This is a genomic window from Pseudogracilibacillus sp. SE30717A (assembly GCF_037071985.1).
In the GTDB taxonomy this organism is placed as follows: domain Bacteria; phylum Bacillota; class Bacilli; order Bacillales; family Amphibacillaceae; genus Pseudogracilibacillus.
This window is the reverse complement of record NZ_JAXHDF010000001.1, coordinates 461,374-576,716: the sequence shown is the minus strand read 5'-3', so window position 1 is coordinate 576,716 and position 115,343 is coordinate 461,374. Positions and strand designations below refer to the sequence as shown.

The window sequence follows — 115,343 nt, the reverse complement described above, 5'->3', positions numbered from 1 at the left end:
GTTCAATTGCTTTTTTAATCGACGTGTAATTACCTCCGTCAGAAAAAGAATCTGGCGTAATATTTAAAATGCCCATCACATGGGTTCTTTCTGTTAAATGAAGTATTTTTGTCTTTGTTTTTAAGTACATATTCTATCCTTCTCCTGCGTAAACTTGCACTAATCATTCTCTGTAAAAATTTCTTTTAAACCAGTTTAACATAAACAGAACAAACATTGATTTATTTTCACTTCAGAAAAAAAGAATTTTTATATGAAGGATTTCTCATTAATACATAATAACATCTATCTAGAGTTGGCGATCCTGAAAAAACGCGAACAAAGCAAAAGATCCGAATCAATTCAAACTAGATTCGGATCTTTCAATATAAGTAAAACATTCTTTATGTCTATATGAAATTATTCATCAAATTGGTAAAGTGCTGTTGATAAATAACGCTCTCCATTATCAGGAAGGATAGCCAATACCTTTTTACCTTTACCTAATTCTTTAGCTACTTTCTTAGCAGCAGCGATTGCCGCACCTGATGAAATCCCACCTAAGACTCCCTCTTTTTGGGCTGTTTCACGGGATGCTTCAAATGCTTCTTCATTTGAAATTTGAATAATTTCATCATAAATTTCTGTATTTAAAACTTCTGGAACAAATCCTGCACCGATTCCTTGGATCTTATGAGGACCTGGAGAACCACCAGACAATACAGGTGAATCAACTGGTTCAACTGCATATATTTTAACATCTTTAAAATGCTCTTTTAATACTTTACCGGCACCTGTAATCGTTCCACCAGTTCCGATACCAGAAACGAAACCATCGATACCATCAGGCATTTGTTTTACAATTTCTTCTCCTGTTGTGCGTGCATGCACTTGAGGATTTGCTTCATTTCTAAATTGTTGAGGCATAAAATAGCCATGTTCTTCTTTTAATTGCTCTGCCTTTTCAATGGCACCCTTCATACCGTTTGCTCCAGGTGTTAAGTACAGTTCTGCACCATAAGCACGTAGTAAGTTTCGACGTTCCTGACTCATTGTATCTGGCATAACAACTACCAATTTATACCCTTTAGCAGCTGCGACAAGAGCTAACCCAATTCCAGTATTACCACTCGTCGGCTCTACGATTGTATCTCCAGGTTTAATTACACCCTCTTCTTCAGCGCGTTCAATCATCGCCAAAGCAATTCGGTCTTTTACAGAACTTCCCGGGTTAAAAAATTCTAATTTTAAATATATATCTGCACTATTTTCATCAACTGTGCGGTTTAATTTAACAATAGGTGTTTCCCCAATTAAACCAGCAATATCATTTGCCACTCTCATCCTAATTCCTCCTAATTCACAGTAAATTTATAGGATTTATTTATAATATATCTTGCCCTCAAGGTTTTGTCAACTATTATTTAGTTCATTTTTTCCAAAAGAGCCTTTAATTCTTCCTCCGATAGATGGTACACTTCGTTACAAAAATGACATGTCGCTTCTGCCCCATGATCTTCTTCGATCATATTTTTAATCTCCTCTTTACCAAGACCTGCAATGGCATTTTCCATTCTCTCTTTAGAACATTTACATTGAAATTTTATCGGTACTCTTTCATGAAAAAGAATGTTTTCATCCGTAAATAGTTTTTCTAAAATTTGTTCTGGATTATTCCCTTCTCTGACGAGATTAGAGATTGGTGGGAAATTTTCAATTCGTTTCTCCAGTTTCGCGACAAGTTCGTCACTCGCGCCAGGCATGAGCTGAATAATAAATCCTCCTGCAGCTAATACAGAATGATCTGGATTAATTAAAACTCCTGCACCAACTGCGGATGGAATTTGTTCCGAGTTTGCAAGGTAGTATGTAAAGTCCTCACTAATTTCTCCAGAGATGATTGGAACTTGTCCAGTAAAATAGTCTTTCAATCCAAGATCTTTGACGACACTTAATGTACCTTCCTCACCTACTGCTCTTTTCACATCGAGTTTTCCTTGTACGTTTAGTTGAAAATCGACATGAGGATTAATGACATAACCTCGTACCTCCCCTTTAGCATTACCATCTGCTATGATAGCGCCTATAGGACCATTTCCTTCTACTTTTACCGTTAACGTATCCTCGCCTTTTAACATCGCACCCATTAAGGCTGTTATCGTAAGTGTGCGCCCTAATGCCGCAGAAGCAGTCGCCCACGTATCTTGTCTTTGACGAGCTTCTTCTACTAATGCCGTACTGCGCGCTGCATATGCACGTACCATTCCATCATACACAGTTGATTTCACAATATAATCTTGCATAAAAATTTCATTCCTTTGTTGTTTTATTTTGACAGTATATATAATACAACCCTTTTAAAGTAAGATGTGTTTCAATATGTTGAATCGTCTCGGACTCACCGGCAATTAACGATGCAAGTCCACCAGTAGCTATAATAGTAGGGTTATTTTTAGTCTGAGCTTTCATACGGTTCACTATTCCATCAACTTGTGCAACATACCCATAGTACACACCGGATTGCATTGCTTCTACGGTTGATTGCCCGATAATATTTTCAGGTCGTTCAATTTCGATTTTTGGTAATTTAGAAGCGTGGCTATATAAAGCATCCATCGATATTTTGATGCCGGGAGTAATAATACCTCCATGATATGCTTGGTGTTCATCTACGTAACAGAAAGTAGTTGCTGTTCCAAAATCAATGATTATCAATGGAGTATCATACATTTGAATAGCACCGACTGCATTTACAATTCGATCTGCTCCAATTTCTTTTGGTTGTGGGTATTTTATTTCTAAATATGTGTTCACTTGTTCACTACCTACTACCAATGGTTTAATATTAAAATAAATCTCACACATTTTTTCAAGTGCTTTCATAATTGGAGGAACAACTGATGAAATAATAATTCCTTCTATATCAGCAAAATCAATTTTTTTATAATCAAATAAAGACTTAATTAACATTCCAAATTCATCTTCCGTTTTATGTCGGTCGGTTTGGATTCGCCATTCATATTTTAATTGATTATCTTGGAACACCCCGAGAACGGTATTTGTGTTTCCGATATCCAGTACAAATATCATATTCCCTTCACTCTCCTCACACCAAACTATAAATTTAATATACCATATAGGCAGAATAATTATGAACGATTAGTCCTCCACATAACACAGATTTATACGATATTTAAACAACCCATATTCTATCTATTAAAATTAGCCGAAGTAAGAATATTATTTCGTAATCCAGAACTAGTGTAAAACGAGCAGGGTGAGAAGAAGGCTAAGCTATTCCATATCTTGAACCAATAAAAAATCCTTCCATTTATTTAAATGAAAGGATTTTTTGCTATAATTTATTCTGGTTTTTTTACGTCATCAACAAGGTCAGAAGAAGAATCTCCATCTTCATCATCTCGTCTGTTCGCTTTTTCTTTTGATTCTTCATAATTATCCGGCTCTGCATCTTCGTCTTTCGATGTGATATTCACTTTCACACCGTTTTCCTTAGAAGCTTGCAGTTCTTCGGTTTCAGCTTCGATTGGAACTTCTCCATCTTCTGTCGGAGAGGCCGGCTCAGGCATAACACCTTTTTCGAATAAAGATTTAATCTGATCTGCATCTAATGTTTCCACTTCAAGCAGTTTTTCAGCGATTAACTCTAACTTATCGCGGTTTTCTGTTAAAATTTGTTTTGCTCGCTCATAGCAATTGTTGATAAAGCTTTGCGTTTCTACATCAATTTCATGAGCAATAGCATCACTATAATTCTTTTCGCTATTAATATCACGGCCTAAGAAAACTTCGCTATTTCCACTACCATTAAATTGAGTAGGTCCTATTTTTTCACTCATACCGTATTCGGTAATCATTTTATTAGCAATAGCTGTAGCACGTTGGAAGTCATTTGATGCTCCTGTACTTACATGATCTCTACCGAAGATAATTTCTTCAGCAACACGCCCTCCAAGAAGGCCAGTAATTCGATCAAATAATTCAGGTCGTGTAACGATATAACGGTCTTCTTTCGGAAGCATAACTGCATATCCTCCAGCTTGACCTCGTGGCACAATTGTTACCTTATGCACCGTATCTGCATCATCTAACACCATTCCAATAACGGTGTGTCCACTCTCATGATAAGCGACAATTTTTCGTTCTTTCTCAGAAATGACTCGGCTCTTTTTCGCTGGACCAGCAATAACGCGATCAATTGCTTCGTCAATTTCTTCCATTGTAATAACTTTACCATCATGTCTTGCAGTAACTAACGCTGCTTCATTTAGTAAGTTTTCCAAATCCGCACCTGAAAATCCAGGTGTCCGCATTGCTATCGTTTTTAAATTAATATCTTCAGCAAGAGGTTTATTTCTTGCGTGAACTTTTAAGACTTCTTCCCGACCCTTTACATCTGGTTGGTTAACAGGTATCTGTCGATCAAAACGTCCAGGACGTAATAGAGCAGGGTCTAAAATATCTGGTCGGTTTGTTGCAGCAATCATGATAATTCCTTCGTTTGCATCAAACCCGTCCATCTCAACAAGAAGTTGGTTAAGTGTTTGCTCACGTTCATCGTGACCACCACCAAGACCGGCTCCACGCTGTCTACCTACTGCATCAATCTCATCAATAAAAATAATACAAGGGGCATTTTTTTTCGCATTTTCGAATAAATCACGTACCCGTGATGCACCAACCCCAACAAACATTTCAACGAAGTCTGAACCACTGATGGAGAAAAACGGTGTTCCCGCTTCTCCGGCTACTGCACGTGCAAGTAATGTCTTACCAGTTCCCGGAGGTCCTACTAACAATACCCCTTTTGGAATACGTGCACCGACTTTTGTAAATTTACGAGGGTCTTTTAGAAATTCAACTACCTCAACTAACTCTTGCTTTTCTTCATCTGCACCAGCAACATCTGTAAAACGGACTTTTGCTTTTTCTTCATTGTAAAGCTTTGCCTTACTCTTACCAAAATTCATTACCCGGCCGCCACCACCGCCGCCTTGGGCTCTTGTAAATATGAAGAAAAAAATCAAACCGATGATTAAAAATGGTAACATCATTGTTAAAAAGTTAACAAATGCACTCGGTTGCTCTTCTTGATCAACTTTTAAAACACTTTGTTCAGTTGCTTTTTCTGTAATCGTTGCAATTACATCTGTATTATCAGGCACTTGAACAATAAATGGTTGTTTATCTTTCTCAAGTACACCCGAGATTCATATAATTTTATTTTTCGGCTGCATCGTCATCTCTGCGATTTCACCGTTATCTAACGCTTGCATAAATTGTTGAACATTATATTCTTCAGCTTGCTCATTTTGTCCCTTGAACAAACTTATTACACCAATTAATACAAGAAAAATAAGTGCATAAAAAAGTATATTCCGAAAAATTCGGTCCATTTACATACCTCCTCCCAAGCGAGAAAACTATATTACATAGTAACATAGAAAAAAGTGTTAATACAACTAATTGCTCTTTCTAATTCTCTATTGTTACCTGTGATTTATCTACTCTTTTAACGGGTTATTTCACCCTTTAATTATTTATATATTTCAGGCTTCAATATCCCAATATAAGGTAAATTACGATACCTTTCATTGTAGTCAAGCCCATAACCTACCACAAACTCATTTGGTACCTGGAATCCCACAATATCTGCTTTAATTTTTGCCGTTCTACCCTCAGGCTTATCCAAAAGGGTGACAATCTTTACGGAATTTGCTTTCCGATACTTAAATAGATCTACGAGATAACTTAATGTTAAGCCACTATCAATTATATCTTCGACAATAAGTAAATCTCTTCCCTCTACCTTCGCATCTAAGTCTTTCAAGATCTTTACTTCTCCAGAGGAACGCATACCACTTCCATAACTGGATACATCCATAAAGTCCATCTCCACATGGGTATCAATCCGTCGGGAAAGGTCCGCCATAAACGGCGTTGCTCCTTTTAGGACACCGATAAGTAAGGGAAATTTACCTTCATATTCTTCTGTTAATTGTTTCCCTATTTCTGCACATTTATTTTCAATTTCTTCTTGGGTGATCAATACCTCTAGAATGTCATTCTGCATCCTTTTCCTCCTCTGTAATTTCGGCATTTGTTTCTCTATATTCAATTAATATATACCGTCTATGATCATTAGTTTCAGGTAATTCAGCTTTTCGTAGGCCGATTAACCACAGTATGTTGTTCCGACTATCAGTTAGTATGTACATATCCTCTCGTTCATGGCGAGGTATTTTTTCATCAATAAGAATATCCTTAATTTTTTTACTGCCATTTAGTCCTTCATAGCGCATCCGGTCTCCCGGTAATCTAGTACGTATGTGTAACGGAAAAGAAAGCTGATCCTCATTGCAGATAAATGTATACTTGCTCTGATTTTCTGTTGAGGGCTTTTCTATATAGGATATTGATACTATTGCACCGTTCGGCAATGTTATACATGCGGGGATACAATCAACTGTTTGATTAAAATCATGACTCCTTTTTTCCTTATCTTGAAAATAAAAATAAATCTTTTGATAAGATCTTTCAATAAAAAGGTTTTGTGGAAAATGAACAACCTTATTATTTGTATATTCGTGTAATAAATTCAAAAATATATCCTCATGCATATATGTTAATTGCTCAGGCACTTTATCATATAGATAGTCTAATGTTAATCGATATGCACGTCTTTGTAAAGGAACCGGTACCTCTTGAAAAAGTGGTAAATCAAGTGTAGCTTTTTTTTGGTTTCTATCCAGTTCAATTGTTTTTTCAACTGTTTTTATTGCTTCACTAATTAAAAAAGATTCATCTTCTTGCAACGATTCACTTAAGGATTGCATCGTTGTATGTAAACGACTATTTCTTTCCTTTAATTTAGGAACTATAGAACGCCGGATATCATTCCGCGTATAGGTAGTATCTTCATTTGTGGCATCAATCCGGGGATAAATCTTGTTTTCTTGACAGTATTGCTCGATCTCTTCTTTTGTCACACTAAGTAATGGACGAATAATTTTGCCATGACAAAAATCTCTTCTCAAAGGAATCCCTTGTAAACTGCTTAAATTAGTAGTTCTTGCAAGAGACATTAGCAATGTTTCAATCTGATCATCACCATGGTGACCAAGTGCCAAATAATCTGCTTTCCTTAATTTCATTTGTTCTGCAAAAACACCATAACGTAATTTTCTCGCTGCTACTTGAGTACTCACTTTATAATTACGTTTATATGATTTTACATCTACAGCAGCTGTAACGAATGGAATATTCCATTCCTGACAAACCTTGCAGACATATTCCACATCCTCTTCTGAATCGCCTTTCCGTAATTGATGATCCACTGTCACAGCACATAAATTTAAATTCCAATCCACTTTTATTGAATTCAAAAAGTGAAGCAGAGCCATAGAGTCAGGCCCACCTGAAACTCCTACGAGCACAGTGCTCCCTCTATCCAAAAGTTGATGAGATACTATAAAGTCTAACACCTTTGTTTTCATACATAATCCCAACTTTACATTTCTACTATGTATTATAACGACTTTCACTCAAGCTTGTCACTCAATAGCACTATTTATTTATCTCCTGAACTGAAAATATTAACAAATTGTTAAAGTAGCATTTGTAATACAAAATAATAGGTCCCAGACGCCACTATAATTAGAAAAGCCTCAACTAAATAACTCGGCTTATTCTCTTTTCTTTTTGCCTTTGATTGCTGTTTAATCATCAAATGCATTAATTCATCTTTCATTTCTTTTGCAGATGCATATTTTCCGAAAACTGCTTTTTGTAAACTTCTATTGTATAAGCGTAATTCCGGAATAGCGTTTAATCTAGATATTAGTAAAGTTTTTGAATCGTGATTACGTTTAAACTTTTTAGGATAAAAAATAGCTAGTACTACCATCACCATCGCAAATAAATCATAACTTGGTTCAGCTTCTCTTGCTCCAAGATGCCAATAAGCACGATCATAAAACTCTGAATACTCTTTAATAGACCTCCCACTCTTTGTCGTCCCCCCTACGTCAACAAACCGAACGAGTGGAGGTGAGCTAGTTATTAAAATATTGTCGTTTTTTAAATCCCCAAATATCCAACCTGTCTGATGAAGTTTCTCTAACTGTTCCAACATCTGAATCAAAAAAACACCTATCCACTCATATCCATTCTTTCTAACAAATTCCTCCATACTTATACCATTAATATATTCCATTACATAAAAAGAATATGTTCGGTTTTCTTGATACTCCCAATCATCGACATCTAATAAAAAAGGTCCAAGACGGTTATCTTGAACCTTGTTTAACGACTTAAGTACATTTACTTCCGCCGTCATTGAAATTGCTTGATCACTCATTTTTAGAGCAACGAGTCGATTTTGCATTCGGCATAAGTAAACAGTACCAATCATACCAGCGCCAATTTTTCGGACTACCGTATATTTTTTATTATTCCATTTTCCTTGTATAATCGTTCCAGTTCGGACAACAAAGCTAGCCTTCTTCTGTAAATTCTTCGCCACGGTACAAGCTCCCTCCGAGCTCCAATTTTCCAAATTGATACATTGCTTCACGTATAGCAGGGCCGGTTGGTGTCACTCCACCCGTTACTAACTTAGGAAAAATAACTGATATCGAAGTTAATTCCCCTGACCAGTCCAATACATTGTCAATTGTTTTTCTCTTACTAGGAAATTGAAAAATAGCAAATTTGTTTTCTCCGACTCTGGCATGTAAATTTATCGATAAATCTATTAAAGCTTCTTGCACAGTAAGCAGCTTATCATTCATACTCGCACTCGTATCCACTAAAATCAACACTTGTAAATTACATGTTTCTCCTAGATCTTCCACTACCTCCATCACTTCGCCACGTTTTTCAGGCTCAATTTCTTCTAACGATTTCTCTCTGCCAAATATAGTAGATAACTCTTTATTCACAAATCCTTGTAATGTTTGTGACATAGCCTGTCTAGTTACTGCTTGGACTGTCTGTGATAAGTCTTCTTTATACACAATTTGACTTATCCCACCACCTGCCTCAGCAATTTGCTCCACTTCACCAAGCCCACTACTTGTTTCCGTTTGATAGTCATCAAGAATGCCAATTACATTCACAGTAATACCATTTTTAAAAGCTGCTGTTGCAGTGCTTACTGGGCTTTCTCCACTATTTGAGCACCCATCTGTTATAAGTAAAATTTGCCGTAATGTTCCCTTATTCATTGTTCAATTACCTCCCAAATCTTTACTCAGTCTATGAAAATATATTCATTTATTATGACTATTCTCTTTTAATCTTATTGTCGCCAAGTGAGTAGCGAACTATACATCAGATTTGGAAGGTAATTTCAAATAGAACTTCTTATGTTGCTTCATCATGTATCACAGGAATAGTGGCCCATTTAGGTTTATGTTTTGTTACCTTTGCAACGATGACTGTCATATCATCACGAATAACACCTAATTCCCCGCGTACCACTTCCTCTAATAATAAATCAGCTATCGCTTGAGGATCTTCCGTCTTCATACTTCTAATTTTCCGCTTTAACCACAGATCATTATTTTTCACTTGTTTTGGACCATCAAAAATACCGTCACTCATCATAATTAAAATATCTCCAGACTTTAATGGCTCACATAATGTTTCAAGCTCTACATGTTCGATAATTCCAATCGGTAAATTATTTGCCTCTAATTGGATCACATCATCCCCTCTCTTAATAAAGCTAGGCGTCGAGCCGATTTTTAAAAACCGTAACATGGCATTGTGCAAATTAATAATTGCGAGATCAAGTGTGGCAAATATTTCATCCGTTGTTCGCAATGCAAGAATTGAATTGATAGATTTGATAGCAACTTGCTCTGAAATGCCTGTCTGTAATATTTGTTCAAGCAAGCGTAATGTTTCCATACTTTCTTCACGTGCACGTAAACCGTTACCCATTCCGTCACTTATTGCCAATGCATATTTTCCTTTTCCTAATTCCATCGTTGTGAAGGAATCGCCAGAAATGAATCCGCCCCCTTTGGCTGCAACAGCAACTCCTGTTTCTACTTCATACTGTTTGGCAGAACCGAACGTTAAGAAGCTAATTCCATTTGGAAATGGGGAAATTTCTTCCTCTGTAACAACAATCGTTTCTTGTAAAATATCTGTTAAGACAGGTGCAATTAACTTTGGTCCCTCCCCATGATAATCTTTAAAAATAATTGACATTTCGATATCGATACTACCTTTTTCAAGTCGATAAATATCAAGTTTTTCTAAATGAATATCCATTTGTTTTAACGCCCGTATAATTTGTATTTCTTGTTTTTCATGACGTTTTCTTTCTTTCACAATTTCTTTAGCGAAATTATCCATTACATCAGATACACCTTTTAATTGATCTGCAACAATTTTTTTACTTTCCATTACTTGCTTTTTTAATTTTTTATTTATCTTTAATAAAGATACTTCATTTGCCATCGTATCGACTACTTGCTTCGATTTCACACAATAATTCTCAAATTTTGTAAGATTCTTTACGTCAATTTCATTTTGATAAACTAAATCATTTTTCATTTCTTCCATCAGACTATACGTCTTGTCGAATTGTTTTTGCCAACATCTTTCTTTCATAAAACACATTTGACACGTTTTTTCTGTAACTAAACTTAGAAAATAATCCGTTTCATCGATCCGTTCTTTATCAGTGGATTTGTCCGTCGATTGAATAAAACTCTTTGACAGCGCTTCAAAAACCGCAGAAAATTGCTCTACTCGTTGTGCAGTTACATCTCTTATTTTTTGTAAATATTTACGTTCTTCAAATGAATATTCCGTAGTACCGGGAATATACTTGGATAACTGTTTTAATAAAACATTCGGTGTCAGATAGAATAAGAAAATGGCGATTACCGATTCTAACATCGTTGCTGTGAACGTTTCCATTTCTCCGTAAATTCCTACTAAAAATGTACCGACTAATAGACCTACACTCACCCCATGCTTTTTCCCTTCATGGAGTAATCCACCTAATAAACCTGAGAAGGCAAGTAAACTCATTTGATATAAACTAGCTACATTGGCTAAAGACAAAACAAGTCCAGTAACTACGCCGACTGTCGAACCAATTGCTGCTCCACCGACAAATGCGAGGGTAAGTACTATATAACGTGAAAAAACATGTTCCAATGATACATTGTAAATTTCCCAGCCAATAAAACCGGTCAAAATAGAAGCGAGCAGTATAACGATACATATAAGTTCTTCATTTTTTAATGCTGGTTGGTATCTCTTAAGTGCTAAAAGTGGAAGACTTTGCATAAAGATTAGAAAGAGAACGATCCCTAGCACCCCTTCGATAAAAAGGTGTACCCATTCGTATGGAGTAATTTGATTCGACAGGGAATAAAGGAACAGTCTAGTCAGAATGGTAGACAAGAAGATAAAAAGCATTAAGATGCGGATATTATTGCGGTTTTTTAAAAAGTGAGCTAACACCATGAAAACTACTACTGAAATAGATACAAACACTGCATGCTCTAGTGAATAACTCCAAGCCCCCAATAGTATAAATACTATTACTGCAAACATGCGTTTACGATAGACGGACCATGCTGTCGCCAAAAATGCAATTGCAAATGGTGAGATATTATATAAAATTACTGCCCGTCCTAATAATAGCCCGACTAAAAATAGCAATAATTTCTTTTCTATGAAAATATCCTTCAGGATGCTTTGAATTCTATCTTTCCCTCTACTACGTTTCTTTTCAATTACCGTTTCAATTTTTAATGCTTGGCTCACGTTCTTTCTCCTCCCCAAAAGTAATCGTGATACTGATTAAATCACATTAAATCACTTTATTTTGTCAAAAATTAATGCATGTCCATCATTTTTTTTCGACTGTTTCCTACGGGAAGAAGCTTTTTTTAAACAAATTAACTCTATTATTCGTATTTATTTAGGACAACATGGAACTATTCATCATTTCACCGTGCAGATTATTACATGTTATGTCATCAAATAGCGATTGATTGACTTACAAACGTTTTTTGTGTATTATGTTCTTTGTTGACATTTTTTCTGATGGCGGTGTAGCTCAACTGGCGAGAGCGTACGGTTCATACCCGTAAGGTTGGGGGTTCAATTCCCTCCGCCGCTATATTTTAAGAGATTTATATTTGGTAATTTAATGCCTATGAAACTAGTTGTGGCGCAGTTAGTTTTGACAGCCCATATTATAAGAGTAAAATTTAAAATAAAAAATCGTTGAAACGTATCTGAGATAGGGCGTTCCAACGATTTTCTTTTTCTTAAAAAGATATTTTTTCCATCAAAAAAAGCAGATACATTCCATTCGTACCTGCTTTTTTATATTTATTAGTAGATCAACAGAGCATTCACTCTAGACAGCAATTGCTATCCTCTTTTTGCACCTCGACCTCCACGTCTGGATTCCGTGTGCTTCTTTAAAGAGGCTAGACGGTCTTCAGAATCTTTTAGAAAACGATTTATTTTAGACTCGAAGTTTTCTGTACGTTCACGAGTGTTTCTTTGGCGCATCGGTCTATCCTTGGCCTTCTTAATTGACAAACCAATTTTTCCATCTTTCTCTACATTGATAACCTTTACCTTGATCTCATCGCCAACAGTTAAATGTTCGTTAATATCTTTTACGTAGTTGTCAGCAACTTCACTGATATGAACAAGACCTGTTGTGCCTTTCTCTAATTCCACAAAAGCACCAAAATTAGTGATTCCAGTAACCTTCCCTTGCAATTTGCTGCCTACTTCAATTGACATAAAAAAAATGCTCCTCCTTGAATTTTTTATAAAGGTATTCCTTATTTCAGTATACGGACTATACAAAAATATGTCAATAAGACCGCTCTTCTTCCTCTTGAACTTGGAAAATTAATTCCCCTTCTTTTGACAAGAAATAGTTTGTTCGTGCAATATCTAATATGTAATCTACATCATTTAGTAAATTTATTTCATCTAACAATTCTTTCTCTTCTCTTTCCAGAATAGAAATTTGTTCTGTTAAATCTTCATATTCCTTCTGTTTTTCTGAATAAAGTGATCGCTGTTTAAAATGATAGGATGCTAATAAACTAAAGGTAACAACAATGACCACTCCTGCAAAAATTAAACGTTGGATCAATCTTTTTTTACGTAGGCGGCTTCTCTCCATCTCTGCATCATATTTATTCATATATTCTGATTTGATTCGAGCAACTGTTTTATTTGACTTGGTCAATGAACACTTTACCTCCTTCTTCCTATAAAGCTTCTTATCCTTTGATTAAATTTATATATTATTGTACTACAAAACCTGGTAAATTGGGTAATTTTATTCTTCGTTTTTTCAGGAATAAGTTTCATAAGAATTGTTAGGAGAAGGCGTAAGGGATAAGACAAAACGTTTAAAAGCCTGGTAAGTATCCAATATAGAATCTGCGCAATAAAAAGAAAGATCGTTATGAGAACTTGTACAATCCAGATGAGGGGTTGAACGAATAGGGCATTAATTGCTTTAATGATCCCTTTTAACAAAGTCAACGTCACTTTTATGATGACTTCAAGAAGATGCTTATAAAGAGATCGGAACATGACAACATACACACTATATCCAAATAAACAGGCAAAGAAAATATAGACTCTTATTTCACCATTATTTACTCGGTATAAGACATAAAATAATAAGCATGTCTGAAGGAGCCAATAACTTATTTCAAAAAGAAAGATGAATACCCTACTGTTCTTCAAAACAACCGATAATCTTCTATACGTTTCTGTGGCAATTCCTAAATAAAAACCACCAATCGTCATGGAGATCATCGTTAATAACTGGGTATCTAACGTCATCTGAATAGTCTGCTAAACAATCCCTTAGCCTTCTCCTGGTGATGTTCATCTACATACGTAAGCTCGTACACTTTGCCTTTAATTTGTACTAAGCCCTCTTCTACATTCAAATTTTTCAATTGTAAATTTTGACCCCGTACAATTAAATAACCCATATTTGTTTCCAGCAGAAACTCTTCATTATCAAAACTATCAATTTCTTTAACCCCGTTAATTTCCAACTCTTTTCGATTGTTGATCTTAACTTGGTGTTCTTTTTGTACAGTAATATTTTCAACTTGCTCGTAATAATTCATTTTTTGTCACCTTCCTTATTTTCAATCTATGAAAATAAGGACAAGGTTAGAACTATTCATCTCGATTTATTTTTTCTTCTTTAATGACTTCATAAAGCATCGTTGCTTCTTCTTTTTTTACATGTTCTTTTAATAGTACAACTTTAACAGTAACGACTGTTTGACCGAACGTAATTTCTATTTCATCTCCAACCGCCACGTTTATTGAAGGCTTCGCAATCGCCCCATTTACTCTTATTCTGTTTTGTTCAGCAATTTGTTTTGCAACAGGACGACGTTTAATTAAACGTGAAACTTTTAAAAACTTATCTAATCGCATATCATCTACTCCTTTTTCTTCGCAAGATCCCAATATTTATCCATCTGTTCTAAAGTCATCTGTTCCAGTTTTTTTCCGGACTTTCTTACTTGTCGTTCTATATCATTAAATCGAAATATAAATTTTTCATTCGTCCTATTTAAAGCTAGCTCCGGGTTTATTTTATAAAATCGAGCAATATTAGCTAATACGAATAAGATATCTCCCAACTCTTTTTCCATTTCCTCGTGATCCTCTTGAGAGATTGCTTCATTAAATTCACGTAACTCTTCATCAAGCTTTTTCCAAACCTCTCTGACATCCGTCCAATCAAATCCAACCTTTGCTGCTTTCTTTTGTAATTTGTAAGCGACTTGCAGTGCTGGAGCATGACGAATAACTGAATCGAGTAAAAAATGATCTTTTCCATCTCTCTTTTCTTCCTCTTTTAATTCGTCCCAACTTTTGTTCGTCTTCTGCTCATTAAATACATGTGGATGTCGATGAATCATTTTTTCTGTTATCCCTTTAATTACATCATCAATTGAAAAATACCCTTCGTCTTCTCCAATTTGACTATGTAACATTACCTGAAGCAGGACATCGCCTAATTCCTCTATCATTCCTTCGTCGTCTTCACGATTGATTGCATCGATTAGTTCATATACTTCTTCAACCGCATATTCTCGAAGTGTTTCGTGTGTTTGTTTTTTATCCCAAGGACATCCTTCAGGACCCCTTAACTTTTTAATGATAGATCGAAGTGTCTGAAATTGATGTGGTAATTGTTCGTCTTGAATAGGAGGAATATAAAGGCTCGTTAAATTACTCACTTCCACCGTTCGATCAAGATCCTCTACTGTAATTTCTAAAACGCGTTCATCAACTGAACCAGCCGCTTCGACAACATATACTGTATAATCTGGGGGCAAGTCTTCAAGTAATGTTAATTTTACTTCTGAAGCGATGAATTTATCATAAACTTGGCAAAAAATAAGATGATTCCTATAGGTAATTTCTTCCCGCTCAAAAGATGTTGCATCAAGAAATTGAAATCCATCAATGGGATCAATTTTAAGCGTCGTAAATAAATCGTCTAGATAACTTTGTCCACCAATAATTTGTATGTCAATATCTTTTTGGTTAAGTAATAGTTGAACCGTTTTTTCCGCTAACATTGGATGACCGGGAACAGCATAAATAAGCGACTTTTCCTTTGCTTCTGTGAGCAATTTATTAACTATACGTTGATAAACCGTCTGAAAATCATCTGATTCTTCATAATATGAATCAAATCCATAAAGGGTCACGCCTTCATCCTCTAACGTCTTAATGACCGGATGATCCATCGTTCTCGTAAAAATTGGTAAATCTTTACGTGTCAACATGCGATATATTCCTAAAGGTAATTGCTCTATATCGCCGGCCCCTAAACCGATAATCTTGATCTCTTTTTCCATATTGTCCTCCAGTAAATATTCATAAAATATCAGCTATCTTCTTTTTGCGAAGTGATCTTGTACGTTTATAAAAAAACTAGCATACGGCAGTGCTTGTAATTGAGCTTTTGTAAATGCCTGGAACCGTAATAGCAACAATAAATAAATCGTCGCCCCAGAAACAACCAAGAATGGAACATAAAATACCATTGATCCCCTTGTAGGTTCAGTTAGGAATAATAAGATATTTTTAGCAAGAATTAAATATAAAGCCATGCCACCATTTGCTATTATTAATGCTTTCCAATGCACATTATTAAATATAGATAGTCCAGGCAATTTTTGTTTTAAAGTTAGTAATACCATTCCACATAAAAAGAACAAACTGCCTACGGTTGCAATAGCACTTCCATAAATCCCTACTAAAGGGACAAAAAGATTATTTAATAAATATTTTATAATAAATGTGATTACCATCCACAATGCAGGCTTTTTAATAAATCCGAGACTCTGTAATATTGCACAGCCTGTAATACTAATCGATGTTAATACGATGGAAACAACTAAAATTTGCAAGCTTCCTGTCCCATCTGTATTCGTAAACAGTAATAAATTTGTTTCAGGTAATAATAACACAAGTCCCACCGTTGCTCCAAGTGCAATATACAAACTAAAAACAATCGCTTCTCTAATCGATCCGTATAAGTTGTGGTCCCCTTGTTGACGTTGTTTTTTGCTTGCGACAGCAGGAACAAGTGCCAGTGCAAAAGAGGATCCAAAGACAACTCCAAATTGGATAAGCGGTAACGCACGATCAAAAATTCCCTTCGTCTCTTTTGCATGGATAGATGACAATCCGAACTTCATTAGATTCGGGACCAAGTTGATTACATCCGCGAATTGAATAATAATTAAAATCAAATGATTTAGTGAAGCAGCTACCCCAAGTGTAATACAAACATGTATATACTGTTTCCAAGGTATTTGATTAGAGAGAACCATTTTACTTTGTTTCTCTTTTCGTCGTAACGAATGAATACTTAAAGTCAAAATAGCTATCGACATACCTGCCATCGTTGCAATAACTCCCGCTTCCCCAATCTTATATATATTCATTCTCTCCATATAAATATAATAAGCAATGCTGACTATGATGGAAACACGAGTTATCTGTTCAACTACTTGAGACAAAGCAGTCTGTCCCATTTCTTCTTTGCCTTGAAACTTCCCGCGAAGAAGAGATAAAAAAGGGATAAATAAAAATAAACAGGCGGCTAGTTGAAAAGATCTTTGAAGCTTTATATCTCCAATCCATTCAGCTATATAAGGAGCTAGCGTAAATAATAGTAAAAAAAAGCCACCATTGATTACGAATAATATAATTAATATCGGTAAATAAAAGTGCTTAAGGGTAATCTCTTTTCTTTCTTCGACCATCTCCGCAGTCAGTTTTGAAACCGCTACAGGAAATCCATAAAGGGATAAAATCATGACAGTTCCAATGATCGGGTATACCTGCTGATAAATATAAAACCCCAAATCTCCAGTAAGATTTTGAAGTGGAACGCGATAAGCAGCGCTTAGAATCTTACTTATTAATCCTGCAATGGTTAACAGGAGCGCACCTTTTACGATTCTTTTTGTTATTGTATCCATTTTTACGCCTACCTGATTTTTCAAATATACATTTTACAAGCATTTTCATTATAACATAGCGGCTCATTTTATAAATTTACTATTGAAATAAAAAAATAAACAAGGCATAGGTTCACCTTGTTTATCAATACTTCGTTTATTGCGTAATTACTCCATCTGTTTACCGAGAAAATTTGCTGCAGTTTCTGCTACTTTATGTTCTACCTCACTTAACGTTTCACCTTGTTTTGATATAACTAAGACTGAGCCAATCGGGTCACCATTTGCAACAATCGTGCTTATTGCGTAAGAATCAACTTCTTCTTCATTTCCCCGAATGATTTCTATGGTACTCTTTTCATCTTCCAAAACATTTGATCGACTTTCAATTGCCTCTTCTATGTGTGAACCAATACTTTTATTTAAATAATCCTTTTTTGAACTACCACTGACTGCAATCACTTCATCACGATCACATATTAACACTGGAAAATGAATCGAATCAAAAAGCGCCTCTGCATACTCTGTTGCAAAATGACCTAATTCATTAATTGGGGAATATTTCTTTAAAATTACTTCTCCCTCTCTTGCTACAAAAATCTCTAATGGATCTCCTTCGCGTATACGTAAAGTCCTTCTTATTTCCTTTGGAATGACGACTCTACCTAAATCATCAATTCTTCGTACAATACCTGTCGCTTTCATACCTATACAAACCTCACATTCTAGATAAACTTTGTGTTTAATCTCCCACTAGTCCAAGAACTAATTTCTATCCTTGTCCAGATAAACTTTTCATGTGCAATATTTCGAAAAAAATCCATCCAGCCAACCGACAATGTAATAAAACTAAATTAGTACTCCTTTACTTATAGTGAAAATAACACCAGTGTTGTTTTTAGTATGAATCAACGAGAAATAACTATACATTTGTTGCGTTATTTTGTTAAAATATCCAGTCTGATCAATTGTCCTTATTTTTATCCTTTCTCCAAACCACTTCGTAATTAACACATCATTGATAAATTAGGGATAGGAGATAAGGTAAATAAATTTTTAAGCATAGACATCACTTCGGAAAAAATTCTTCGCTTTCACCTAGGCTTAAGAGAGACATCCGAAACTGCACACGGTTCGTCCCACCCAGCACATTCTAATCAGACATATTATTCACTTATCTATTTACATTATTTACTGCTTTTTTATCTGTTTGATTAACATGATTTAATTTTTCAATAAAAGACCCAATATATTGATACCTTTCCACTGCAGTTTCATTTCTCCATGTAAAGATAATTTTTAATTTATTACCTACCGTACCTAATTGGACGTTTCTTCCAAATGTATTAGCTAGTTCAAATAATTTGGACCCATCAATTTGTTGACTTCGGTCTTCCTCAACAATTAATTCTGTCCGCTTTCCTTTTTCAGTAATCGATTCAACACGTTCTTGTTTTGCGACCATTTTTAAATAGGATACAAGGAACAGTCTTTCAATTTCTAATGGATAATCACCAAATCGATCTACCAATTCCTCTTGCAAGTCTTCTATTTCTCCTTTTGATTCCAAGCTATGGAATCGTTTATACATATCAATTTTCTGCTTTTCATCTTCTATATATGTTTCAGGAATATAGGCATCGACTGTCATGTTCAATTCCGGGATAAATGGCTGCACTGCTTCAACTGTTTTTCCAGTCTTTCTTGATTCTATTGCTTCTTTTAACATTTGTGAATACAAATCAAAACCGACTGAATCAATAAACCCATGTTGTTCGGCACCTAGTAAATTTCCTGCACCACGGATCGATAAGTCACGCATTGCTATTTTAAAACCAGAACCTAATTCTGTAAATTCTTTAATCGCTTGTAAACGTTTTTCAGCTACTTCTGTTAACACCTTATCTTTGCGATACGTAAAGTAGGCATAAGCGATTCGGTTTGATCTACCTACACGACCACGTAATTGATACAATTGACTTAATCCCATACGGTCGGCATCATAAACAATTAACGTATTCACGTTCGGTATATCGACTCCTGTTTCAATAATCGTCGTACTTACCAATACGTCACTTTCACCCTCTAAAAAGCTGAACATAACGTTTTCCAGCTCTGTTTCATTCATGCGACCATGAGCAACCGTCACTCTTGCCGATTCAACTAATTCATCGATTTCTCGTGCAACCTTCTCGATATTATCTATTCGATTATAGAGTAAAAACACTTGTCCTCCTCGAGCAATTTCTCTTTCAATTGCTTCTCGAATAAAAGCAAGATTATGTTCAATTACATACGTTTGCACAGGAAAACGATTTTCCGGCGGAGTTTCAATTACTGATAAATCACGGATCCCTAACATGGACATATGTAATGTCCTAGGAATCGGTGTAGCAGTTAATGTTAATACATCTACATTTGTTTTAATCTGTTTAATTTTTTCTTTATGCTTTACACCAAATCGCTGTTCTTCATCAACAACTAATAAACCCAAATCTTTGTATACAACATCGTTTGTTAATAAACGATGCGTACCGATTACGACATCGACCGTTCCATTTTTTAAACCTGCCAAAGTTTCATTTTGTTGTTTTTTTGTTCGGAAGCGACTTAGTAATCCGATCGTGATTGGATAATCTTGAAATCTCTCTTGCATCGTCTGATAATGTTGTTGAGCTAAAATCGTAGTAGGAACCAATACAGCTGCCTGTTTACCTTCAATTACCGCTTTAAAAATTGCCCGGATGGCTACTTCTGTTTTACCATATCCTACATCTCCGCATAAAAGTCGATCCATCGGTCTAGCCGCTTCCATATCCTTCTTAATCTCTTCTACACAACGAATTTGGTCTTCTGTTTCCTGGTAAGAAAACGCATGTTCAAACTCCTGTTGTAATTCAGTATCTTTTTCAAAGGCGTACCCTTTTTGTGCTTGTCTTTCTGCATAGAGCTTGATCAAGTCATCTGCAATATCTTCTACGGTAGATTGAACTCTTCTCTTTACTTTAGCCCATTCCGAGCCACCTAACTTATATAAACGTGGTTCTTTCCCTTCAGAACCGACATATTTTTGGACGAGATCAATTTGATCAACCGGTACATATAATTTATCGTCCCCGGAATATTTAATTAGTAAATAATCTTTATGAAGTTTATTTACTTGTAATGTTTCAATCCCAATATACTTTCCTATCCCATGATTTCTATGAACAACAAAATCGCCAACTTTTAATTCTTGGTAATTTTTAATACGTTCAGCATTAGAGATATTTTGCCTTTTTCTTACTCGTGTTTGTTTCTTCTTAAATAACTCATTTTCTGTAATAATTGCTAGGTGGTGCAAAGGCAACTCTATTCCAGCACTGATATTACCTATCGTAATAACTGGCCTACTGAGTGGTAACTCTATTTCCTCTTTTATTGGCAATTCCATCCCATAATCATTAAGAACGGATTGTACTTTTTCTGCCCGTTGTTTATTTGCTGCTAAAATAACGACAGAATAATTAGCCTTCTCCCAGCGTGTCAGCTCATTATTAAATAGCGGCATTTGTCCGTGGAATTCTTGCATTACCCGAGATGATAAATTCACAATGTTTTCCGGTTGTGTGCCCGGTATATGACGTAAAAATACCGACATATAAATACGCTGCTGTATCATTCTTTCCCTTAAGGACGTCCAGTCAAAAGAAAATGACGAGTTCGGTAAAAGCTTGGATTGCTCTAATAAAGAGTGACAAAATTCAGCTTCCTCTTTATCCAAGTTTTGTGCAGCTTCTTGAATACGGCTCATCTCATCAAATACTAATAAGCCATCCTTTGGTACATAATCTAATAAACTATTAAGATTTTCATAGTATAACTCACTATACTTATACATTTCTTCAAAATCTTCAGCTGCTTTTAATTGGTGAATATCTGCCTCGACCAATTGGATAAGAGCCTCTTTTTCTTCAGAAGCTTTCATCTTTTTAAGTGCGGATGCTAGAGCCTTTTCTAAACGCTCCGCCCCTTTAACTTTATCATGCTCAGTTAAAAGTAATTCTTTTGCAGGACCAACCACCGTTTCAGTTAACCTTTCAAGAGAACGTTGTGTATCTGCATCGAAATAACGTATCGAATCAATTTCATCGTCAAAAAGTTCTATTCGTATTGGATATTGTTCTGTAACCGGATATATATCGATAATTCCACCGCGTATACTGAATTCAGCAGGTGCGGTAACCATTTCTACTCGCTCATAACCCATTTCAACTAAAGTTTTTATATTTTCTTCAACTTGAAGAATTTCTCCTTCAGTAAACGATAGTTGATACCTATTCCAATACTCTTTCGGAGGCAGAATTCGCTTCAATGCAGCTACAGGAGCAATCAAAATACCTGCATCACTTTGGAGCCACTTTGTTAACGACTTAATTCGCTCCGCTCGCATTTCTGGACTTGCAATCGCCATATCAGCAGCAATCAATTCATTTACAGGATATAAGTAAATAGAAGGGTTATTAGAAAATTCAATTAAATCTTCATACAACTGTTGCGCATGAATAAGTTGATGGGTAATAATTAATGTTTTTTTCCGATGAGCTTGATAAATTGTTGAAACAAACAAACTACGTGCAGTGCCCGCTAGCCCAGCAACAAGTTGTTCATTAAATCCAGAAGATAATCCGTCTATTACTGACTTTATATCTTCCTTTTCTATAAAAAATTGATTAATGCCATTCATTCGCTAAACCCCCATACTCTATCCTATTCCCACTTTTCGAATCTAACATTCATTTCAACTATTTTAATTTTTTACCCGTCACCATAAAAAGCGCAAAAATGCTTTGGCGGTGTACCAAAGCCCTTCATGCGCTATTCATTAATGAATAAAATACTCTAATTCATAATAATCAGGATGTTGTCCCAGTGAATCCTCACAATTTTCACAAATCGCTATGATATGAACATCTCCATTTTCCTTATACTGGATCATTCGCTGTTTATCTTGAGGGGTTAATTGATCCCATCCTAACATCGAGGTAGAGATTATTTGTTGTTCTAATCTCCCGATCATATGCCCACAATGTCTGCATTTATATATGATTGACATAGCTACTAACCTCCCGATTTTACACTATACATACATATAAAGTGTATCCTTATCGGAAGGATTTATTCATCAATCTACAGGGATTTTTAACTAGTAATTATTTATTATATTCATTCATCACATCACTAAAAGAATGCGTTAGCCAAGCCTCACAAGCTCGAGAAGCCTGCTCGATTGCTCCGTCTACTTGAGTTAAATCATCTTTTGAAAAAGGTTGTAACACATAATTGACTACCGGTGTTTGATCTTGAGGTCTCCCGATTCCTATACGTAATCTCTTGAACTCTCGAGTTGACAAATGGTCGATTAAAGACCTGATGCCATTATGCCCCCCATGACCACCTTTTTCTCGTAAACGAATTTTACCAGTAGGTAAATCTAGATCATCATATACGACAAGTGTATCGGTGTAATCAATTTTATAAAAATCTAAGAGTGGCTTAACACCTTCGCCAGATAAGTTCATGAAAGTCTGCGGTTTAATAAATAAAACCTTTTCCTGTTGGATAAATCCTACATAAAAGTCACTTTTATATTTATTCTCATCAAATGTGAATCCATTTCTTCTTGCCAGTTCATCCAAAACTATAAAACCGATATTATGACGAGTACTTTCATACTTTTTTCCAGGGTTACCTAAACCAACTATACATTTCATGTTTATGCCCTCTATTTCAATAATATAATAAGCCCTCCTACTAAGAATATCTATCTTATTAGGAGGGTTAACAAGCAAATAGAAGCGATTATTCTTCCTCTTTATCATCTGCTCCGACTAATTCAGGTTCTGCACTAAAGTCAACATCTTCAGTTGACTCTTCAACTTCTGCGTCTGGAGCCAAGACCACTGCAACTGTTGTTTCAGCGTCATCCAAGAATTCGTATTTATCAGAGACTGGTAAATCAGCTACTGAAATGCTATCACCAATACCTAAGTCTGTTACGTCAACAGCAATTTCTTCTGGAATATCTCTAGGTTTTGCACGAACTTGCAATTCGAATAAAGGCTGTTGAAGCACTCCACCTTCTCTTGCTCCAGCTGCTTCCCCATCTAAACGAATAGCAACAGCTACATCCATTTCTTCTTTCATATCTACAACGTAGAAATCAACATGAATAACGTCTCCTTTAACTGGATCTGTTTGATATTCATGTAACATTACATCAACTGCGCTGTCGTTCTCGATGTCTAAAGAAATAATTGCGTTTCTTCCTTCATCACGAACCGTTTTTAATAATTCAAGATTATCAACGCTAACTGTTCTTGTTTCCTTTTCTTTTCCATAAACAACTGCAGGAATCAATCCTTCTCGCCTTAACTGATTAGTAGTAGCTCTAGTGAAATCTTCACGTTTTTTTGCCTTTAAACTTATAGCCATTTTCTTATATCCTCCAAATAATTTTTGTTTTAATCAAATAGTATACTAACTGACTTATGTTCATGTATTCTTACAATTGCCTCACCTATAAGTGGTGCAACTGACAGTTGTGTAATTTTATTAATCAGTTTTTCCTCTGGCAGCTCGATCGTATTTGTCACAACTAGTTCCTCAATTTGAGAGTTTTCTATTCGTTCGATCGCAGGTCCAGATAAAACTGGATGAGTAGCACAAGCATATACTGCTTTTGCTCCTTTTTCAATCAAAGCATCTGCCGCTAGTTGAATTGTCCCTGCTGTATCAATAATATCATCAATGATAATTGCTGTTTTCCCTTCAATCTCACCAATAATATTCATCACTTCAGCAACATTCGGCTTCGGTCTGCGCTTATCAATAATTCCAATAGGAGCTTTTAGTCGATCAGCCATTCTTCTTGCACGAATCACTCCACCATGATCAGGTGATACAACGACGATATCTTCCAAATTCTTTCCTTTAATATAGTCTGATAGTATCGGTACTCCTTGTAAATGATCGATTGGTACGTCGAAGAAACCTTGTATTTGTGGTGCATGTAGGTCTAATGTTAAAACTCGGTCAGCTCCAGTTGTTTCAAGTAAGTTTGCAACTAACTTTGCAGTAATCGGTTCTCTTGATCTTGCTTTACGGTCTTGTCTAGCATAACCGTAGTACGGAAGTACAATATTAACTGTTCTAGAAGATGCACGCTTTAAAGCATCTGTCAAAATCAACAGTTCCATCAGATTTTCATTAACTGGATCTGATAATGATTGGATTACGTAGACATCACATCCACGTACACTTTCTTCAATATTAATCTGTGTTTCCCCGTCACTAAACTTTGATACTGAACATTTCCCTAAAGGAACACCGATATGCTTTGCAATCTCCTCAGCAAGTTTTCGATTTGAATTCAGTGTAAAGAGTTGCAAAGATTTATCGTTATACCCTGATGACATGAATGAAGCCCTCCATAAATTATTTTTTTAATTTTGCTACATAGCCTTCTTTATTCGTTTGTCTTGCTCTTGCTATTGCTAAAGAATCTTTCGGAACATCGTCTGTAATGGTAGATCCGGCTGCCACATAAGAACCTTCTTCTATCGTAACAGGTGCAACTAAGTTTGAATTACATCCGATAAACGAATTATCCTCAATCGTTGTAAGATGTTTGTTTACGCCGTCATAGTTTACTGTTATTGTTCCGCAACCAATATTTATACCTTTCCCGAGCTTCGCGTCACCGATATAACTTAGGTGTGGCACTTTGGTTGTATTACCAATCGTTGATTTCTTTATCTCAACAAAGTTCCCTACTCGTACATCATCCCCAATAGATGTTTCAGGGCGAATATGAGCGAAAGGACCAATATTAACGTCATTACCTATTTTACTATTCTTTATCACGCTTTGTCTAATAACGGTACCTGTCCCAATTGTACAACTTTCAATTTCAGTATGAGGACCGATAACAGCCTCTGTTTCAATATGGGTTTTTCCAGTAATTACCGTGCCGGGATATACGATAACATCCTGATCGATAGTCACATCTGGACCAATATACGTATTGTTAGGATCTGTTATTGTAACTCCATTTCTTAAATGGGCTTCATTAATACGAATTTTCATTAAATTTTCAGCATGCGCTAAAGCGACACGATCATTTATACCGGTTGTTTCTTCGTCGTCTTCTGTAGTAAAAGCTGTTACTTTTTCATTTTCAGCCTTTAAAATTTCAATTACATCTGGTAAGTAATATTCTTGCTGGGCATTATTGTTATTAACTTTTTTAAGGGCGGAAAAGAGGGCCTCATTGTCAAAACAATATGTACCTGTATTTATTTCATTCACTGATTTTTCTTTATCATCTGCATCTTTATGTTCTACTATTCTTTCTACCTCACCTGACTCGTTACGAATTACACGGCCATACCCAGTAGGATTCTTAATGATAGTAGTAAGTATAGTTGCTTTAGAACCTGATAATTCATGATGTTCAAATAGCTTCTCATATGTTTCTGGTTTAATTAATGGTGTATCTCCACAAACTACGATTGTAGTCCCCGTTTTGTTCTTCAATATATCTGCAGCTTGCAAAACAGCATGTGCTGTACCTAGTTGTTCTTCTTGTAGAACAAATTCACTATTTGTTCCAATCTCTGCTTTTACTCGCTCTGCTCCGTGGCCAACAATTGTCACAAGTTTTTCAAGTTTTGCAGGCTTAAGAGCATCGATTACATACTGAATCATTGGTCGGTCTAAGATCGGGTGAAGAACTTTATACAACTTAGATTTCATTCTCGTTCCTTGACCAGCCGCCAAAATTACTGCAAAACGTTTTTTCATATAGAGTAACCTCCAGTCCTCTAATATCCATTATAAAATAATATCGTAAACAAGGGATGAATTCAAGCACAAAGGGGTAAGTCTATTTTAAACATATCTATTATATGCCTTCATATTAGGATCAAAGGTAATTGAAAAAGTTATCTTAAATGTACACAAAAAAGACTAATTTTTTAGAAAATTAGTCTTTTTAATAGCTATCACTATTAGGATGCTCCAGCACTTTCATACTGCAGCATGTTTGGCTCTGCTTCTTCTCTAGATTCATACTCTTTTAAAACCGCCACTTGAATTTTTTCACGAGTTTTTGAATTAATTGGGTGAGCAATGTCTCGGAATTCACCATCTGACGTTCGCTTAGATGGCATAGCTACAAATAAACCGTTATTACCATCAATTATCCTTACATCATGGACGACGAATTCATCATCAAATGTTATTGAAGCAATTGCCCGCATTTTTCCTTCTGCACTTACACGCCGTAATCGGACATCAGTTACTTCCACGTATATTCACCACCTTTGATATTTGAAAGCTTGCTATATTAATTCAACATAAATAAAAAAAGTCCTGCAAAATATTGAAAAAACTTTAAATATTTTACAGGAAATATCCAGTACTTTATTGTTTTTCATCAAAACTACCGATACTAACATCAATTTGCCTACTTTTTGTATCGACATTAGCTACTTTGATTAATGAAGTATATTCATCAATGATACGCTCGTTTTCTTCATCCTCTGCCTCGGCAAAAACACCAATTCCAACGACTGTCGCTTTAAATTCCTCCAGTAAACTTATCATACCGTTCACTGTTCCGCCTGCTTTCATAAAATCATCAATGATACAAACATTCAATCCTTCTTGTAGATTCCTCTTCGGCAACACCATCGTTTGAATACGTTGGGATCGACCGGAAACATAGTTAATGCTAACAGAAGATCCTTCTGTCACTCTCATATTTCTGCGAATAACTACAACTGGAACACTTAAAAATTCAGCCATTGCATAAGCAATAGGAATTCCTTTCGTTTCCACAGTAACCACTGCATCAATTTGTTTATCAGAAAAGGCAGTAACGAAAGCTTTACCAATTTCTTTAAGGATTTTCGGGTTTCCTAGCAAATCACTCATATATAAGTAGCCACCAGGTAAAATTCTTGATGGGTCTTTTAATTCTTTACATATATTCTGCAGAAACGAAACACTATTACTTTTATTAAATTTAGGCACATACATGGAGCCGCCAGATGCACCTGCTACTCTTTCTAATGCTCCAATCCCTTCTAGCTGGAACATTTCATTAATAATATCGAGATCCTCACTTATTGACGATTTTGAAGCTTGAAATCTCTCTGTGAAATATGACAATTGTGTTAATTGTTGCGGATGGGTAATAAAATAGTTGGTCAAACCTACTAATCGATCGCTTCGTTTCATGTTTTCACCTCAAAATCCGAATATTTACCTTTTAATATATCACCTTCATCCGTGTTTGAGCAACTTTATAAAAGAAATCATTATTTTAAACATAAAGAAAATCGGAACTGATTCAATAAAGTGTGAATCAAGTTCCGATTTCTAACATCCTATTTAATTACTCCTAATTTTTCTTCTAATTCTTCCATAATTTTACCAGCTTCAGACCAATCTCCATCTGATAGTGCTTTTTGATATGCTTCAAATAATGCACCGATCTCTTGTAATGATTCCTCGGCATTGATAATAGGATTTTGTTGTTCCTGTTCTTCACTTTCTTTCTGCTCATTATCTTTAGCCGGCTGTTTCTCTTTACCAGGTTCTAAATAACTTAAAATCTTCTCTAGAGACTTATCAAACGTTTCTTCCATTACAATATGATCTTCATATGCCATAATTACTTGTTTCACTTCTGGTAATGAAGTTTCATTGGAAGATTCAATATAAACTGGCTCTACATACAAGACAGTATCTTCAATAGGTATAACTAGTAAGTTACCTCGGATGACTTCGGAACCACCTTGAGACCATAAATTTAACTGTTGTGAAATGACACTGTCCTGGTTAATCCGATTTTCGATCTGTTGTGGTCCATATATATTTTTTTGTTTCGGAAAACGATAAACAAAAATTTCACCATAATGATCGCCGTCGTTACGAACTCCGATCCACGAAATCATGTTTTGCCGTTTCTTCGGTGTATAAGGCATCATCAAAATAAATTCTTCTTCATCATACTCAGGTAATTTCATTGTGATATAGTATGGGTCCATCTCTATATCTTGATTAAAATACTTTTCTGTCGGGAACTGCCAGAAGTCTTCGCGATTATAAAAAACTTCTAAATTTGACATATGATATGTCCCGTACATCGCTGTTTGGATTTTAAATAAATCGACTGGATAACGGAAATGATCCTGTACATCTTTTGGTATTTCTTCTGTAAATAACGTCGGGAAAATATTTTTATATGTTTGAATCAACGGATCATCCGGATCCACGATATAAAAATTAACTTCTCCTGTATATGCATCAATCATTACTTTTACTGAGTTGCGGATATAATTATTATTCCCTTTATATGCTTCCGAATATGGGTAATTCTCCGCTTTAACATATGCATCAATCATCCAAGCTAATGTGCCATCGTCTCGGACAAAGACATATGGGTCGTTATCATACTGGAAAAACGGTGCAATTTCGTTCACTCGTTCTTTAATATTACGTGTTCTTAATAACTGACTTTCATTTGTAAGCTGATCGGATACAAGAATTCTGAATGATCCTTCTTTAAGGGCAAATAACAAACGGTTTATCCCTTGAAGAGGAATACCTAGATCTGCCTCATAGCGATTAGTCGCATTCTCTTCACCTGTAGGGTAATCAAACTCATCCACTTTCGATTTAACAATAACATTCGGATATGGTTCTTCACCAAAGTATATCTGAGGTCTAGTTACGTCTAAAGTACCTTCCACAGGAATATTTCTTAACATATATTCCGGTTGCCCTTGACTAGTTACTTTATTTACATGACTCATCGCAATCCCATATCCATGGGTGTAACGTAAATTTCTATTTACCCATGTTTGAGCTTGCTGTGGTAAATCGACGGTACTTAGTTCTCTGGCACCAATGAAAACTTGCTCGTAGTTCCCATCAATTTCATAGCGGTCTATATCCATATCATTAAATTGATAATATGTTCTAAACGTCTGTAGCTGATTGTAAATATCTAATAATGGCCGTGAATCATTAAGTCGAACATTATCCAATGTTAATTGGTTACGCTCAACCATATCTAAATCGAGTGAAGCATTGCCTGGATTTTCCTTCACTTCAATTTTATCAAGATCATAGGCAGCTCGAGTAAATTCTAAATTATGTTCCAAAAATGGTTTTTCTTTTGAAAACTCATTCGGAGAAACAATAAAGTTTTGAACAACGACAGAAGCCGCCTGCCCAGCTACAATCAATACTAAATAAAGAATAATTGGCTTTAATGTGGATTGAATGTTTCCACGAAACACAGCAATTGCAACCCAGATAACCATTATGATAGCCGCTGCCGCTAATACATATGATTTCGGTACGTTAATTAATTTATCCGTATAACTTAAGCCATGAACAACACTTTTTTGAAAAAGGTTAACTTGATCTGTTAATAATGTTTTATATCGACTTAAAAGATGAATGCCCGCCAATAATAGACCGATTAACCCAAAGGTTGAGGCTAGATGAATCTGAGCATGACGATTGGTTCGGTACATATGAAAAACAGAATAAGCTCCACCTTGAATAATTAAGAAAAAGATGAACAAATTAAGTAGTGTATAAAGAATGAATTCAATAAATGGTAAAGTAAAAATGTAGAATGAAACATCCATATTAAAATAAGGATCAACTTTATTAAAAGAAGTATGGTTCAGGACTTTTAAAGCTGGTTCCCAACCTAACCCTTGAACAATGGAACTACCGATGATCCCAATGAAAATGGCAACTGCAGAAATGGATAGAAATGCAGGCCCTTTTTTTATTATGAACCTTGGTAATTGAACGTTACTAAAATGGTTCATATAACTTAAGCGAATCCAATAAAGCGTTAAAAATGTCATAATAAAAAATAACACAAACCCAGAAATAGCTAACAATACTTTACTATATAAAATAGTAGTAAAGACATTTTTAAATCCCAACGTATCCATCCAAATATATTCTGTATAAATATTGAACGCAATATATGAAAAAATAATAAGTGCCACAATAATAAGAATGGTCGTTGAAAAACGTTTACTTAACCGTTTTAATTGTTCAGATTGTTTTTGAGTAAAAACATTACGATTATTCATTTTTCTCCCCCTACCCATTTATGATAACAGACTCTCTATTTCTTTTTAAGTGATTCATCCTTTTTATTTTTCGAATATAAAAAAAGGCAAACCCATTAGGGTCTGCCTTTATCTTGCATGTTTTCTTCGGCCATTTCAATTGCACGTTTTACCATATTTCCTGCATCACGAGCTCTTATTCCGCCCCAGCCCTCTTTTTGTACTGTGTCGTAAAACCCTAACTCTTTGGCTATTTCTTCTTTCAATTGGTCTGACATGATTCCACGTCTTCTACCCATGAAAGAACATCTCCTTTCCGTTAAGACTTCTTACGACACACTTATTTTATGTATAAAGAATGATTTAACTCGTGTTAATTTTTACAAAATGAGCAAAGGACTATAGCTATAACTATATAGCCTCCTAAAAAACAAAAGTAGTAAACAATTGTTTACTACTCTGCTGCCGCTTGGCTTCTATCATCTATAAAGTTTATTTCTACCGCTTCTGTCAAAACGTCAGCGTAACTGTAAGATACTCGTTCAAATGCATTTTCATCTTTGTCTAGTTCTACAACAAAAACAGAAGGATATGTCTCCGATAAAATTCCCGATCTGATAACCGTTCTACGTCTACCGCCGTTCGCAGTTAGCTTTAAACGTTTACCAACTTGCCCTTCAAGACCTTTTTTAATTTCCATTATTGTTTTCACTAGGACTCCACCTCACTATAAACTATCTTACCATAAGCTCGTACGTTAGTCAAATAAAACATATAATTATAACAGGATATCAAATATAAAGTCAATGACTTTAACCACTTTTTCAAAAAATAATTAATATGCCCACATTGAACTAAGCTACCTATTTTATATCAGTTACAGCAAATAGCCCGTTTGCTAATAAAGCAAATTCTTGAATAGTAAGTGATTCACCTCGTCTTTTACCGTCTATTTGTACTGTTTGAAGTACATTATTTATTTGCTCTGACGTATAGGTTTCTTTAAAATAGCTGACTAAGTTGTTTTTCAATGTTTTTCGCCGATGCCTAAAACTTGCTTTCACTATTGAAAAGAATAAATCTTCGTTACTTACTTCTACTAATGGTTTTTCTCTTTTTACCAATTGTAAGACGCTTGAGATCACATTTGGTTGAGGGATAAAAACAGTTTTGGGTACATCCATTACAATATGGGCTTCTGTATAATATTGAACAGCAATTGATAATGAGCCATATTCCTTTGTGTTAGGTGCTGCCGCCATTCGATCTGCCACTTCTTTTTGCAACATAACAGTTATCCGTTCAATGGGCATTTGTTGTTCTAAAATACTCATTAAAATAGGAGTTGTAATGTAGTACGGTAAATTAGCAACGATATGAAGTGATAAGTCAGGTGCAAAATTTTCTTTAATCGTTTTATGTAAGTCTGCTTTCAAAAAATCTTTATGAATAATCTTTACATTTTCATAATTCGCTAATGTACTATCGAGAACTGGTAGCAATCGTTGGTCAATTTCAAATGCAATAACTTTATTTGCAATCAATGCCAATTGTTCGGTGAGGGAACCAATACCTGGACCAATTTCAATAACTCCGCTGTTTTGATCAATTTGGGCAGCATGTATCATTTTACGCAAAATATTTGCGTCAATAATAAAATTTTGGCCTAGACTCTTTTTAAATGAAAACCCGTATTTACCCAATATTTCTTTTGTTCGTCTAATACTCGCAATATATTCCTTAGGCATCTTGCTGTCCCCTTTCTAGTATATGCATCATTGCTAAATCCAATTCATTTTTCGTTATTTGAAACATATGAAGTCGATTAAGTAATTGCTTTCCATTCGTATGTCCAATATGAAGATACTTACCAAGTTGCTCACGTTTACTTTTAGCATCACTAGTACCAATGAGTCCATAACCGATTAAATCACTTTTCGTTATATCTGATTTATGTATTGGGGCACTATCGTATACATTGCTTAGCGCTTCCCTAATTGATTCAATGGAAGCATGCTCAATACCTAAACTTTTCAGTTCAGATTTTGCACGTGCTCTTTCTTTTGGTAAAAATGCATGCTTACAACCTTTTACTTCCCTCGTAATGATATGTCTAATACGTTCACCTGGATAATCAGGATCGGTGAATATAATCACACCTCGTTTTTCCTGAGCATGTTTAATTAATGTTAATGTTTCTTTATTAATCGCTGAACCATTCGTTTCAATCGTGTCTGCTTGGACAGCTTTCTTTATCTTTTGCGTATCGCTTTTTCCTTCAACAACAATTATTTCTTTAATTTGCAAACTAATTCCTCTTTCAGTTTATTTTGCTCCATTATATCTTATTTTAGTATGAGAAAAAACTTGCTGGACTAATAATATATTTTACTTAACTTTCGCAGCGTGAAATTGATAAGTAAACCTTGGTAAGTATTGGGAGGTGGAGACAACTTCCTTAGTTAAACTTTCAATTAACTAGTTGCTTAAAAATAGACTATATTCCTAGCTATTTTATCGTTGTATTTGATATATACGTACAGTAACTAAAATTCAGGGATGAGCTGATTAACCGCTGTGGAAATATGTTTCGCTTTCCATGGGCGGCCGTTGAGCCTCCTTCGTGCTACGCACTTCATAGTCTCACCGAGGCCTATGCTCCCATAGGAGTCTCCACATATTTCCTCCGCTTGGAATCGTTTTCTGATAGACAGCGTAAATTGCTCTGTTTTGGTAGTTGATTGAAGCAGAGGGCAATCGACTCCTGCGGGAAAAGCAACAGCTGAAGATCCCACAGGAAGCGGTTTTTGCTTCCGAGGAAGCTGAAGCGTTGCCGCGGAAAGCGATTGTCCGTAGCGAAAATCAATGATGCAGTATCTAGGTTTGGAAGAGGGAACTTAAAATAAAATACGTCACAATTTTCGTTTTTTGCGTAAAACAGTTTAAGGGTGACAAGTTATCAGTGTTAATCCACATGTATGTTTAAACTCACTTTGTAGGTGCGAAAGTTGAGTGTTTTTTGCAAACTACAACTGAACAGAGAATATCTTCTACACTTTAATTTGTGCTCGCATAAAAAATACTCTTGCCAACATCTTGGCAAGAGTACGTATATGAACAGAAAAATTAATCTAAGATTTTTACTTGTACAGTTCTGCGTCCCCAATTACTTGCAGCGTAGGCTTCTGATTTTACAAGGACATCTATTCGATTTCCTTTAATCGCACCACCTGTATCTGCCGCAATTGCTTCACCATAACCTTCCACCCATACACGGGATCCTAAAGGAATCACATTAGGGTCTACAGAGATTACTTTTGGTGTAGGACTCTGTTTAATATTGATACCTGTTGCTGTAATACCAGAACATCCAGAACAATCAGGTCCATAAGCTGTTGCTTCCATCGTCAACACTTTGCCCTCGTCATTACCTGATGACGAATTGCTATTTGATGTGTTAGCCGATTCCTTCTTTACCTCTTTGGTACCTACCGCAACTACCTTATTTTTACTTTCCTTGATTACTTTTTCTTCGATTAGTTTCTTATCTGCTTCTTCGTCATTTTCAAGTGTGATTTCATATATCTTAATTACTTTTCCTTCTTCGCCCTCAGAAATAGTTTTTGTAGTACCTTTTTCTAAAGAAGAGTCTGATTCCTCCTCTGTTTGAAATGGGATACTCTCTTCTATTTCTTCGGTTTTCTTTTCAACGTGGATAATAGATACTTCTGTATCTTTTTTAACTTCTTTGTCTAAGCCTGGTTTGACTTTATCTGTTTCTTTGAATGTTATATCGTTTTTTTCAAGCAGTTCTTCAACAGTGCCACCTGTCGTCCAAAACTCCTTTTCTTCCCCACCGTCATTAACGGTCACTGGGAATGCCTTATCAATTTTTATTTCTAGTCCGTCTGATACTACTGCCATTTTATTAGGGGATATGTTGTCGTGACTAGTAATATGTAGTCCTTCTTCATTTATGAACTCCCCGACTGTCGTTGCTGTAGTGTAGTATTCTTCTGTTTTACCATCAATCGTTAAAAGGATCTCATTTGCTGTGTCAAAATTAATTTTCATCCCATCAACGATCTTGGAATTCTCTGCGTGTGAGAGCTCATCATATTCTCCCACTTGGATGCCCATTTCATCCAGTAGTTCACCTACAGTAGTATTATGTGTCTTTACTACTTGAACATCTCCATCTGCAGCGACTACTACTTCTGCTTTTGTAGCATCAAAAACAACCCACGTTGAAAATAAGGTAACCACTATTGCTGTAGCAATCGAATAACCCGACTTTGTTTTCACAGCCAATAATGGTTTAAGTATTTTTTGCATGTTATAGCCTCCTTATTTCGCTACCAATTATATGGAGTAATCAAAAGCAAGTCAAAATCAGTACGGTTACGAATAGTTTACAAAACCATTACATGGAAATAGTATTTTCTGATAATTGATTATGTAGGCGCACCAATTGTTTTGCTCCTCCAATATCGTACAAACCCCATATTTATTGTTACAGCCCTGTAATGTATAATCTATGAATCTACTTAATTTGCGAGTTTTTTACAAAAAAAGAGCCTAGCATTTGCTAAGCTCTTGGTGATTATTATCATTATGACCAATTATTATTTATTTATACGGAAGAATTTCATCGCATTTTGAAAAGTTACCTCTCCAACTTCTTCAACATCCATCTCTTTTAATTCTGCGATCTTTTCTGCAATGAAAGAAACGTAAGCAGGTTCATTTCTCTTTCCTCTATATGGGTGTGGCGCTAAATAAGGACAGTCCGTCTCAATTAATAATCTTTCTAAAGGAATTATTTTTGCTATTTCCTGTACTTCTTTTGCGTTCTTAAATGTAACAGGTCCACCTAAGGAAATATAAAAATTCATATCTAAACAAGCTTGTACATCTGCTGCAGTGCCACTAAAACAATGCATGATGCCACCAATCTCTTTAGCATTTTCTTCTTGTAAAATACGAATCACATCTTCAGTCGCATCACGGTTATGGATAATAATTGGCATATTTACTCGTTTTGCAAGCTGGATCTGTTTGCGAAATACTTGTTCCTGAATATCTTTAGGCGAAGTATCCCAATAATAATCTAATCCCATTTCTCCCAATGCAACTACCTTAGGGTGTTTACTTAATCTTTCTAAATAAGCTAAGTGCTTTTCTTCATAATGAATAGCATCAACAGGATGCCATCCAACCGCTGCGTAAATCGTGTCATACTTTTCAGCTATTTCAATCGCTAAAGGTATTGTCTCATCATCAAACCCAACGACTACCATATGAGTAACACCTTGAGCAAATGCTCGTTGAATAACTTCTTCTCGGTCATCTTTATATTGTCTTGCGTTTAAATGTACATGTGTATCAAATAACATAGTAACCTCCATAAAAAAACGATTCCATTCAAGTAAAAAATCGTTGTATAGTTTCCTGTTTTTAAGGTTTTGCTTTATCTACCACGAAAATTGAGTCGGCGACATTGCCTTCTTCAGCCTCAGGGTAATATAAACGATAGCGCAATTCCATAGATAAGCCACGATGGTTCTCAGGAAGTTCTATTACAACGATTTTTAATACTTACTTATATTTAAAAAGTCTTTACCTCTTTAATCTTGCTTTTATTTTACAACCGATCCATTCGGTAATGTTTGTTCAACTGTGGCCAAAGATAGATTTCCTTTTTCGTCTTCTCCAGACAAAATCATTCCCTCAGACATCTCTCCACGTAGTTTAACCGGTTTAAGATTTGTAATACAAATTACTTTTTTACCTACTAATTGTTCAGGTGCATAGAATTCCGCAATCCCTGATATAATCTGACGTTTTTCTGATCCAATATCAACTTGTAGCTTTAGTAGTTTATCTGCATTTTTCATTTTATCGGCTTTTACTATTTCAGCAACTCGAAGATCAAGCTTCATAAAGTCATCATAAAGTACTTCTTCTTTTTGCTCTGCTTGTTTTTCTTCTACTGCCGGGATCGTCGATTTCATCATCTTTTTAATCGTCTCAATTTCTTCTTCCATATCTAGACGAGGGAAGATTGGAACGCCTTTTTCTGTTTTTGTACCAGACGGGATACTTCCAATTTCATAAACACTATCCCATTGTTGTAACGCTTCATCTTTTACACCAAGTTGCTTAAAGATTTCTTTCGGTGATTCTGTTAAAAACGGTTGTAACATAACCGCAGAAATTCGAATCGATTCCGCTAAATGTGCCATAACATTACCTAAACGATCTCTTTTAGCTTCCTCTTTCGCCAAATTCCAAGGCTCTGTTTCATCAATATATTTATTTGTTCTACTAACGAGTTTCCAAATAGATGATAATGCTATAGAAAACTGCATTTCCTCCATAGCTGCCTCGACTTTTGTGATAGTATCCTTAATATAGTTCTCTAAGTCCTGATCTTCTTTCGATTCTCCCAATGTAAATGTTGGAATTTCCCCATCGAAATATTTTCCGATCATCGCTACTGTTCGGTTTAATAAGTTCCCTAAATCATTTGCTAAGTCATAATTAACTCGTTCAACGAACCCTTCAGGTGTAAATACACCATCTGATCCAAACGGTACTTCACGTAATAAATAATAACGTAATGCATCTAAGCCATAACGATCAATTAAAGTAATTGGATCAATGACATTCCCTTTAGACTTAGACATTTTCCCGTCTTTCATTAAAATCCAACCATGAGCAAATATTTTTTTAGGTAATGGAAGATCTAAAGCCATCAAAATGATTGGCCAATAAATAGTATGGAAACGAACAATTTCTTTTGCCATAATGTGAACATCAGCAGGCCAATATTTCTTAAATTTTTCTTCATTTTCAGATCCGTACCCAAGAGCAGTTATATAGTTCGTCAATGCATCGATCCAAACATAAATGACGTGTTTCGGATTTCCTGGTACTTTTATTCCCCAATCAAATGTCGTCCGAGAAACTGCTAAATCTTCAAGACCTGGCTTAATAAAGTTATTTAGCATTTCATTTTTACGACTTTCCGGCTGAATAAATTCTGGATGGTCTTCATAATAATTAACAAGTCGATCTGCATATTTACTCATCTTAAAAAAGTAAGATTCTTCTTTCACTTTTTCTACTTTTTTCCCGCAATCAGGACAGTGTCCGTCATCTAATTGGAGGTCCGTGAAGAAAGATTCACAAGAAATACAATACCATCCTTCATACTCATCTAAATAAATATCTCCTTGTTCAACTAATTGCGCGAAAATCTTTTCGACAATAACTTTGTGTCTTTCCTCTGTCGTTCTTATGAAATCATCATTTGTAATTTTTAACTTCTTCCATAATGATTGAATGGTACCTACAATATCATCTAAATATTCTTGTGGACTTAATCCTTTTTCTTCCGCAGCCTTTTGGATTTTCTGTCCATGTTCATCTGTTCCAGTCAAATACATTACATCAAAACCACGCATTCTTTTATAGCGTGCAATCGCATCACCCGCAACTGTCGAATATGCATGTCCAATGTGTAAATTACCACTCGGATAATAAATTGGTGTCGTTATATAGAATGTATTTTTATTATCTGACATTTTCTTATCTCCTCTTCCAAAAACTGAATTACGTAATGTTATAATTATAATCTATTGTATAGATTTTTTTATGAATAAGAAAGTATATTCTATCTATATCATTTCTTAGAAAATAGTCCTTTATTAGCATTGCCAAGTACATATTATACCATGACGTTTTTTTGAAAATTTATACCCTCTTGATAATTAAAGTCTATCATTTTACATACCGATTTAAATAATTTACAATCCTTTCATAGATTGCTACAATAAAAATGTGAAATATTTGTCGGATTATACATTTTTATACAGTGTTTTGTCGTGTATAATAATATAGTGTAGTATAATTCTAGTTATTTTTTAATCTTTGAAAGGGGAACGTAAATTTATTATGAAATCTACAGGTATGGTCAGAAAAGTTGATGAGCTAGGAAGAGTGGTTATTCCTATCGAACTAAGACGCTCATTGGGTATTAAAGAAAAGGATGCTATTGAAATATATGTCGATGGAGATCAAATTGTGTTAAAAAAATATGTGCCTAATATGGCTTGTCATATTACTGGAGAAAACACAAATAATAATATTGCTTTAGCAAATGGTAAAATTGTCTTGAGCCCAGAAGGTGCAAAGGCTTTAATAAACGAAATTCAAAAGAATTTCAAAGTTGAAGAGTAAGAACATTTAACAATAAAATATTATGTCGGAAATTTTATTTTTTTCCAACTTAATAGATCGATACAATTATAGAACCATTATCATAAAAATAAAGGCTTGCATCAGTACATCGTACGGTGCAAGCTTTTTTCATTTGTTAATATGAATTTGCTGATATACCTCTCGTCTCGACATTTTCCTATCTGTAGCAACCTGTTTCATTGCTAACTTATGCGTCATATTGTCGTTTTCTTCATAATGCCTTACATGTTCTGCAATCGTTAGTGAAGCCCACCATAAAGAATCATTGTCCTCCGCAGTTTCATTGCCTTCGATAACAATACAACATTCTCCTTTTAGATCGTTTTCTTCCGTCCATGCTATTACATCTTCGACCTTGCCTCTTACAAATTGCTCATAAATTTTTGTCATTTCCCGGGCAATGATAATATGTCGATTTCCCATCTGTTTTGCAATGAAACGCAGTGTTTCCTTAACACGATATGGCGATTCATAAAGAATAATCGTTGCTTTTATCTGTTTCAGACGATCAAGCTCAGCTTCTTTCTCCTGCTTTTTACGCGGTAAAAAACCGTAAAATAAAAATTCATCTGTAGGGAGTCCTGAAGCTACGAGTGCACATAAAGCTGCATTAGCACCCGGTAATACAACGACATTTATATCCTTATCAATTGCTTCTCTAACTAGGTCGGCACCCGGATCGGAAATGGCTGGCATTCCCGCATCGCTAACAATTGCAATGGTACCTCCTTCTTCGACAATAGATAAAAGCTGATTTGTTCTTTCTCGTTTATTATGCTCATGATAACTAATTAATTTATTCGTAATTTCAAAATGATTTAACAGCTTTTGTGTATGTCTTGTATCCTCTGCTGCAATCATATCTACTGTTTTTAATGTTTTTAACGCGCGAAACGTCATATCTTCCAAATTGCCTATCGGAGTTGGAACGACAAAAATAGTTCCTTTTCCATTTTCTTTAAAGCTCATTTGAATATTCATTAAATGTCCCTTCTTGTTCTTGAATTAGTTCCATTTTTTCTTTACGGTGCAATTTTTTGATTTCATACTCACGTTGTAATGCCGCTGTTTTCGTAGACAATTCTTCCTTGTATACAAGTTTAAAAGGACCTCTTCCTCTCGTATATTTAGCGCCCTTACCAGTTTCATGCATCATGATTCGACGTTCTATATCAGTCGTATAACCTGTATATAAAGAACCATCACGACAATGTAACATATAGACCATATGTTTATTCCCCATAAATAATTCCCCTAGCTCGATCTGTATATTCCCCATTATCTTTGTAGATAACAAGTGGCGGTAATACTTGTAAGCCTGGCTTTCCATCTCTTATTCCTTCAATTAATATGGTATTCGCTAGCTTGTCTGTTTTTGGATATACATACTGAAGCCTTTTGGGTTCAATTTGATATGAACGAAATAATGTAAGTATATCCACTAATCGCTCAGGACGATGAACCATTGTTACTTTTCCGCCCGGCTTCACATATAGTTTACATGCCTTGATCACATCTTCTAAGGTACAACATACCTCATGCCTTGCGATCGTTAAATACATATTCTCGTTATGCTCCGTTGATTTAGGAGTTGGAAAATAAGGCGGATTACAAGTAACTACGTCATAGTAGCTTTGCTTTAATTTTGGATGCCTTTCTTTCAAGTCTCCCTCCAAAATTTCAATCCGCTCTTCAAGTTCATTTAATTGTATGCTCCTTTTAGCCATACTGACTAATCTGTTTTGAATCTCTAATCCAGTTATCGTTCCTTTAGTTCGCTCCGATAATAAAAGGGGAATTACTCCATTTCCAGTGCACAAATCCAATATATTTCCTCTATTAATTGGAACATACGTGAAATGAGCTAATAAAACAGCGTCCAATGAATATGAAAATATTGTTGGGCTTTGAATAATCTGTGTTTTACCATTGGAAATTAAATAATCCAGTCGCTCATCATCTTTAAGTATTACCACAATCCATCCTCCGTATCTATCTGCTCTTTCTTTTATTATAACGTATTCAACTTTCACAGTGTAATATAGCTAAATATACCTTGGTAGTATTAAGGAATTTTAGAGATCTTCTTCCTTAGTTGATTTTCAGGTAACTGGTTGCTTGAAATACAACTATATCCAAGATAATTCATCATTGTATTTGATATAAACTTTTCTCTACCCCCAATAATTTGGTGTTGGTAATACCCTTCGGAAAAATACTTCGCTTTCCGCAGGCACGGCCTCAGCTTCTGTAGCTTCTCGTTAATGAGAAGCTACAGGGATCTTCGGACTCGTGGGACTGCCACTATCGTTCGTCCCATCGAGAAGCATTCGCTGTTCCTGCAGGAGTCTTCGCACTTTTTCCTACGCTAGCATGTAAATTTTAATCAATAGAAAGAAAGCATTGTTGTTGTCGGTTCCTGAATTCTATTATCAGTGACCATCCCAGCGAAGGAAATACACGTAGACTCCTGTGGGAGGACAGGCTTAGATGAGACCCCGCAACGAGCAAAGCGAGTGAGGAGGCTCATCAGCCGCCCACGGAAAGCGGAGTGTATTTCCGCAGCGGTTATGTTAATTACATCTTCAGTTACTGATCGGTTTATATCTTTTGTATAAAACAGCTTTATCAAGATAAAGTTTTCAAGATAATAATTGGAAGCATTTGCGAGTTAATTCAGAAATGTTTAAACTCATTTTGTTGGTACGAAAGTTGAGTAACTTAAAAAACTGTCCCCATGTCTTTGGAATAGTTATTCCAACTGGAGACAGTCTTACTTACTTAATCAAACAATTCGAGGCAAAACAAACAATCTTCATCTGTTCTTGGACTGCCAAACTGCATATGGCATATGTGGAAGCCTTCTTTATATATACGGGCTAAATTGTCAAAACCTTCGCCAGGAACCGTAACTTCCTGTTTCTTTTTAGTTGCCGCTTTCTCCTCTTCCACATGATCCCGTTTTAAATAGGTCCGTAAATGTTTGTTTTCAACAGTTAATCGATGATTTTCCTCAATGATTTCACTTAAATCATTTTTTAAATGGCCTAATTGCTCATACAGTTCACCAATTTGTGTTTCCATATGGGAAACTTGATCAAAAATTTGCCTTTGCCTCTTGCTCAACGCTACCCACCTCTTTACTATTATTGAACAGAAATGATGTTTTCTTCAATTAATTCATCTAACGTGTATTCAATAATATTTTGATTTTCATACATTTCGATCTCAATAATTTTCTCTAAAATATTTAGTCCAATTACTTTCCCGCGACCATAGCTCGTATGAATTTCTTCTCCTAGATCAGGTAATTGCTTTTTCGCATCTTCATAACTATCATTCTCATATCGTAAGCAACACATTAGTCTTCCACATAAGCCTGATATTTTTGCCGGATTTAATGATAGACTCTGATCTTTGGCCATCTTTATTGAAACTGGGTCAAAGTCGCCCAGGAATGTAGAACAGCATAGCATTCTTCCACAAGGTCCTATTCCGCCCAATAATTTAGCTTCATCTCGAACACCGATTTGTCTTAATTCTATTCTAGTTTTAAATAGGGCAGCAAGATCTTTTACAAGATTACGGAAGTCAATTCTACCTTCCGCAGTAAAATAAAATATCACTTTATTTCGGTCAAATGTATATTCTACGTCTACTAAACTCATATCTAATTCATGGTAATTAATTTTTTCATTACATATATTTAAAGCATCAGATGCTAATTGTTCATTTTGTTTTACATTTAATTTATCTTCTTCGTTTGCAACTCGCATTACTTTTTTCAATGGAAGTACAACATCTTCTATATCAACTAATTTGTTTACAAGTACTACTTTACCAAACTCTATCCCACGGACTGTCTCAACAATCACATCGTCATTTAATTTTATCTCTAAATTGTTCGGATCAAAGTAATAAATCTTACCCGCTTTCTTAAAGCGTACTCCGATTACTTCTATCATCTCATAACCCACCTCTAAATTTGAAGTACAAGTTGTTCCATCACCAACGTCTGATGGACATTCTGATTCATTTTCTGTTTTGTTTCTAAAAGAGTCTTTAATATTTGAAGTAATCTCTTTTCTGTAAACTGATGGACTGCTCGCGTTAGCAGACCATCGGTTGGCTGGAAAAAGAATGTCGGGCTTGACCGTCCTATTTGCGTATTGGCTATATCTCTAAACGCTAATAACATTAAATCCAGTCCTAGTTCCTGATCCTGTTTATCTTTCATCTCAGGTATCCATTTTTGATGAATAAATAGATATCTTTGTTCGTAATTAGAAATTAACATATATATAAATTGTTCAATTATATCTCTAAACCTATAAATCTTTTCTTCTTTATGAAGTTCAATTGCTTCATCTATATTATTTGTTAAAGCACTTAGTAGCCGTGCATTATTTTCGTTAATTAGTAAACCCTCTACATTCATTAACTTTTTTTGAAACATCTTCTCATCCAAGGGTTTTAAGTCAATTTGTTGACATCTGGAACGAATCGTAGGTAAAATTCCATGTCCGTTATCTGTCAATAAAAGAGCTGTTATTTCAATCGTAGGTTCTTCAAGAAATTTCAAAATGCGATTTGCCGCATTTACCGTTAAAGATTCTGCCGGATGAATAATATATATTTTTTTAGATGATTCCATTCCTGTATAAGAAAATTCTTTTCTTAACATTTCAATTTGTTCATTTTTGATTGATTTTCCATCAGGTTCAACCCAATGTACATCAGGGTGGTTTCGTGATAAAACCCGCTTACACATATGACAATTTTGACATGGTTCTAAATCGTTTTTATTCTCACAAAAAAGAGTCATCGCTATTAAATTTGCCAGTTGTTTTTTACCCGTTCCACGCGATCCTTGAATAAGATATGCATGGGAAACGCGGTTTTTTTGAAAGCTATTAATCATTATTTTACTTGCTAAAGGCTGAACTTTACTTAACTCCGCCCATGTTTGCATAACGATGACATCCTTATCATGTAGTTATATTAATTAATAAACCTCGAATTTCACCAATTAAGCCTAATAAATCAACTGTCTTCTTCTCTTGATCGATAACATCTTCTGTCAGTTGGATTAATTTTTCATCCACTTCCTGAACGGTTGTTAATTTATGGCTATAATTAGTTGAATTAAAACTTCTTGATTCATTCAAAGACAAGCCATTATATACTGTCTCTTGTAAAAATTGTTTAATCATTCTTTTAAACTTTGCTAAGTCTTTAAACGAGCGAAATCGGGCAATTTTTTCCCCCTGTTCTGTAATATCTTTTATTAAACCTGCTAATTCTTCTTGTTTGATTTTATGAGATTCTGTTCGAACAAATTGTTCGAAATTATTTTTCCCTTCAGCTATTTTCTTGAAGGGCTTTTGTTCTATCTTTGAATTAATTTCTTGCCCTATTTTCATATTGAAACCCCTTTTTAACTAGTTAAAAGCGAAAAAATGATTCGATTGGTAAAATGAAAACTGTTGCGCCACCTACTTCAACTTTTACTGGCTTAGGAATATAAGAATCTGCATTTCCACCCATTGGAGATATTGGTGCAACCATCTGTTCTCTCTGTGAACAATTTTCTTTAATAATCTTTAATGCCTCGTCAATATGTTCATCTTGGCAACCAATCATCAGTGTCGTATTCCCTTCTTTTAAAAACCCACCAGTAGTTGCTAATTTTGTCGTTTGAAAATTCTCATGACTTAGCGCATTAATTAACCGATTTGAATCTTTGTCTTGAACAACAGCAATAATTAGTTTCATTACTTTTCCTCCTTTTTAATATGAGAAATAATATAGGTAAATGCATTATCTGTAACCTGATCTATATGTTGCTCTGCATCAATTCGTATCATACGTTCAGGAAACTTCTTCAATAACATATGATACCCTTCATATACCTTTTGATGAAATTCAATTGCTTCTAAATCAAGTCTATTTTGTTCTCGGTTACGATTTAATGCTATTCGTTTTAATCCAACTTCCGGACGTATATCAAAATAAAGCGTTAACGATGGCATACATCCTTCAATGGCAAATTTATTGATGGAAAATACTTCATCAATTCCTATGTCGCGGGCATAGCCTTGATATGCGAGACTGCTATCAATAAAACGATCGCAAAGAACAATTTTTCCTTCATTCAATGCAGGAATGACCTTTTCAATCAAATGCTGTCTGCGAGCTGCCGCATAAAGGAGAGCTTCCGTCCTTTTTTCCATCTCCGTATGATCGGGATGAAGGATAATTTCTCTAATTTGCTCTGATATAGAAATACCACCTGGCTCTCTCGTTAAAAGGACATCATACCCTTGTGCTGTTAATTTCTCAAAAAGATGGTCAAGGACTGTTGTTTTTCCAGCACCTTCTCCACCTTCCACGGTGATAAAAAATCCCTTCATGATCTTTTCTCCTTTGATGTCATCTGTTTCAATTTAAAATTATTATTCTGAATAAGCTGGTCCTGTTAAGGGAAAAGAGAGGGAGACTTCCTTATGTTTTCATTCTCTTGATGTAAGGTATGTTTGCCACAATCAACTTATTCATTACCTAATCATAATAATACCAAAAATGCATATAAGTAAAAACCAATCTTACCTCTATTGTATCATGCTTCCCACCTATATTTAAATGTTCACATAACTTTATTCATAAGTTGTAATTTTATTCCAACATATTAAGTGGTGATTTATCATCTTTGGAGTTACTATTATTTGAGCTTGGTAGAGATGGTTAGGAAAATTGGAAATTTTGTACATCTGGTTTATCCATATATTTTATACGTAAAAAACATGATTGCAAGAAAAAAGAATAGCGCAAGAAGCATTGTCTCTAATGAAAGAAAAACAGCTCTTGCGCTTTTTACTATTTACATGTAAGTTTTCTATGAAAAAAGTGATGGTTGATTCATATTTTTTAATTTTTGAACATAATAACGATATTTCTCTTCCCGTACATCGGTATGAATAATATTATATTCGCATTGAGTACAAATAAATAACGTATATAAGTGAATCCCATCAGCTTTTTTCTCTTCACAAATCGCACATTGTCCCATACTATCCACCTCTATCGTTAGTTTAGTAGATAGTCTCTCCTAATCTAACGAAAATTATACAACTGTTATAGTCTGTGTTCAAAAAGGAGGATAAAAAGGACCACGTCGGCTAAATGCGCTGACGTCCTGTCAGCAACGTCGACACTAGCACATCCTGTGCGTCGAAAATCCAAGGCAGCGAAGCTTCGAGCAGCGGAATGTATGCATTTAGATACATGAGCGGCGGAGAAACAAGCCTACGAAGAAATTCGCAGTGTCATCTTTACCGACCTTTTTGAACATCCTCTTACAGTATAAATATATGAATAGCTGCCAAGGACGTTACACCAAATAATCCTAGTATACTACTTACAAGCACTGTAAAAACATTAATGGGGATATGCAAACCAATTGAGCCCCCAAATACATTAAAGAAAAACAAAAACAATACTCCTATCGTCAATCGAATCGTACCTGTGCCGAGCAGGCGCATCGTCTTCGCTGGAGATCGAAATATAAAGACCATGACTACTAATGCTAGTACTCCAACTACTATCATGATGGGATCCATGTTTCTTCAACTCCTTTTTTATCTTTATTAGTTTTTATGAATGAAAGATAAAAAATAGAACTGAGAAACAGAAGTTGTCTACTTACAAAAACTTGTTAGTATCTTAACACACTAATTTTTCGATGCTTTGCTTCTCTTAAAAGAAACATATACTTAGCCTCTGCAAGTTGTAGTTTTTGCTGGCTTTCTTGTACAGGTTCAATACTATTTTCAATAATATTTTGCAGCTTTTTCCATTCGGCTTCCGCATAGAAAATGCTATCCAGTAACTGACGATCGACCTCTCTTTGTTTTTTTCTTTTCTTCATAATTTCACCCTATATAAATTAGTTTTTAGTAGGTATTCGGGCTTCATCTTATTCTCTACTTAAAACCTAAATACCCGTTTTGTTCTCTATTTATTTATAGTTCTCGTCGACCTTCCAATGATTTCGCTAATGTAACTTCATCCGCATATTCCAAATCTCCTCCAACTGGGAGCCCATGGGCAATTCTTGTTGCTTTAATACCCGATGGCTTCACGAGACGTGAAATATACATGGCCGTCGCTTCCCCTTCAATATTTGGATTTGTGGCGAGGATAATTTCTTTTACGTCATTTTCTTTTAATCGTTTGATGAGACTTGGCACATTAATATCCTCAGGCCCAATTCCATCCATAGGTGAGATGGACCCATGTAATACGTGGTATTTTCCATTAAACTCTCGCATCTTTTCCATAGCGATCACGTCTTTTGAATCTTCTACCACACAGATAATGGACTCATCTCGTGTATGATCTTGACAAATTGCACACGTTTCCTGATCTGTTATATGTCCACAGATGGCACAATGATTTAATTCCCGCTTTGCGCTAACTAATGCTTTTGCAAAGTCAACCACATCATCGTCATTCATCTCAATCACAAAAAAAGCCAGACGGACAGCCGTCTTCGGTCCAATTCCTGGCAATTTTGTAAAACTATCAATTAATTTTGATATCGGTTCTGGATAGTACATTTTCTAGCCTCCCAAGGCGTTTACATTGATTAAAACATGCCCGGCATATTTAATCCTTTTGTAAACTGCCCCATCGTTTGCTCTGTCTTTTCTTCAATCTGTGTCATTACTTCATTAATTGCTGCTAAAATTAAATCTTGCAACATATCAACATCATCTGGATCTACAACTTCCTCTTTTATTTGAACGTCTAAAATTTTTCTGCTACCATCTGCAATTACAGTAACCATACCGCCACCAACAGAAGCTTCAAATTCCATTGCCAATAGCTCTTCTTGTGCTTTCATCATTTTCTTTTGCATTTTCTGCATTTGTTTCATCATATTTCCCATGTTGCCCATGCCTTTCATAAGTAACTCCTCCTTAAAATATATGAATGGTATTCCTTATTTATGTTAGATCTAATCACGTATTTCTAATAGTTCGTCTCCAAATAATTTTCTTGCTTCCTCTACAATCGGAGCATCTCCCGAGTCTTGCTTTTCTTCAGACTCTTCCTGTTTGTTAATATATTCTGAACGGACCGTGTACCAATCTTCTTCAGGGATCGGAATAATCGGTAAATGGCTAGCCATGATATTCGCTAAAATGGACTCGATCATCTCTTTATGTTCGAGAAATAACGAACAGTGAATTTCATATTTAAAACCTACAATAACTGCCTCTTTAGATGCTGCTACCGGCTTACTATCCTGAATGGTAGCATGTGCAGGAGCGTTTGTCTGTTTAAGTTGTTCCAAAAAGCTTGCCCATTTTGATTGAACATGTTGTAAAGCAGATTTTTCCGCCTGATCCAACACCATCCGAATTCTTTCATGAGGAATATCAAATGTTTTTTTCCTGCTCCTTTGCGTTTCCCTTCTTCTTCCCGTTGAAGCTTGTTCTGAAGGGGCAGGAGCTTGTTCAAGCTTTTTCAACTTCTTCTCTAACTCATTGACTCGGTTGATTAACTCGGTTACCTCTGGAGCATTTGCTTGCTGTACGGATTGAACAACTTTGTTAAAATGTCGATTTGTAATCGTTAAAATAGCAATTTCAACAAAAACTTTCGGGCTATTTGTCCATTTAATTTGTTGTTCACATTCTGTTAATTGGACAATTGCTTCTTGAATCCATTCCGAATCGATCGTTTTTGTTAATGTGCTAAACTCCTCTGTAACGATTGCTCTTTCTAAGTATTCTGCAAGTTCCGAAGTTGTTTTGTAAAATAGAACATCTCGTAAAAAATAAATAAAATCAAAGACAAAGCGACTTGGATCTTTTCCATGTTGAACGAGATCATCAAAGAGCTGCAACGTTTTTTTTATATCTTGCTCATACATCGCCATCGCAATATCAGATAAAATATGTTGCGAAACTCCGCCGGTTACAGCAAGAACATCATCGATTTCAATTTTTCCATTACTATACGAGATTGTCTGATCCAAAATACTTAATGCATCACGCATTCCACCTTCTGCAGTAAGAGCTACAGCTTCTAGTGCTTCCGTTGCAATGTCAATCTCTTCATGGTCCATAATTTCTTTTAGCCTATCCATAATGACTTTATTGCTAATGGATTTAAAATCGAAACGTTGGCATCTTGAAATAATCGTGAGTGGAATCTTATGAGGTTCCGTTGTCGCCAAAATAAAAACAACATGTCCGGGAGGTTCTTCCAATGTCTTTAATAACGCATTAAACGCATTTACCGAAATCATATGAACTTCATCGATAATATACACTTTATACGGGACAGAACTGGAAGCATATTTCACTTTATCACGGATACTACGAATGTCATCTACACTCGTATTTGAAGCAGCATCAATTTCAATGACGTCCGAAATAGAGCCGTCCAAAATTCCACGACATGCAGCACATTCATTACATGGTTCTCTCGTTGGCATCTTTTCACAGTTGATCGTCTGCGCAAAAATTTTCGCAGCACTCGTTTTTCCGGTACCACGAGGGCCAGAAAAAAGGTAGGCATGCGAAAACTTTCCATTCGATATAGCATTTTGTAATGTTTGGGTAATATGCGATTGACCAACAACGTCTTTAAAGGTACGAGGTCTCCAAACGCGATATAATGCTTGATAACTCATCCGACATGTTCCCTTCTACTGTTTCCCTATCTATTATAGCTTATTTCATGTGTAAAATGAACTGATTGAAGAGATTAAACAGTTATAAAAAACATCGGAACTAATTGCCTTTATCCTGTCCCGCTTCCTTCTCAATTCGCTTAATAAATTCTTCTGCCGCACTATAACCTTGCTGTTTTAAATAAAAATTATTTACAGCCGCTTCAATGAGACCAACGACATCTCGCCCAGGCTTTAACTGAATTTGAATATATGGAATTTCTACATCCATATACGTAGTAAATTTCGTTTCTACCTCTAAATCATTATATAAAGAGTCACCTTTCCATTTGGTTAACTCAATATCTAAAGCAATTCTCGACTCATCCTGAAAAGCTTTTCGACCGTACATCCGAACAACATTTAATAAACCAATGCTGCGAAGCGAAAGCAATTCTTTATTCGTTACATTATGCGTTCCAAGCAATGTTTGCGGACTCAGCTTTTTCAACACAACAATGTCATCAGCTACTAAGCGATGGCCACGACCAAGTAAGGAATGAGCCGTTTCACTTTTACCGACACCTGAATCACCTCGTAATAAAACACCTATCCCTGATACATTGACACATACTCCATGGATCGCAATTTCAGGAGCAAGCCGTTTAATTAAATAAGCATCGATTTTACGGATAAATTCATAATTTAAATCATTCGTACGCAGTAATGGGATTTCTTTTGCTTTACAATATTTTGTTAAATATTTTAACCCCTCTTGTCCATCCGTCACAATAATACATGGCGGGTTATATTTCACCACGTTCTCTACCCGAATATCTCTTTCTTCATCAGACAAAGAATGTAAATATTTAATCTCATTTTCTCCCAGTACAAATACATGCTCTTTTGGGAAAAAATCGAGATACTTATTAAATTCCAGTCCAGGCCTTCTGGCATTCGACTGTTTAATTAATTGATCTAACTTTTCCTCTCCATATAGCACTTCCAAAGCGAAAGCGCGTACAATATCTTTAATGACAATTGACTTTTCCACTTTTTATCCTCACCTTAATTTTACAACTTACATGATGCATTCGGTAGTGTCTTTACTTATGTGTAATTGTATTTAACATCGCTCCAGAAACCTACTTTGCTTTCCACGGGCAACACTTCAACTTTTATAGCTTCACTTCCGTGTCGCTATAAGGATTTTCAGTTGTTGCTTTTCCCGTAGGAGTCTTCGTAGGTTTCTTCCGCTTAAGGTATAACAGTCCATTTTTCACAGAAAGATATAGACATAATCATGCATTCTACCTTATTCGAATGTATTAATAATTATACTACATTCCACCTTTTAGTATCAGTATTTCTACTTATCACTAACTTTAACCGTCATTCATAATCAGCGGTATGTACCCTCCTAGCTAATTTCGACAAAATTATGTCTTTCTTTAATTAACGAGTAAATCAGGAAGGGTGTTTTAGTAACTTCACTTCCTACACTTCATATAAAATCGTATGATATTTTCAGCAAGCTTTTCTGTTAATTGTTCTCCGCGCTCCATCGCCTCATCCAAACCGATAGGGCCATCTGTAATACTGAAGATCGCATTAATCCCTGTTTCATAAATCTTTGATGATGTTACATGATTTGCGCCGGTAATGACAATGACTGGCACACCATACTTTTTAGCAATTGCCGCCACCCCGACCGGTGTTTTTCCGTACAATGTCTGATCATCGATTTTTCCTTCCCCAGTGATAACAAGATCAGCATCTTTTATATGGGCTTCAAGGTTGGTCACTTCGGTTACAAGCTCAATTCCAGGCCGCATTTTCCCATTTAAAAATGCAATACATGCCGTTCCAAGCCCACCTGCTGCTCCTGCCCCTTCTATTTGTGACACATCTACACGTATATCCCTCTTGAGAATTTCTTCATAGTTTTTCATTCCGACATCCAGCAAGGAAACCATCTCCGGGTCGGCCCCTTTTTGTGGTCCATATGTATACGAAGCACCCTTTGGTCCGGTTAATGGATTTTTCACATCGCACGCGATATTAAATGTACATGCACCAAGCCGCTCGTCCATTTGAGTCATTGAAATACGATGAATCTTTGAAAGTCCTTCCCCACCAAACGGAACATCATTGCCGTCCTTATCCGTAATTTCCGCTCCCAATGCTTGAGCCATTCCAATTCCGCCATCATTCGTGCCACTTCCACCGAGACCAATAATAAACTTACTTACACCTTGATCCAACGCATGCAAAATTAGTTCGCCAATCCCGTATGTTGTTGTATGAAGCGGATTCCGTTTCTCTTTCGGGATAAGGTGAAACCCTACTACTTCTGCAATGTCCATGACTGCCATCTCTTGCTCAATTAACCCGTATCTTGCCTGAATTTTTTCGCCCAAAGGACCTGTCACCGTATGGGTCATAAATGTACCGTCCAAACTATCTACGAGCGCCTCCATCGTTCCTTCACCGCCATCCGCAAGCGGAACTTTGATAGTTTCCGTGTTCTTATCTACTTTTAGGATGCCTCTTTCTACTGCAGCCGCAACAGACGGAGCACTCATGCTTTCTTTGAATGAATCAGGAGCAATGACTGTTTTCAAGGAGAGACCATTCCTTTCCATTTATTTACCAAATCCTGCTATAATAATTATGCTTGAAGTCATAGACAAATCGCAAATAAGACATGTTAAAAGGAGCTTCCTCTATGAATATACATATTATCTCCGTAGGCAAAATAAAAGAAAAATATCTTAAACTAGGAATTCAAGAATTTCAAAAACGACTACAAACATATTGCAGACTAACTTTCCTTGAATTATCCGATGAACAAGCTCCCGAAAACTTAAGTGAAAAAGAGTTACAAGCTATCAAGAATAAAGAAGGCCAACGAATTTTAGACAAAATTAAAGAGCATCATTATGTGATTGCATTGGATATAGCAGGCGTAAGTTGGTCGTCTGAACAGTTTTCTAAAGAACTAGAAAATTTGAGCTTCCAAGGAAAGAATCAAGTGACGTTTGTAATTGGAGGTTCAAACGGACTCAGTGAAGAAGTATTGAAACGAGCAAATCAGAAGATGTCCTTTTCAAAAATGACCTTCCCACATCAAATGATGAAATTGATATTGTTGGAGCAAGTGTACCGAGCGTTTAAGATACAGAAAGGGGAACCGTACCACAAATGATGGTAAAACTAAGAAAAGAATTTACTATTGAAATAAAGAGGTTAAAGTCTTTGAAATAAAGTCGGGAATTGAACCTTGAGAAAAAATAATAAATTCAAGAATATTGAGCTAATAAATTACAAGTAGTATTTATTAATTAATATAATATTTTTATAAAATGGTATAATTATACTATACATTTTCTGTTTTAAAAAAATAAATATTAAGGAACTTTGAGATGAAAGTAAGATTAAATGACATGGCTTTTAGACGTGCAATATTAAAAGCGTATAATGAAAAATGTGTATATAGTGGACAGCCATTAGACTTTGAGAATCTTACAGTAGATCATATAATTCCACAAAGTTTAATGAAAAATAAGAACAAATTTAGAAGCTACCTGGATGTGTTAGGAATAGATGCTACTAATTTTGAAATTGACAGTATATATAATTTAGTTCCTGCAAAATTCCGATTGAATAGGCAAAAAGGGAATGATTTATTAGACAGAACATTTGCTTTAACACTATTAGAACTAGCTAAAAAGAAAGCACCAAAAATAATTAGTGAAGTCAATAATTTTAAACAAAGAAAGAATATAAGTAAAAGTATAGAAGAGGTGAGATCATACGTTCTCCTTTCGGATGATTTTAAAAAGGAACAGGTATTTGACTTTGTTACTGAAGATAAGAATGTTTTTAAAAACGAAAAGGTAATAGATGGAAGGAGTTATAAACAAAGTACTGAAAGGATAAAATTAGAGGCTTTTTTACCAAGTTATCCTGAAAGAGAAGGCTCATGTTTAATAACCTTCCGAAGTCTAAAGATAAGAGAATGTATGATTACAATGAACCACAAACAAATAATGAAAGAGTTATTTCAAGGTTTGTACACTGAGCCTGAACATAAATTAAGGTACTTTATAGTTGGGAACGATATTTCGAATAAAGATGTTTACTTTATCCAATTGGGAAATAATAGATTCCCAGTTACAATTAGTGAACTTAAGCAACTTTGTAATTTAGTAGATAGTTTTTCGGAATATTACTTAAATGCACACCAGGTAATTGAACAAAAAATTGGGACGTTTTATTTTAATAAATCACCATATTCATCAAAGTATCGTTTGATGAAAATCAGTCGAAAACTTTGGAATCTCATGATTGAATTCATTAATAAGCATGACTATGAAAATGGTGATACAAATTGGCATATTTTTGATAAGAATAAATTTTTTATTAAAATTTATAGTAAAAAGGAAACAAATCGTTTTGATGAAGGGTACCATGCTTTCTTGGAACCTGAGCAAGATGAAAATTTTATGATGCAACTAACAGAACCGGATAATTATTTGTGGATTGTATGGGAACCTCACATGTCGATAGATTATAATAATTCATTGGATAATATAAATGAAAGAAAAATGTGGGATGCTCTTACAGTTTACGATTGGTTATCAACAGAATTTATTCCTTGGGTTGTATACACTAATTATTCAAAAACCAATAAAATTTTTCTAAACAAAAAAACAACTGAAAACCAATATGAGAATTTTATAAAGAACTTCAATATAGAGGATTTTATAAGTTCAGGAAAAATAGAAACAACCATTGACATAGAGAGTACACAAAATCAACAGCAGTTATTACAAGTAGTAGATAACTTACAGATGTTTTTTAATAGCTATAGTGAATCGATTGTCTTTAAAAAAGATCATTTTAAAAATTTATTTGAGGCTTTAGCTTTAATTATTAAAAGAAGTGATGAAATAGACTATAAGTATATTAATTCAAAAATAGGTTTTACGAATGGTGAAACAAAAGATCAGATTTACTTTGAAATTATGAGCTATGTTCCTAAAATAGAATACTCAATCAAGAGTGGTTTTTTTATTGATAATATTTTAAGGTGCCTTGTAATTATTTTAAGAGATTACACAAGCTATCTAAATAAATCAGAAATTAAGATAATAGTAAATTACCTAAAACCGTTTTTTTATAGAAAGAGCCTAATTGAAACTATTCAAAAGATATAGTGGTTTTTAATTTAATTCACTAAATAAATTGGATAAATCAGAGGATGATGGTTATCGTCCTTTTTTTATTGTAATTAACAGCAAGTAATGCTGGTAAACTACAAGCTAATGAATATCCATGGGAAAATATGTATAATAAAGATATGCTAATAAATATCTGGAGTGTATATAATGGTAAAAATAACAGAAAATCAAATGACGATAGAATTAGGACTAGGGGAAAAACCAAAAGCATATAGTGATGATAGCTATCCTTTTGAAAAACTGGATGATAGATTATTTGAAATCCTAACTTATTACATTTTTAAGGAAGAAATCAGAAATATTAAGATTTATAGCGAAAGGCATAATCGTATTACCTTAATGCCTGGAGTAGGGGAAAAAGGACGTGATTGTACTTTACAACTTAATGAAAAATATACAGGTGTAATACAATGTAAAAGATATGGAGAAAAGCTAGACAAATCAAACGTGGCAAAAGAAATAATAAAGTTCACAATTCACTACCTGGTTGATAACTCGATTATCACGGATATTAATAATTTTACGTATTACTATGTAGTTTCTAGTGATTTTACAGGTCCTGCAATCACATTATTAGATAACTTTAATACAACTATTGAAAATGAAGTTGATTTAGATACTTGGACAGCTGAAGTATTATCAAAGTATAAAAAATTTGAGGGGTTAAAATTAGGAACTATCAAACCTCAACTATTAGATGTCTTGAAAAACTTAAAAATAGAAAAAATAACAGGAACTGATTTGAATTTACTAATTGATAAATATGATTATCTCGTAGATAAGTTTTTTACAGTCAATAAGGTTGTTTCCATTGCAGAAGTTGAAAAACTTCTTATGTCTAAGGATTTACCATTTATTGAATTTTTGCAACTTATATATGAGGATATAAACAACATCGATGGAATTAAATCTACAGATGTAAAACAACAACTTATGAGAAAAGTTGAGATTATTTTAAAGCAGATAAGGGATTTAGGTGAAGAAGAGTTTAAAAGAATTATTTCCAGTATTAAAGTACCTTTTCTTACTCTTTTTCAAGACCCTCAAGATATTAAATTTATTGATAATAAAGAAACTATTAAAAACATTATTATTAACCTTAGTTTAATTTCATTTATTTATCCTGACTTAAAATTAATGGATAAAAAGGGGCAGGCTGTACTATTAAATGAAGATAGGCATCTAGCATACCTTCATACTGTTGAGAGAAGTGAATACAATTTAGTTATTTTAAAATTACTTAAGTATTTTAATGAGCCAGATGTTGATATAAGCAAAATAGATAGCGTAATAATAGGGAATGTAGCTGCACAAAATTGTTTACAAGGACTTGGATCTGCAAATGTTGATTTTAAATACATTATTGCAGAAATTTCAGATGTAAATATGGAGTCAGCTGAGGGAAAGGAAGAATTTTATAATTTAAAAAATAAATACAATTTTAATTATCATTGTGAGTTTGCATTTAACTTCCAAACAAAGGAAACGATAAAAGAGCTAATAACACAATTAAATAATGTTTTAGGTGGGGATCGTGTTGAGGGCATTTAATGTATATTCAAACATTAGTGATTTTTTTAGTAGTTTTAATATGGAAAAAGTAATTGATCCAAAATTTAATTATATTGATTGCTATTTTATTGATGAACAAAAAGAAAAATTTATCTTTGTATGTAAAGTATTTAGCGAGAAATATGAGCTATTTAATGAATGGGAGATAGCACAAGATAAAGATATAGCTCTTTATATTCAAAATGAACTATATTCGAGGGTAGATATTAGATGGGATATCTACTATTTATTAATATATATTGGAACAGATGATTTAAGTATTGATGAGTATCATCACATTGAGAAAGATAGATTTTGTTGTAAGAAATATATTATCAAAGCACGTTCAAAGGAAGAGCAATTAGAAAATATGAATTTGAAATTACCATTGACTTCAAAATTCTATGAGTTGGATAAGTTGAATAATTTAATAACTGATGATCAATTCTTCGAAGAATTAAGAAAAAAGGTAAACTTCAACGGGGAAATTCTTTCGAATAAAGTTTTAAGGGATATTTTCTCCAATAAAAATGAATTAATTGAGAAGCTTAAAGGAGATTAATAGTATGAAAGATGTTAGATTATCTAAACTAGTAATAGATCATTTTAGAGGTTATAGAGAGCCTAAGGTCTTTGATTTTAGTAAAGGCTCTGACTTCACGGTTTTATCTGGTTCTAATGGGTTTGGTAAGACATCATTTTTTGATGCTGTGGAATGGGGTTTTACTGGAAAACTATTTCGATTTGAAGAACCAAATGAAGAAAAAAGTAAAAATCATTTTATAAACTATCAACCATATGAATTACCTGCTAAGGTAACAATAGAACTAATAGAAGACGATAAAAAGTACATAATTTATAGAGAAGCCACAAATTTTGAAGCTAAAAATACAGATTATGGTTCGAATAAGTCCAAACTAATTTTATATGGACCAGACTTTGAACCACTTTATAATAATGACGCAATGAATAAACTAAATGAGTTATTAATACAAGAAGACTGGAGAGATAAATTAGATTTTCAAAATGTCTTTTCACAGTTTCACCTTTTAACACAAGACAAATTAAAATATTTTGTTCAAGGACTTAAAGGTCCTGATAGGTATAATCAAATATCATCTTTACTTGGAACAAGTAGGTTCCAGAAATATAATAAACAAATCGACAGTATAAGAAAGGAAACAAATGACAAGATAAAATTTATTGATGAAAAATTGAACAAGGTTATTCCAAATATTAATTTATTGAAGGACAGGATCAGCAATCAACAGAGTATCAATATTGATGGATTTACAAATATAAAAGACTTTATTGATGATATCATTCTAAAGTATAACAGCAATGTCATACTGAAAGATTTGTCATTAGATGAGTTTAAAGTATCAAATGAATTAATTGATGAAGAGCAACTTATAAAATTGATCAATGATCTCACTCGTAAAATCTCTGTGGCAATAGATAAAATTGAATTATCAATTAATACCCTCAAGAATGAAAAAAACAATTTAGAGGAGATTAATTCAAAAAAAGAAACTTACAAAAGTAATAAATTTGATATTAAAAATATTCAAAAAGCAATACCAATATTAGATGAAAAACGTAATTTGATTTATTTACTTGAATATTTTGATAGATATAAAGAATTTTCAAAAAAGCAACATGAACTAACACAAAACCTAGAACAAAAAAATAACCTTTTACAAGGTTTATCTAAATTGATAAGTGAAAATGAATCTTTCACCAGTATTACAAAAAACGATTTAAGGAATTTATCGAATATCCTTTCTAGTAAAGATGAGTTTATTAATAAATTATATAATTTAAAAAGCTTAACGTCTGAAAGAGAGCAGTTCGCAAAGTCATTTTTACCAAAGGAAGAAAGTAAATTAAGTCCTTTTATTAGAATAGTAGATGAGGCATTCCTAGAATTAAATCAGATAGTTCTAAGAACTATCACAGTCGTTGAAACTATCTTAACGGATAAGGAAGGATTGGAAAATGAACGAAAGCGTCTAGACAAACAAAATGATTCGTTATTAACGATTGACAAAAAATATAGAGACATACTAAAAATATCTCGTGATCATATATTAGCTGTGAAAAATCATAGTTACAACGAAGAAATAGACTGTCCAGTATGTGGGACAGAGTTTAAAAGTGATGAACTATTAAATAAAATTGATGGAGTACTATCTGTAGAAGATGGAGAAATTAAAAGTAATATAAATAGAATTGATGAAATCAACAAAAATATCCTAAAACTAGAAAATAAAATTGATCATTTTTTAAGTATGATTCATACAACTTCAGATAGAATAAAAGATCAAATATCAGAAGTGTTAAAGCAAGCAGCATCTCAATTATCCTATAATAAAGTAAACTATAACAATGATTTACAAGAATATAATAATTCTATTAAACAATTTGAGAATAACCGCCAATTACATTCTAATTATATAAGTGTTATAGATAAGATTGGTTTATCAAAAGAAAGTGAGCAATTACTAAACGAAATCGAAAATAACATCAGTCTTATTAGTAAGAAGCAACTAGAAATGAATATTCAGATTGATGAAGGTATTGAAAGTACTAAAAATCGCTTGACCAGTTTAGAGGAGAATGTTAGGAAATTTGAGAGTAAACTGACTTCCTTAAACATTGAAGATATTGAAGAAGACATTTTAAATAAATTAAACCTTGTATCTGGTAATTTAAACAATTATGGAAATACAAAAACAGATATGGAAATTACATTAAACAAATTAAATAAATTATTACAGTCAGTAGTCAATAATAAAGATTATAAGGAATTTAATAGGCTAAATTCTTTAAAAAACAACCTGGAAAATGAAAGAGATAACCATGTTAAAGTTATAGAGAGGCTAGAAAATATAATGGAATCATCTGAAAAGGTGATAGAAGAAATGAATAGTTCGATATTAAAAGAGAATGAGTATTTGATTAACAATATATATAAAAGGATATATCCTCACCCATACTTTACTAATATAAAACTCGAATTGGGTACCAATAATAGTGGTAATAATGTGTTGCAAATAAAATGTTATAGAGAAGATCAAAGTTCTTGTGAAATTAATCCTACCTTTACGTTTAGTACTGCTCAAATGAACGTAGTGGCAATTAGTATATTTTTTGCTCTTGCATTACGACAGCAATGTACTCGTTTAAGTACAATACTTCTAGATGATCCAGTCCAAAGTATGGATGATATAAACATTTTAGCATTTATTGATATACTAAGAAGTATTTCATCCGAGGAAATAACATTAACTCTAAATAAACAAGTAATAATGAGCACACATGACGAGAAAATATTTAGACTTATGACAAAGAAATTCAGATTTTTGAATACTAAAACATTTAAATTCTTAGATTATAATGAATCTGGGCCCGTTTTTGATTAAAGAGTAAAGAAATGGTGGCCTCATGATTGTCAAAAATCATGAGGTTTTTTAATGTGAAAAGTTTAGTTCCATCATTCCATTAGGTAAAAGTCGTTGGGATCTTTGACGTTAATGGAATAGGTAAGCTGTTCAATGCTAGTTACTCTTACACTGTCTTGCCTAAGGAGCGAATCCAATTTTCAATTATAGATTGGCTTGGAAACATACTTCTTTGCCAACAGATTGTACCCCAAGATAACTTCCAGATACTCATTCACAACTCTTAATTTATATTCATCACTAAATTTTTCCATCCAAAATACCCCTAAAGTTAATTTTAAACTCTAACTTTAGGGTGCAGTACCGAACGTATTATAATAACTTATATCAAATTTGATTTAGTTTTTCTTTCTTACAAGAACTATAGCTTCTTGAACTGTTCGATTTTTATCTTCTTTTCTTCCCATTGTACTATGAAGATGCTCTTGAGTCCGAATAGTGATGCTGTAATTTGCACCAAATGATTCGTGAGCAATTTTTTCCAACTCATCAAGACTTATCATTCCAGTATTGCTATAGCTTAAAACAAGATTTGAATCTTTTTTCTTAATTCGAATAAACATCTGCCTAAATGCATCTCTCACTTTGGTTTGGATACAGAATGGCGATTGATGTCTATCGGTTCGGTATCTGCCTTTAAACCTAACATCTGGATAGTCATACTTAACTAAAGTTTCCAAAGCATGGTAAAAGCGTGAATAGTGTACAAAGCAGTATGGAGGGTCTGCATAAACGGTTGTATTTTTTTCAATCATATCTAAACAGTCCCTATAGTCCATTGAAACGACTTTGTGATTTAAATCGTTCTTACCTAGCACATGTTGAAACTCTTTGAATTTTCGTATGAAGAAAGGTAGTATCTCCTTGCGTCTATAAATTAGAATAGAATTCATTGACTCTATGGTATTGGCATCCCTATATTGCGCATAGTGTCCTGTGCTTTGTGAATTATAGGACATTGCAAACATTAAGCTTGCAATAATAGGATAGAATAGAGGGGTATTCTTATAATTATCAGCAACACCTCTAAATGAATCAATCCACAAACATTGTTCATATGACCAATACGTTCCAGAATAATTTTTAATAAATAAATGATACTTTAGAGATGAAAAATCATATTCAATTAAATCTTGTTGTTGTTTTTCTAAGCTGTTGAATGAATCAAGATCAAACTCTCTATCATAACTAAAGTTGAGATGAGGATATCTTCTTTTTGCCTCGAAAACACGTTTAGTTGTTTGTTGAATAATATCGTCAATTAAATTTGGATAGTCATCCCAGTTGTAATTACTTAGATATAAATTAGCAAGTATTGCTGAGTATTCTTGAATATCATTGGAGATTACTGGTACTGAATTTCTTAAGCATCCAGAGAGTACAGAAGAGCCAGCAAAAAGGTCGCATACATAGCCACCTAAATAACTTTCCTCAATTCCTTGTATAACAAAGTCAATTATACTTCTTTTCGACCCCATATATTTAGTTATATGCGGAATATTTTCGACAGTATGTAATTGAGGGAGTTGATTCATATCACTATTTATTATTTTTGTAGTCATTTTCAATCGCTCCCTTGTTTCAAATTCAATGGCGCTAGTATATCATAATAATAATGAATTAATAATGTCATGTGCTTGAAATCACATTAGTTCTGAATATTCCCTCGGTATAATAGGACTATTTGCAACTGATGGCAGCCAACAGGGCAAATTAGACTAATATTCCAAGCACTTGAATTATATAAATACTCAATTCAATTATGACTATAGTCAACAGAAAAAGCAATAGAAATACACTGATATTATTAATAAAAATAAATGACTACTATAGTCCGTGGACTATTTGTAACATTTATATAAAAATCAAAGTATTATCAATGTCGAAAAGAGGGGGTATTAATGACCATAGAGGAGGAATTTGGAGTGATTTTGAGGAAATATAGAAATAAGACAGGTCTTTCTCAAGAAGGTTTGGCACTCAAATGTGGTCTTGATAGAACCTATATTAGTTTGTTGGAAAGAGGAAAGCGAAAGCCAACAATTAATACCGTATTTGCCATTGCAAAAATAATTAATGTGAAACCGAGTCAAATGATAAAAGAAGTAGAAGACAGTAAATTACTGACGTTATAATACTTTAGACTTTATCCTGAGCCTTATAGGAAGTGAAAGGAGACTGAAATGTTAAGTAGACTCAATGCCTCACAAACAAAGTATGGAATTGTGAATTTGATTGAAATCCTAAAGGGCAATCATTTGGAAGATTATATCCAAGGGGTATATACCCTACCAAGAGCTATTAATGAGCCTCAATTAAAAGGTGCCCTCGGGGTAGAAAGTTTAATTGAACCATTGCCAACCTATTGGGAAGAGATTCAGGAATACCCGTCAAGCATTGGGTATTTTTGTATGATAGCTGTTATATTTAGCCATCATAATTATATCAATGTATTCATTCAGTCATCTTCCAGTAATATGAAGGGAATATTACATAAAGCCGATTTTGGTTCGGTTAAACCATTTACGAATATTAGAGGAGTACTTATTGAATCGAAGGCAACTAGTGCGGAGTATTCTCGTTCCGACGATGTACCTTATGACCTTTCCCCTTTATACAAGAATGGTGAAGTTGGTTTACTTGTAAAAGAATTACTTTTGGATAGATTAAAAGCAATTGGATGGGCTGAAACACCAAGCTCGGAATTCACCAGGGATTTTTATGAACAAATTAAAAAATATGAGTTTCATAAAGTCTTTAGCTTGTCTATCGAACAATTAATCCTTTGGTTGGAAGGAGAAGCTTTAGATACAGCGCCATCTGACGTAGAGAGTATTAATTTTGACGAAGTTGTAACAGTGGATACCCATCTATTGACTTCTTTAAAGGCGAAGCAGTTTTTAATATTGACTGGACCAAGCGGAACAGGAAAGACTTATGGAATAAGACAATTAGCCTCCACCTTAAATCCGTTGGCTACAATGGATAAAAACTTTAATATTACATTCATTCCTGTTGAAGCAGGCTGGAAAGACGGAAAACACCTTATTGGCTATAGAAATCCTTTTTCATTAGATGGAGAGACCTATGAAACTACGCCCCTAATTAATTTGTTGTTAAAAGCTAATTCAAGTGAATACGAGGGCGTTCCGTTCTTTGTCATTTTTGATGAAATGAATTTATCCCATGTTGAAATGTATTTTTCTCGATTCCTTTCATTAATTGAAACAGCAAAACATCCTAATCTAGGTAAAGAGCCCATGTTAAATGTGGAGGAATTAAAATTGTTGAAAAAAACATTTAAATATGATTATGAATACATTCCCTTAATTAATCAGGCAATAGACAAAGGTGGGTTATTCGTATCAGATAACGTCTATTTTATAGGAACTGTCAATATAGATGAAACAACGTACATGTTTTCTCCTAAAGTATTAGATCGAGCATTTGTTATTGAAAAAAACTCAGTAAAACCATCTATTTCGTTTGGAATTTCAAATAATGCTTATTTTGTTAAGATGACAATAGGTGATATTTATAGTTATCTTTTAGATGAAGAACCTGCCGATAGTCATCCCGAATTGATTTCATTATTAGACGGGTTGTATGAAATTTTAGAAGATAGTTTTCCATTTGGTTACAGAGTTGTGAAAGAGTGTAATGATTATATAGTAGTTGCAGAGGAATTGAAGGATAAATTTGATGTTAACCTCGAATGGCTTTCTGAAATTAATTCCTTATATGACGAGATATTAATGCAAAAAATACTTCCCAAAATTCACGGGAACAGAAAACAGTTAACACATGTATTAAATGAGTTAATCGAATTCTGTAATGAAGATGGCAACATACGATTTCCAAAGTCTCACAGTAAATTAATAGCTATGCAGAGAATTCTGCAAATAACAGGTTATAGTGGGTTTGTTGTCTGATGATTATATTAGGCAAAATTGTTTTCAAATTCACCACAACACTGGGAAATAATAAGATTTATTTAAGTTTAATCAGTAAAGGGATAGCGGTGGGGGAAAAGACTGAAATAGAAAGGTTTAATGAATCAAAATATGAATTTTATAAAGAGTACAAACGGGAAAAAAGTTCAAGCCCCATCCCAACACTCTTTGTTCGGGAGGAGAAGTCCGATTATTTTCGAGATATTTGTTTAAAAGAACAAACGGAATACGATGTAATCATTGCTATACCTCTTGCCAAAGAAGTCATTAAGGAAAGGCAACAATTTTTTGATAATCCTATTTATCCACTAGCCAACTTGAAACTTAAAAAGTACATTACATTCAATACGTCAGATACTTGGTATGAGCAGAATGGTTATACATATATATCCGCAAGTATTAACTTTAGAAACTTTATTGGCGTTTCTAAATTCTATTTTGAAGAGGAAGTCTCAACTGATTCTTTTGATATTGAAGTTGTAAGTTATAAAATGTCTTATGAAAAGGATTTTCAAGAACTATTGAATCAGCTGTCTGAAATTCAAACCGAATTGCTATTATCATTGGATAAACCTACTGAAGTCGCACTGGATTTAGATAACATACTTTACGATAATTCCTATCAAGTTATCCTTTTACATTTAAGAAGATTGATGAGTGAAGGAAATTTACCGTTGGCACTGCAAACTATTTTATCAAATCCACATTCAAGGTTATCTTATGAAAATGAGATTGAAAAAGTAAATTATCCAGGTACATTTGATTTATTCAGTATGGCTACCAATCCCACCGATTTAAAATGGAAGAAAGATAATCTTAACGAGAGAAGTAGGGGCTTTGTCCCACTAGAATACTTTAAAGAGGAAGTTGAAAATACAGTTGATACAAAAGAAAATCAATTTATTAAGTTTTCTTTGGAAGAGATTGAAAAACTAATTATTGATTTGCAAAAACAATTACCTTCAAAGTTCGAACATAGCAAATGGTTTTTAGAAAGTGCCTTAGACAAAGTTGAAGGATTTTTACAAGACCCTTTCTTTAGACAAGTCGGGACTTTAACTCACCTACCTAATTCAATGGTATTACAGAGAAAGAGTGGTTATAAAGATTTCCTTCAGGCAATACAATATTTCGATTCTGGAATACGGCTAAACTCAAATATTAGTGAATTTGACGTTGCAGATGGAGATTTAAGACCTGTTTCGGAACTGTATGAATATTGGTGTTTTTTTCAAATTTACTACACTTTAAAGGAAATTTGTGGTTCAGAAGATATTAATCTATCGGGTTTACTTTCTAAAACAGATAGAGGTTATAAACTTAATCTAAATAAAACAGCTCAAAGCAGTATAAAATTTGTTTATAATGCTTTAGACATCAAGCTATATTATAATCGTAACTTTGTTCAATTAAATAATGAATTATGGGAAGGCAGCTATGATAAAGGGCTTTTTCATCCAGATATTAGTATCAGTATAACAAATAAGTTTCAAAAGCATTGGTTACATTTCGACTCTAAATATAGGCTGGACAATAACAAGCTTGAAAAAATGATTAGTGGGGAACCTGTAGAGGGAAATTATCTAAGAAATGACATTCACACGGCCCATGCGTATAGGGATGCAATTTTAGGGACGAGGGGGGTTTACATCCTTTATCCAGATTCCGTAGATAATGAAACTGTATTTGTACGTCAACCAAATATTTTATACCAACAGAACTACTTGGTACCCTCGGTGGGAGCCTTTCCGCTTAAGCCAGGATTACCAGATAATAGACAGCTTGAAAACATAACCACCTTTTTAAAAAATGTTATTGATTTATTTTCAAACAATATACTTTATCAAGAAGAAACAGGGTTTGAAAAAGAACTAGGAAAAGAAAATAAATAGTCTCCTTGTAAGTTTTTGCATGGAGGCTATTTATTGTTGATTTACCATTACTTATAATAATCCTCAAAATTGCCGTTGCAATCAATACCGACTTAACCGAATTGTAACGATGTACCTGGCGGAGGATTCAACCTTATCGGCAAAGACCGATGTATATGATGGATTAGACTGATTGGCTTAATGCGGTTTTGCAATTTTAAGGATCAAGAATTTTTAAAAAATCCCAAAGAAAATTTCAAAAGTGGTTACAGAGAAGACAGCCGTAGATAAATATGGTCAGTTTCAACTTCGAATCAACCAATTACCTAAAGATGATTTTGAACATTTTATTGAAGATGATTATCTTATAAAATAATCTTCATATTCTTTTATTAAAAATCTCTAATGAGAAGTCATAGTCTAAAATATTCATCAAGAAATTTGTTATATAAGTTGAATAACAAGTAAGCACAACGTTATTTTTTGTAGAAGCGTCAAAGAACAACTCAATATCTTTGACGTTTCTTTTATCAGTGGAATTACCTGCATTTACGGTTCTTATGAATTATTGTGTGAGTAAATCCTTTTGCTTTCCTTGTTCAATGTAGGGAGAACAGAATGGCATTAACCAAGCTTTGTATACCGTTTGAATAAAAACACTAAAAACAGTGATATAGCAACGCATGCCCTATTAAAATATTCTCCGTATACTATAAGAAAATCCCCTCAATTATCATACTTTCAAAATGCGAACGTTATCCCCAAAAAACACTAAAAAATAGTTACAATTAAAGAAAACATAGAATTGAATCAAACCAAAAAGTCCCTGGTTACAGAGAAGCTTTTGGTGATTAGTATTACAAAATTTCAAATAAGTTATGATTAAGTTGGCCTTGAATCATTTGGGATTGACAAAAAAATGTAATGCTCAAAGTGTAAATTATTTAAATATCTTTGTAACGAAATTGAATTAGAGGAGTTATATAAGTGAAAGGGGTGAAAAGGGGTGGACTTTGAGGATATCTATCAGGAATACTTTAAAGAAGTTTATTTGTATATCAGATCATTAAGTCGCGATGAGAATATAGCTGAAGAAATTACGCAAGAAGCATTTTTTAAGGCGTTAAAAGCAATCAAGAATTTCGACGGGTCTAAAGATATTCGAGCGTGGCTTTTTACAATAGCAAAAAATACATATTTCTCTCACTACAAAAGAAATAAACGGCAAATAGATTTAGATGTAGAAAAAGAATCGGGTATAGGAGTGCAAATTGTAAATCATTTGATGAATGAGGAAGATGCCTTCATAGTTCATCAGTTTCTTCACTCGATGAATGAACCATATAAGGAGGTCTTTTCATTACGCACATTTGGTGAATTATCATTTGAGAAAATAGGGAGTCTTTTTGGAAAAAGTGCAGGATGGGCAAGGGTGACCTATTACAGAGCGAGGAAACAAATTATCGAGTATATGGAGGAGATGGATGATGAAAGAGGTTAAGTGTACAATTATTCAAGATGTTTTACCTCTTTATATTGATGAGGTAGTTAGTCAAGATACAAAAGAAATGGTAGACCAGCATTTACAGCATTGTGAAGTATGCCAAAAGGTTTATGAAAAAATGAAACGTAAACTGTATATTCCAGCAGAAAATAAAGCCTCTATTTTTAAAAAGATTAATAAAAAAATGCGTAAGAAAAAAGTGATCATTTCAATGGTTTCCGTTTTTGCTACGGCTATAATTTTATTTGGTGCGTTTGCATATGTTTTTTATTATGAAAGAGTTATTCCTTATTCGGATGATTTAATGAGAATTGAAAGCCAAAATGATAATCAGTTGGTTTCCCGTTATTTTGGTGAAAGCTATGCTGGTGTTAACCTAACGCATCCTATGCCACTTGAAATTAATGGAGAGAAAAAGAATGTCAGTTTTATTTATTATACAGAAACAATTGCTGATTCTCCTACAAGAATGCTAATCAATAATGAAAAAAATCTTAATGAGCAGGAATATATCTTTGAACTTCCTGAAAGTGAAAAAATTGATGCTGTGTATTATGCAGATTTTGATGTGGAAAAAATCACTTCTGAAAAGGATTCTTGGGATTCAGTTGTAAAACGTGCTGTATTAATTTGGGAGAAATAACAATTACCTTTTTATGCAACAAACGGATCGTTTTAATTCAATAACAGGACTGTCAATAGACGGTCTTGTTTGTATTTATTTAACCCTATAACTTTGCTACTTTTACAAAATCAATAATCCGTTTTGCATATCTTGAGAAACTAGTTGCAATGATTAAAAGGTCCCCGGGGAAATTATCTGAAAATGCAATTACTAGTCTATCTGATGTTATCGATAATAAAAGGGGTGCAAGGTAAAGGTTTGATTGTAATCCATCATTAAGTCATAAGGAAGCTTCTCGAAAGTTATTGAAACTTGAGAGAGACTTCCTTTTTTATGGGTGAGAAACTATAAAACTTTCTTACTTATATAAAGGTAACTAAGTAATACATAGACAGCATTGATAAATGCCTTTTACGAACAGTTCTTATGCTCAATATTACTTAACAAGGGGTTGGAAATATCACAATGCTGTTTGATTTGTATCTATAGCCGTATCGTTTTAATGCCAGATGCATAAAATCTAGAGTAGCTAATACAAGGAGGTTAAAATAGTGCAAGTGCATAAAATTGTTAGAAGCAAGATGAAAAAAACGATACCTTTGATACAAGATCAAAATCTGTCTCTTCATGTCCCGGAAACCCATTGGTATTCTAAGGAGAGTCTTAGGAGAATGGTGCAGTCTTACCCTCAAGTTTACATCAAACCAAATATGGGTAGCCAAGGTTCCGGAATTAGCCGGGTCAAGAGGATCAGCAAATCTAAATATGAGCTATCTTATGAAGATACTACTAAGCTAGTATCTTTCCCCGATGTTGTAAAGGATTTAACTGATCGATTTAGTACTAGAAGAGATTATCTCGTACAGGAAGGAATAGACTTAGCTACTTTAAATGAATGCCCTTTTCATATTCGGGTGGTTATGCATAAGGTAATGAATTGCTGGCGGCTTTCTCTCATGTCTAGTATTGTGGCGAAGGAGAAAAATGCCGTAGTCACTAATATAAAAAGGGGAAATTTTGATATGCCTTTGGAAGAAGTCTTGCAAAAGAACGATCAAAAATTGAATCCACTAAAAACACTTCGAGAATTGACCGATCTATCCCATCAAATTGTAAATGTTCTAGGCTCATGCTTTCCGTTACTAGAAATTGGTTTAGACATGGGAATAGATAAGCAAGGAAAGGTATGGTTTATCGAAGCGAACACCAATCCGAACAGTAGGGGTCTCGAAAAAGTAAATGATAAAATATCGTATCAAAAATATCTCGATGCTAAAAAATGGATTCGTGAGAACCAAAGCCGTGCGTGATTTTAATGAAAAATATGATATAAGTAGGTGATTTTATGCCGATTGGAAGGCATCAAGTAAAAAGTAAATCAACGGTCGCTTATGTTCTTCAGTGTCATCCGGAAACCAACATTTACCTTCCTCCTACAGAGATCCTTTCTAAAAGAACATTTTCAGATCTGATTCGAAAGCATAAAAAGTTGTATCTAAAACCTGACCAAGGCAGAAAGTCTAGGGGAATTATAAGAGTTGAACGGGTAAACCCCAGTTCCTATCTTCTTCGTACAATTAATGAAGTAACACAACAGAAATTTAATCATTTAACCTCATTATGGTCAGAAGTGCAAAAGTTAACTTCGGATAGTCGTTACATTATTCAAAAGGAAATAAATAGTATGACAAAAGATTCTCGATATTTTGACCTAAGATGCCATGCCCTTCGTGTAGATGGGGAGTGGATAGTCGGTGGGATTTGTGCCAGGGTAGGTGCATCTGGTGATATTGTCACAACTTCTCACTTTGGAGGAACCCCAACAACATTAGAGACATTATTTACCCGACTTGAATATAATGAAGATGAGCAGACACAAGTGATGAAAAAACTCCATGATTGTACTCTAGAAGCTGTAAAAGCTGTAAGCCCTATCTACCCTAGAAACTGGGAATTCGCTGTTGATATTGGGCTGGACAAAGAGAAGCGGGTCTGGATTTATGAAGTAAACAATGAACCCCTCATTAACGGCAATTTCAAGCTACTTCCTGACAATACTCTATATAAACGAATTAAATCTCTACGGAGAATAGCTAAGTAAAGAAATTAGTCTAAAGGTTGAATATGGAATTTTACAGAATGAGAAAGCCGCTTTATTTAGAGATAGTGGCTTTTATTTTTAGGTTATTCAGAAACAAATTATCTATATGGATAAATGTGTTTCTTTGTGTTTTTAAAATATACCCTATGTATGGTATCAGGGAGGACAGAATTAATGACGGAACTAATGCAGCCTTTAAAACGTCCTATTGTAGGTACTTTTATTCATTATTCAGTGATTAAAAAATTGAAAAAACAGAAATATAATTTCAAAAGCTACACTAGACTTCTAGAATTGGCTAAAGCAAGTGTTGAGGCAGGTGTTACCTTATTTTTCTTCTCTATTAAAGACTTTGATTTTAGGCAGAATCTTATTTTTGGTACTAGTTATGATATAGATTCAAACCAATGGAGGCAAGATTATTACCCTTTACCCGACGTTCTCTTCAAGCGTGGAGATGAAGGATCAAATAAGTTTATCATAGAACATATTGAAGATATTCTTAATCAACATCATGTAATAAAGGTTAATTCCCAATCCTATTTCGATAAATGGGAGGTTTATCGAGATCTGAGTAAAATAGATTCAGCAAGTAAATATCTTCCACACTCGGTTTTGTATCAAGAGGAAAACGATTTGAAAAATTTCTTAAAACAGAATAATGAAGCTTATTTAAAAGGGGTGCGTGGTGGACGGGGAAGATGGATTTTCCGAATCCAGAAGAAGCCAAAAGGGAAATTCGAGTATAGTTACTTTGTAAATAAAATGGTTACAGGTCAAGCAGAATCTTGGGAAGATTTAGTTAAAGAAATTTCTAAGTTTTTTGGTGAAAGGAAATTTATCATCCAGAAAGAGATCAAATTAATTAAGATCAATGACAGTAAAGTTGATTTTCGTGCAGAATTACAGAGAGATGGAGAAGGTAAGCTTAATATTATTGGAGTTTCTGCAAGAATTGGAAAAAACCAATCACCTATTACCATTCATTCATCAGCATATCCTATAGAAATATTTTTAAAAGAAGTCCTAAATTATCCTGACTTATTATTAAAGGAATTAATGGCAAAGGTTCATCATTTTCTTTTTACCATTTATGAATCCTTGGAAAAGGTGTATGGGACCTTTGGAGAAATGGGAATCGATTTTGGGATTGATCAAGATGGAGAGATATGGTTTATTGAGCCAAATTCTAAATCGGCAAAAGTCTCCCTTATGAAAGCCTACGATCAAGAGACATTTCATCAGGCTTTCCTTAATCCTCTGTTATTCTCGAAATATTTATATATGAAAAAAAGCAATGAATCCGATAAAAGTTCGGGGAGAATGTGGGAATACGATTGTGATGATTGTGGTGATTGTTGTGATTGTTGTGAGTGTTGCGATTGTGATGATTATGACGGCTGTGATGACTGTTGTGATTGTTGTGATTGTTGTGATTGTGACGGCTGTGATGACTGTGACGACTGTGACGATCATGAATAAACTAAAGATGAAAGATGAGCTAAACGTTTAATTTCACCAAGGAGGTTTTCATACTATGTCAAAAAATAAATATATAACAAAAATAAGTAAAATACAGGAGTTGAGTGAGGAGGAAAAAAAAGTACTTGAAACCGTTACTGAGAAATTTGTTTTTCGAATAAATGAATATTATTTAGATCTTATTGACTGGACTGATCCAGAAGACCCGCTTCGCAAGTTGGTGATTCCATCTTCTGAGGAATTAATGGAATACGGCAGATGGGACGCATCTGATGAGGATACAAACTATCCTGTAAAAGGCTGTCAGCATAAATACTCTACTACTGCTTTACTTATGGTTTCTGAAGTTTGTGGGGCTTACTGCAGATATTGTTTTCGTAAGCGATTGTTTCGTTCAGATGTAAAAGAGGCTATGTTCGATGTAACTGACGGACTTGAATACATCAAAAAAACCCCCGAAATTAATAATGTTCTTCTTACAGGTGGTGACCCATTGATACTGGGCACCCCAAAATTACGATGGATTCTAGAAAATTTACGTAATATTGACCATGTGCAGATTATCAGAATTGGCTCTAAAATACCTGTATTTAATCCTATGCGGATTTACGAAGACGAAGATCTATTGGCTTTATTGAAAGAGCACTCTACTGTGAACAAAAAAATATATGTTATGGCTCATATTAACCATCCACGGGAAATGACATCACAGGCACTTAAAGCAATTGAAGCTCTACATGAGGCTGGAGTAACCGTCGTCAATCAGACTCCAGTGCTGAAGGGAATAAACGACGATCCAACTGTTTTAGGCGAATTGTTAGATAGACTTTCTTGGGCAGGAGTTACTCCTTATTATTTCTTTGTAAATCGGCCTGTAGCAGGAAACGCTTCGTTTGTTCTGCCATTAGAACAAGTATACCGTATCGTTGAAGAAGCGAAGGCTAAAACCTCCGGCCTTGGTAAACGGGTCAAATTAGTTATGAGTCATACTTCCGGTAAAATTGAAATTCTTGCAATCGAGAATGGGAAGGCCTACCTTAAATATCACCAATCACGTGATGACAATTATGGAAAATTCATGATTTTGGATTGTCCACCTACAGCATCTTGGTTTGACGACTTACCAAATAATGAGCAATATTGGGAAAAACCAATAAAACAGACCGATGATGTGGTTTCCGTGAATGAGATGTCTGCTATACCTCAGAAAAAACGTCGTCCCACTAAGTAAAACTCTGTATCTATAAGGTCCTGTGGAGAGAAAATAGTGATGAGGATTTTACAAAATGGAGAACAATTGATAATTGTTCTCCTAATTTTTTACTAGACATAATTACAAAAATCCATAACATAAAGGATGAACAGTGGGATAATATAAAAAATGAACCAAATGAAATCTCATTCTGAACCTCATTTAGATATATCGGGGGAATCTTACCATAATTGATGGCAAACAAGAAACATAAACCAGAAATCCTTGTTATATGAGACGTAAAAATGATAAGATTTATTCACCAAATACAATCTACTGCCAAAAACAATTTCTTATTGAAACCGAGTCCGTTTCACTACAGATATGTTAGGTGAAGATCAGAAAATAATACGATAGAAACAGTGACAGGAGAAAAGTCGAATGAAGCTAGAAAAATCATGGGAAAAGTATGCAGCTGAAACGGAGTTTAACTACTCAGTTATTTCCGATCTTTTAGTGGGCCATGGTACAAAGTTGGTATTTGAACCGAATTCTACAATCGTATCCAGAGGAGACTTTCCGCAGCATGTCTATTTTCTCATAGATGGGGTCGCTACAGGATTGCGAGATTATGAAGACGGAAGAGATTATAGCTATTTCCAAGTAGATAAAACGAATGGAAATATTGGTTTATTAGAAGTACTTGCTAGAAAACATAAATACATTGCAACAATAACAAGTTTAACCAAAGTAACAGCCATAAGGGTCGAATCAGCGATTATTTATGAACTTATTATGTCCAATGCAGTACTTTTAAGAAGATGCTCTGTACTGTTAGCGGAGGATTTATATAATCGTTCAGGAAATGACGGTATCTTTTACCACTTCAAAGGAATAGATCGTGTTCGATATTATTTAGTTCGTTATTATGAAATGAACAAAAAAGAAGCAGAAACAATTCGGATAAATGATTACTATAAAGAGATCGCTAGTCAAATTGGCGTGAGCACTCGAACTGTTGGTAGGAACATCAAACAATTAAAGAATTTAAATGAGATATCCAGCTCCAATCGTACGTTGACTATGTCACTCGAACAGTATAAAAAGATGAAGCAAAATATGACCAATGAAATTTAAATGAAAATAGTAGACAGAAACAATCAATTCAAACGTTATTCAACCTAATCAATTAGGGAAGAAATACGTTTGAATTTTTTTGTTTTATAAAGTTTATAAATAGCCAGAGAGAGGACATTTGTCCTTTCTGAATTTATCTGAATAAAGCTATACTATACATACACGGTTTAATCACAACGTTTCCCAAGATTGTAAGCTCTTTAATGGGAATTGTATTTTATAAACTACACACAATGAGGAAAACGATGAACAACTTTCATAAGGAAATTAATTAAAAGGAGTAGAACGATGAAGCGAGGGATAAAGCACGATTTTACTCTACTGGCATTGCTGTTAATTCCGGTAGGTGTCTCATTAAATGTTGTTGGTTATCAAATGTCTACCATTTTAAAATTACCTGTATTTATGGATCAGATTGGAACAATCATGGTATCCATGATTGCTGGGCCTTGGATTGGATTACTAACAGGACTCTTAGGAAATCTAGTCAATGGCATGATTAATCCAATTGCCATCGGGTTTAGTATTGTATCCATGAGTGTTGGTTTTGTATCAGGCTATTTATCAAAATGGAGATTTTACACAAATATATTTGGAATTATTGTTTCTTGTATTTTATTAACGATTGTAGCAGCATTTCCGGCAGCGATTGTTACCGTATTTCTTTTTGGCGGTGTAACTGGTGCAGGGACAGATTTACTCACAGCAACATTTCTTGCTACAGGCAAAGAATTATGGAATTCTGTCGTCTCTACCAATTTAATTTCTGGTTCAGTCAATACCATTATCAATTTCGGCATTAGCTGGTTAATCATTCGAAGAATACCTGACAGATTTTTAATAAAGTTGAATTATGGAGAACCTTATATTAAGAAAGGGGTGTCCGTAAATGGATAGTCGCATCGGACATTTGTATCCATCCACTAAGTTTGCTTTTATTGTCTTAATTATTTTATTGAGTATGTTTACACCAGGATACACCTTTCAATATATGGTCTTTCCTTTGATTCTATTATTAAGCTTATTCTCTAGGACTGCTGCAGATTTCTTCTCTGCCTTTATGAAGTCTATTTTCATTGTTATTTTATTTATTTTTATCATCCAAGTTTTTATTATGACGAATGATGATTCTGTGAAAATCTGGGGTTTTATTCATTTTTCTGAAATGGGCTTACTGAATAGTTTAAACATGACATCAAAAATTACAGCTATTAGTTCCAGCATCATATGGTATTTTCAAGTGACTAGTGTCAAAAATATTATCTATGCATTAGAGAAATCAGGTATTTCTCCAAAAGTTACGTTTGTTATCGCATCTACTATACAACTGATTCCCCAAATGTTACTGTTGTCAAAAACAATCACAGATGCACAAAAGGCGCGTGGAATTGAAACAGAAGGAAATGTTCTGACTAGATTGAAGGCTTTTATCCCGATGGTCGGTCCTTTGGTGTTATCATCTATTCAACAAATTGAAGAAAGAGTATTAGCACTAGAATCACGCGCTTTTTCTGCTAAAGCTGTGAAAACGTCTATCTATGAATTAAAAAAGCAAAAAGCAGACTACATCCTTATCTCTTTATACATTTTCATTTTAATTGGCTATATTGTTTGGAGGATTCAATCATGAGCATGGTATCGTTAAAAAATATTAGCTACACGTATCCTTTAGAAGATAAAGAAAGCATTCATCATTTGTCATTCGACTTTAAAGAAGGGAAATGTCTATGGAGTGATTGGAGCAAATGAGTCAGGGAAAACAACGATATGCAATATTATCCGTGGTTTTGTTCCAGAACTATATAAAGGCGAGTTAACAGGAGAAATTCTAATAAAGGGAAAGCCGATCAGCGACTATAACATTGGTGAGCTTGCAACAATTATCGGTTATTCCTTTCAAAACCCCTTCACACAATTATCTGGCGTGAAAGAAACCGTATATGAGGAAATTGCTTATGGCATGGAGAATATCGGAGTTTCCCGTACTGAAATGATGACAAAAGTAGATGAACTAGTAGATATATTTCAATTAAATGATTTAATAGATAAAAATCCGTATCAATTATCAGGTGGACAAAAACAACGAGTCGCTATCGCGTCCATTATTGCCTTAGATCCCGACATTATTATTCTTGATGAGCCAACTTCTCAATTGGACCCTAAAAGCAGTGAAGACATTTTTAACATTCTTCACCTTTTAAAAAAACAGGGCAAAACAATTATATTAGTGGAACATAAAGTTGATTTATTGGCGGAGTACTGCGACGAAATTTTATTAATGGATCAAGGACAACTTGTGATGACAGGTCCTACACAGGAGGTTTTATCTAACCCATCTGTTCTGGAGTATGGCGGTCAGCTTCCACAAATTGCATTATATTATATCAAAAAGGCCCAAGAAAACAATACAGAATTACCGAAGACTGTACCTTTAACAATCCGGGAAGTCTCTGAGAGTTTGAGCAAGGATGGTGATATGTAAATGGCTTATCTATCATTGAGAAATGTCTCCTACACATATGAGAACGGTTATGAAGCGATACAAAATGTGAATGCCGACTTCGAATTAGGTGAATCCGTAGCCATCATAGGACAAAATGGAGCAGGTAAAACAACGACCGTTAAACTGATGAATAAGTTATTAACCCCTACGAAAGGGGAAATTTTCATAGATGGCATTTCTACAAAAGAGACTACGACAGCTAAAATCGCTAAAAAAGTCGGGTATGTTTTTCAAAATCCCGATGATCAAATCTTTCAAGACACAATCTATAAAGAAATTGCGTTTGGTCCGAAGTATCAAAAATTAGATAATAAAGTAGTAGAAGAAAGAGTAAACGTAGCTGCTGAAATCTGCGGATTAACTGACGCACTGTCCGAACATCCATACAATCTGCCTTATTCAAAAAGAAAGTTCATTACCATTGCGGCAGTATTAGCAATGGATCCAAAAGTAATTATTTTAGACGAGCCTACTGCCGGACAGGACAGAGAATCAATCGAGCGTCTTGGCAATATGATTAAGGATTTATCCGAACAAAATAAAACTGTTATTACAATTACACATGATATGGAATTCGTTGTGCGGGAGTTTAATCGGGTGATCGTCTTTGCAGATAAACAAAAAAGAAGAGATGCATCGCCTATGGAAATATTTTGGGATGAGCAACTTTTAACTTTTAGTCATTTAAAACAGCCTTATATTTGTCAATTGGCTACCATTTTAGGTTATAAAGACGTATTAACGATAGAAGATTTATTAGAAAGAGAAAGAGGAAAAAATGAAGCATATAATAATTGATTGTGACCCAGGGCATGATGATGCTTTAGCCATCTTAACTGCTATAGCTCATGCGGAAAAATTACGTATTTTAGGCATTACGACGATCGGTGGAAATCAAACTTTAGAGAAAGTAACAACGAATGCGAAAAATATTTTGGAATTTGTTCAGGCGGAAATTCCATTAGCAACAGGACAAAAAGGCCCTTTAACAAAGGAACTTCGCATTGCTCCTGAGGCACATGGGGATAGCGGAATGGATGGTCCTTATTTTAATGGAGAACACTATCCCATTGCTTCAGATAACGCCGTTTTATTTATGTATGAAAAAATTAGGGCATGCACGCAAAAGGTCATTCTTGTAGGTTTGGGCCCTTTAACCAATATAGCATTATTAATTAAAGTATTTCCTGAGATTCGCAATAAAATAGAATATATTAGTATAATGGGCGGTGGACTTGAACGCGGTAATACAACCGCTCTTGCTGAATTTAATATTTACGTTGATCCCGAGGCGGCAGAAATTGTTTTCAACTCCGATATTCCTATTGTGATGTCGGGTCTAGATGTAACAGAACAAGCTGAGATTACAGTTGCTGAAATTAATGGTTTGAAAAATAAAGGCCGTGTTAGTCATTTAGCATATGAACTGCTTCATTTTTATAATCTTTCTGGAAGACAATTTGGATTCATCAACAGTCCGATTCACGACTTATGCGCAATCGCTTTTCTGATTGATCCGAGGATGTTTTCCGGAACTTCCTATCATGTGGATGTCATTACGGAAGGAAAAGCGAGAGGCTTAACTTATGCAGATAAACGACTGGCAGCGGTAGGGAAGCAAAACACATTCGTATTAGAACAGGTCAATCGGAAAGAATTTGTCCATTTACTAACGGATGCATTAGCATATTTAGATGCATTATCACCTATCGATAGAGAAAATAAGCATTAATTAACTAGGATTTTCTTTGTTAAAAACAACTTATAAATCCTATGCATATTAGATAATTGGTCGATTCAAAGTTGTAGTCGAATATATTCATCCAAAAAGTTTTAATATAATTAAATTTTATAGGCTTTCATCTATTTCCAATCATGTTAGGTACACCCATCACACACGTGAATAGTATGTAGTGTGAATAACTAGAAATGTGGGGGAATGTAGATGAATAATCATTTTTATCCGTCGTACCATGATCATTCAAATTGGCAACAAAACAATGGACAAATAACAATTGAAGAGGCAATGAGAATTGCTTTGGAGAGAGTTCCTGGGCAAGTAGTGAAAGTGGAGTTAGAGCAACGAAGAGGTGCTTGGGTCTATGAAGTAGAGATTTTAACTCCCCAAGGCGTTAAATATGAAGTAAAGGTTGATATTAATACTGGAGCAATTGTAAAGGTTGAAATTGATTAACATTCGATAAATTATAACTTTCTTTATGAAAGATAAAAAGATTGGTATAGAGGATATACAATAAATTCTCTATACCAAGTTTAATTCTTCTTTTTACCTTATTTTGAAGCAAATGATACAATCGGAACATTATCTATTAATAAAATATACTAAATAACTAGAACTTTTTAAAAAGAGTAAGGCTGTCAGTCCCTAGCTTTAATTCGATTTTTAATTCATGATCCTTGAGTACTTATCACCTAATTATTATCTGTATTCCTTTTTTATCTTATATAATTTACGGGGACGACCTTTCTTAGCAATTTTTTCCTCACCAACTTGTTCTACAATTTCAGCTTCTTTAAACGAAAGGAGTAGCCGCTGGGCATTACGATTGCTCATCTTTAATTCAAAAGCAAGATCATTGGATGTAAATTGATTCCACTTTTTACGATGAATGATGTCTCTAACTCTCTCAAAAGCTTGAATACTTATATTTTTATCTTTTAATTTATTTAATATTAGTCTGTTATCCGAAATAGTAGATAATGAATGAATATGTTCGATTGATACGTCAATTACTTCCCCAAGATTATCGATAATAATAATTTCTTTATTCTCTACCTCTGTCTTATAGATGGCTTTTCTGGCATTTATCTCCGCTTTTAAAGCTGAATCGCCAAAACCAATCCCTGCGATGATCTCTCTTTTCCAAGATTTTTTTAATCGAATGATGGTTTCATTTAATAAACTTACATTATCCAAAATTTCTCCTCTTGAACTAAAAACAATATATTTCCCATCTCCTATTTCAAAAAATGATCCATTCATGTCACGACTTAATGTGAGAAGTTCTTCATTCATTTTTAACGTAGCAAATTGAATCTCATAGGATAATTGCTCACTTTGTTCCTCATATACTTTTGTATCAACATCTATCATACATACGCCAATCTGTGTACGTTTAAAATATGAAATTTGTGACCGCTGTTCAATCAATTCAATCACTTGTTTTGTTGCGAGTTTCGTTGTACTGATCCATTCGGCAGGTATATTATCTTTTTTTAGCAGTTTCATTACTTCTGGGTAGCATGTAAGTACTGCATCCACTTTCTTTTCTTTATACAAATGGACATGATACTCGTATAAATCTTTATAATTTGTATGTGCCTCAAATTCTTTTACAATCATTTCCTTCATGGGAATCTTTAATTGATCTAATGAAATATCGACAATATTTGACGTATTTATAATATCTATGCTTAAACAATTAATTTTACTTTTTGTCGATTCTAAAAGCTGTAAAAGAGCTTGATAAAAACCTGTTTCAAGTAAATGTATATAAAAATATTTTTTTGTATCTTTTATAGTTTGCTTTGCTACTTCATATGGAATAGGTCCGGAAAATAAAAAGTAATCGAACGCGTCATAATGTTCTTTGATGATTTGAGTCGTTTCTGTAGCTGTATGATATATTAATGGGGTAAAAGATAAGTCATTTGAAAATTCTTTCGCTACCTCTAATATTCGATTTACTGATTTGATTGGTCCGACAACTCCGACCTTATACATGATAGTATCCTCCATTTCAATGATTCTTTATTATTATAACAAAGAGACCTATTATACGGATATAAAGTGTATAAGATAATAATACCCGAATAATAGATGTCTTTAAATTCTATCATTCGGGCAAGTTTATTTATTAATTAGTTTAAATAGTTTATCGCTATCTTAGTAGTTCATAATCTGGGCAATAAATAGGAATACAATAGCAAGACCGTACCAGATTAAGAGAAGTGGCCAGATGAACTTTATCCATTTCTCCCATTTGATACCTGCAACTGCAAGTACCGCCATAAAGTAACCGGATGTTGGATAGAATATGTTAGAGAATCCATCTCCGAATAAAAATGCAAGTACTGCTGTTTGTCTTGTTACACCCGACAAGTCCGCTAGTCCGGACATAATAGGCATCGTAACCATTGCTTGTCCACTTCCAGATGGAATCAGAAAGTTAAGTAAAGCTTGAACGATTAACATAATCGTTGCCGTAATACCACTTGGCATTGCTTCTACTAAATTACCAGCTGCGTAAATGATCGTATCCATAATGTTACCGTCATTTAAAACAACAGCAACACCACGCGCAATACCAACAACCATGGCACCTAAAAGGATATTTTTAAAGCCTTCCACAAATGACTCTGAAATTTGCGAGATTTTAAGACCAGCGACAAGACCAACGATGATTCCAGTCATAATGTATAAACCAGATAGTTCGAGGAAGTACCAGCCATGTTCGAACAAGCCCCAAAGTAAAACACCAAATGCTACTAACACAACAAGAGAAGCAAGCTTCTGTCTTGTTGTTGCTTTTTGCCCGTCCGTAACTCCCATCGCTGCATTCTGATTTGAATCATCATCACCATACGTAATACTTAACTTAGGATTACTACGCACTTTTTTAGCATACCGTACGACGAATAAAATCCCAACTAAGAGTATAATCGTAAGAATGACAATTCGGTAACCCATTCCAGAATATAAAGGGAGTTGAGAAATCGACTGGGAAACCCCTAAGTTTGCAGGAGCTGTTAGTGCGACGGCAAATCCAGCAATTGTTGATATAAGCACTGTTCCTGCCGCTGTTACCTTGTCAAAACCAAGTCTTAGCATTAATGGTAAAATTGCCGGCAAATAGACTAACGATAATTCGATTTGACCCGTAAATGTAGTAATAATTGCAAAAGGTATCATCAATATTGGAATAACCAATAATCCTCTATTAGAAAATGCATTTGCTAGTTTTCCAACACCTAGACTGATAATTCCAGTTCGCTCAATTACTGCGAACATACCGCCAATCATTAAAATTCCAAAAACAATTTCCGCTGTCTCAATAAAACCCGTTGGAATTGCAAACATAAAATCAAATATTCCAATCGGTGTACTTTCCACTACTTCGAAGGTACCTGGATCAATAACCTCCCTACCATCTTCCATCGTCACACGTTCATATTCCCCTGCTGGTATAATATAACTTGCAAGAGAAGCTAAGATAATAAGGATAAATAAGACGGCAAAAATATGTGGCATCCAAGACTTCTTCCCATTACCTTCTTCTCTATTTTTGTTTGTTGTTTTCTTTTCTTTCATAAAACCTCACTCCTTTTATCTATTTTTAAGAATTTCACTGTAATGAAAGTAATAACTGTCATAGTAGCAAATAAAAAAATCGAATTAAGTAACCTATACCTAGTCTCTTATAAAAATAATTCCTCTTTTTTAAATTGCTAACGTAGTCTTATAAAATATTCTTACCCTTTAGAGTAAAGTATTTCCCGTTAAATCAAGAGCTGTTGTTACGTAATATTTCAAAGCAATGAATAACGAATCCTCACTAATATCGAATTGTGGATGGTGATGAGGAATGGCTGTCCCATTTTCATTTTTCATTGCTCCAATACCGACATAACAACCTGGTACAACATTACTAAATGCTGAAAAGTCTTCTCCACCTAGCATTGGCGGTGATTGTATAACTTTAATACGCTCGTCATCTTTGAACGCTTTTTTTGTATTTTCTAAAATTCTTTCAGTCAAATCTTCATTATTTACGATAGGGTCATAACCATAATTATAAGTAAGAGTTGCTTTTGCATTGTGAGCGATTGCAATATGGGTACAAATTTGTTCCATACTTTCCTTAATTTGTTCACGAACATCATTCGTTAAGGCACGAACCGAACCACCTATATGTGCTCTATCCGGGATAACATTATACGCGTCTCCACTATGAAATCTAGTTACTGAAACAACACCACTGTCCAATGGGCTCATAACCCTTGAGGTTATATGTTGTAGGTTTGAAATAATTTGTGAACCAATCGCTAATGCATCTATTGCTGAGTCTGGTTGTGATGCATGTCCTGATTTACCTTCAATCGTTATGTCAAAAATATCAGAGGCAGCAGATACAGAACCTTTCGTTATTTGGATTTCGCCAAAAGGAACTGTAGACCATAAATGAAGACCAAGAACATAATCAACACCATCTAAAACACCCGCTTCCACCATTTCTTTAGCGCCGCCTGGTGGAACCTCTTCCGCATGTTGAAATAAGAAAATAAACTCGCCAATTAATGTGTCTTGTAATTCAGATAATACTTTCGCTGTTCCGAGTAATATTGCCGCATGACCGTCATGCCCACATGCATGCATAACACCATCTACTTTCGAAGCAAATGGAAGATTTGTCGCTTCTTTAATTGGTAAAGCATCAATATCCGCTCGAATGGCGATCGTTTTACCGGACCCTTTCTTGCCTTGCAAACGCCCCATCACACTCGTTTTTGTTGGATGTGAAACTTCAATATTTTCTAACTCATTCAATTGATCACTAATATATTGAGCTGTTTTATGTTCCTTAAAGGAAAGCTCAGGATATTGATGAAGATAACGTCGCCAATTAATTATTTGTTTGTAAGTGTTTTCAATAATTTTTGTAGATGTAATTTTACTCATAAAATACCTTCCTCATCATTTGCGTATATTAAACGACATTTGCGTTAATTGTAATATTATAAGCTTTTTTTAAAATAATCAAGTTTTTTCATCTAAAAAATGATTATTTTTAATGAATAGAAAATTAAAAAAGAAAACTTAAACGGTTTTACATTATCATAACAAGTGAATATAAATAATCGGATGAATATATATAAGAGTTGTATTGAGAAGTTTAGAAAACTGAAGAATCCTTCGAGGTAACCAAAATGATTCGGAGATCCAACCTATTTATCAATCAAGAGAAGCAACCCAAAAAAGATCTCTCTATCAAAAATGCATTTTCCTTTCGTGACTTACAAAATAATCAGAAAGAAAAGAATAGCGATCGCTACCCTTTTTTAAATCTATTTCCTGTATTGACATATATAAGTATAAATATTGTTATGACGATAAATAGAACTATACCAACATAGAGCAACCAGTCCATTTCATAGACTACACTAATTAGCCAAAGCACCACAATGAATGACAAAGTAAACATCATGTTCCCCATAAACTTACAGAGAGCAGCTGCATCGTACTTCTCTTTTTCTTCTTCTGGTAATGTATTAAACCCAGCTATCAATGAAGAACCTTTTCCCATAGAAAACGTAATTCCTAATGAAACCATTAAGACAAGGATAAGTGTAAAAATAAATACTGTGGCAAGAATTTCTTATCTCCCCTTAATAAGATATTTTACAACTTGGTCCATTTAAATTATATAATTTTCACACGATAAAGTAATTGGTTTTATTCGCACGCAACAAACTAGCAAGCGCTTCTGCTACAGATGCGAATTATAAACCAACTGTAGATTCTCACCGCGCCTTTTATCTCTTATTTCCTAACAACAGGAATCCACATTTCACCATAAACTAAGCCGTCTTGCTGTCCCATCACAACCGCCGCATTTGGACCACCGACATAGGCAACATCCGTTACTTCCACCAGGACCTCACCAAAAGTAATACCAGTTAGTTTATTACTCAACTCTTCATCCGTATTCGCTTCCCCTTTAACAACGATGTATTCCCCTTTAGGAAATTCGATAATTCTAGATGCCTCTGGTAAGGATTCCTCTGTCATAACCCCTGCATAATGCATCATCTTATTATTCACTGCTTCGTTTACTACAAAAATGTAGTCATTTGTGGCGAGAGATTTTAACTTATCAAGCATGCCATCTTGATTAATCGCTTGCCAAAAATCTGCCTTTTCCTTATTAATGCCGGCATAGTCTGTGTAGTCACTCTTAAGTTCTGTTCCAATACCTAATACAGTAAAGCTGTCCTTTTCTTCTAGCGTATAATTTGCCATGTTAAAAATTCCTCCTTTTAAATTAAACTAAAGATTTGTTTTTTTACTTGTTACATTTATAATAGCCTTAAATCATGTCAAAAAGTGACACCATTTTGGAGGCTCTAATGAAAAAAGTTGAACGGATTAATACCATCATGCGGTATATTAACAACCGCGCCCACTTTACAATTTCTGAAATCATGCGAGAATTTAACATCTCTCGCTCGACAGCTATAAGAGATATTAAAGAAATAGAAGCCATGGGGATGCCTCTTGTCGCGGAAGTTGGAAGGGACGGGGGTTATTTTGTCTTGAACAACTCTGTCTTACCTGCCGTTCGCTTTACCGATAATGAGATTAAAGCTCTCTTTATTGCTTTTATGGCTACTAGAAATCAACAACTCCCTTATCTAAAGAGTCGTCAGTCTTTAGCTGAAAAATTACTAGGTCTTATTTCAGAAAACCAACAAGATAACCTAATTCTTTTAAATCAAATTTTACTTTTTGAAGGTACCAATCCGAATAATCCAGACCTGCTTGAACTGTCAGATCTTCCTCATCCTCTGTTAGAAAAACTCATTCAAACTCTTCTTTTGGATAGCCATTTATTGATTACAATCGAAGAAGAGAATAAAATAAAGTCTTTTCCAATTTATCTCTTGCACCTTTACCGTAAAAATAACGTATGGCTAATCGAAGGATTTGACTTAAAGGAAGGAATGAGGCGAATTATTCCTGTCGACAATCTTACTAGTGTAGAAGCCTATCCCACAAAAGATAGGATAAGTAAGAAAGAGATTTTAAAAAAACTTAGTAAGCAGGAAGAAGTAATTAACCTTATCCTTGAACTTGGTCCAAAAGCGATTGCCCAGTTCAAAAAATACCATCCATTAAAAGTTACACTTTCTTATACGAATCCTTACCAAACGACAGCCACTCTAAAAACGTTTATCAATATTCATAATTCCGAAGAATTGACTGAAATAATAAATTGGATCCTTTTCTTAGGTGAGGATATCAAAGTCCGGGAAGTGCCAGAAGAAGTTTTAGTACGTTTACAAGAGAGAGTAAACTTATTCTCCCCATAGTAATGGCAGTTAAAACAAAATACTATTGATACTTAAATTATTGGCAAAAAAGAGCCCTTTCGTAACATACTTTGAAATACCTGATTTTCCTTTAAAGTTTTCACCCACTGTTTATGTTTATAATGCCATCCATGATCAGAATGAACAGTGGTTAGTGGTTCCGTACATTTGAGCCTTTTACAATTATAGCAGCCTCCTTGAGCGGTTTAAGCTCTATGGTTGAGCGCATACTAATCCCAAATGACAGTATCTCACCATTAAACATATCCATGATTGGATCCAGATCAATTTCACACTATCTAAGCATTTGAATTCCTACGTTAAGCAATCTCTATAAACTTCTCCAGATATCCACTCAAGTTGTTTTCCGCGACTAGCACTGCGGGTCCTTCTGCGTATAATAACCATTGGTAAGCACGTTTCCACATTACTTCCCATTTATATTGAATAATGGCTCATTGCTATTCGTTATTATTCCTCTCTCTTTAAGAAACAGTAAAAAATTTAATTAAGTTTTTTGAATTGTATTGACAAATTATAAAAGTTCTAATAAATTAGAACTAATGCAGTTCACAAAAATTATAACTAATTAAGGAGTGGAATATATGTATAAAGTGGAAGTTGAGTATAGTCCTGCATACGAGTTTATTACTAGTTTATATTTTTATATAAACAAGAATAGGCAAAAAATTTATGAGTTAGGTGCTGATTGGAAAAGAAATGTTGACGAAAAATTGAGCCCTACTTTCAAAAAAGCTTTAAAAGATAAACGAATGGAAGTATTACACCGTATCAACTTACTAGTACATAAATGTCCCCATAATACTCCTGAACTTTTCATTCAATGGTTTGAATCACTTTCTACTACTGAAATTTATGATTACATGAAACCCTGGGTTAAAAGCATTCCCAGAGATATGTTTGATTTACATGAACATTTAGTTTATTTATTTAAGGAATGGGATGAGCATTATTTTAAGTATGTGGATCCATCACTATTAAAATCGCTTGAATTAGACGCAATTGAAAAAAAGGAATTAGCAAAAAAAATGCATGCGGTTGAATTAGTGGAGATGTGTACAAATGGTATAAGAATTGAATCGAACCGCGTGAAAAAAATATTATTAGTCCCACAATATCATTATTCACCTACAAGTATTGTTGATTACTATCAGGAATTTATTACATGTCTTTATCCAATTGAACTTCATTATAATTCTCCATTTATTTCAAAAAAGGTTATTCATTATTTTAGTAGTTTATCTGACCAAAACCGATTATTAATTTTACAAAGTCTTTATGTTAAAGAACGGTCATTTAAGGAATTATTAGGTATTACAAGCCTATCAAAAAGTAATTTACACTACCATTTGGCTATGCTTCGCACTTCAGGAATTATTAGAGCACATCACTCAAGTGAAAGGGTTGAATACTACAGTCTTCGGTTACAAACCGTTTTAAATATGCATGAAAAGATACTTTCGTATATAAGGAATGATTAATGATGAAAAAGTGGAAAGAATTTCATCCAATCGTAAAGTTGATTCTAATTGGTTCCATTATAACTAACATAAGTAACGGAATGATTGTTCCTTATTTTACACTTTATTTATATGAATATGTAAACTTAAACATTGTACAAATTGGTTTTTTGATAGGTATTAGCTCACTAGCAGCCATGATTGGTGGATTTTTTGGTGGCACACTATCCGATTTAATTGGAAGAAGAAGTGTGATGACTATTTCATTGGTAATTTCTGCATTTGTAATGGTTGGATTTACTTTTCATACCTTTCCACTGTTGCTTATTTTACTAACAATAGTAAAAGGATTTATTGTATCCTTTTTTGATCCATGTGCAAAGGCATTAATCAGTGATCTGACAAAAAAGGAACATAGACTAAGTGCTTTTTCGATGAAATACTTTAGTGTTAATATAGGGTTTGCAATTGGCCCCATTGTCGGCATTTTATTAGCCTTAAACGAAACAAGTACTGTTCCTTTTTATATTGCCTTTTCTATTTTTCTAACATATAGTTTATTATTAAATATGTTATTAACCAAATATAATGTTTCTAAAATATCAGGTAAAAATAATAATAGCACTTCCATTGGGTCTTCTTTTAAAACATTGGCTAGGGATAAAGTATTATTTCTTTTCTTAATTGGAGGTACATTAGCGACTATAGTACATGGGGAATTTACTGTAACCCTGTCTCAATACTTTAATGTAGAATTCAAACGTGGATTGGTATATTTGGGTATATTATGGTCTGTCCATTCTATTGTAATTATTTTTTTAACTATTCCTATCTCCAACTTTATGAGCAGTCGTACCCCATTGCAAGCAATTAAAATTGGGACCATATTATTTGCTTTAGGTACAATCTTTTTTGGAATATCGTTTAACTTACCAACATTTTTAGTAGCAATGATTATTTTCACTATTGGGGAAATTTTTTTAATTCCGGCTGAATATGCAATTATTGATGAGATTACACCTGAACATATTCGTGGTACATATTATGGAGCTGCAAGTTTTACAACATTAGGTTCATTTATAGGTCCGGGACTATCTAGTTTACTATTAGTAAAGTTTAATGGGTACGTTATGTTTATTTTTTTAACATGTATTTGCCTGATAAGTATTTTGTTTTATATGTGGGGGATGCGCGTAAAAAATAGTCAACATATTGAAGTAGCTGTAGTAACAAAACTCAAATAGAAGAAAACCATGTTTCTTGGCTAAACGTTTATACCCAAGTTTTCCTTCTCGATATCCTCTAACTATTATCACTTTAAATTTTTCACTATATAACCATAAATAAACACCCCAAAAGTTTTATTTTCACTCTAACTTTTAGGGTGCGTTACAGACTGATGATCTAAATACGTTCTATCATTATTAATCTATTAAATTTATAATTATTTAATTCGTACTTGTGCGGAAAGCTGATGTCCTTCTAAGCCTTCTATATTTGATTGTTTAGTTGCATGTTTAGCTAAGAATTGTGTACCTTCGCCTGTAATTTCTTGGTGTGTGACAACTTTTAAGTAACTGCCAACCCATAAGCCGCCTGTATATCTAGCTGCTTTGTTTGTTGGAAGTGTATGGTTTGTTCCAGAAACTTTATCAGAAAATACAACAGAGCTCTCTTCACCAATAAATAATGAGCCGTAATTATGCAATTGATCAACATAACTTCTACTGTCCGTTAAATGTAGATGTAAGTGTTCATTCGCATTTTCATTACAATAGTCGATTCCTTCAGCAATCGAATCAACTAAGATGACCTCGCCCATGTTTTCCCAAGATTGATGTGCTGGAGAATCTTCTGCGAATGTACCTAATAATCGTTCCACTTCTTTAATTGATTCGTTCGCAATGTCTTCAGATGTTGTAACAAGTACAGCTTTAGCGAATGGATCATGTTCTGACTGTGCTAATAAGTCGGCTGCGATATAGCCTGGTTTAGCTGATTCATCTGCAAATACTAATACTTCACTTGGACCTGCGATTAAATCAATTCCTACCTTACCGAATACTTGCTTTTTCGCTTCGGCTACAAACATATTTCCAGGGCCAGCAATCATATCAACAGGTGGAACTGATTCTGTACCATTTGCCATTGCTGCGATTGCTTGTGCACCACCGATTGCAAAAATATCTGTAGCTCCTGCTTTGATTAAACCATATAATACTGCCGGATGAATACCGCCTTTATAATTTGCTGGGCTACATGCAACGATTCTTTTTGCACCTGCTACTTTTGCAGGAGCGACAACCATTGGACCTGATGAGAGTAACGGGAATCTTCCTCCTGGAATATAAGCTCCAACTGTTTCAATCGGAACAATGCGTTGACCCATTGTGATTCCATCACCGAATTGTGTTTCAAATGGTGTTAAATGCTTATACTGTGTTTCGGCAAAAGCACTAATACGCTCAACAACTGTATCAATTAACGCTTTCTGTTCAGGATCGATCGTATTTAAACAGTTTTCTATTTCCTCTTCTGACACTCGGAATGCGCGATCTGATTTTCCAAATTTAACTTCATATTTTTTTAAGGCTTCATCACCGTTTGTTTTAATATCTTCAATAATACCTTTTACAATGGACTCAACTTCTGTAGCTTGATTATTTTGTTCTGTTTGTGCTGTTTTTATATATTTCAACTTTTATTCCTCCATATCATTGCTCTGTTTTAAACATTTGCATTACGATTTACAAGTAATTTAATTTCTTCTCCAAATCTAATTACTACTTCAAGCAAAACTAAGAAATATCCTAACGGGACGAAAAAATAGACTGGCCAAATGGCAACAAACTTTGTCGCGATAGGTATTTCCATTCCTTGCTGAAACCCATTTAAAAAATAAAGAAACGTATAATACGTTAATAAACCGAAGACGACAATATCCATGATTAGTAGTAATAATTTATTATACTTTTGGAACCAATTTGGCGTCCTTTCAACAAATTCACTTAATCTCGGTAATACATTTTTCATATATACATAACCTAGTGCTGGGAAAATAGCAATCGGCATTAAAAAACTCTCAATGATTACATACGATCCTGGAATAGGAGTTTTGAACACATTTCGTAAAAGTACATCTAATACAATAACGAACATCATTGAAAGAATTGCAATACCACTTATTCTTCCACCAAATTCTTGTAAAAAATGATTCACTCTCTTTAAAATTCTCATATGCACACCTCCAATAATTCAAACTACTTTGACATTATACTTGGCAGCCATGTGATTAATTCAGGGAAAATAATAAGCAACCCAACAACGACCACCGTTGTTATGATGGAGAAAACAAACGTAATTTTAAAGATACCTTCAATAGAAATACCGGTTGTACTTCCAACTATAAATACATTTGTCCCAACAGGTGGTGTAATTAAACCAATCGTACACGACACTAATACCATGACACCGAACCATAAAGGATCTACGTCTAATGTTTCCGTAATTGGCATGACAATCGGAACAGTCATCAACAAGACTGCAATATTGTCGATAAACATAAATAAAATAAAATAGAAAAATAATAGGATAATAATAATTAAATAAGGTGTACTTTGTAAAGGTTCTAAAAGATTAATGATCTTCCTTGGGATGAGTGATAATGAAATAAAACGGCCGAATAACGAAGCACCAATAACAATAAAGATGGTCATTACAGTAATTTTCGTCGTTTCAGATAGTGCCGTCTTAATATATTCAAAATTAACTTTCTTCATAATTAAAGCCATGATAAAAGCTAAAAATGCTCCTACTGCTCCAGCTTCTGTAGGTGTAAATATACCAGCAAATATTCCACCAAAGATGGAAATTGCCATTAATGCACCCATACAAATTGCGATGACATATCTCGATGTCGGGGTGTTATCTTCTGGAATATCTACTTCATGTACCTTGCCTTCTCCAGTAAATTTTAAATACAGTAAAAGAATAATGGAGAACACGACAATCATTAAAATTCCTGGAACTAATGAACCGATAAACAGTTCCCCAATAGATATGCGCGCTGCTACTCCATAAATGATAATCATAACACTTGGCGGTATAATCGATGAAAGAGAGCCCGCAACAGCAACAATAGCACCTGAAAAAGTATCACTGAATCCACGCTTGCGCAACTCAGGTAATGTAATCTTCGCCATAGAAGCAGATGTCGCTGAACTTGAACCAGATACTGAACCTAATAAGCCTCCTATTACGATTGTAATAACTCCGAGAGGTCCTTTACGTCCTTTTGATATTCTAAAAGCTAGTCCATAGAGATCTTCCACTATTTTCGTACCCATAATTAGCTCTGCCATTAAAATATATAGAGGTATTGTAGTTAAGGAAAAACTAGCAACTTGTGCAAATGAATCGCTCTGTAAAAATCCGTTTAGTTGCTGCATACCTCCGAGCATAAATATACCTAATAAACCGACAGATAAAAAAATCGAACTAATATATTGTCCTACAAGTAACAAATAAATTAATAAAAGAAAACAGAGGACAACAATTATATCTACTGACATCTTACTCCCCCGTTCTATTTTTACATATTGAGTAACTATAGAGTGATGCGTTTCAATACGTGTTTATAAAAGATGAATAAAATGATATGGAACCGATTAAGCAGAACATATATGCCTGCTTCAATCGGTTCACTTTATATAACAAAAGACTTTTAAATGATTCGGAAATTTATTATTCCATATCTAAAATTTCTTGTGGCACTTCTCCACCTGACTCAACAATTAAGTCTCTCCAAAGTAGAGCTATTTCTTTTCCTGCGAAACCTCTATCTTCTAAATCTTTAATCCAGCTATTCCATGTGTTTAAGATAGCTGTATTAATTTTGTCTTGTACATCTTTATCTAAAGAATCAAATTCAATTAGTTCTCCATTATAGTCAGGTAATATTTCCTCTATTTGTTGTTTATATGTTTCAGGTCCAGATTGAATCAACTCATTTGCTTCTTCTTTAAAGATATTTTGTACATCATCAGAGAAAGAGTCCCAAGTATCTTGTTTCATTGCAAAAAATACAGGGAAATGTCCTAAACTTACTCCAGATAACGTATAGTTTGTCAATTCATCTACTCCATACGGAGGCCAATCAGGAATATTGAGCATGACACCCTCGATTGCATTTCTGCTTAGGCTATCGTAAATATCTGGTGCCGGTAATGCGACAGGTGTTAATCCTAACTCATTGATAAATGTTTCATGCACATTGGAACTTGCTCTAATTCTGATCGATTTATTAAATTTATCTACAGAATCTAACTTTTCATCGACAGTTGAAATTAAATATGTCTCTGTTGGATGAATTGGTAAAACAAATAAGTCTTTATCTGCAAACTCTAATTCGTAATATGTTTTCCCATCAGCAATTTCAACATCACTTTCAACCATTTTTTGAATTGCCTTAGCAGCTATACTAGCATCGGATTTTAATAAAGGTAATCCGACAACACTTGAATATGGAAATCGTTTCTGATCTAAAGTAGGTGATAAAACCATTTCGACATCAATCGATGCAGAATTTAATGCATCGAGTGACTCATCCGCACTAAAAAGCTCTCCACCAGTAAAAATATTAAACTCAACTTCGTCTGTTTCTTCCATCACCTTTTCTAATAAAGGTACAGAGAACGTTTCAACAGAACCATCTGTATGAGGATATCCACTTGATGCAATTAGTGCTTGTGCACTGCTATTACCTTCTGTATTTTCTTCTTCTTTAGAACTACTACAACCCGCAACAACAAAAACAATAAGTACGATGCTTAAAAGCATATATATTTTTTTCACTACGTTCCCTCCAAAGTTTTAAACTCATTGCAACCAAATTTATGATCTTGTAACATTCCACCCCCCTTTTAGTGATATTTACATTTATTACGCATGTGATGAAATATTTCATCCGCCTATCCCACGTAATTACTATATAATCCTTATAAAATATACATATAAAAAAATTATTCCTTAGCGCTTACATTTAAGATCTCATTAGGCTTTACGTAATAATAGTCAAAGATCATTTTTGTTTTTACAATATACCACACATCTGATATCATTTTAAGTACCAAAAATAAAAAAATATGGTACCAGACGAGGGGGGAAGAAACGTTGGTTAACATCCAATTAAATAAAAATCATAATGAAACCTTCTTATACAAAGCTTTATACGTTGAAATAAAAGAGTTAATTTTATCTCGAAAATTCCAAAAACATGAAAAATTACCATCAAAAAGAGAATTGGCGACTCAATTAAAAACGAGTGTAAACACCGTAACGGCCACTTATGAGCAATTAATTGCTGAAGGATATATTTATGCCATTGAAAGAAGTGGTTATTTTGTGGAAGATATTCCAAAATTGTTACGAGAAGCAAAAATAAATCCGGAATGGAGTGAAATATTAACAGAACCAAAAAACCATGTGCAATATAAGTATTCACTATCACATATGGATACGAATATAGCGTTATTTCCATATAATGAATGGAGAAAAAGTGAACAATACGCTTTCAAAAATCATAAATGGGAATTGTCGAGAATAATGGAAAGACAAGGGCTACTTACGGTTAGAAAAACAATTGCTCAACTAATTAATAAATATCGCGATGTCACATGTGAACCGGAGCAAATCGTTTTAGGTGTTGGTACCCAGTCCTTAGTTGAACAGTTATTAAATATATTAAAAGATATCGATTCGATCTCTCTAGGTGTTGAAGACCCGGGATATACTCGACTTTACAATCAACTAGATCATTTAGGGATTGAATTAAATCCGATTAAATTAGACAAGAAAGGGATGTCTATTGAGGACTTAATGGAGACAGACTCCAACATTGTATTTGTCACACCGTCCCATCAATTTCCAACAGGTATTATTATGCCCGTATCTCGCAGGACAGAATTACTTAACTGGGCTGCAAATGGATGTAACCGTTATATTATCGAAGACGATTATGATAGTGAATTTAAATATAAAACAGACCATATACCATCGCTACATAATCTAGATCGTAATGACAGTGTCGTTTATATCGGCAGTTTTTCAAAATCTTTGTTACCAAGCTTACGAATAAGTTATATGGTATTACCTAAAAATTTAGTTATCCCTTACAGAAATAAATACGGACATTTAATACCAGAAAATAATACATTATCATTGCTCACATTGAAATATTTTATTGAATCAGGTAGTTATGATCGCCATATGAAACGAATGACAAATTATTATGATGATATACGTAGCGAGCTTATTTCAGAAATAAAAAAAGTATTTAAATCAAAGGTTCATATTTACGATACGTTAGCGGGATTACATTTTACTGCTAGATTTACTACAGAGAAATCATATGAGGCTATAGAAAAAGATGCAGAAAAAAATGGAATTGAATTGTATACGATTCGAAGATTTATGATTAATAATTTTAAAAAGGAAAATGATATTACAATTATCGTTGGCTTTGGCACCGTAAAAAAAGAGAATATTGAGAAGATTGTGCAGTTATTATATGAAACAACCATGACTTAAAACAAAAAGACATAAACAATTTAATTTTAAATAGATTGGTTATGCTTTTTTTAAAATTAATTGCATAAAAAATGGAACGACTAGATGCATTTATTTCAACTAGTGCTCCACCTTATCAGATTTTTTATTTATACTAGCGTTGCATACATAGCCTTATTGGATTTGGACAAGAATCAACTGTACATCCAATGTAAAGATTAAAACATCATGTTTTGAATTTTACTATTAATTTGAATTACCATGATTAATTCATACAACGCTAGTGATAACTATTTAATACGAATGGTACCGTCTTTCGTTTCGGCTGATAGCTTATTTTCACCATTGCCAATTAAATGTGTTTCCTTATCATATGTCGGCAATTTAACTACAATATCCGGACTATCCATCGCTAATTGAAGGGATGTTGGTGGTTCTTTATAGTGAATACCAATATCACCAGAGACACTTCTCACACGTACATTTGACTGTTCTTTAGCTTCTGTCATTTTGATTTGTCCATCAATCGTTTGGATTGTATATGTTGATCCTAAACTTTCTTTTATGACAACATCACCCGCGGTAGAGGTAATCTCTAATTGATCGATGGCACTATCTGCTAAAGTCACATTCCCATCAGTCGATTGAATCATAGCATTTGAAGCAGAGAGGTTCTTTAGCTGAGTGATGCCTGCAGATGTTTCAAGTTGAGCTGTATCGAGTGTGACATCTTGAATGATGATATTTCCATCTCTGCCGCTAAGCGTAAGAGTTTGATTTTGAGATTTGGGCAATTGTACGATAATGGATGCCTGCGGACGAAAACGGATATTTTCCGTCCAGCTCTTTTCACGTCTTTGCTCTTTAATGACGAAAGTATGGTTTTCTTCACTGATTGTCAACATATTTTTATCTAATGTATGTCCTTGTAATTGAACACGTATTTTGTCATCAGCTGATTCGACAATCTCGATGTTTAATATATCCACCTTCACATCAATATGTGGCATTGCTTCATAATCCCCAATCGTCATTGTCTTGTCTGGTTGTTTCATAAAATAGATAATGGTTACCATAATGATTCCACACAATAGTACAAGTAATATTTTTCGGATCATTTATTTAACATCCTTTACGTTAATGTTGCGAAAAGATAAATAAGCAATACTAATGCCGAGCAGTGCTAATATGAGTGGAATGATGACAACATCGGCTAAGCTAAATGTTGCTCCACCATCAGAAACGGTTGCGTTAACTAAAAAGCTGATAATGACAGCAGATGTAATTGTGGTAGCAGTCGACTTTTTACGCATACCGAAAAATAATGGAATTAACGCAATTGCACCCATCATTAACGCATTCGTTACCGTCTTTGGGAAGGTAGCAACCAATTCTTGAAAGGATACGGTACCCTCAAATAACCCTAGTGAAGGCTGTAAAAAGTATGTGATCAGTTGCATAAACCATATACCGGCAAATAAACTGCCAGCAGTAAATAAATAAGCGAGTGTTAACTTAGCAAATAAAAGTTTTTTACGCTTGATCGGATAAGTAAATAATACTTCCATTGTTTTCGTACGAAATTCTGAAATGATCAAACGAGATAATATCACACTGCCAAAAATAATAAATGTAATATTCGAAAAGATAATTACCGGTGTCATAAACTCATGAAAGGAACCCATCGCCGCGTCTATATCATTTTTTGAATCCAATGAAATGAGGACGACAAAGCCATAAATGCTGATTACACAGAAGAAAAAGCTTGTAAAGTAACGCCACATTTGATGTTTGCGCCATTCTAATTTAATTAAATGAATCATATTGATCCCTCCCATTAATCATTTTTACAAAATAGTCTTCCAACGATTGATGCAACGTTTCGACTTCATCTACATCAACATCATGCATGATTAAGTGCTTTGTTATTGTGGATGTTTTTTTATGAACTTGTTGAATAATCAACGTTCTAGCATCCATAATTTGCACGTTCGCATTGAAATCTTCCTCTAATAATCGTTTTGCTTTTTTCGTGTCGCTAACAACCATTTCTATTGTTGCTTGCTGTTTAGTGCGCAAGGAATGCATCGAAATTTCCTCCATTAACTCTCCGTCGTTTAAGACGCCAATCGTATCGGCAATGGATTCGATTTCTGAAACGATATGGCTCGAAATTAAAATCGTCATTTTATATTGCTGTTTTAGCATAACAAGTAACTCTCTTACCTCTTTAATGCCGATGGGGTCCAGTCCGTTAATGGGCTCATCTAAAATTAAAACTTTGGGTTTAGCAACAATGGCACGCCCAATCGCCAGACGTTGGCGCATACCGAGGGAAAATTCCTTTACTTTCTTCCTTTCAATTTGTTGTAATCCTACAATGTCTAACACTTTCTTTATATGGTTTTGGTCTTTATACCCCATATAAGCACAGTGCATTTTCAAATTTTCTTGTGCAGTTAGTTCCTCATAAAAAATCGGATATTCAATGAGGCTACCAATATCTTTTAAATAGGTATATGAACTTGCCATAATGGGTTGCTCTTGAATGGAAATGTCCCCTGATGTCGGCTTTACCAAATTCAATAGCATTTTCATTAACGTTGTTTTTCCGGCACCGTTTGGACCGAGAAAACCATAAATTTCTCCTTCTTTAATATTCATACTTACTTGATTAATAACCGGTTTACCGGCATAATGTTTCGTTAATTGATGTGTTTGAATTATATAATTCATCTATAAGCCTCCTGTTAAAATTTCTAAGTACAGTATAAAAAATGAAAGTAAAAATAAAGTAAACAGAATGGAAAATGTACGTAATATTTATTTGAGGGATAGGTATAGTAGAAAAAACTTGTTAAAATAGAATTAAAAAAGAGGGAATTGGATGATAGATCATGCAAGTATTTTAATTGTGGATGATGAAGTTGGTATTTTAAAAATGCTTAAGATCACCTTGCAAAAGGAGCATTTTACACATATTACAACGGCAACAACGAAAGCAGATGCATTGCAGGCTTTAGAAGAGCAGGATTTCGATATTATTTTATTGGATGTCATGTTGCCAGATGGTGATGGCTTTGCGTTATGTTCCGCTATTCGTCAGCAAACGATGGCACCCATTTTATTCATTAGTGCACGTTCTAGTGATTTTGATAAATTAACGGGACTGAGTGTAGGAGGCGACGATTACATTACAAAGCCTTTTAATCCGCTTGAAGTTGTAGCAAGAATACGTGCGATTTTAAGGCGCCAGCGTGAGTACGAAAGAAAGACATACCCATCTGAAAGAAAAAATTATATATATAACACGTTCACATTTGCACCAGATGAAGCTTTATTAACTGTTCATGGAGAAGTAGTTCAAGCTACCGCAAAGGAGTTAGAGTTACTGCATTTCTTTTGTGACAATCCAAACCGTGTCTTTACGACCTCTCAACTTTATGAACGTGTATGGGGAGAAGATGTTTTTGGGGAAGAAAAAACCGTCACAATTCATATTGCAAAATTACGTAAAAAGTTAGGCGATAATACGAGAAAGCCAAGTATTATTGTAAATTTGCGTGGAATTGGCTATAAATTCATTCCGCCAGAAGGTGATGTGTAATGAAAATACAACGACGCTTTATTCAGCATTTATTATTGGGCTTTGCCTTTTGGCTATTGCTTTTAACATTAACTGTACCCCTTACAATGGAATGGATTTTGCCGAAACTGGGATTTGGTGGCGAACGTTATGAATGGATTGTAATGGTTGTCATTGGCCTTGTTACAATTCTATGGATCATATGGTGTGGTTGGTACTTTGGCAGTCCTTTATTACTCGTGATGAAATGGATAGCTCAACTGGGGAATGAAGATTTTTCACCACTTATAGAGCGTAATAAAAGGTATAATCGCAAAGGAAAGTTTAAGCTGCGCTTTCGCTTATATCAAGAAGTTATCAACCAACTTGATGATATGCGAGCACAATTGCAAAAATCCAAAGGTGAGCGTGCTCAACTAGAGAAAGCAAAACGTGACTGGATCGCGGGAATTTCACATGACTTGAAAACACCATTAACGTATATTAAAGGCTACTCTACATTATTATTAAATGCTGACTATGATTGGTCAAAAGAAGAACAGCATAATTTCATTCGAGAAATTGACGATAAAGGTTCGCATATGGAGCAACTCGTACAAGACTTGAATTTAGCAATGCGTTTTGATGGCTCACAGTCTGTACCTATTTGTAAAACAAAACAAAATATTGTATCATTTGTCCAACAAGTTTTAGCCAATGTTAGCAATGATTTGCGCGGACAAAAGCATCAATTTGAACTACAAATGGAAACCCATGATTTAGCCATGAAATTTGATCCACATTTATTAAAAAGAGCACTCCAAAATATCTATATGAATGCAGTCATCCATAATGAAGCAGCCATTACCATTACAACAACGATTAAAAAACAACATGATACGGTAACCATATGTATCCAAGATAACGGGATAGGGATGTCTGAAGAAACACTCCAAAATCTATTTAATCGGTATTATCGAGGAACGACGACCGAACAACAATCTGAAGGAACTGGCTTAGGGATGGCGATTGTGAAAAGTTTAATTGAAGCGCATGAAGGCACAATTACTGTAGAAAGTATGTTACAGCAAGGCACAAAATTTATAATAGCCTTACCTATACTAGTTGATTAGATAAAGTTATTTTTGATAATCTTCAACTGAAGAATGTAAAAGACATCCGAAACATTAATTCATCTAAGGGGGAGTTACCATCGAAAGTATTCATCAAGTAATTTGTGAGAAAAGATCTTATTCTAAAGAATTTAACTCTCACCAACATGATTTTGGTCAATTTCTTTTTCCTTTACAAGGAACATTAGACATTGAAACAAAGTGGCAGACGTTAAATCTCAACTCTGATCACTGCTTTTATCTTCCTCCAAACTTGAATCATAACTATCGATCTACAGACAGGAATGAATTTTTGATAGTAGATATTCCGCTAAAATATTTACCGGAGGATACAAGCAGTATGTATATTCAATTAGATAAAAAATGGACCTCTATCCGTTATTTATTATTGGAAGAAGCGAGAAATAAAAGCAACTCTTCCTCCTTAGTAGATTTGGCTAGATATGTAACGAATAAGCTTCATGTCTCAACATCTCCTTCTATAGACTATATTCATAAGCATTATAAAGAGCCGATCTATTTAAAGATGTTGGCTGAAATTGAGCATTACCATCCGGTTTATTATTCTACTTGGTTTAAGAAAAAAACGGGAAAAAGCCCTAATGTTTATATTGCTGAATTGCGGTTAAAAGAAGCAAAATATTTATTAGAGGCAACAGATTGGTCTTTAACACGGATTAGTGAAGAGATAGGTTTTGAGAATTCTTCTTCTTTTACAAGGTGGTTTGTAAAATTCGAAGGGATCCCTCCAAGAAAATATAGATTTCTTAATAAAAGATAAAAAGGATACTAAACTTGGTAAAGAAAATGTTCAATAAGTTTTCTACGATAGGTTTAGCGCTTCTTTTTATCTTTTTTGGCAGATAAGAAAGTATAAATCCTTTCTTGACTCGCATAAGTGCAACTAAGGCATTCGCTGTAAAGGCTTGTACTTCAGGGTATAAGTGCAACATCACCTCTATCCTGCGCCAGTCGGTGTGTTTTCTTTAGCGAACGCCAAGTTTTCTAATTGAGGTGAATAAAGTGAAAGGGAAATTGTCTCCACTTTTAATAATACTAGCTGCAATACTTTGGGGTACGACAGGTACAGCACAAGCGTTAGCACCGGAAAATGCCCATCCAATTGCTATCGGGGCGACACGTTTAGCGGTCGGTGGTATCTTTTTATTAGTAATTGTTCTAATAAGAGGACAATTAAACGTTAAAGATTGGCCAATCAAAACAACGATACTGGCTGCATTAAGCATGGCATTATATCAGCCATTATTTTTCTCAGCAGTCACAATTACAGGAGTAGCAATTGGCACAGTTGTAGCTATTGGAAGTGCTCCTATTTTATCAGGGCTTTTAGAATGGATATTTTTGAAAACACATCCGGCAAAAGTGTGGTGGTTATCTACTTTTCTATCCATTATTGGTTGTCTTATGTTGTTTCTAAATAAAGAATCCGTTTATGTAGACCCAGTTGGAATTGTATTAGCATTAGGGGCCGGTTTATCATTTGCCTGTTACACGTTAGTAAGTAGAGATATGGTGCAAAAATACTCCTCTCTATCAGTGATTGCAGTAGTTTTCACACTTAGTGCAATCTGTTTATCGCCATTTTTATTTGTTTTTGATATGTCTTGGATCATGAGTTTGCGAGGAGTGGGGGTAAGTCTTCAACTTGGAATTATGGCGACTGGGGTAGCCTACTTTTTATTTGCCAAGGGCCTTGTCCATGTTTCTTCTTCAACTGCAGTGACACTTGCGTTGATCGAACCGCTAACAGCAACATTATTAGGGGTGTTTTTATTAGAAGAAACGTTAAATAGAACGTCGTGGTTTGGGATTTTCCTTTTACTACTAGGAATCGGAATCTTGATATGGTCGTCCAAAAATTCTAGTAGCCAAAATGAAAATAAAAAAAGTAAAATTGCTAGTTTGTGAGGAATACCTTACTACAAATGTATTTTTAAAACTAAACTTTATACTCATTTTACAATGAAACTATCTTTGTAATATAGGACTAAAATAAGACAAATCGTGTAATAGACTCTTAATCCTCCTGTTACTGAATGATCTGTTCATGTATGTTACGATAATCCCTGTCAGTAATTAAGGAGGGACTTACATATGAAAAAATTAGTGGTAGCTTTTACGACATTGAGTGCTATCTTTACAATGTCAGCTGCAATTAATGTTTCAGCAGAAGAGCATAAAGTGCAAGAAAAAGAGAGTCTTTGGAGTATTGCGCAAAAGTATGATACTTCGGTCCAAAGTTTAATTGAAGTTAACGAATTGGATTCTACTATAATCCATCCAGGTCAACATATAACCATTTCACAAGATAAATCGTCAACAAAATCATATACAGTTAAAAAAGGCGATACATTAAGTGAGATTGGTAGAGAATATAATGTTAGTGTGAAAGAATTAATGGATTGGAACGATCTTTCTAATACTACTATTAGGATCGGACAAGAATTGAAAATTAATCATACATCAAAAGCGAGTAACAATACTAAGACAGAAGATAAGCAGACCAATAAAGTGAAGGCAGCAAAGGAGTCAAAAAAAGGCAAGCAAGATCAAGCAGCTAAAACATTTACTGTAACAGCAACTGCTTATACTGCGAAATGTGAAGGGTGTACAGGAGTGACAGCAACAGGAATTAATTTGACTGATAACCCTAATAAGAAAGTAATCGCGGTAGATCCAAGCGTCATTCCTTTAGGCACTGAAGTATATGTTGAAGGTTATGGAAAAGCTATTGCTGGTGACACTGGCGGTGCAATTAAAGGAAAGAAAATTGACGTTCATTTACCAACAGAAGCCAAAGCAACTAATTGGGGCGTAAAAACAGTTGAAGTAACCATTCTTGATTAACACTGTTATAAAATAATAGTGTTTTATAATAAATGAAGGAAAGTAAACTATTAAAGTTGCTTTCCTTTTTTTGTGTCGTATAACGAATATTTTAAAATAGAAAGTTGAAAAAGAAAGGTTCACACATTCATTTTTAGCAACTATACTAAGTATGTGAGACTAAATGATTTAATCAATTTACAAAATAGGACATGAGTTTTTAAGGGAAGTAGGTTTTTTTATGGAGATAACATTATTTATTATAATCATTCTAATCGCATCTGTACTTCAAACAAGTACAGGATTTGGATTTTCCATATTAGCTACACCATTCCTGCTTTTACTTTTTGAACCAAATGAGGCAATTCAAATAAACTTAATATTATCTTTAATCATATCTATCTCCTTATTAAGGAAAATCAGAAAGGATATTGATTATGGAATCCTTAGAAGATTTTCAGTAGGAAGTATTATCGGCCTACCCGTAGGAATTATTACCTTTCTGTTAATAGATATAAATAGATTGAAGCTCGGAATAAGTCTAATAATTATAGGTTTAACATTCATGCTTATTTTTAAGTTTCGGATAAACCAAAATACAAATAGAGACATCTTTGTAGGTGGGCTTTCAGGTTCACTTACAACAAGTATAGGCATGCCTGGCCCTCCCTTATTATTATATTTTTCCGGTACAGATACCCAAAAAGAAAAATTAAGAGGTACCACATTAGCCTTTTATTTATATATATATTTTATTAGTATAATCATTCAAGTAATTTTTGCTGGAACAAATAAAACAATCTGGATATCAAGTTTATGGGCCTTACCATTAGTATTCGTAGGATTGTATTTGGGACAACTATTATTTAAAAGGATTAATCAACATGTTTTTCGGATATTTACTTATATACTCTTATTGTTTACAGGGTTTTACTTACTAATCGATAGTTTAGGTTTATTTTAGTCAATGGAATGGTTATAACCACATGCCAAAACAATTAATTGGTTTCACAGAAAAAGAGGTTGGGACAAAATAGTAGATTATGTCCCAACCTCTAAAAAATTGCGAACGATAATTTATAAATTATCAAGGAGGAAAAAGAAGTGGCAAGTAATAGTAGAAGGTTCTAATGAAGTGACCATTGATAGCATGGCCGAATGAAGAGCTGTAAAAAATTAACTAAGCATAAGTTTGTTCACAATTGTAAAAAATGCATTTTACTATACGAGAAGTTTTTTCGGTCAAACTAGATTAATCTTCGTAAATAACATCCAATAAATTATCCACCTCGATTCCCCTTCGTCTTATTTCTTCCTTTAATAGTAGTTCAAAATCCTTATCTAGTTGAAGTTCAATCGCTTTTATATACGCTCCGATTAAATGATCATTAGGTAAGTTTTCCACACTAATTAAGCTCCCTTCAACTTTGTTTATTTAAAAGCTTGATAATCAAATTACACCTTTTTTGTTTAAACGATTGGCATGTTTGATCGGATAATTTCTATCTATTTCGCAAAAAATAGAATTTATCCATTACTTTTTTACTAGGTATTGTTAAATGTATTATATACAACATTTAGTTGTCCGTAAAGCAAATGAATGATTATTAATTGTTTTAGACAATTTGTACAACATATGATTGTATAATTCCCTCATAATGGGAGGTTATGACACATGGATTTATTGGGTGAACGCCTGAAAGATTTACGTGATGAATTTGGTTACGACCAAAAAGAAATGGGGAAAAAACTCAATATAACAACTAGCGCATACGGATATTACGAACAAGGTAGGAATGAACCACCATTGGAAACTCTAATAAAAATTGCTGGCATTTTTAAGGTGTCAACTGATTATCTTCTTGGATTATCTGATCAAAGGAAGAATCCTGTTTATTATTCTTTATCGAAAAAAATTTCGCTATCCGATGCAGAATTAATGGCAGTGCAACATATGAAAGAAATTTCTCTTCTACAAGAATTAAGTGAAGATCCTCAAAATAACGTTGCAAGATTGAATCGCTATTGGCAATTCATTGTTCATGAGCATAATCAAGACTATTAAATCTTCTTTTAAATGCTTTCCTTTCTATATCCATATGATAACAAACGCAAGATAAACTTAACCATAAACTCTTGCGTTTTAGCTCTCTATCTTCTCTCGATTTAATTTCTTCTGACAGGAGTTTTCGTATATTTTTTCGCTAACTTATTCGTGTTTCATAACTACTATTTAGTTTTGTCTCAACCCCCTATTACTTTCTAATAAAATAGAATGGTCTCTATTGCTTGTATAAAGAAGGTTCTTCCAAACCTGTTATAGTCAATAGATGAAAATAGCCTTCAAAATCTTAGGGAGAATTATAATTACTAGATAAAGGCCGAGGAGAACGATGAGATTATTTGAGAAATTATATACATTATTTATATTTTTGTCCGTAATAACTGGTTTGGTTATCGGTCAAATTCGCGGAATGGAAACCTTTGGAGATAAACTGATTCTGCCATTATTAATTATTATGTTGTACCTTACTTTTCTGCAAATTCCTCTAAAGGATATTAAAAAATCGTTTTTAAATCGAAAATTTACCTTTGCAAATATCGGAATAAATTTTGTTTTAACGCCTTTATTAGCTTCGCTTATTGCTGTAATTTTCTTAGCAGATCATCCTGCTCTATGGCTTGGATTTATTATGCTAATGGTTACCCCTTGTACAGATTGGTATATTATTTTCACAGATTTAGCCAAAGGGAATGTCGCTTTGGCCACAAGTATTTTGCCCTTAAATTTAATTTTACAACTTCTATTATTTCCACTATATCTATATATTTTTTCTGGTACTGTAGGGGTAGTCAATTTTCAACTTGTCATAGAAAGTATTTTACTTGTTTTAATTATTCCTTTTGTTTTAGCATTTATAACTAAGCATTATCTTCTGAAGAATAAAAATAGCCACTTTATAGAGAAAGTAAGTTCATTACCGATAATCTTTTTATGTTTGGCAATAGTAGCTATGTTCGCTTCACAAGGAAGTTTATTACTAAGTAATTCAGATTTATTAATTAAATTAATTCTACCGATTTTGGCCTTCTTTCTAATTACTTTCATCATAGGGAGAATAGTTGGTCGGGGACTTCAATTTAGTAGAGCTAATACAGCTAGCTTAAACTTAACCACCCTCGCTAGAAACTCACCGATAGCTTTAGCAATTGCGATGACAGCATTTCCGTATGAACCATTAATTGCTTTAGTTTTAATTATCGGGCCATTAATTGAACTGCCTTTATTGGCTTTTATATCTTATTTGATTGTTTTTCTTGATAAAAGTAAATGATGTTCCATCTATCTCGTGCAACTGGCGAATTAACGTGTACAGTTTCTAAAAAAGAACATTTTTTTACTATTGTGAAATATGAAGATTGCTCTGGAGAACAACAGAAGTTAATTTGACTGGAGACCAAAAAATTTTTAGATATCCTAATTAAATATTTTATAATATCATCCTTTAAAAAATTTCACTTTAATACATAAAGCAGTCAGTATTCACTCCTATATTGGCTGCTTTTTTGATATCATATTTAAAAAGTTCTAATTAATTCTTATCTTTCATTGCCTTAATATATGATTGCATGCGCTTATCATCCTTCTTATCCTTGACAACTAATATCGCATGAATGGCTCCAGGAATCCAAAAGAACATCGTTAAGATTAAATTCAATAATGCTTGTATTGGCTTTCCAGATAATAAAACAGCTACAGGCGGAAGTACGAGTGCTAATAAATACATCAATATAATTACCTCCTCATTCAGTTAAATTATTCATTTATAAATAGTATATACCAAAGTTATGTATGTTTTCATTCTCTAGAATAGAAAATTATAAATTCTCTATTTAATATACGCACTTCTTTAACATTTATCTGTTACCTAACATTGCTCCCCCAATTTATAATTACTATATCCTTGAAAAAAGAATCCTTCCTGTTGACAATATACCCCTACCCGTATATGATGGATATATCGAATCACAAAACTGTTCCTAAATGTTTTGTTGAAATAAGAAAGAATTGGAGGGGTCGAAATGGAATATGATATACAGACGAAAAATCGCCTAAAGCGGATTGAAGGCCAAATCAGAGGCATTTTACGAATGATGGATGAGGATAAAGATTGTAAAGATATTATTACTCAACTGTCTGCGAGCAGAACTGCAATCGACCGTACCATCGGTGTCTTAGTAAGTACTAATTTGATCGAATGTGTGAGACAAGCCGAAGAAAATGGCGAAAGCAGCGATGAATTAGTGAAAGAAGCTGTGAATATGCTCGTTAAAAGCAGATAATAAAAGGGGAATCCCTTTTTTTACAATTTATAATACCCCTACCGGTACATGTAAATAAGGAGGAACTTCAAATGAAAATAGCAAAAATAGTAGATGCGAAAAGGTTAGCGTGTCCAATGCCAATCGTTCGAACAAAAAAGGCAATTGAAGAAATTAAGAGTGGTGAGTTATTGGAAGTCCATACAACAGATAAAGGATCTAAAAGTGATATAACTGCTTGGGCGGAATCTGGTGGTCATAATTTACTTGAAAGCAAGGAAGTAGATGGGGTATTTATTTTTCGCATTATAAAAGGTTAATTTTTTTAAATTCCAATATACCCATACACGTATATGTATTTTATTAAAGAATATCACCTAATGCTATAAGAGGAGGATTTTATAGATGGCTGAAAAAAAGAAAACAACAATTGTTCTGTTTAGTGGGGAATACGATAAAGCAATGGCTGCGTATATCATCGCAAACGGGGCAGCTGCTTATGATCATGAAGTGACGATTTTTCATACATTTTGGGGATTGAATGCTTTACGAAAGGATCAGCATGTCCCTGTGAAAAAGAACTTTTTAGAGAAAGTATTTGGAAAAATGATGCCACGCGGTGCAGATAAAATGGGGCTCTCTAAAATGAATTTTGCTGGGATGGGTCCAAAAATGATTAAGCAGGTGATGAAGAAGCATAATGCGATGACTCTTCCACAGCTAATAGAGATGGCACAGGAACTCGATGTAAAATTAACTGCTTGCACGATGACAATGGATTTGCTTGGTTTACAGAAAGAAGAATTGCTGGATGGAATCGAATACGCGGGAGTTGCTGCATATATCGGTGATGCTGAAAATGGCAGTATCGATCTGTTCATTTAAACTTTATTCATACATGGGAGGATTCAATGGATTTTTTACGGATTGATACGATTATTGCAGTTTTAGTAGTTTTGTTCATACTTTCCCGTTTTCTCCCGGTAAAAGGGGTGAAGCAGATTAAAATTGCAGAACTTAAAGAACTATTGAAGGATAAAGATCTGCAATTTATTGATGTGCGTACAGAAGGTGAGTTTGGATACTATCATATTCCAGGTTTTATAAATATTCCGCTTCATCAGCTATCCAATAAGGCGAATCAGTTAAATAAGGAAAAAGAAGTAGTTGTTATTTGTCAAAGCGGAATGAGAAGTAAAAAAGCGAGCAAAGTATTAAAGAAAATGGGTTTTATAAAAATTACAGATGTAAAAAGCGGAGTGAGCAATTGGAATAGATAAGGAGAGAGGAAAAATGAAGGAATATACAACGAATCAAGTACAGGAAAAACTAAATGAAGACGTAAAATTGATTGACGTACGGGAAGCAGATGAAGTAGCGCAAGGAATTATTCCCGGAGCGCTCCATATTCCACTCGGTCTATTGGAAGCGCGAATGCATGAATTAGATAAAAAGGAAACGTATATTATGGTCTGCCGTTCTGGCGGTCGAAGTGGCCGGGCAGCAGAACTTCTTGAAAGTCATGGGTTTACTGCTATTAACATGGCTGGCGGTATGCTCGATTGGAAAGGACCGGTTGAATAATTTAAGGAATTTATATAGGAGGGTTTTTTATGAAAGAAATAGCTTCTAATTATGTATTAGATGCAAAAGGGCTAGCTTGTCCAATGCCGATTGTAAAAACGAAAAAAGCAATTCAAAACTTGGAAGCTGGTGAAGTTATTGAAGTTCAGGCAACAGATAAGGGGTCAAAAGCGGATTTGCAAGCTTGGGCTACTAGTGCAGGACACGACTATTTAGGTACTGTAGAAAATGGCGATGTGTTGAAGCATTATTTACGTAAAGCGAGTGGAGAAGAAAAATTGGAAAAGAAACATCCTCATGTGATTAGTAACGACGAATTAGCCGAAAAGCTTTCTTCTCATGAGGAATTGATCGTGTTAGATGTGAGGGAACAAGCGGAGTACATTTTTAGTCACATTCCGAAAGCAAAATCGATTCCGTTTGGTGAATTAGATAATCGATTAAATGAATTAAATGCTGAGAGTCCAATTTATGTTGTTTGTCGAACTGGAAATCGAAGTGATCTAGCAGCACAAAAACTTACGGAAAAGGGATTTAAAAATGTAGTGAACGTCGTACCTGGAATGATTAATTGGAAAGGTAAAACTGAAAAATCAGTAGATTAGTATAAGAAAAAGGTTAGAGGTAACAAAACATGTTAATTAATATATATTTTTAAAACGAATTATATACTACAGGAGGTATTTAAATTGTCTTTAAGAAAAATGACTTCACATGAAGTGACACAAAAAATTATCAATCAAGAAAATCTATTTATTTTAGATGTTCGAAATGAAAGTGACTTTAATGATTGGAAAATTGAAGGCACCAACTTTACTCACTTAAATGTACCTTATTTTGAGTTATTAGATGGTGTAGAAAGCATTTTAGATAAACTTCCAGAAGATAAAGATATTTTAGTTGTATGTGCCAAAGAAGGTTCCTCTATCATGATTGCAGAGATGATTTCCGAAAAAGGATTAGATGTAGCTTACCTAACTGGCGGAATGAAGGCATGGAGTGAACACTTAGAACCAGTTAAAGTTGGAAACTTAAAAGATGGTGGGGAAGTTTATCAATTTGTCCGAATTGGGAAAGGTTGTCTATCTTATATGGTCGTTTCAAATGGAGAAGCTGCAATTATTGACCCAACTAGAATGACATCTGTCTTTACTGAATTTGCTAGAGACATTGGTGCAACGATTACACATGTATTTGACACCCATTTACATGCCGATCATATATCAGGTGGTCGAGTGATTGCAGAGAAAACAGGTGCAACATACTGGTTACCTCCAAAAGATGCAACAGAAGTAACCTTTGAATATAAACCGTTAGAGAGTGATACAACAGTCAGAATTGGAAATACGACCATAACGATTCAAGCTTTATATTCACCTGGTCATACAATCGGCTCTACCTCTCTGATCGTAGATGACAGCTATTTATTTACAGGGGATATTCTATTCATTGATTCAATAGGAAGACCTGATTTGGCCGGAAAAGCAGAAGATTGGGTAGCCGATTTAAGAGATAGTCTTTACAAACGGTATAAAGAACTATCAGAGGAACTAATTGTTCTTCCAGCCCATTTTATGATTATTGATGAATTAAATGAAGACGGTAGTGTTTCTGAGAAGTTAGGTACTCTTTTTGAACAAAACCATGGATTAAACATTAAAGAAGAAGCAGCATTTCGAAAATTAGTAACGGAGAACTTACCACCACAACCTAATTCCTATCAAGAGATCCGTGAAACAAATATGGGTAAGATCAGCCCAGATGAAGAAAAACAACGTGAAATGGAAATTGGTCCTAACCGTTGTGCTGTTAGATAACACAATGTTATTTCTTTAATAAAAAGGGAAAAGGAGAATGTATGTAATGAACGTAGTAAAAATAGTGGATGCAAAAGGACTTGCTTGTCCGATGCCGATTGTAAGAACAAAGAAAGCGATCAATGAGTTAGCTAAAGGAGAAGTATTAGAAGTTCATGCAACTGATAAAGGTTCAAAAAGTGACCTGTTAGCATGGACAAAATCTGGTGGTCATGAATTATTAAAAGATAAAGAAGAAGACGGTGTTTTCAAATTTTGGATAAAAAAAGGATAAAAAAATAATGAGGGAGCCAAGATGGTTCCCTTTTTTAATAAAGGAGGAAAACAAATGGATTTACTATTTATCCTCACCATTTTCTTAATTGGATTTATCGGTTCATTTATCTCCGGTATGGTTGGGATTGGTGGATCGATTATAAAATATCCACTCCTACTTTATATCCCGCCGCTACTCGGCTTAGCAGCGTTTACCGCTCATGAAGTTTCTGGGATAAGTGCAGTCCAAGTTTTCTTTGCAACTATTGGAGGTGTATGGGCTTATCGGAAAGGTGGCTATTTGAATAAAACGCTAATCACCTTTATGGGGGTAAGTATATTAATTGGAAGTTTTATTGGCAGTTATGGTTCTAGAATGATGACTGGGGATCTTATCAATCTTGTTTATGGAATATTGGCTCTCTTAGCCGCAGTAATGATGTTTTTACCGAAGAAAGGAAGAGACGATATCCCGCCTGATCAAGTGACATTTAATAAATGGTTGGCTGCGTGTTTCGCCTTCGTAGTTGGAGTCGGAGCAGGAATTGTTGGGGCAGCCGGGGCATTTCTGTTAGTTCCAATTATGCTCGTTATTTTAAAATTACCAACACGTGTAACCATAGCTTCTTCTCTAGCGATTACCTTCATTTCTTCTATTGGAGCAACCGTTGGTAAAATTACAACAGGACAGGTGGAATTCTTTCCTGCGCTAGTTATGGTGGTTGCTAGTCTAATAGCATCTCCCTTAGGAGCAAAGGCTGGACAAAAAGTAAATACAAAGCTTCTACAATGGATTCTAGCGATATTAATTGGTGCAACTGCGGTGAAAATCTGGGCGGATATTTTACTTTAGGGTAAAAACTTCTAACATCTCTTGATGGAATAAATTTTGGGCAGCTTAATTTAATTCTAACAAGATAAAAGTGTATAAATAAAATTGAAACTTGGAAATAAGTAAAACCAAAGGACGAACGAACATGCAGCCCCACGAGTCAAGAGACTAAAGCGAATCAGGTAAGGAGAGCTCTAGAAGCTCTAGGCCTTTCTTGTTAAAAGCGAAGTATATTTCCGAAGCTTTCCTAAAACTAGCATCGTTCGTCCTCTTCTTCAATAAATACTTTTATCCCGTCATTTTTATACTAATCTTATATCTGACTAGTCTATTGCCGCAAGTTCCCCACGGCTGTAGTCTCGTTTTTTTGTTCTTCTTTAGCCTTTTCTGCAGCGGCTCGTTCTGCTGCTTTCTTTTCGGCTCTTCTTTTTCAGCTTTTTCCTTCTCAAGAACTGCTGTTTCAATGTCTTTCTGTAATGATTTTATATCCTTTTTAACAGGCTCAAACAATGCGAGTAAGTAATTTTAGCAGGACTATTATACCACGTGCCGTGTTTTATCCCTAGATTTTATTTCATATAAACTATTAGTTTTAATTACTCTTTACCTTTTACATGAATTTTTAGATTTTTTTGTAATTACCCATTGCATTCGAATGAATTTCTGTCTATAATTCATAACTAACGAACGTTAGTTTATATTACGAAAATAATCACCCACTATTATAAAGAGGAGTGAACCTTATGCTTAAAAAAATCATTGGTGGCTCTATTTCACCTTATAAAGATAAGCAAGGAAATCTAAACTCAACAGCCGTATCTGCCTTGAAAAAGCTAACCCTTGGTGGTATAGATCAATGGATAACAGTAAGAGGTAATAATGAGGAACTGCCTATTTTACTTTTCCTTCATGGGGGACCTGGAAGTTCTCAAACAGGCGTACAACAAAAATACAACACAGTATTAGAAAAACATTATCTTGTAGTAAATTGGGATCAACGTGGATCCGGAAAATCCTATTCGCCGAACATTCCAACTGAAAGTATGAACATTAACCAGCTATTACAAGATGCTTATGAACTAGTTCTATATTTATTAAAGAGATTTAAGAAAAACAAAGTCTTTCTTATGGGTCACTCAACTGGAGCGGCATTAGGACTACTTTTTGCACAAAAATACCCTCATTTGCTTTATGCCTATGTAGGTATTAACCAACCAATCCATAGGGAAAAAGAAGAAAAAAGATCCTATAACTTTACCATACAGATGGCCCAAAATAAGAATAATCAAAAAGCTATAAATCAACTTAATAATATTGGCTTTCCTGAAAGCGGAGTTTACCGTAAAATGGATCATATGGTTGTTCAGCGAAAATGGCTTACTAAATTTAATGGGGTAACATTTAAGAAAAACGCATTCCTTATTAATATAAATTGCATACTTAGCTCCCATTTAAATATTAAAGAAAAACTAACCTTTATGAAGGGATTTGGATTTTCAGCAACGCATCTTTGGAATGAACTAACTAGCTTAAATTTCTTTACATTAGTTCCAAAGATAAAAGTACCAATATTTTTTATCACTGGGAAGCATGACAGAATTGTCTTTACGGACCTAATAGAAGAATATTTTCATTTTATCAAAGCAGAGGAAAAACATTTAATTATTTTTAAAGAGTCGGGTCATTTAGCCTGTTTTGAAGAGCCTTACAAGTTCAATCAATTAATGATTAATCAGGTTCTTCCAATATATTCAATACGAAAGGAGAATAAAGACATCAAATGACAAACAACATTCCAACTAAGGAAAAAATCTTAGAGGTTGCAATCGATTTATTTTCCAAAGAAGGATATAATGGCGTATCGATTAGAGAGATTACTAGGGAAGTTGGTATAAAGGAAAGTTCACTTTATAATCATTTTAAAAATAAGGAAGAAATTCTTACAACGATTTTTGAGCTTTTTCAATATGAATTTTCAAAGACACTCCCATCTATAGAAATGCTTGATCAAATTTTAACTCAATCAAGCCTAGAAGATTTTTTTAACCAAGGGTTTAAAAACTTTAAAGTCCACATAGATAACCCTATAAATGAGAAACTTTGGCGCATCTTATATATGGAACATTTTAGACAATCATTTGTTAGGGATATATTTCTATATGACATTATTCAAAAGACACTCGATTTTCTTGAGTTGGTATTTGAAAAGTTAATCTCCCAAGGTAAAGTTAAACCGCTAAAACCAGCACTTCTTGCGGCAGAATACCAGTATCCAATATTCTCTATGTTGACCGAATATAATATACTTCGTTTCGATCGTAAAGAAACGAGTGAGATTGAAAATAAAATGAAAGAACATATTGCTTTTTTTCTAAACACAGTAAAGGTTGAAGATTGATAATAAACGATCGCTTTCTACAAATTTAATTCTTTTTTTAAATCAATTATTTCTTTACCATTCTAAGGGGGAGAAACTATGTACTCCATTGGTCAAGTTGCTAATTTTTTAGGTGTTTCAAGAGATACGTTGAAATATTACGAGGAAAAAGAATTAGTCAAACCTAAGCGAGATGATGTAAATGGGTATCGAAAATATAATCAATTTGATATCCATGATGTTATAACGACTAATTTTTATCGAGAACTTGATATCGAAATTAAGAAGATTCAAGACATAAGACAAAATAAGAGTCTGTCCGAATTAGAATATGTATTAGAAGAAAAAGAAGATAAAATCCTTGAAGAAATTAAATATAAGAAACTTCTTTTAAAGAAAATAAAATCTGTGCAAGAGAACTGTACTAAAATTAAAGAACATTTGGGAAAGTTTACGATTAAAGAGATGAAGCCATTAGAGGTTAAAGGAGAAATAACGGATTACACTGCTTACAATGAATATGAAGTTATAAGAAAAAACACAGAAAATATAAAGAAAGCTGTTACTTTAACTGAAGCAAGACGTGTTATTTATTTTGATGATAAAGGCATTAAAAAAGATAATTTTATCATTGTAAAAAATATAGAAGATACTGAAAAAACCCCCGAAGGTAAAGTCCTCTCCTACCCAAAGTGTTTGTATACTGTCATTGAAAATGGAAGAGCGGTTCATGACGGTAAAAATATGGATCAAGATGTAGGAGAAAGGCTTTTAATGTTTGCACGGAAAAATGGGTATGAATTAGCAGGTATTGCTTATATAAATATATTATTGACAACGTATAACGAAGGTCTTGAACGTGTATTTTTAGAAATGTATTCTCCAATAAACTAAATAGGTATTGAGCTGAGGGTAACCCACAGGTTTAAAATAAATCTTGAATGAATTGTTTTAATTTCTATGTTTTATTTTAAAGGAGTCGCTTATGAAAAAGAAAAAGTTATTAAACCGACCATTTACAACCTTTGTTATCCTAAGCTATTTGATTTTTTTTATATTTTTTATAGCAATTGGTTTAGCTATGCTAATTGGCCTACCAGAAAGCATCACCAGTATGTTACAAATCATTTCTGCTTGGTCATCAACAATAGCCTTTATTTTTATATTTAATCAAATTTATCCGAATTTAACATTGAAGCGTTTTATAAAAAAACAATTTTCTACGAGAATTAAATTTTCTGTTCTTAGCACCATAATCATCATACAAATGATCATCGTCGCTTTAACTATTTTTCTTGTTCCTCATACAAACGATACACAAACTTTTTCCTTGTCATTTACAAGTGTTGGATTTTTGATCATTGCCTTCTTCGATAACTTAGTAAGAGGGCCTTTAGGGGAAGAGTTAGGTTGGAGAGGGTTTGCTTTAAATGAACTTCAAAAAAAGTATTCTCCTTTGAAATCGTCTCTCATAATTGGTGTTTTATGGGGGTTTTGGCACACTCCACTTTGGTTTGCCTCAGGTTATACTGGAGTTAATTTAATTAAGTACATGGTGTTTTTTATGATTGGAATTTTATCTTTTTCTGTTATCATTACATTTTTCTACAACCTGAATAAGAACCTAGTTATTCCAATTATTGCTCATCAACTATTTAATTTTTCTCTTGTAATCATTCAAGGAGATTTGCTTGATATTTTGGCCTATGTCATGCTGTTTTATTGTGGTGTCGCAAGCTTAATCATTGTCATTAATCCATATAAAGTTCTTTACAATGGTTAACATTTAAATAAAGTATAAGAAAAATTGTTCTTATCTTACAGTTAATTCTCCTACTCATCCATCTTTTGTATAACTTTTAATTATTACATACTATTAATAAATAATATAGTCTAACTCGTCCTCTATTAAACTATTCTTTTATATAAATGTTATAATTGGTATGGAAAAGATGTGTGATTACATTGTGCTCTAGCTTTTAAAATTATTAGCAGAGCGTTACATCCTTTCTTTAAAATTAAGGTGTAAGGAAGGTTAAAATGAGCAGCAGACAAACTAAAACAGATGTTATCTTGATAGGTGCTGGAGTTATGAGTGCTACTTTAGGCACACTCATAAAAGAATTAGCACCTGACTGGAAAATTACAGTGTTTGAAAAGCTCGAAAAAGCAGGAGAGGAAAGCTCTCATGAATT

General features: G+C 34.2%; 114 protein-coding genes, 1 tRNA gene and 1 pseudogene (2 of these 116 only partly in view). 50 read left to right on the top strand and 66 right to left on the bottom strand.

What is annotated here, in order from left to right:
• The 10 genes and pseudogenes from folP to spoIIE all read right to left on the bottom strand — a co-directional run.
• Positions 1–130 carry the beginning of a dihydropteroate synthase gene (gene folP, locus SPD48_RS02685; protein ID WP_336256506.1) on the bottom strand. Its footprint begins 698 nt before the window's first position, so only the first 130 of its 828 coding nucleotides appear in the window; its start codon is at positions 128–130; the stop codon falls past the left edge of the window.
• 269 nt (positions 131–399) lie between these two features.
• Positions 400–1,323: a cysteine synthase A gene (gene cysK, locus SPD48_RS02680; protein ID WP_336256505.1), complete on the bottom strand. Its 924-nt coding sequence runs from the start codon at positions 1,321–1,323 to the stop codon at positions 400–402.
• A gap of 80 nt (positions 1,324–1,403) precedes the next feature.
• Positions 1,404–2,282 (bottom strand): Hsp33 family molecular chaperone HslO, encoded by an 879-nt coding sequence (gene hslO / locus SPD48_RS02675; RefSeq protein WP_336256504.1) that lies wholly within the window; start codon positions 2,280–2,282, stop codon positions 1,404–1,406.
• A 7-nt stretch (positions 2,283–2,289) separates the two neighbouring features.
• Positions 2,290–3,069, bottom strand: coding sequence for a type III pantothenate kinase (locus SPD48_RS02670; protein ID WP_336256503.1), 780 nt, complete (start codon positions 3,067–3,069; stop codon positions 2,290–2,292).
• 272 nt (positions 3,070–3,341) lie between these two features.
• Positions 3,342–5,396: pseudogene (gene ftsH / locus SPD48_RS02665) on the bottom strand (ATP-dependent zinc metalloprotease FtsH).
• Between the two features lie 140 nt (positions 5,397–5,536).
• Positions 5,537–6,073 (bottom strand): hypoxanthine phosphoribosyltransferase, encoded by a 537-nt coding sequence (hpt, locus tag SPD48_RS02660; RefSeq protein ID WP_336256502.1) that lies wholly within the window; start codon positions 6,071–6,073, stop codon positions 5,537–5,539.
• Positions 6,063–7,496 carry a tRNA lysidine(34) synthetase TilS gene (gene tilS / locus SPD48_RS02655; RefSeq protein WP_336256501.1) on the bottom strand — a complete coding sequence of 478 codons (1,434 nt, stop codon included), beginning with the start codon at positions 7,494–7,496 and terminating at the stop codon, positions 6,063–6,065. The genes hpt and tilS overlap by 11 nt, the downstream gene beginning before the upstream one ends.
• A 110-nt stretch (positions 7,497–7,606) precedes the next feature.
• Positions 7,607–8,524, bottom strand: a complete 918-nt coding sequence (locus SPD48_RS02650; RefSeq protein ID WP_336256500.1) for a protein kinase domain-containing protein — start codon at positions 8,522–8,524, stop codon at positions 7,607–7,609.
• Entirely contained in the window at positions 8,496–9,227 is a 732-nt protein-coding gene (locus tag SPD48_RS02645) for a hypothetical protein (RefSeq protein ID WP_336256499.1), read from the bottom strand. Before SPD48_RS02645 ends, SPD48_RS02650 begins: the two co-directional genes overlap by 29 nt.
• A 139-nt stretch (positions 9,228–9,366) precedes the next feature.
• Positions 9,367–11,796: a stage II sporulation protein E gene (gene spoIIE, locus SPD48_RS02640; RefSeq protein ID WP_336256498.1), complete on the bottom strand. Its 2,430-nt coding sequence runs from the start codon at positions 11,794–11,796 to the stop codon at positions 9,367–9,369.
• A 284-nt stretch (positions 11,797–12,080) separates the two neighbouring features.
• On the opposite strand from spoIIE, the gene SPD48_RS02635 reads away from it, so the two are divergent.
• Positions 12,081–12,154 (top strand) — tRNA-Met (locus SPD48_RS02635).
• A gap of 257 nt (positions 12,155–12,411) precedes the next feature.
• Here SPD48_RS02635 and SPD48_RS02630 read toward each other — a convergent pair.
• The 24 genes from SPD48_RS02630 to metG form a co-directional block, all read right to left on the bottom strand.
• A complete protein-coding gene (locus SPD48_RS02630) occupies positions 12,412–12,795 on the bottom strand; it encodes a S1 domain-containing RNA-binding protein (RefSeq protein WP_336256497.1) in 384 nt (127 codons plus the stop codon).
• Positions 12,796–12,868: 73 nt separating this feature from the next.
• Positions 12,869–13,252: an FtsB family cell division protein gene (locus SPD48_RS02625; RefSeq protein ID WP_336256496.1), complete on the bottom strand. Its 384-nt coding sequence runs from the start codon at positions 13,250–13,252 to the stop codon at positions 12,869–12,871.
• An 8-nt stretch (positions 13,253–13,260) separates the two neighbouring features.
• Positions 13,261–13,860 carry a spore cortex biosynthesis protein YabQ gene (gene yabQ / locus SPD48_RS19885; protein ID WP_442962092.1) on the bottom strand — a complete coding sequence of 200 codons (600 nt, stop codon included), beginning with the start codon at positions 13,858–13,860 and terminating at the stop codon, positions 13,261–13,263.
• On the bottom strand, positions 13,857–14,156 hold the full coding sequence (yabP, locus tag SPD48_RS02620) for a sporulation protein YabP (protein WP_336256495.1): 300 nt from the start codon (positions 14,154–14,156) through the stop codon (positions 13,857–13,859). Before yabP ends, yabQ begins: the two co-directional genes overlap by 4 nt.
• Positions 14,157–14,208: 52 nt before the next feature.
• Entirely contained in the window at positions 14,209–14,475 is a 267-nt protein-coding gene (locus SPD48_RS02615) for an RNA-binding S4 domain-containing protein (RefSeq protein ID WP_336256494.1), read from the bottom strand.
• A 5-nt stretch (positions 14,476–14,480) separates the two neighbouring features.
• Positions 14,481–15,914, bottom strand: coding sequence for a nucleoside triphosphate pyrophosphohydrolase (mazG, locus tag SPD48_RS02610; RefSeq protein ID WP_336256493.1), 1,434 nt, complete (start codon positions 15,912–15,914; stop codon positions 14,481–14,483).
• Positions 15,915–15,947: 33 nt separating this feature from the next.
• Positions 15,948–17,549: a putative polysaccharide biosynthesis protein gene (locus SPD48_RS02605; RefSeq protein ID WP_336256492.1), complete on the bottom strand. Its 1,602-nt coding sequence runs from the start codon at positions 17,547–17,549 to the stop codon at positions 15,948–15,950.
• Positions 17,550–17,696: 147 nt separating this feature from the next.
• Entirely contained in the window at positions 17,697–18,233 is a 537-nt protein-coding gene (gene spoVT, locus SPD48_RS02600) for a stage V sporulation protein T (RefSeq protein WP_336256491.1), read from the bottom strand.
• Positions 18,234–18,702: 469 nt separating this feature from the next.
• Complete coding sequence (gene mfd, locus SPD48_RS02595) at positions 18,703–22,254, bottom strand: transcription-repair coupling factor (RefSeq protein ID WP_336256490.1); 3,552 nt, start codon at positions 22,252–22,254, stop codon at positions 18,703–18,705.
• 138 nt (positions 22,255–22,392) lie between these two features.
• Entirely contained in the window at positions 22,393–22,623 is a 231-nt protein-coding gene (locus SPD48_RS02590) for an anti-sigma-F factor Fin family protein (protein ID WP_336256489.1), read from the bottom strand.
• A 97-nt stretch (positions 22,624–22,720) separates the two neighbouring features.
• Positions 22,721–23,281: an aminoacyl-tRNA hydrolase gene (gene pth, locus SPD48_RS02585; protein WP_336256488.1), complete on the bottom strand. Its 561-nt coding sequence runs from the start codon at positions 23,279–23,281 to the stop codon at positions 22,721–22,723.
• Between the two features lie 88 nt (positions 23,282–23,369).
• Positions 23,370–24,002, bottom strand: a complete 633-nt coding sequence (locus SPD48_RS02580) for a 50S ribosomal protein L25/general stress protein Ctc (protein ID WP_336256487.1) — start codon at positions 24,000–24,002, stop codon at positions 23,370–23,372.
• A gap of 29 nt (positions 24,003–24,031) precedes the next feature.
• Positions 24,032–24,985, bottom strand: a complete 954-nt coding sequence (locus SPD48_RS02575) for a ribose-phosphate diphosphokinase (protein WP_336256486.1) — start codon at positions 24,983–24,985, stop codon at positions 24,032–24,034.
• A gap of 19 nt (positions 24,986–25,004) precedes the next feature.
• On the bottom strand, positions 25,005–26,372 hold the full coding sequence (glmU, locus tag SPD48_RS02570) for a bifunctional UDP-N-acetylglucosamine diphosphorylase/glucosamine-1-phosphate N-acetyltransferase GlmU (RefSeq protein WP_336256485.1): 1,368 nt from the start codon (positions 26,370–26,372) through the stop codon (positions 25,005–25,007).
• A 206-nt stretch (positions 26,373–26,578) separates the two neighbouring features.
• Positions 26,579–26,878 carry a septation regulator SpoVG gene (gene spoVG, locus SPD48_RS02565; RefSeq protein WP_336256484.1) on the bottom strand — a complete coding sequence of 100 codons (300 nt, stop codon included), beginning with the start codon at positions 26,876–26,878 and terminating at the stop codon, positions 26,579–26,581.
• A gap of 115 nt (positions 26,879–26,993) precedes the next feature.
• On the bottom strand, positions 26,994–27,812 hold the full coding sequence (gene purR / locus SPD48_RS02560; RefSeq protein WP_336256483.1) for a pur operon repressor: 819 nt from the start codon (positions 27,810–27,812) through the stop codon (positions 26,994–26,996).
• 149 nt (positions 27,813–27,961) lie between these two features.
• Positions 27,962–30,700, bottom strand: coding sequence for a UPF0182 family membrane protein (locus SPD48_RS02555; RefSeq protein ID WP_336256482.1), 2,739 nt, complete (start codon positions 30,698–30,700; stop codon positions 27,962–27,964).
• A gap of 95 nt (positions 30,701–30,795) precedes the next feature.
• Positions 30,796–30,978 carry a small, acid-soluble spore protein, alpha/beta type gene (locus SPD48_RS02550; protein WP_336256481.1) on the bottom strand — a complete coding sequence of 61 codons (183 nt, stop codon included), beginning with the start codon at positions 30,976–30,978 and terminating at the stop codon, positions 30,796–30,798.
• Between the two features lie 155 nt (positions 30,979–31,133).
• A complete protein-coding gene (locus SPD48_RS02545; protein ID WP_336256523.1) occupies positions 31,134–31,379 on the bottom strand; it encodes a Veg family protein in 246 nt (81 codons plus the stop codon).
• Positions 31,380–31,542: 163 nt separating this feature from the next.
• A complete protein-coding gene (rsmA, locus tag SPD48_RS02540; RefSeq protein WP_336256480.1) occupies positions 31,543–32,427 on the bottom strand; it encodes a 16S rRNA (adenine(1518)-N(6)/adenine(1519)-N(6))-dimethyltransferase RsmA in 885 nt (294 codons plus the stop codon).
• On the bottom strand, positions 32,420–32,986 hold the full coding sequence (rnmV, locus tag SPD48_RS02535) for a ribonuclease M5 (protein ID WP_336256479.1): 567 nt from the start codon (positions 32,984–32,986) through the stop codon (positions 32,420–32,422). The genes rsmA and rnmV overlap by 8 nt, the downstream gene beginning before the upstream one ends.
• Before the next feature lie 819 nt (positions 32,987–33,805).
• Positions 33,806–35,014, bottom strand: coding sequence for a ubiquitin-like domain-containing protein (locus tag SPD48_RS02530; RefSeq protein ID WP_336256478.1), 1,209 nt, complete (start codon positions 35,012–35,014; stop codon positions 33,806–33,808).
• 290 nt (positions 35,015–35,304) lie between these two features.
• Positions 35,305–36,075 (bottom strand): TatD family hydrolase, encoded by a 771-nt coding sequence (locus SPD48_RS02525; protein WP_336256477.1) that lies wholly within the window; start codon positions 36,073–36,075, stop codon positions 35,305–35,307.
• A 243-nt stretch (positions 36,076–36,318) separates the two neighbouring features.
• Positions 36,319–38,268, bottom strand: a complete 1,950-nt coding sequence (metG, locus tag SPD48_RS02520) for a methionine--tRNA ligase (protein ID WP_336256476.1) — start codon at positions 38,266–38,268, stop codon at positions 36,319–36,321.
• Positions 38,269–38,638: 370 nt separating this feature from the next.
• Between metG and SPD48_RS02515 the strand changes: the two genes are divergently transcribed.
• Positions 38,639–38,923, top strand: a complete 285-nt coding sequence (locus SPD48_RS02515) for an AbrB/MazE/SpoVT family DNA-binding domain-containing protein (protein ID WP_336256475.1) — start codon at positions 38,639–38,641, stop codon at positions 38,921–38,923.
• A gap of 129 nt (positions 38,924–39,052) precedes the next feature.
• Here the strand turns inward: SPD48_RS02515 and rsmI are convergent, their stop codons facing one another.
• The 17 genes from rsmI to SPD48_RS02430 form a co-directional block, all read right to left on the bottom strand.
• Complete coding sequence (gene rsmI / locus SPD48_RS02510) at positions 39,053–39,925, bottom strand: 16S rRNA (cytidine(1402)-2'-O)-methyltransferase (protein WP_336256474.1); 873 nt, start codon at positions 39,923–39,925, stop codon at positions 39,053–39,055.
• A complete protein-coding gene (locus SPD48_RS02505; protein ID WP_336256473.1) occupies positions 39,903–40,187 on the bottom strand; it encodes a GIY-YIG nuclease family protein in 285 nt (94 codons plus the stop codon). The genes rsmI and SPD48_RS02505 overlap by 23 nt, the downstream gene beginning before the upstream one ends.
• Entirely contained in the window at positions 40,177–40,920 is a 744-nt protein-coding gene (locus tag SPD48_RS02500; RefSeq protein WP_336256472.1) for a tRNA1(Val) (adenine(37)-N6)-methyltransferase, read from the bottom strand. The genes SPD48_RS02505 and SPD48_RS02500 overlap by 11 nt, the downstream gene beginning before the upstream one ends.
• A gap of 805 nt (positions 40,921–41,725) precedes the next feature.
• Positions 41,726–42,028, bottom strand: coding sequence for an initiation-control protein YabA (locus tag SPD48_RS02495; RefSeq protein WP_442962097.1), 303 nt, complete (start codon positions 42,026–42,028; stop codon positions 41,726–41,728).
• 62 nt (positions 42,029–42,090) lie between these two features.
• The gene (locus SPD48_RS02490; protein ID WP_336256470.1) at positions 42,091–42,909 is read right to left on the bottom strand and encodes a PSP1 domain-containing protein; all 819 of its coding nucleotides are present in this window, start codon (positions 42,907–42,909) and stop codon (positions 42,091–42,093) included.
• Positions 42,910–42,923: 14 nt separating this feature from the next.
• Positions 42,924–43,916: a DNA polymerase III subunit delta' gene (holB, locus tag SPD48_RS02485; RefSeq protein ID WP_336256469.1), complete on the bottom strand. Its 993-nt coding sequence runs from the start codon at positions 43,914–43,916 to the stop codon at positions 42,924–42,926.
• 16 nt (positions 43,917–43,932) lie between these two features.
• On the bottom strand, positions 43,933–44,367 hold the full coding sequence (locus SPD48_RS02480) for a YaaR family protein (RefSeq protein ID WP_336256468.1): 435 nt from the start codon (positions 44,365–44,367) through the stop codon (positions 43,933–43,935).
• A 22-nt stretch (positions 44,368–44,389) separates the two neighbouring features.
• The gene (locus SPD48_RS02475) at positions 44,390–44,719 is read right to left on the bottom strand and encodes a cyclic-di-AMP receptor (protein ID WP_336256467.1); all 330 of its coding nucleotides are present in this window, start codon (positions 44,717–44,719) and stop codon (positions 44,390–44,392) included.
• Positions 44,719–45,357, bottom strand: a complete 639-nt coding sequence (gene tmk / locus SPD48_RS02470; protein WP_442962091.1) for a dTMP kinase — start codon at positions 45,355–45,357, stop codon at positions 44,719–44,721. Before tmk ends, SPD48_RS02475 begins: the two co-directional genes overlap by 1 nt.
• Positions 45,358–45,839: 482 nt before the next feature.
• On the bottom strand, positions 45,840–46,013 hold the full coding sequence (locus tag SPD48_RS02465) for a sigma factor G inhibitor Gin (protein ID WP_336256466.1): 174 nt from the start codon (positions 46,011–46,013) through the stop codon (positions 45,840–45,842).
• Between the two features lie 286 nt (positions 46,014–46,299).
• Positions 46,300–46,563, bottom strand: coding sequence for a pro-sigmaK processing inhibitor BofA family protein (locus SPD48_RS02460; protein ID WP_336256465.1), 264 nt, complete (start codon positions 46,561–46,563; stop codon positions 46,300–46,302).
• Between the two features lie 95 nt (positions 46,564–46,658).
• Positions 46,659–46,871, bottom strand: a complete 213-nt coding sequence (locus SPD48_RS02455) for a YaaL family protein (RefSeq protein ID WP_336256464.1) — start codon at positions 46,869–46,871, stop codon at positions 46,659–46,661.
• Between the two features lie 94 nt (positions 46,872–46,965).
• Positions 46,966–47,562, bottom strand: a complete 597-nt coding sequence (recR, locus tag SPD48_RS02450) for a recombination mediator RecR (RefSeq protein ID WP_336256463.1) — start codon at positions 47,560–47,562, stop codon at positions 46,966–46,968.
• A 29-nt stretch (positions 47,563–47,591) separates the two neighbouring features.
• Positions 47,592–47,912 carry a YbaB/EbfC family nucleoid-associated protein gene (locus tag SPD48_RS02445; RefSeq protein ID WP_336256462.1) on the bottom strand — a complete coding sequence of 107 codons (321 nt, stop codon included), beginning with the start codon at positions 47,910–47,912 and terminating at the stop codon, positions 47,592–47,594.
• Positions 47,913–47,963: 51 nt separating this feature from the next.
• Complete coding sequence (dnaX, locus tag SPD48_RS02440; protein WP_336256461.1) at positions 47,964–49,649, bottom strand: DNA polymerase III subunit gamma/tau; 1,686 nt, start codon at positions 49,647–49,649, stop codon at positions 47,964–47,966.
• Positions 49,650–49,749: 100 nt separating this feature from the next.
• Positions 49,750–50,682 carry an HPr(Ser) kinase/phosphatase gene (gene hprK / locus SPD48_RS02435; RefSeq protein WP_336256460.1) on the bottom strand — a complete coding sequence of 311 codons (933 nt, stop codon included), beginning with the start codon at positions 50,680–50,682 and terminating at the stop codon, positions 49,750–49,752.
• A 436-nt stretch (positions 50,683–51,118) separates the two neighbouring features.
• Positions 51,119–52,273, bottom strand: a complete 1,155-nt coding sequence (locus SPD48_RS02430) for a glycerate kinase family protein (protein ID WP_336256459.1) — start codon at positions 52,271–52,273, stop codon at positions 51,119–51,121.
• A gap of 83 nt (positions 52,274–52,356) precedes the next feature.
• On the opposite strand from SPD48_RS02430, the gene rlmH reads away from it, so the two are divergent.
• The 5 genes from rlmH to SPD48_RS02405 all read left to right on the top strand — a co-directional run bounded on the left by rlmH (position 52,357) and on the right by SPD48_RS02405 (position 59,850).
• The gene (gene rlmH / locus SPD48_RS02425; protein ID WP_336256458.1) at positions 52,357–52,836 is read left to right on the top strand and encodes a 23S rRNA (pseudouridine(1915)-N(3))-methyltransferase RlmH; all 480 of its coding nucleotides are present in this window, start codon (positions 52,357–52,359) and stop codon (positions 52,834–52,836) included.
• Between the two features lie 217 nt (positions 52,837–53,053).
• Positions 53,054–54,850: an HNH endonuclease gene (locus tag SPD48_RS02420; RefSeq protein WP_336256457.1), complete on the top strand. Its 1,797-nt coding sequence runs from the start codon at positions 53,054–53,056 to the stop codon at positions 54,848–54,850.
• Between the two features lie 171 nt (positions 54,851–55,021).
• Positions 55,022–56,425: a hypothetical protein gene (locus SPD48_RS02415; RefSeq protein ID WP_336256456.1), complete on the top strand. Its 1,404-nt coding sequence runs from the start codon at positions 55,022–55,024 to the stop codon at positions 56,423–56,425.
• A complete protein-coding gene (locus tag SPD48_RS02410) occupies positions 56,412–56,987 on the top strand; it encodes an ABC-three component system middle component 1 (protein WP_336256455.1) in 576 nt (191 codons plus the stop codon). The genes SPD48_RS02415 and SPD48_RS02410 overlap by 14 nt, the downstream gene beginning before the upstream one ends.
• A gap of 4 nt (positions 56,988–56,991) precedes the next feature.
• Positions 56,992–59,850 carry an SMC family ATPase gene (locus tag SPD48_RS02405; RefSeq protein ID WP_336256454.1) on the top strand — a complete coding sequence of 953 codons (2,859 nt, stop codon included), beginning with the start codon at positions 56,992–56,994 and terminating at the stop codon, positions 59,848–59,850.
• A gap of 377 nt (positions 59,851–60,227) precedes the next feature.
• Here SPD48_RS02405 and SPD48_RS02400 read toward each other — a convergent pair whose 3' ends face one another.
• Positions 60,228–61,451, bottom strand: coding sequence for a DNA adenine methylase (locus SPD48_RS02400; protein ID WP_336256453.1), 1,224 nt, complete (start codon positions 61,449–61,451; stop codon positions 60,228–60,230).
• A 339-nt stretch (positions 61,452–61,790) separates the two neighbouring features.
• On the opposite strand from SPD48_RS02400, the gene SPD48_RS02395 reads away from it, so the two are divergent.
• The 17 genes from SPD48_RS02395 (at position 61,791) to SPD48_RS02315 (ending at position 78,451) form a co-directional block, all read left to right on the top strand.
• Positions 61,791–62,024, top strand: a complete 234-nt coding sequence (locus SPD48_RS02395) for a helix-turn-helix domain-containing protein (RefSeq protein WP_336256452.1) — start codon at positions 61,791–61,793, stop codon at positions 62,022–62,024.
• Positions 62,025–62,072: 48 nt separating this feature from the next.
• Positions 62,073–63,821 carry an McrB family protein gene (locus SPD48_RS02390; RefSeq protein WP_336256451.1) on the top strand — a complete coding sequence of 583 codons (1,749 nt, stop codon included), beginning with the start codon at positions 62,073–62,075 and terminating at the stop codon, positions 63,819–63,821.
• The gene (locus SPD48_RS02385) at positions 63,821–65,734 is read left to right on the top strand and encodes a DUF2357 domain-containing protein (RefSeq protein ID WP_336256450.1); all 1,914 of its coding nucleotides are present in this window, start codon (positions 63,821–63,823) and stop codon (positions 65,732–65,734) included. Before SPD48_RS02390 ends, SPD48_RS02385 begins: the two co-directional genes overlap by 1 nt.
• Positions 65,735–66,719: 985 nt before the next feature.
• The gene (locus SPD48_RS02380; RefSeq protein ID WP_336256449.1) at positions 66,720–67,214 is read left to right on the top strand and encodes an RNA polymerase sigma factor; all 495 of its coding nucleotides are present in this window, start codon (positions 66,720–66,722) and stop codon (positions 67,212–67,214) included.
• Positions 67,198–67,860 (top strand): zf-HC2 domain-containing protein, encoded by a 663-nt coding sequence (locus SPD48_RS02375; RefSeq protein ID WP_336256448.1) that lies wholly within the window; start codon positions 67,198–67,200, stop codon positions 67,858–67,860. Before SPD48_RS02380 ends, SPD48_RS02375 begins: the two co-directional genes overlap by 17 nt.
• A 533-nt stretch (positions 67,861–68,393) precedes the next feature.
• Positions 68,394–69,152, top strand: a complete 759-nt coding sequence (locus SPD48_RS02370; protein WP_336256447.1) for a YheC/YheD family protein — start codon at positions 68,394–68,396, stop codon at positions 69,150–69,152.
• Positions 69,153–69,187: 35 nt separating this feature from the next.
• Positions 69,188–69,943, top strand: coding sequence for a YheC/YheD family protein (locus tag SPD48_RS02365; RefSeq protein WP_336256446.1), 756 nt, complete (start codon positions 69,188–69,190; stop codon positions 69,941–69,943).
• Between the two features lie 174 nt (positions 69,944–70,117).
• Positions 70,118–71,425 carry a YheC/YheD family endospore coat-associated protein gene (locus tag SPD48_RS02360; RefSeq protein WP_336256445.1) on the top strand — a complete coding sequence of 436 codons (1,308 nt, stop codon included), beginning with the start codon at positions 70,118–70,120 and terminating at the stop codon, positions 71,423–71,425.
• 55 nt (positions 71,426–71,480) lie between these two features.
• Positions 71,481–72,656: a KamA family radical SAM protein gene (locus SPD48_RS02355; protein WP_336256444.1), complete on the top strand. Its 1,176-nt coding sequence runs from the start codon at positions 71,481–71,483 to the stop codon at positions 72,654–72,656.
• Positions 72,657–73,058: 402 nt separating this feature from the next.
• Complete coding sequence (locus tag SPD48_RS02350) at positions 73,059–73,754, top strand: Crp/Fnr family transcriptional regulator (RefSeq protein ID WP_336256443.1); 696 nt, start codon at positions 73,059–73,061, stop codon at positions 73,752–73,754.
• Between the two features lie 288 nt (positions 73,755–74,042).
• A complete protein-coding gene (locus tag SPD48_RS02345; RefSeq protein WP_336256442.1) occupies positions 74,043–74,651 on the top strand; it encodes an ECF transporter S component in 609 nt (202 codons plus the stop codon).
• Positions 74,644–75,384 (top strand): energy-coupling factor transporter transmembrane component T, encoded by a 741-nt coding sequence (locus SPD48_RS02340; protein ID WP_336256441.1) that lies wholly within the window; start codon positions 74,644–74,646, stop codon positions 75,382–75,384. The genes SPD48_RS02345 and SPD48_RS02340 overlap by 8 nt, the downstream gene beginning before the upstream one ends.
• Positions 75,381–75,503 carry a hypothetical protein gene (locus SPD48_RS02335; RefSeq protein WP_336256440.1) on the top strand — a complete coding sequence of 41 codons (123 nt, stop codon included), beginning with the start codon at positions 75,381–75,383 and terminating at the stop codon, positions 75,501–75,503. Before SPD48_RS02340 ends, SPD48_RS02335 begins: the two co-directional genes overlap by 4 nt.
• Entirely contained in the window at positions 75,487–76,236 is a 750-nt protein-coding gene (locus SPD48_RS02330) for an energy-coupling factor ABC transporter ATP-binding protein (RefSeq protein WP_336256439.1), read from the top strand. Before SPD48_RS02335 ends, SPD48_RS02330 begins: the two co-directional genes overlap by 17 nt.
• Positions 76,237–77,055: an energy-coupling factor ABC transporter ATP-binding protein gene (locus tag SPD48_RS02325; protein ID WP_336256438.1), complete on the top strand. Its 819-nt coding sequence runs from the start codon at positions 76,237–76,239 to the stop codon at positions 77,053–77,055.
• Positions 77,036–77,989, top strand: a complete 954-nt coding sequence (locus SPD48_RS02320) for a nucleoside hydrolase (RefSeq protein ID WP_336256437.1) — start codon at positions 77,036–77,038, stop codon at positions 77,987–77,989. The genes SPD48_RS02325 and SPD48_RS02320 overlap by 20 nt, the downstream gene beginning before the upstream one ends.
• Positions 77,990–78,202: 213 nt before the next feature.
• Positions 78,203–78,451, top strand: a complete 249-nt coding sequence (locus tag SPD48_RS02315) for a PepSY domain-containing protein (protein ID WP_336256436.1) — start codon at positions 78,203–78,205, stop codon at positions 78,449–78,451.
• 246 nt (positions 78,452–78,697) lie between these two features.
• On the opposite strand, the gene SPD48_RS02310 is transcribed toward SPD48_RS02315, so the two are convergent.
• From SPD48_RS02310 to SPD48_RS02290, 5 genes are all read right to left on the bottom strand, one after another.
• Positions 78,698–80,002 carry a hypothetical protein gene (locus SPD48_RS02310; RefSeq protein WP_336256435.1) on the bottom strand — a complete coding sequence of 435 codons (1,305 nt, stop codon included), beginning with the start codon at positions 80,000–80,002 and terminating at the stop codon, positions 78,698–78,700.
• A 162-nt stretch (positions 80,003–80,164) separates the two neighbouring features.
• Entirely contained in the window at positions 80,165–81,589 is a 1,425-nt protein-coding gene (locus SPD48_RS02305) for a YfcC family protein (RefSeq protein WP_336256434.1), read from the bottom strand.
• A gap of 168 nt (positions 81,590–81,757) precedes the next feature.
• Positions 81,758–82,957, bottom strand: coding sequence for a M20 metallopeptidase family protein (locus SPD48_RS02300; protein ID WP_336256433.1), 1,200 nt, complete (start codon positions 82,955–82,957; stop codon positions 81,758–81,760).
• 370 nt (positions 82,958–83,327) lie between these two features.
• Positions 83,328–83,621 (bottom strand): DUF3784 domain-containing protein, encoded by a 294-nt coding sequence (locus tag SPD48_RS02295; protein ID WP_336256522.1) that lies wholly within the window; start codon positions 83,619–83,621, stop codon positions 83,328–83,330.
• A gap of 197 nt (positions 83,622–83,818) precedes the next feature.
• Complete coding sequence (locus tag SPD48_RS02290; protein WP_336256432.1) at positions 83,819–84,298, bottom strand: GyrI-like domain-containing protein; 480 nt, start codon at positions 84,296–84,298, stop codon at positions 83,819–83,821.
• A 107-nt stretch (positions 84,299–84,405) separates the two neighbouring features.
• Between SPD48_RS02290 and SPD48_RS02285 the strand changes: the two genes are divergently transcribed.
• From SPD48_RS02285 to SPD48_RS02275, 3 genes are all read left to right on the top strand, one after another.
• Positions 84,406–85,368 (top strand): helix-turn-helix transcriptional regulator, encoded by a 963-nt coding sequence (locus SPD48_RS02285; protein WP_336256431.1) that lies wholly within the window; start codon positions 84,406–84,408, stop codon positions 85,366–85,368.
• Between the two features lie 605 nt (positions 85,369–85,973).
• Positions 85,974–86,870: an ArsR/SmtB family transcription factor gene (locus SPD48_RS02280; RefSeq protein ID WP_336256430.1), complete on the top strand. Its 897-nt coding sequence runs from the start codon at positions 85,974–85,976 to the stop codon at positions 86,868–86,870.
• A gap of 2 nt (positions 86,871–86,872) precedes the next feature.
• Positions 86,873–88,093, top strand: coding sequence for an MDR family MFS transporter (locus SPD48_RS02275; RefSeq protein ID WP_336256429.1), 1,221 nt, complete (start codon positions 86,873–86,875; stop codon positions 88,091–88,093).
• A 200-nt stretch (positions 88,094–88,293) separates the two neighbouring features.
• Here SPD48_RS02275 and hisD read toward each other — a convergent pair whose 3' ends face one another.
• The 4 genes from hisD to SPD48_RS02255 all read right to left on the bottom strand — a co-directional run bounded on the left by hisD (position 88,294) and on the right by SPD48_RS02255 (position 92,702).
• Entirely contained in the window at positions 88,294–89,547 is a 1,254-nt protein-coding gene (gene hisD / locus SPD48_RS02270) for a histidinol dehydrogenase (protein WP_336256428.1), read from the bottom strand.
• A 29-nt stretch (positions 89,548–89,576) separates the two neighbouring features.
• On the bottom strand, positions 89,577–90,086 hold the full coding sequence (locus tag SPD48_RS02265) for a TRAP transporter small permease (protein ID WP_336256427.1): 510 nt from the start codon (positions 90,084–90,086) through the stop codon (positions 89,577–89,579).
• 23 nt (positions 90,087–90,109) lie between these two features.
• Positions 90,110–91,420, bottom strand: coding sequence for a TRAP transporter large permease (locus SPD48_RS02260; RefSeq protein ID WP_336256426.1), 1,311 nt, complete (start codon positions 91,418–91,420; stop codon positions 90,110–90,112).
• Between the two features lie 172 nt (positions 91,421–91,592).
• The gene (locus SPD48_RS02255; RefSeq protein ID WP_336256425.1) at positions 91,593–92,702 is read right to left on the bottom strand and encodes a hypothetical protein; all 1,110 of its coding nucleotides are present in this window, start codon (positions 92,700–92,702) and stop codon (positions 91,593–91,595) included.
• Between the two features lie 318 nt (positions 92,703–93,020).
• Between SPD48_RS02255 and pdxR the strand changes: the two genes are divergently transcribed.
• Positions 93,021–94,436, top strand: coding sequence for a MocR-like pyridoxine biosynthesis transcription factor PdxR (pdxR, locus tag SPD48_RS02250; protein ID WP_336256424.1), 1,416 nt, complete (start codon positions 93,021–93,023; stop codon positions 94,434–94,436).
• Positions 94,437–94,705: 269 nt separating this feature from the next.
• Here the strand turns inward: pdxR and SPD48_RS02245 are convergent, their stop codons facing one another.
• Genes SPD48_RS02245 through SPD48_RS02235 form a run of 3 tightly spaced genes read right to left on the bottom strand, consistent with a single transcriptional unit; the run spans position 94,706 to position 97,151 of the window.
• Positions 94,706–95,533, bottom strand: coding sequence for a DUF4097 family beta strand repeat-containing protein (locus SPD48_RS02245; protein WP_336256423.1), 828 nt, complete (start codon positions 95,531–95,533; stop codon positions 94,706–94,708).
• Positions 95,534–96,238 carry an ABC transporter permease gene (locus tag SPD48_RS02240; protein WP_336256422.1) on the bottom strand — a complete coding sequence of 235 codons (705 nt, stop codon included), beginning with the start codon at positions 96,236–96,238 and terminating at the stop codon, positions 95,534–95,536.
• Positions 96,222–97,151: an ABC transporter ATP-binding protein gene (locus SPD48_RS02235; RefSeq protein WP_336256421.1), complete on the bottom strand. Its 930-nt coding sequence runs from the start codon at positions 97,149–97,151 to the stop codon at positions 96,222–96,224. The genes SPD48_RS02240 and SPD48_RS02235 overlap by 17 nt, the downstream gene beginning before the upstream one ends.
• A 151-nt stretch (positions 97,152–97,302) precedes the next feature.
• On the opposite strand from SPD48_RS02235, the gene SPD48_RS02230 reads away from it, so the two are divergent.
• From SPD48_RS02230 to SPD48_RS02205, 6 genes are all read left to right on the top strand, one after another.
• Positions 97,303–98,022 carry a response regulator transcription factor gene (locus SPD48_RS02230; protein WP_336256420.1) on the top strand — a complete coding sequence of 240 codons (720 nt, stop codon included), beginning with the start codon at positions 97,303–97,305 and terminating at the stop codon, positions 98,020–98,022.
• The gene (locus tag SPD48_RS02225) at positions 98,022–99,113 is read left to right on the top strand and encodes a sensor histidine kinase (RefSeq protein WP_336256419.1); all 1,092 of its coding nucleotides are present in this window, start codon (positions 98,022–98,024) and stop codon (positions 99,111–99,113) included. Before SPD48_RS02230 ends, SPD48_RS02225 begins: the two co-directional genes overlap by 1 nt.
• A 79-nt stretch (positions 99,114–99,192) precedes the next feature.
• Entirely contained in the window at positions 99,193–99,894 is a 702-nt protein-coding gene (locus SPD48_RS02220; RefSeq protein WP_336256521.1) for an AraC family transcriptional regulator, read from the top strand.
• A gap of 242 nt (positions 99,895–100,136) precedes the next feature.
• Positions 100,137–101,042, top strand: coding sequence for a DMT family transporter (locus SPD48_RS02215; protein WP_336256418.1), 906 nt, complete (start codon positions 100,137–100,139; stop codon positions 101,040–101,042).
• A gap of 186 nt (positions 101,043–101,228) precedes the next feature.
• Positions 101,229–101,981, top strand: coding sequence for a LysM peptidoglycan-binding domain-containing protein (locus SPD48_RS02210; protein WP_336256417.1), 753 nt, complete (start codon positions 101,229–101,231; stop codon positions 101,979–101,981).
• 220 nt (positions 101,982–102,201) lie between these two features.
• Positions 102,202–102,924 (top strand): sulfite exporter TauE/SafE family protein, encoded by a 723-nt coding sequence (locus tag SPD48_RS02205; protein ID WP_336256416.1) that lies wholly within the window; start codon positions 102,202–102,204, stop codon positions 102,922–102,924.
• A gap of 288 nt (positions 102,925–103,212) precedes the next feature.
• Here the strand turns inward: SPD48_RS02205 and sda are convergent, their stop codons facing one another.
• Complete coding sequence (gene sda, locus SPD48_RS02200; RefSeq protein ID WP_336256415.1) at positions 103,213–103,365, bottom strand: sporulation histidine kinase inhibitor Sda; 153 nt, start codon at positions 103,363–103,365, stop codon at positions 103,213–103,215.
• A gap of 270 nt (positions 103,366–103,635) precedes the next feature.
• Between sda and SPD48_RS02195 the strand changes: the two genes are divergently transcribed.
• Positions 103,636–104,025: a helix-turn-helix domain-containing protein gene (locus tag SPD48_RS02195; protein ID WP_336256414.1), complete on the top strand. Its 390-nt coding sequence runs from the start codon at positions 103,636–103,638 to the stop codon at positions 104,023–104,025.
• 328 nt (positions 104,026–104,353) lie between these two features.
• Complete coding sequence (locus SPD48_RS02190; RefSeq protein ID WP_336256413.1) at positions 104,354–105,295, top strand: arsenic resistance protein; 942 nt, start codon at positions 104,354–104,356, stop codon at positions 105,293–105,295.
• Between the two features lie 258 nt (positions 105,296–105,553).
• On the opposite strand, the gene SPD48_RS02185 is transcribed toward SPD48_RS02190, so the two are convergent.
• On the bottom strand, positions 105,554–105,751 hold the full coding sequence (locus SPD48_RS02185; protein WP_336256412.1) for a YqaE/Pmp3 family membrane protein: 198 nt from the start codon (positions 105,749–105,751) through the stop codon (positions 105,554–105,556).
• Positions 105,752–106,043: 292 nt separating this feature from the next.
• Between SPD48_RS02185 and SPD48_RS02180 the strand changes: the two genes are divergently transcribed.
• The 14 genes from SPD48_RS02180 to SPD48_RS02115 form a co-directional block, all read left to right on the top strand.
• Complete coding sequence (locus tag SPD48_RS02180) at positions 106,044–106,304, top strand: metal-sensitive transcriptional regulator (protein WP_336256411.1); 261 nt, start codon at positions 106,044–106,046, stop codon at positions 106,302–106,304.
• 71 nt (positions 106,305–106,375) lie between these two features.
• Positions 106,376–106,603, top strand: coding sequence for a sulfurtransferase TusA family protein (locus SPD48_RS02175; RefSeq protein ID WP_336256410.1), 228 nt, complete (start codon positions 106,376–106,378; stop codon positions 106,601–106,603).
• Positions 106,604–106,688: 85 nt separating this feature from the next.
• Positions 106,689–107,168 carry a DsrE/DsrF/DrsH-like family protein gene (locus tag SPD48_RS02170; RefSeq protein WP_336256409.1) on the top strand — a complete coding sequence of 160 codons (480 nt, stop codon included), beginning with the start codon at positions 106,689–106,691 and terminating at the stop codon, positions 107,166–107,168.
• A gap of 26 nt (positions 107,169–107,194) precedes the next feature.
• Entirely contained in the window at positions 107,195–107,563 is a 369-nt protein-coding gene (locus SPD48_RS02165; protein ID WP_336256408.1) for a rhodanese-like domain-containing protein, read from the top strand.
• A gap of 13 nt (positions 107,564–107,576) precedes the next feature.
• The gene (locus tag SPD48_RS02160; protein WP_336256407.1) at positions 107,577–107,867 is read left to right on the top strand and encodes a rhodanese-like domain-containing protein; all 291 of its coding nucleotides are present in this window, start codon (positions 107,577–107,579) and stop codon (positions 107,865–107,867) included.
• A 29-nt stretch (positions 107,868–107,896) separates the two neighbouring features.
• Complete coding sequence (locus SPD48_RS02155) at positions 107,897–108,472, top strand: sulfurtransferase TusA family protein (RefSeq protein WP_336256406.1); 576 nt, start codon at positions 107,897–107,899, stop codon at positions 108,470–108,472.
• Between the two features lie 99 nt (positions 108,473–108,571).
• A complete protein-coding gene (locus SPD48_RS02150) occupies positions 108,572–109,684 on the top strand; it encodes an MBL fold metallo-hydrolase (RefSeq protein WP_442962096.1) in 1,113 nt (370 codons plus the stop codon).
• A gap of 46 nt (positions 109,685–109,730) precedes the next feature.
• Positions 109,731–109,958 carry a sulfurtransferase TusA family protein gene (locus SPD48_RS02145; RefSeq protein WP_336256404.1) on the top strand — a complete coding sequence of 76 codons (228 nt, stop codon included), beginning with the start codon at positions 109,731–109,733 and terminating at the stop codon, positions 109,956–109,958.
• A gap of 54 nt (positions 109,959–110,012) precedes the next feature.
• Positions 110,013–110,792 (top strand): sulfite exporter TauE/SafE family protein, encoded by a 780-nt coding sequence (locus SPD48_RS02140; protein ID WP_336256403.1) that lies wholly within the window; start codon positions 110,013–110,015, stop codon positions 110,790–110,792.
• A 722-nt stretch (positions 110,793–111,514) separates the two neighbouring features.
• Complete coding sequence (locus SPD48_RS02135; RefSeq protein ID WP_336256402.1) at positions 111,515–112,555, top strand: alpha/beta fold hydrolase; 1,041 nt, start codon at positions 111,515–111,517, stop codon at positions 112,553–112,555.
• Complete coding sequence (locus SPD48_RS02130; protein ID WP_336256401.1) at positions 112,552–113,169, top strand: TetR/AcrR family transcriptional regulator; 618 nt, start codon at positions 112,552–112,554, stop codon at positions 113,167–113,169. The genes SPD48_RS02135 and SPD48_RS02130 overlap by 4 nt, the downstream gene beginning before the upstream one ends.
• Before the next feature lie 78 nt (positions 113,170–113,247).
• Complete coding sequence (locus SPD48_RS02125) at positions 113,248–114,042, top strand: MerR family transcriptional regulator (RefSeq protein ID WP_336256400.1); 795 nt, start codon at positions 113,248–113,250, stop codon at positions 114,040–114,042.
• Between the two features lie 91 nt (positions 114,043–114,133).
• Positions 114,134–114,931, top strand: a complete 798-nt coding sequence (locus SPD48_RS02120; RefSeq protein WP_336256399.1) for a CPBP family intramembrane glutamic endopeptidase — start codon at positions 114,134–114,136, stop codon at positions 114,929–114,931.
• Between the two features lie 257 nt (positions 114,932–115,188).
• Positions 115,189–115,343: the 5' end (the start) of a malate:quinone oxidoreductase gene (locus SPD48_RS02115; protein ID WP_336256398.1), read on the top strand. It continues 1,351 nt past the right edge of the window; only the first 155 of its 1,506 coding nucleotides appear in the window; the start codon lies at positions 115,189–115,191; its stop codon lies off the right edge, out of view.

Bases quoted from the DNA above. Each gene is read 5' to 3' on its own strand.
- glmU (WP_336256485.1), bottom strand. From the start codon at position 26,372: ATGAAAAAACGTTTTGCAGTAATTTTGGCGGCTGGTCAAGGAACGAGA.
- SPD48_RS02395 (WP_336256452.1), top strand. From the start codon at position 61,791: ATGACCATAGAGGAGGAATTTGGAGTGATTTTGAGGAAATATAGAAAT.
- SPD48_RS02455 (WP_336256464.1), bottom strand. From the start codon at position 46,871: ATGAAGAAAAGAAAAAAACAAAGAGAGGTCGATCGTCAGTTACTGGAT.
- SPD48_RS02155 (WP_336256406.1), top strand. From the start codon at position 107,897: ATGAAAGAAATAGCTTCTAATTATGTATTAGATGCAAAAGGGCTAGCT.
- SPD48_RS02360 (WP_336256445.1), top strand. From the start codon at position 70,118: ATGACGGAACTAATGCAGCCTTTAAAACGTCCTATTGTAGGTACTTTT.
- SPD48_RS02525 (WP_336256477.1), bottom strand. From the start codon at position 36,075: ATGTTATTTGATACACATGTACATTTAAACGCAAGACAATATAAAGAT.
- SPD48_RS02305 (WP_336256434.1), bottom strand. From the start codon at position 81,589: ATGAAAGAAAAGAAAACAACAAACAAAAATAGAGAAGAAGGTAATGGG.
- SPD48_RS02275 (WP_336256429.1), top strand. From the start codon at position 86,873: ATGAAAAAGTGGAAAGAATTTCATCCAATCGTAAAGTTGATTCTAATT.
- SPD48_RS02150 (WP_442962096.1), top strand. From the start codon at position 108,572: ATGACTTCACATGAAGTGACACAAAAAATTATCAATCAAGAAAATCTA.
- SPD48_RS02495 (WP_442962097.1), bottom strand. From the start codon at position 42,028: ATGGAAACACAAATTGGTGAACTGTATGAGCAATTAGGCCATTTAAAA.
- SPD48_RS02265 (WP_336256427.1), bottom strand. From the start codon at position 90,086: ATGAGAATTTTAAAGAGAGTGAATCATTTTTTACAAGAATTTGGTGGA.
- SPD48_RS02125 (WP_336256400.1), top strand. From the start codon at position 113,248: ATGTACTCCATTGGTCAAGTTGCTAATTTTTTAGGTGTTTCAAGAGAT.
- SPD48_RS02615 (WP_336256494.1), bottom strand. From the start codon at position 14,475: ATGCGATTAGATAAGTTTTTAAAAGTTTCACGTTTAATTAAACGTCGT.
- SPD48_RS02400 (WP_336256453.1), bottom strand. From the start codon at position 61,451: ATGACTACAAAAATAATAAATAGTGATATGAATCAACTCCCTCAATTA.
- SPD48_RS02590 (WP_336256489.1), bottom strand. From the start codon at position 22,623: ATGTCAATCATATATAAATGCAGACATTGTGGGCATATGATCGGGAGA.
- SPD48_RS02120 (WP_336256399.1), top strand. From the start codon at position 114,134: ATGAAAAAGAAAAAGTTATTAAACCGACCATTTACAACCTTTGTTATC.
- mfd (WP_336256490.1), bottom strand. From the start codon at position 22,254: ATGAATGGCATTAATCAATTTTTTATAGAAAAGGAAGATATAAAGTCA.
- SPD48_RS02335 (WP_336256440.1), top strand. From the start codon at position 75,381: ATGAGCATGGTATCGTTAAAAAATATTAGCTACACGTATCCTTTAGAA.
- rsmI (WP_336256474.1), bottom strand. From the start codon at position 39,925: ATGAATATTCAAATGAGCTTTAAAGAAAATGGAAAAGGAACTATTTTT.
- dnaX (WP_336256461.1), bottom strand. From the start codon at position 49,649: ATGAGTTATCAAGCATTATATCGCGTTTGGAGACCTCGTACCTTTAAA.
- SPD48_RS02475 (WP_336256467.1), bottom strand. From the start codon at position 44,719: ATGAAACTAATTATTGCTGTTGTTCAAGACAAAGATTCAAATCGGTTA.
- cysK (WP_336256505.1), bottom strand. From the start codon at position 1,323: ATGAGAGTGGCAAATGATATTGCTGGTTTAATTGGGGAAACACCTATT.
- SPD48_RS02245 (WP_336256423.1), bottom strand. From the start codon at position 95,533: ATGATCCGAAAAATATTACTTGTACTATTGTGTGGAATCATTATGGTA.
- SPD48_RS02465 (WP_336256466.1), bottom strand. From the start codon at position 46,013: ATGGGACAATGTGCGATTTGTGAAGAGAAAAAAGCTGATGGGATTCAC.
- SPD48_RS02390 (WP_336256451.1), top strand. From the start codon at position 62,073: ATGTTAAGTAGACTCAATGCCTCACAAACAAAGTATGGAATTGTGAAT.
- SPD48_RS02175 (WP_336256410.1), top strand. From the start codon at position 106,376: ATGAAAATAGCAAAAATAGTAGATGCGAAAAGGTTAGCGTGTCCAATG.
- SPD48_RS02180 (WP_336256411.1), top strand. From the start codon at position 106,044: ATGGAATATGATATACAGACGAAAAATCGCCTAAAGCGGATTGAAGGC.
- SPD48_RS02630 (WP_336256497.1), bottom strand. From the start codon at position 12,795: ATGTCAATTGAAGTAGGCAGCAAATTGCAAGGGAAGGTTACTGGAATC.
- SPD48_RS02240 (WP_336256422.1), bottom strand. From the start codon at position 96,238: ATGATTCATTTAATTAAATTAGAATGGCGCAAACATCAAATGTGGCGT.
- SPD48_RS02355 (WP_336256444.1), top strand. From the start codon at position 71,481: ATGTCAAAAAATAAATATATAACAAAAATAAGTAAAATACAGGAGTTG.
- SPD48_RS02280 (WP_336256430.1), top strand. From the start codon at position 85,974: ATGTATAAAGTGGAAGTTGAGTATAGTCCTGCATACGAGTTTATTACT.
- SPD48_RS02320 (WP_336256437.1), top strand. From the start codon at position 77,036: ATGAAGCATATAATAATTGATTGTGACCCAGGGCATGATGATGCTTTA.
- SPD48_RS02170 (WP_336256409.1), top strand. From the start codon at position 106,689: ATGGCTGAAAAAAAGAAAACAACAATTGTTCTGTTTAGTGGGGAATAC.
- SPD48_RS02430 (WP_336256459.1), bottom strand. From the start codon at position 52,273: ATGGAAAGGAATGGTCTCTCCTTGAAAACAGTCATTGCTCCTGATTCA.
- SPD48_RS02130 (WP_336256401.1), top strand. From the start codon at position 112,552: ATGACAAACAACATTCCAACTAAGGAAAAAATCTTAGAGGTTGCAATC.
- SPD48_RS02165 (WP_336256408.1), top strand. From the start codon at position 107,195: ATGGATTTTTTACGGATTGATACGATTATTGCAGTTTTAGTAGTTTTG.
- SPD48_RS02140 (WP_336256403.1), top strand. From the start codon at position 110,013: ATGGATTTACTATTTATCCTCACCATTTTCTTAATTGGATTTATCGGT.
- SPD48_RS02545 (WP_336256523.1), bottom strand. From the start codon at position 31,379: ATGGAAATTAAAAAAGGTCTTGAAGGGCAAGTTGGTAAACGTTTAAAG.
- SPD48_RS02230 (WP_336256420.1), top strand. From the start codon at position 97,303: ATGATAGATCATGCAAGTATTTTAATTGTGGATGATGAAGTTGGTATT.
- SPD48_RS02350 (WP_336256443.1), top strand. From the start codon at position 73,059: ATGAAGCTAGAAAAATCATGGGAAAAGTATGCAGCTGAAACGGAGTTT.
- SPD48_RS02190 (WP_336256413.1), top strand. From the start codon at position 104,354: ATGAGATTATTTGAGAAATTATATACATTATTTATATTTTTGTCCGTA.
- SPD48_RS02340 (WP_336256441.1), top strand. From the start codon at position 74,644: ATGGATAGTCGCATCGGACATTTGTATCCATCCACTAAGTTTGCTTTT.
- SPD48_RS02135 (WP_336256402.1), top strand. From the start codon at position 111,515: ATGCTTAAAAAAATCATTGGTGGCTCTATTTCACCTTATAAAGATAAG.
- SPD48_RS02205 (WP_336256416.1), top strand. From the start codon at position 102,202: ATGGAGATAACATTATTTATTATAATCATTCTAATCGCATCTGTACTT.
- mazG (WP_336256493.1), bottom strand. From the start codon at position 15,914: ATGGAAAAAGAGATCAAGATTATCGGTTTAGGGGCCGGCGATATAGAG.
- SPD48_RS02415 (WP_336256456.1), top strand. From the start codon at position 55,022: ATGGTAAAAATAACAGAAAATCAAATGACGATAGAATTAGGACTAGGG.
- hslO (WP_336256504.1), bottom strand. From the start codon at position 2,282: ATGCAAGATTATATTGTGAAATCAACTGTGTATGATGGAATGGTACGT.
- SPD48_RS02580 (WP_336256487.1), bottom strand. From the start codon at position 24,002: ATGGCTATAAGTTTAAAGGCAAAAAAACGTGAAGATTTCACTAGAGCT.
- SPD48_RS02195 (WP_336256414.1), top strand. From the start codon at position 103,636: ATGGATTTATTGGGTGAACGCCTGAAAGATTTACGTGATGAATTTGGT.
- metG (WP_336256476.1), bottom strand. From the start codon at position 38,268: ATGTCAGATAATAAAAATACATTCTATATAACGACACCAATTTATTAT.
- SPD48_RS02160 (WP_336256407.1), top strand. From the start codon at position 107,577: ATGAAGGAATATACAACGAATCAAGTACAGGAAAAACTAAATGAAGAC.
- SPD48_RS02445 (WP_336256462.1), bottom strand. From the start codon at position 47,912: ATGAAAGGCATGGGCAACATGGGAAATATGATGAAACAAATGCAGAAA.
- SPD48_RS02345 (WP_336256442.1), top strand. From the start codon at position 74,043: ATGAAGCGAGGGATAAAGCACGATTTTACTCTACTGGCATTGCTGTTA.
- SPD48_RS02480 (WP_336256468.1), bottom strand. From the start codon at position 44,367: ATGAAAATAGGGCAAGAAATTAATTCAAAGATAGAACAAAAGCCCTTC.
- purR (WP_336256483.1), bottom strand. From the start codon at position 27,812: ATGAAACGAAGCGATCGATTAGTAGGTTTGACCAACTATTTTATTACC.
- yabQ (WP_442962092.1), bottom strand. From the start codon at position 13,860: ATGACGTTAGATACCCAGTTATTAACGATGATCTCCATGACGATTGGT.
- SPD48_RS02315 (WP_336256436.1), top strand. From the start codon at position 78,203: ATGAATAATCATTTTTATCCGTCGTACCATGATCATTCAAATTGGCAA.
- rsmA (WP_336256480.1), bottom strand. From the start codon at position 32,427: ATGCCTAAGGAATATATTGCGAGTATTAGACGAACAAAAGAAATATTG.
- tmk (WP_442962091.1), bottom strand. From the start codon at position 45,357: ATGAAGGGATTTTTTATCACCGTGGAAGGTGGAGAAGGTGCTGGAAAA.
- SPD48_RS02550 (WP_336256481.1), bottom strand. From the start codon at position 30,978: ATGGGTAGAAGACGTGGAATCATGTCAGACCAATTGAAAGAAGAAATA.
- tilS (WP_336256501.1), bottom strand. From the start codon at position 7,496: ATGAAAACAAAGGTGTTAGACTTTATAGTATCTCATCAACTTTTGGAT.
- spoVT (WP_336256491.1), bottom strand. From the start codon at position 18,233: ATGAAAGCGACAGGTATTGTACGAAGAATTGATGATTTAGGTAGAGTC.
- holB (WP_336256469.1), bottom strand. From the start codon at position 43,916: ATGCAAACATGGGCGGAGTTAAGTAAAGTTCAGCCTTTAGCAAGTAAA.
- SPD48_RS02300 (WP_336256433.1), bottom strand. From the start codon at position 82,957: ATGAGTAAAATTACATCTACAAAAATTATTGAAAACACTTACAAACAA.
- SPD48_RS02575 (WP_336256486.1), bottom strand. From the start codon at position 24,985: ATGTCATCAGGGTATAACGATAAATCTTTGCAACTCTTTACACTGAAT.
- SPD48_RS02460 (WP_336256465.1), bottom strand. From the start codon at position 46,563: ATGGATCCCATCATGATAGTAGTTGGAGTACTAGCATTAGTAGTCATG.
- SPD48_RS02365 (WP_336256446.1), top strand. From the start codon at position 69,188: ATGCCGATTGGAAGGCATCAAGTAAAAAGTAAATCAACGGTCGCTTAT.
- hpt (WP_336256502.1), bottom strand. From the start codon at position 6,073: ATGCAGAATGACATTCTAGAGGTATTGATCACCCAAGAAGAAATTGAA.
- SPD48_RS02235 (WP_336256421.1), bottom strand. From the start codon at position 97,151: ATGAATTATATAATTCAAACACATCAATTAACGAAACATTATGCCGGT.
- pth (WP_336256488.1), bottom strand. From the start codon at position 23,281: ATGAAATGTATAGTTGGTTTAGGTAACCCTGGAAAAAAGTATGAAAGT.
- SPD48_RS02310 (WP_336256435.1), bottom strand. From the start codon at position 80,002: ATGTATAAGGTCGGAGTTGTCGGACCAATCAAATCAGTAAATCGAATA.
- SPD48_RS02420 (WP_336256457.1), top strand. From the start codon at position 53,054: ATGAAAGTAAGATTAAATGACATGGCTTTTAGACGTGCAATATTAAAA.
- SPD48_RS02225 (WP_336256419.1), top strand. From the start codon at position 98,022: ATGAAAATACAACGACGCTTTATTCAGCATTTATTATTGGGCTTTGCC.
- SPD48_RS02555 (WP_336256482.1), bottom strand. From the start codon at position 30,700: ATGAATAATCGTAATGTTTTTACTCAAAAACAATCTGAACAATTAAAA.
- SPD48_RS02405 (WP_336256454.1), top strand. From the start codon at position 56,992: ATGAAAGATGTTAGATTATCTAAACTAGTAATAGATCATTTTAGAGGT.
- SPD48_RS02290 (WP_336256432.1), bottom strand. From the start codon at position 84,298: ATGGCAAATTATACGCTAGAAGAAAAGGACAGCTTTACTGTATTAGGT.
- SPD48_RS02375 (WP_336256448.1), top strand. From the start codon at position 67,198: ATGATGAAAGAGGTTAAGTGTACAATTATTCAAGATGTTTTACCTCTT.
- SPD48_RS02145 (WP_336256404.1), top strand. From the start codon at position 109,731: ATGAACGTAGTAAAAATAGTGGATGCAAAAGGACTTGCTTGTCCGATG.
- SPD48_RS02210 (WP_336256417.1), top strand. From the start codon at position 101,229: ATGAAAAAATTAGTGGTAGCTTTTACGACATTGAGTGCTATCTTTACA.
- SPD48_RS02670 (WP_336256503.1), bottom strand. From the start codon at position 3,069: ATGATATTTGTACTGGATATCGGAAACACAAATACCGTTCTCGGGGTG.
- SPD48_RS02505 (WP_336256473.1), bottom strand. From the start codon at position 40,187: ATGGGGAATAAACATATGGTCTATATGTTACATTGTCGTGATGGTTCT.
- SPD48_RS02515 (WP_336256475.1), top strand. From the start codon at position 38,639: ATGAAATCTACAGGTATGGTCAGAAAAGTTGATGAGCTAGGAAGAGTG.
- rlmH (WP_336256458.1), top strand. From the start codon at position 52,357: ATGAATATACATATTATCTCCGTAGGCAAAATAAAAGAAAAATATCTT.
- SPD48_RS02645 (WP_336256499.1), bottom strand. From the start codon at position 9,227: ATGAATAAGGGAACATTACGGCAAATTTTACTTATAACAGATGGGTGC.
- SPD48_RS02260 (WP_336256426.1), bottom strand. From the start codon at position 91,420: ATGTCAGTAGATATAATTGTTGTCCTCTGTTTTCTTTTATTAATTTAT.
- SPD48_RS02490 (WP_336256470.1), bottom strand. From the start codon at position 42,909: ATGATAGAAGTAATCGGAGTACGCTTTAAGAAAGCGGGTAAGATTTAT.
- yabP (WP_336256495.1), bottom strand. From the start codon at position 14,156: ATGAATTATTACGAGCAAGTTGAAAATATTACTGTACAAAAAGAACAC.
- SPD48_RS02530 (WP_336256478.1), bottom strand. From the start codon at position 35,014: ATGCAAAAAATACTTAAACCATTATTGGCTGTGAAAACAAAGTCGGGT.
- SPD48_RS02385 (WP_336256450.1), top strand. From the start codon at position 63,821: ATGATTATATTAGGCAAAATTGTTTTCAAATTCACCACAACACTGGGA.
- SPD48_RS02325 (WP_336256438.1), top strand. From the start codon at position 76,237: ATGGCTTATCTATCATTGAGAAATGTCTCCTACACATATGAGAACGGT.
- SPD48_RS02605 (WP_336256492.1), bottom strand. From the start codon at position 17,549: ATGGATACAATAACAAAAAGAATCGTAAAAGGTGCGCTCCTGTTAACC.
- recR (WP_336256463.1), bottom strand. From the start codon at position 47,562: ATGTACTATCCAGAACCGATATCAAAATTAATTGATAGTTTTACAAAA.
- SPD48_RS02285 (WP_336256431.1), top strand. From the start codon at position 84,406: ATGAAAAAAGTTGAACGGATTAATACCATCATGCGGTATATTAACAAC.